Origin of the sequence: Leuconostoc carnosum (assembly GCF_007954525.1) — a bacterium.
GTDB lineage: Bacteria > Bacillota > Bacilli > Lactobacillales > Lactobacillaceae > Leuconostoc > Leuconostoc carnosum.
The window spans coordinates 461,371-576,713 of sequence record NZ_CP042374.1 but is presented as its reverse complement, the minus strand read 5'-3'; the positions used below and the strand labels follow the sequence as shown (position 1 = coordinate 576,713).

Here is a 115,343-nt window from a genome sequence, read left to right as displayed (position 1 = left end):
GAACGTGATCCAAAAATGTCGCTAGTCAATGAAGTGAAAAAAGATGGCGGCTTTTATTTTGGTCCGTATCCAAACGTTTACGCTGCACAAGAAACCTTGCGTTTTTTAGAAAAAAATTATCCTTTACGTCGTTGTAATGGTTATCAAGGACGCCCTTGTTTATATTACAATATGGGCCAGTGTTTAGGACCATGTTGGCGCGAAGTGTCGGCCAGCGATTATCAAACACAAATTGAGCGGATTAAGCGCTTTTTAGACGGGGATACTGCCACTGTTAAACGTTCAATAAATGAAAAAATGAAAATTGCTGCAGAAACATTAGAATTTGAACGTGCTGCTGATTTGAGAGATCAATTGAAATATATTGATGAAACTGTTGAAAGTCAACGTGTGTTGTCTAAAGATACAACGCCACGTGATTTATTCAATTATTATTTGGATAAAGGTTGGATGACTGTTGAAGTATTCTTCTTACGTCAAGCTCGATTAATTCGCCAATTCAAGCGTACTTTTTCTGTTGTTGGCGAAGCTGAAGAAGAAGTCCTCAGCTTTATCCAACAATTTTATTTACAGCGTAATATTCAAAAACCACGTGAGGTTCTCGTACCTAAAGGCATTGATACCATAGCATTATCCGAGGTGTTATCAGTACCTGTACGGACACCGATTAGAGGAGAAAAACGTGATTTATTAGATTTAGCAGGTAAGAATGCTAGAATTGCATTGGAAGAAAAATTTCGATTAATGCAATTAAACGAGAAAAAAACAACCGGCGCAATGGCTGAAATTACAAATGCTTTAAATCTACCATTGGGGCATCGCATTGAAGCATTTGATCATTCGCATACGCAAGGCGTTGAGATTGTTAGCGCAATGGTTGTTTTCGATGATGGTGTACCGAATAAGGATTTATATCGAAAATATAAAATTAAGTCAGTTGATCATGCTGATGAATGGTCAGAAACACAAGAAGTTATCCGTCGACGTTATGGTCGCCTGCTTAAAGAGGGTGGCACGATGCCTGATTTGATTCTGATGGATGGTGGTGAGATACAATTACATGCTGCCAAAGAAGTACTAGAAGATGAATTAGGCATGACAAATGTGCCAATCGCAGCGATGGTTAAAAATGACAAACACAAGACGGCTGATTTAATTGATGGTAAAACTGAGCAAATTGTAACGTTAGATAAGCAATCAGAAGGTTTCTTTTTAGTTCAGCGTGTGCAAGAAGAAGTGCACCGATTTGCGATTAATTTTCATCGGCAATTGCGTAGTAAGAATTCACTGGCTTCACGTTTAGATACAATTGACGGTGTTGGACCAAAAACACGGCAAAAGCTATTACGTGAATTTGGGTCATTACCAAAAATTGCAGCAGCGAGTGTGAAAGAATTAGAAGCCATTGGGATTAATGAAAAACTAGCACGTGTGATCCATATGAGTTTACAAACCGGATCAGGACTCAAGGCTGAAATATAGCAGTTATTCGCACTAAAGTTTGTTTTATGTTAAACTAGAGTGTTAATTATCGCAAGCTCATGAATTATAGGCAGACAAGGAGAAAAGGCACGAGTTGGGAAAAATCAATGTTCCGTATTGAATAGTTTAATGACTATTTACTGAGATTAGGAACCTCTTAATGACTTTTCTTGCGTGCTCTAAATAATATGGCATTTGTAGATCAAGCAGAAATTGAAGTAAAAGCTGGAAAAGGTGGCGACGGCATCGTTTCGTTTCGTCACGAAAAATTCGAACCAATGGGTGGTCCCTTTGGCGGTGATGGTGGTCACGGTGGATCCATTATTTTTAAAGTTGATGAAGGATTACGTACCTTGATGGACTTTCGTTATAATCGCCATTTTAAAGCACAACCAGGTGGTAATGGTGGCACAAAGGGGATGACTGGTGCCTCGTCTGACGACCGTTATATTAAAGTGCCACAAGGCACGACAGTAAGTAACATTGATACGGGTGCAGTTTTAGGTGATTTATTAGAGAATGGGCAAGAACTCGTTGTAGCTCGTGGCGGTCGTGGCGGTCGTGGTAATATTCATTTTGCGACGTCGGCTAACCCCGCGCCTGAACTTTCTGAAAACGGAGAACCAGGCGAGCTACGTAATTTGAAATTAGAACTGAAAGTACTGGCTGATGTTGGATTAGTTGGATTTCCATCAGCTGGAAAGTCTACTTTATTGTCAGTTGTTTCAAATGCAAAACCAAAGATAGCAGCTTATCATTTTACAACTTTAGCACCAAATATTGGTATGGTACGTTTAGATGATGGGCGAGACTTCGTCATGGCTGACTTACCAGGATTGATCGAAGGTGCTTCTGAAGGCATTGGCTTAGGTTTCCGATTTTTACGACATGTGGAACGAACAAAGGTTATTTTACATTTAGTTGATATGTCAGGTATTGAAGGAACAGATCCTTATACACAATATCGTAAAATCTTAACAGAATTACAACAATATGATGAAACCATTCTTAATCGTCCACAAATTGTGGTACCAACAAAAATGGATATGCCAGATTCAGCTGAGAATTTGACTGAGTTTAGAGAAAAAGTAGCAGCTGATTCAGGCTTATTAGAGACACCAACTATTCTGCCGATTTCTGCACTAACACGTGATCATGTGAAAGAATTAATGACTTTAACAGCGGAAATGCTTGAAAAAGCACCATCTCCTGAAAGTTATCGTCCAGCAATTGAAGTTGATGAGACAGAAAAGACTTATGACTTTAAGCCAGAAAAGCATGATTTCACAATTAATTGGTCAGCAGAGGATGAACAGTGGGTCGTTGGCGGTGATGAAGTTGAGAAGCTATTCTTGATGACTAATATCCAGCGTGATGCTACAATTATGCGTTTTGGACGTCAATTACGTCATATGGGCGTTGATGATGCCTTACGTAAGGCTGGCGCTAAAGATGGTGATGATGTTCGTATTAATGATTCTGACTTTGTTTTTGAGTTCAGTGACTAATTAAAAAATTAATAGATGATAGATAACCAGTTATTTATGAGCTGGTTTTTTTGTGCCAAAATAACATTGTGAAGCTACAAACGTTGATATAAAGATAAGCTTCACAATCTTTCACTCACAATTTGTTATATAAAAGTGCTATGATATGGTTATTAACAAATGATGGAGGAAACGAGTGTCACCACGCTGGTTATCTTGTGATATTTAACTATTGGTATATTTTGTTGGATCACATCGTAAATTTTAACGGCGCAGCGCTCACTCTCAAGTAATATGTCAGAACAAAAATATGGTTCAGATCTCGTTGTCGATAGTCTAACAAATCAAGGCGTTAATTTACTTTTTGGTATTCCAGGTGCTAAAATTGATCGTTTATTTGAAACGTTGGAACATCCATCTGCAGGTCAGAAAGTACCAAAATTAATTGTGACGCGTCATGAACAAAATGCAGCCTTCATGGCGCAAGCATTTGCTAGAATCACTGGAAAAACTGGTGTAGTGGTCGTTACTTCTGGCCCTGGTGTTGGTAATTTGGTTACAGGATTAATGACAGCTAATGCTGAAAGTGATCCTGTGGTTGCCATTGGTGGTCAAGTACAGCGTAAAGATTTATATCGCTTGACTCACCAATCAACAAATTCAGTAGCACTATTTAATTCAATTACTAAGTACAGTTCAGAAATTCAAGATCCTAATAATATATCTGAAATTATAGCTAATGCATTCGCTACCGCTAATGGCGCTAAAAAAGGCGCTGCTTTTGTGTCATTACCACAAGATGTTGACGACGCGCCAGTATCAATTAATGCGTTACCAAAAGTACATCAAGCCAAGTCAGGTCCTGCTGCACTAGCGGATTTATCATGGTTAGCAGAGCAAATACGTCAGGCTAAACTACCAGTGTTGCTTGTTGGGTCACGTGGATCCGATGATACCACTGTAGCGGCATTACATCAGTTACTTGAACAAACAACCTTACCTGTTGTGGAAACGTTCCAGGGTGCTGGCGTGATTTCACGTGAGTTGGAAGCTGACACTTTCTTTGGTCGGATTGGTCTATTTCGAAATCAAGTTGGTGATCGATTATTGCAACAATCTGACCTAGTAATTACAATCGGTTATGATGCTATCGAATATGAACCACGTAACTGGAATAAAGAAAATGTTCTTAATATTGTTGCTTTAGATACAACTCATGTACAAATTGATAATAATTTTGTACCGCAACGCCAATTGATTGGTGATTTAGCGCAAAGTTTGTCTATTCTGACAGACAATATCAAAGGATATGTTTTGCCAGAAGACAGTCAAGCAACTCTGAAATTATTGAAGGCTGATTTGCGTGCTTCTGATGAGCCAACTTATACGCCTGCAGAAGGAAATTTGAATCATCCATTGGACGTTATTCAATCAATCCAAAATCATGTTACTGATGATATGACAGTTTCCACAGATATTGGCTCACACTATATTTGGATGGCACGTCATTTTAAATCTTACGTTCCTCGTCATTTCTTAATTTCTAATGGTATGCAAACATTGGGCGTTGGGTTACCATGGGCGATGACTGCTGCGATGGTACGGCCAAATGTTAAATCTGTTTCGGTTTCTGGTGATGGTGGTTTCTTCTTTTCAGCTATGGAACTGGAAACGGCAGTACGTTTGAATTTAAATACAGTGCACATTGTTTGGAATGATAATGCCCATTATGACATGGTCAAATTCCAAGAAGAGATGAAGTATGACGGTCAATCCGCTGGTGTTGATTTTGGTAATATCGATATTGTTAAATATGCGGATAGTTTTGGTGCTAAAGGGTTACGCGTGACGACACCAGATGAACTAGATGCCGTATTGGATGAAGCTTTTGCCACGCAAGGTCCAGTAGTTGTTGATATTCCGGTTGACTATTCTCATAACTATGAATTAGGTTCACAATTAATTCAACCTGAAGGATAAGAATGACTAAGCTCATGTTTTACATTTTTATCAGAAGATTGTAAATAAAAAAGCAAGCTCACTTACGAGCTTGCTTTTTTATTTGTGGTTAATTTTTACTTGTGAATTCGTTAGCTAAGATGCCCATCATTAGACTATCATGGTAGCGGCCTTCGGCAAAAAAATGCTGACGGAGGATCCCTTCTTCAATAAAACCAACTTTTTTATAGATATGAATAGCTGCGCTGTTATCAACATCAACATAAAGGTAAACTTTGTGCATATTTAGCACTTTAAAAGCATAGTCGATACCAGATTTCATAGCTAATTGTGCATAACCATGGCCTTGGTAATCTGAATTAATGATAATTTGTATTTCAGTATGTCGATGCAACGGATCAATATCAACAAGTTCAACGACGCCAATAAATTGTTCATCATTTTCCACAACGAAACGGCGTTCTGTTTGATCTAATATATGTCTTTCATATAATATTTGCAATTCATCAAAAGAGGTATAGGCTTCTTGAAACCATAGTGCCATCACTTTTCGTGAGTTTTCTTGTTGATAAATATAAGGTAAATCTCCTTTTTCAAGTGGTCTGATTTTCATAGTTTACCTTTTAAACTGCAACTGGTGCTTTAATACCAGGTTCACTGTCGTAGTCCAAGACTTTGATATCTGCCATGGTGTAATCAAAAATTGATTTAACCTCGGGATTTAGCCATAATTTAGGCAAGTCATGCATAGGACGTGAAATTTGTTCTTTAATCTGATCAACATGATTGCTGTAGATGTGTGTATCACCGATAGTATGAATGAAATCACCAACTTCGTAACCTGTTTGTGCTGCAACCATGTGTAGTAACAGTGAATATGAAGCGATATTAAATGGGACACCAAGGAAAAAGTCGCCTGAACGTTGATATAATTGCAGGCTAATTTTACCATCAGCCACATAAAATTGGCTTAATACATGACATGAAGGCAAAGGTGCTTGTGGTGTTGTTTCAGGATTCCATGCTGTTAAAATCAAACGTCGTGAGTCTGGTGTGGTTTTAATCTGTTCGATCAAACGACTGACTTGATCAATGGTTGTATGATCAGCCGTGAAACTTTTAGTCTCCCAACGACGCCATAATTTACCATAGACATCCCCAATGTAACCAAATGCTTCCATAAAGTCATCATCGTTTAAAATTTTATCAATAAAAATTTCTTTTTGCTGTTGATATATTGTTGCAAATTGTTCATCTGCTTGCGCACGGTGGCTAAAATTGGTCATATCGGGACCATCATATTGGTCAGAATTAACCCAATTCTTAAAAGCCCATTCATCCCAAATATGGTTTTTGTGTTGCAATAAGAAGCGGATATTGTTATCTCCACGTAAAAACCATAGTAATTCTGATTTAATCAAACCAAAATAAACTTTTTTAGTTGTTAAAAGTGGAAAGCCTTCTTGTAGATTAAAGCGCATCTGCGACCCAAATAAAGAGTAAGTGCCCGTACCGGTACGATCAGTTTTAAGGGTACCTTCATTGAGAATTTTCTGGGCGAGATTAAGATATTGCTGTTCATTTTTAGACATGTGTTTGACAGAGTCCTGTTGGTGATGAAATTTCAATCATTATCATATGATGACCGTTAAATATTAAATTTCAAACAGACATGGACGTTGTTCCTTTCAATTATTCGCTTAACTTAAATATTAACGAATAATTGGCAAACAAGCAAATTTATAAGTATTTAAAAATGATAAAACATTTGTTATTTTTTGATTCGTTTTGATGAGTTACGACCAATTATTCATGTGAGATAAATTGGTTTAAATCAATTTGTTTAGCCGTTTCTGAGGAAAAGGGGACTTGTTGTAAGGGCACATTTTTCCTTGATAATAGTTCTTCAGCAAAAGGGTCGTTACGGTAGTTACGCATAAAATTGATTTTTGTTACACCAGCTTGTAATAGTAGTTTTGTACAGTGAATGCAAGGGACATCAGTCACATATACCGTGGCACCATTAACAACGATCCCCATTTGAGCAGCTTGCATCAAAGCATTTTGTTCAGCGTGGACAGCACGAATGCAGTGACCATCAACAATGAGGTCGCCGACTTCGGTACAATGTGGTGTACCAGCAACTGAGCCGTTGTAACCACTTGCAATGATCCGATTATTTTTGACAATGACAGCGCCAACATGCAGTCGTGTACATGTTGATCGTGTTGATAATATGGCGGATTGGGCAATGAAATATTGATCCCAACTCATACGTTTATCCAACATAGTAAACTCCAATGGATTTATTTGTTAAAATGAATATAACACAAATTGATAACTAACGAAGGAGATTTTTAATGACAGAAATTCTTGATGGGGCGGCAGTTGCTAAATTAACAAACGTCCAAACGGCTGAGCGTGTCGCACAATTAGATAAGCCAGTGACACTAGCTGTGATATATGATCCTAAAAATGATGGTAGTCGCTTGTATGTTGGGATGAAATCAAAAAAAGCATCAGCGCTCGGTATCCAAACACGTGATATTCCAACCGATGCTAATGCAACAACGCAAAGTATCATCTCGTTAGTTGAACAATTAAATGCTGACGATACTATCTCAGGTATTCTTGTACAGAGCCCCTTAGCCAAAGGTGTTAAGGAGCGTGAGGTGTTTTCAGCTGTTGCACCACATAAAGATGCTGACGGATTAGGTGCAACTGTTCAGGGAATGCTATTCGGTGATGCGCCATCGGATTATACAGTTGCTGCAACACCACAGGGTGTGATGTCACTATTAAAGCACTATGACATTGAGCTTGCTGGTAAAAAGGCACTAGTCATTGGCCGTTCACAATTATTCGGTCGACCAATGTTTGCTTTGTTAACCAATGCCGATGCGACAGTCACTTTGGCTCACCGCTATACATCGTCAGAAACACTCAAATCTTATCTAAAAATGGCAGATATTGTCGTTGTTGGCGTTGGTATACCAGAATTTATTCAAGGAACTGATTTGAAGCAAGGCGTAACAGTCATTGATGTTGGGATGAATTACGTGGATGGTAAGGCGGTTGGCGATGTTGACTTTCAATCGGTTCAAGGTATCGCTGACTTCATTACACCTGTTCCAGGTGGTGTCGGACCAATGACAATCGCAACATTATTAGAAAATACGGTTACTTTAGCAGAAAACTATTCAGCCAAAAATAGTTGAGAATGATAAAACCATCTATTAACTGCCCAGATTATGAGTTAATCTGATAATGGTAGCGGATAGATGGTTTCTTTAATTAATTTTTTTAGTAGCATTTTTATGAATAAATAAAATTTTGTACTGTTTGGGCAACAGTCTCATTACCGACAAAATATAATGTATCGCCTTTCTCAATGACCGCATAGGGACCAGGTGAGATAATCAGTTCTTCATTATGCAGTAGAGCAACAAGTGTGGCTCCTGTACTGTGCCACAAGGATAATTCTCCGATTGATTGACCAATTTTGGGGCTATCATGAGTTAATGTCAGTTCATAAGGGCTGAGAGGATTATGTTGTTGCACACGTTGTGTTTGGTCAAACAGTTTTGCTAATGATGATTCGAGTGATTTAAGTTCAATTTTTTGGTTGTTGATTAACTGGTTAATTTCAGCATGAGTAGTTTGAATATCTGACGTTTCTTGCGCTTGGTTGAGAAAAGTTTTAGCTTTCTGACGTGATAAAATTTCAACGCCACTGCCATGAATTGGTTTAACGATTTGCAAATCGGCTAAAAGACTAATTGCTTTACGTGCAGTTTCAGACGAAACACCAAATGTTGCCGATAAAGTTGACCGGGCATGCAATTTACTGCCAACAGTATATTCATTATCGGCTATTTTTTGTGCAATTTGATAAGCAATTTTTCGATATCTTGGTTCTCTAATTGTTGGCATAGCGTGCTCCCAATAGTTGAAAGTTTGACAAAAGTGATATTTTGTGACAAAATAAAATACATCACTTACAGGCAACTTTATTAAAAATATAAGTTGTCACTTAGTAGTTGTTACCTTGAAGTATAAGGTAAATCGTAGGCAGAGTCAATGGAGAAAACAGAAGTCAGTGTATCTCATGATGCTGTACTTGATAATTGGAGGATTTAATGGATAAGGTAGAGATTAAACATCTCACTAAAATATTTGGTAAGCGACCAAAAGCTGCACTTAAGATGGTGAAGCAAAATAAAAGTAAAAATGAGATTGTTGAGAAGACAGGCAGTACTGTCGGTGTTTATGATATTAACATGACCATCGAAGATGGCGAAATTTTCGTCATCATGGGACTTTCCGGTTCAGGAAAATCAACATTAATTCGATTATTGAATCGTTTAATTGAACCTACTGACGGTCAACTGTTTATTGATGCTCAAGAGATTACAAAATTTAATAAGAAACAAATGTTAGATATTCGCCGCCAGAAAATGAGTATGGTGTTTCAAAATTTCGCACTTTTCCCACATCGTACAATTCTAGAGAACACAGAATATGGTTTGGAAATACAAGGGGTTGATAAGGCTGAGCGCCGTAAACGTGCTGAGAAGGCGCTAGACAACGCGCAATTACTAAGCTTTAAGGATCAGTATCCTAGCCAGTTATCGGGTGGTATGCAGCAACGAGTTGGCTTAGCACGTGCGTTAACCAATGATCCTGATATTTTATTGATGGATGAAGCCTTTTCTGCTTTAGATCCGTTAGTTCGTGGCGAAATGCAAGACGAACTGCTCGAGTTACAAGCTAACGTTCAAAAAACAATTATTTTTATTACACATGATTTAAATGAAGCATTACATCTGGGCGACCATATCGCTATTATGAAAGATGGTCAGCTACAACAGGTTGGTACTGGTGAAGAAATTTTGACAAACCCCGCTAATGAGTATGTTAAAACATTTATTGGTGGCGTTGATCGTTCTAAGGTTTTGACTGCTGAAAGTATTATGATTCCAGCATTGACAACAAACATTGATGTTGATGGACCAACAGTTGCTTTGCGTAAAATGTCTGATGAAGAAGTTTCTGGGTTGGTAGCTGTTAGTCGTAGTCGTCAATTATTAGGTTATTTGTCTTCAGATGAGGCAGTTTCGGCACGCCATGATAAAAGACCTTTGTCTGAAGTAGTAGTAGATATGCCAACCGTACAATTAGATACTTTAGTAGTAGATATTATGCCAATTATCTATGATGCACAGACACCTGTTGCTGTTGTTGATAATAACCATCATGTTCGTGGTGTTATCATCCGTGGTGGTGTGTTAGAAGCATTAGCTGGTGCGGAAGGAGATGATGGAAATGCTTAATTTACCAAAAATCCCACTAGAAAGTTGGGTAACTGATGCTGTTAATTGGTTGACACAGCATTTAGCTGCTTTATTTAATTTCATGCAGTCAGTTGGTAAAATTGTGATGGATAATATGACGGCAGGTTTAATAGCTATTCCTATGCCGTTAATGATTGCGGGTATTACATTAATTGCTATTTTGACAACATCGAAGAAATTCGGTTTTCCACTTTTTACTTTAGTCGGGTTGTCATTGATTGCTAACCAAGATTTGTGGAATGATTTGATGAATACCGTTACTTTGGTAATTATGGCATCGGTCATTTCGTTAATTATCGGTATTCCATTGGGTATTTTGACTGCCAAGTCTGCAAAAACGGCTGCAGTTGTTAAACCAATTCTTGATTTTATGCAGACAATGCCTGGTTTTGTATACTTGATTCCAGCTGTTGCATTCTTTGGTATTGGTGTTGTACCTGGGGTCTTCGCCTCAATAATATTTGCTTTACCACCTATGGTACGTATGACAGATTTGGGTATCCGTCAAGTACCTACTGCTTTAGTTGAAGCAGCTGATTCTTTTGGCTCAACAACTTGGCAAAAATTGATTAAGTTAGAATTACCAAGTGCAAGAAATACTATTTTAGCTGGTGCCAATCAAACTATTATGTTGGCCTTATCGATGGTGGTAACAGCATCGATGATTGGTGCGCCTGGATTAGGACGTGGTGTGTTGTCTGCTGTACAGCATGCTGATGTGGGATCTGGTTTCGTTAATGGTTTAGGATTGGTTATTTTAGCTATTATCATTGACCGTTTCACACAGAAATTGAATACAACATCAGGTCAAAAAACAGTCGCTAAACCATGGCGTCGCTGGGCTATATTAGCTGCAGTAGTTGTTATGATTGGTGGTGGTGTTGTGAACTCACTGACTTCCAATAAAACTACTGGACAAAAAGTCAATATCGGCTATGTGGAATGGGATTCGGAAGTGGCATCTACTAATGTTGTAGCAGAATCATTACGTCAGCATGGTTACGATGTTACAATTACACCGCTAGATAATGCTGTTTTATGGCAATCAGTAGCTAATGGCCAGGTAGATGCTTCAGTAAGTGCATGGCTACCCGTAACACATAAAACCTTATACGATAAGTATAAGAAAGATTTGAAGGTACTAGGACCAAACTTACGCGGAGCTAAAACAGGGCTTGTTGTGCCAGATTATATGAAAGCTAACTCTATTGAAGATCTGACTAATCAAGCTGGCAAAACAATTACTGGTATTGAACCAGGGGCTGGTGCTATGGCTAGTGCCCAAAAGACTATTGATAGTTATTCAAATCTGAAAGGATGGAACCTATTAGGATCATCATCTGGAGCTATGACAACAGCGTTAGATAAGGCATATAAAAATAAGCAAGATATTATCGTGACCGGTTGGTCACCTCATTGGATGTTTAGTAAGTATCATTTGAAATACTTAGAAGATCCGAAGGGAACAATGGGTAAAGGTGAAAACATCAATACTTTTGTTCGTAAGGGGCTTAAAAGTGACAATCCAAAGTTGGAAAAAATATTTGATCGATTCCACTGGACTAAATCAGATATGGAGAGTGTGATGCTAGAAATTCAAAATGGCAAATCACCTAAACAAGCAGCAGCTGACTGGATAAAAGCAAATAAAAAATCAGTTGATAGTTGGTATAAATAATTTATAGAATCCAAAAAGGACCGTTAGATAAAGTTTCTAACGGTCCTTTTTGCATCTACTTAAACGTTATGATCTTGCGCAATAATCCAGTTCGTTAGTTCTGGATCGTTGATACGCGTCTGGTGTTGTTTTAAATATTGACGGTATAGTGTTGCTATGCGTTTCCTAAAAATCAATGTATTTGGTGCGGTGAGGGTATCATTCAGTAATTGATAAGACCGAATTGCGCAACTCATAAAATGTAACTCATCAGCTATTTGAACAGAGTTAAGCCCGTGAGATTCATGGAAAAGATGTTGCCGCATTGCAAATCCAAGTGCTTGTTGAAAACGGTTAAGGTTGTTGGGATCAATATGATTATCAGCGCCAATATCAAGCATTGTCTGCTTAAAACTGTCAATAGCTTGTTCAGGTGCTTTGTTTGTCAGTTCAAATCGTTGAAACGCTGTGCCATCATTAGTAACATTTTCTTCATAACGATACCACTTAGGATTGGTTAGAAAAAAAGGTATTTTAGCCATGAGTATTTTCTGCCTTTTAATTGATTAGTTCTTTTGTTTTTTTAGATTTTTGAACAATTGTGACATAATTTTGTCATCACTATAAGATAGCACATTTTTGGCGTAAATATTTTGTCCAAACCAAGCGAGGAGAATCATTGCGATAAACGAGATAACCAGTGATATAATCGCGGCTGGCCACGTTTCAACTTTGGTTACTAATCGAACAGGCATCATACTTTGTGAGATGAAAGGCACATAACTCAAGATTTTGATAGCAATATTATTCGGCATGTTTGTCATAACAAAACTAAACATGTAACCCACCATAGCTAAGAATGTAATTGGTTGTATTGCTTGTTGGACTTGGGCATTATCATTAATGAGTGATGCAATGAGTGATGTTAAGACGAGATAGAGTGCCACGGCAATTAAAATATATAGTGTGGCAAAAAGTGCAAAGCCAATTGTTACACCTGAAAAGGAGCTGGAGAGGTTTTCAACAATAGCATTATCTTTGAATCCAAGGTAAGCTAACAGGCCACTAATAATATAAATTAACATATGAGTGGTAGCGAGTCCAAAAATACCAATTATTTTACCAAAATATTGAACACGTGCTGATGTAGCTGCTAACAGTGTTTCCATAATACGTGAAGATTTTTCGTTGGCAATTTCTGTGGCAATCATCGACGTATACCACATGACAATAACTGTGGTAATTATTCCAATAGACACGGCAACACCATAATTCGCCATATCAGAATTTTCAGCATTTGTTGACTTGTTGTCTGATTGCTTGACAACAGTTTTTAAATCATAAGGCTTTATTAACTCGGCTGTTTGTGCGCTGGTCAAACCGTAGGTAGTGGCTTTTTGTTGACGTGAGAGGTCACCTAAAATGTGATTAATAGCCTCTTTATTGATTGCGTTACTTTTTGGATGTGTGGTTAAAGTTGCCTTATCATTATCGACAACCAATACACCATCTAATTTTTCGTTGGTTAACGATTGATTAGCGGTCTTGTTATCGGTTGTTTTTGATACATTAATATTGAGTGATTTTTCTGATTGAGTAAAAACTTGTCGTACTTCTGAGGGTGCGATGACCGCTATTGTCGGCGTTGTGTTACCTTGCATTTTGGTAATACCATAGGTAATACCGCCAATAATTGCTGCAAAAAGTAAAGGGGATAGTACAAGCAGCCAGTAACCACGGCTTTTGAAATGGTTTCGAAAAGTTTGTTTAATAACAATACGGAGTTGATTACTCATGATAGGGCGACCTCCTGGCGGAAAATATCATCAAGGGTTGGTGGTTGTTGTGAGAATGCGGGAATATAGCCATTACGTGTCACATAATCAAATAATTGATGACCCGTTGCTTCGTCACTTAGCGTGATGTCAAAACCTGCACCTTGCTGAGTCACTGTGATGACACCGGGAAAATTGGTTAACTCATCTTGTGTAAATGGTCCTTCAATATAGACTTTAGTGCGACCAAATTGTTCACGAATCTCTTGAACGCCACCTTGTAGTACAACTTGACCTTTTTTTAGCATAGTTAAGTTATCTGAAATTTTCGTGACGTTGTTCATATCATGACTTGAAAAAATAATCATTGCGCCATTGTCTTTCATTCTTACAATCTCGTCCATCATAATACTTGTATTAACAGGATCTAGCCCTGAAAAAGGCTCATCTAAAATGAGTAATTTAGGTGTAAAAATGAGTGAGGCAATCATTTGTACTTTTTGGGCATTACCTTTGGAAAGCGTCTGTACCTTGTCGGTCGCTTTACCCACAACATTTAAACGTTGCAACCAGTCCGTCAGAGCGACCTTTGCCTCGGCGCGTGGCATGCCGTGAAGTTCAGCAAAATACAAAATTTGTTCTTCAATGGTTAGTTTTTGGTACAAACCACGTTCTTCTGGTAGAAAACCAATTTTTTGTTTATCTGCTTGAGTGATAGGATGACCATCCCAAGTAATCTCACCAGATGTCGGCTTGATGAAATTTAAAATCATACGGAAGGTGGTTGTTTTACCCGCACCGTTTTGACCTATCAAACCCATAACTTTACCAGGCTCGAGTACCATATTCATATTTTTTACGGCGATGTTATCGCCAAATTTCTTGTTGAGGTGATTGAGTTCAAGCATTTAATTTCTCCTTATAATAGTTTGTTTAGCAGCCATCTGAGACCGTATGTTAAACTTAGAAGTAACAATAACGGTGCTGAAAGATACCAACCATATGTTGGGAAGTAGCCACATCCTACGACGAATATGAGATAAAATATCACAAGTAATATTTTCAAAGTGAGTGCGTCAGCTCGTTGACGAATATATTGGACCCGCTCATCAGTATTTTTAATTTTCTGACTGTGTACCCAATTTGGGTTTGATAAATATATAATACTCATCAATTTAGCTGCAAGTGCACCGCTGAATAGACCACTGTATAAACCTGAGGCAAATGAGCCGATAATATGACCAAAGAAATAGTAAATCGGAAAACTGGCAACGAATAGTATCACTGCAAAAATAATAAAACTAATTGCTAAAAAATTAGTTTGCAATTTGACTAAGTCGATATATTCTTGATCACTCAAACCCGGTTTTGGTGCTCCAAATAATGTTTTAAGCATGTTAATCTCTCTCTTTAAAAATAAAAACCTCTTCGATTGGTAATCCAAAATACTGAGCAATATCATGGGCTAAAAATAATGATGCATTGTACTTTCCTTTCTCTAGTGAAATGATTGTTTGCCTAGTAACTTCTAGAACATCAGCAAGCTGAGCCTGTGTCATGTGACGTGACTTTCTCAGTTCTTGAATACGGTTCTTCATTGCATACAGCCTCGGTTTTTATGAATTATTATTCTCTTAAAGTATAGCAAGCTTTACTTTTTTTGTAAAGTTTGTTTTACTTTTATTTTGATTTGCATTTTAAAAGGAAAAGAACTATAACAGAGGTATAGAAAAGGGGTCAATAAAATGGCAGATGAACATTATGCAACATTAGATCTTCCAATGAACGAAGTTTTTGATTGGAGCGAGGACAAAACCCCATTACGCGATGCTTTGTGGAACCATTATATGGACGAAAGCAATAAAAATACGTTGTCAACATTGGAACATATGAAGGCTTATAAAACAATGAGCGATGATGATCTAAAGGTTGCTGCTGGCAAAGTTTTGCAGTAGTAATGGTTGGTGAGTGACTGTTGCTTTATCAGTATGATAATTTTTATAAAAAGCGAGCTTTATGAATTCATATTCAAAAAGTTCGCTTTTTATAGTTGTTTACAAGTTTATATTGTCGATATTTTACGTTATAATGGTTATAGAAAGAAAAAGGCGAATAATATATGGATTATAATACAGTATTTGATTACGAAGACGTACAATTAATCCCTCAAAAGGGTATTTTACATTCTCGTTCCGAAGCAGATACGCGTGTCACACTTGGTGACTATGAGTTCAAATTACCAGTTGTGCCGGCAAATATGCAGACGGTCATTGATGAATCATTGGCACAACAGTTGGCAGCCAATGGCTATTTTTATGTGATGCATCGTTTTGAACCACAAAAACGTTTACCATTTGTAAAAATGATGAATCAAAAGCAGCTCATTACTTCCATTTCTGTAGGTATTAAAGCCGATGAATATCAATTTATCGATGAATTGCAATCGCAACAAGCACACGTTGATTATATTACAATTGATGTGGCTCATGGACATTCTGATGATGTGATGCATATGATTAGATATATTAAAAATCAATTGCCCGATGTCTTTGTAATTGCTGGGAATGTAGCAACGCCAGAAGCGGTCCGTGATTTGGAAGAGGCTGGTGCTGATGCAACGAAAGTTGGTGTTGGGCCGGGTAAAGCATGTATTACTAAGCTGAAAACAGGGTTTGGGACTGGTGGTTGGCAGTTATCTGCCTTACGACTATGTGCAAAAGTTGCTAAAAAACCTATTATTACTGATGGTGGTATTCGATATAATGGTGATATTGCCAAATCTATACGATTTGGTGCGACTATGTGTATGATTGGGTCTATGCTTGCTGGACATGATGAAACACCAGGAGATATTGTGGAAATGGATGGTCGGAAATTTAAAACTTATTTTGGTTCGGCCTCACAATTTCAAAAGGGGGAACACAAACATGTTGAAGGAAAAAAGCTATTTGTTCCTTATCGTGGTCGTATTTATGGTACATTGCAGGAGATGAAAGAAGACTTACAGTCAGCGATTTCCTACGCTGGCGGACGAGAATTATCTGATTTAAAGCATGTGGATTATGTCATCGTTAAAAATTCAATTATGAATGGTGATAGTTATTAATTTTTATTAGCAAGATGTTGACGCGGAGGTGTTTTTTCTGTATACTTATATCTTGTTATGGCGCTATGGTCAAGTGGTTAAGACGTCGGCTTCTCAGGCCGAAATCGAGGGTTCGACTCCCTCTAGCGCTATTTAGCATTTCATGGCGTTGCATAAGGTTGCAAAAACCTTGATGTAGCGCTTTTTCTTATGAAAAACGTTGCACTGTATTTCATAGCATTTCACACAAAATGGGAAACATTTTAAATACGTAAGTAAGCAGTGTAACGGCGTTTAAGCCGTTTTTTATTTGCAGAAAAGGGCAACAAATAACACATAAACTAAAATGTGGTGCATATTAATAAATAAATATAAATACACGATATATAGTTGATATAATAGTTATATCAAAATAATGAGGTGCTGACATGCAAATAGTGACGTATGATATAGACAAAAAAGAAGTGAAACATTTTTTACAACAGTTACCAAAAATTGCAATCGTTGCACATATTAATTTAGCTAATCAACAGTTATCTAGTCGTACACTGTCAGACATGCCAGTAAATAGTAATAACAGGAATACAACACTTGATATGCTTGATCGCACCATGGAAGCACGTAACGTTATCAGTAGAGTTATTGAAGCATTAGAGCACATGCCACATGATAGTTATAAAAACATTATCAAATTGCGATACTTGTATGAGTTGAGTTATGAAAATATTGGGGATCAATTAGCTATATCAAGTAGACATGTTATCAGACTGATACAAGATAAAGCTTTGAAAAAGTTTGCGCTTGCCTATGGTATGTTTGATTAAATATTAGGTTAGCGATCGAAACGGATATTACTTTTCCTGTTAGTTTTTGATAAAGCGTACTTATAACGAGGAGCAGATATGCCAACAACATGGACAAATCGTGAAATATTACAGTATTATTTTAGGGGGATGATAGACCTAAAGATTAAATACCTGGACAATTCAGAAATTAATAACGAATATAGGCGTGAGAATGAGACGTTTATACGAGCAGTTAAAACAACTCTGGATGACTTTAGTAGTCAACTTACGCCAGAGTTAAGAGCAATGTATGTTAGCAAGTACAAAGAGAATAAGCCATTTATAGAGTTCTACAATGTGGTGGCTCCCACAGGTTACATCATGGCATTAAACAAACAACTTAATCAGCTAGTCAACAAGATAGAACGTCCCAAAGAGCGATTATACGCATGATGGGGGCGCTATGGTGTCACAAAAAGGAAAACGTAGTATAGCTGAAGCTTTCAATAAATGTCCCAGAAAATGAATTTGAGAAAGTACTAAAAACAACTTTTTAAGAAAGTCACAAATAGATCACTGCGATGGGTATTTATTAAATAAATATGATAAGTTTATGTTTAATGACATATCGGTATAAATTAATGGGGGAATCTGTAATTATGAGTGATAGTAATGTTAAGTATGGGATTTTTGAGAAACATAGTTGGAAGGATGTTCTGTGGAATATTGGGAACCGAACAGCAGGTCTTACACGTCGCTATTATTTTTATCAGGAACATGACGGAGAACGAACATTATTGTCTAAAAAAGCATTGTTAACCTTATTATCAACAAATGAGGATATGAAAAATTATATTTCAAAAGATGAACGGTATAAACAATACATAATCTCCTGATAATATTGTGATGAGCGAGAATGGTGAATTTTTTGCTGGTTTAATTAATATGGACTATATTAAAAAAATTGTTAATTATTTGAATTCAAGAGTTGAAAGTACCAAAGAGTTATAATCACAGATAGCTATACTTTAAATAAGTTGTAGTCGACTAATGATCACGTTCTTCAAGAATAGAGCGTAGTTTTGTATTTTTCATCTGTTTTGGTTATGGAAATCAAAAATATTCCCGCCCATATGCAGTTGGAGGAAGCGTCACAAGGTGGCGTCCTCATTTATTGCGAATGACGAAATCAAAAATTTTCAAAGTGGCTAATTTTAAAAAAAAAAGCGTTGATATACAAGCATTCTTAACAGAAAATAGGTGTTTAGGGGTACCACAAACATTGCTGTAATTTACTGATTCTGATGCCATTTCTATTATTTTTGGGATGACTCTATATTATGCATAATGCACTTTATAAAAAATTATTGTGTCTGCGTTAGCAATATTTTAAAAGCGGGGTGTGTTTAGGGGGGGGGCTTTTTACGGTAGTTTAGATGTAAAGTGTCTTAAAGCCTTGTAGCAGTAGTGTTATATAGCCCCCTTTTTAGAATGTCATAGTCTATAAACGTTGATATAACAGCGTTTTAGTGTTTGATGTCCATAATCAATAATGCCTATATATCAACGTTTTAAGGGGTACCCCCTATATAAAAAAGTTTTGAAAATTGAACATTTTTGTAAGGCAACGATATGTGTGTGCTCTCTATTCTGGTAACAAGGGCGGGGGTGTTAAAATAGTTGGCTATGTTTTGAAGTATAAGAATTTTGATCAGAGTGGATAAAATAATCTCATCCCCATGTATTGATTGATACGCACACATTAAAGCAGAATAGGGTCAAAATTGCTCATTAAACATAAAGTAGTGTCTTTTAATATAAATAACTAACAACGCTTAAAACGGCTAATAAAGCGTTAAAATAGACACAATAAAACCACGACCTAGATTTAAACTAGATCGTGGTTTTTTGTTTACTTATAAGTTGTTACGGGGATGAGATAGTAATGTTAAATGTTCAAGAAACCTTAACATTACTTAACATGCAAAGTTACAAAAACCTTAGCAAAACATAGCATGTAACTCCAACATTTTCCAACATGAATGCAAGATTTGCAAGCATGAAAAAGTCAATAAATGTCAACAAAAGTCAACCTTTATAGGCGTTTAACCTTTGTCATGAATGGCTATACAAGGCGTTACAAACGTTGTAACAGCGTGTAACCTTTGTTACAAAAAAGGTTACATTGAGCGTTGCAACCTGTTACGTGTTTTATGCAACCTTTTTGTTTTTCAATTAGTGAAGAAATACTGCAAAGTTACTCAAGATGTAACAACATGAGTCAAATAATTGACAGGAGTTACTTTCTATTAGATTAATTAAGATGTTCATTATGGTAAAATTGTGTAAATTACAGAATGGAATTAATCAAAGCCATGCATATTTTTATAACGATTACTGTATCTTTTATCGTTTTAACAATTTTAATTTTTTGTTTAGTCAAGAGTTTGACACGGTTTTTAGCTAAACAAGCAGTTAATATTAGAAAAATCACTCAATATCAATTATTAACGGCAATTAAAGCTTATGACCCAAAAATGGCTGACATCATATACAAACATCTCAAGGAAGAATGGCGTTCACTAGACGTTGACCAAAATCAGTAAACATCAAAGTTCCATTTGAAGCTTCATCTTTTGAAAATTCGGGAATTTTGTTTAGATCTTCTTTAATTAAATTATACTGATCAGCTAATTCACCACTATCAAACCATTGGTCAGTTTTCGTCTTAATAATACCATCTATTTCTAATTCACTTATTTCAGCGTGCTTTTGGATATATTCTCCATTTGAAATACCTATAATATCAGTAGCAGTATCTAACTTACCGTTTGCTTCAGTTTTTTGATAAAAATTAAGGTAAGGAAAGCCAGTTTTGTAATATTTATTTGAAGCTAAAGTGTTTAGTAGTATTGCTTCATCATTACTCATATTTGCTAAAACAGATTTAAATTTGGGCGAAATTGTAGAATTTTTTGTTTTGTCAAGTGTATTGGTTAGTAACTGTGCAAACATTTCTCGGAGTACATCATTATCTAATCTACCAGCTGAGCTTTGCAATGTTGAATATGCTAGTCCGAGATTTGAGGAGTCATAGTTTTCAATATCTATATTTTTAGCTTTCTCCTCAAATGACTTTTGGTATGTTTCTACTTCGGATTGAGTTCTAATTCCCAACTTAATTAGTGGATGAAACATCCAATAAAGTAAGCCACCAAATCCCTTTCCTACTGCATGTGCAGAAGGGTTAAGCAATTCTTCTTTGGTTGTTTCTGGTAGGGCATCTGATAACACTCTTAGTTCATCTGGATTCATGTTTCTCTCCTTAAACTTTTTAGCGTGAACGCTTGGCACGTATGTACCACTTCCCGAGTGCATTTTTACTTATATAGTATTAGAGCAGAGTAGCAAAAAAAGGAATCAGTATACTGGACTTCAATAATTTCGTGACCATCTGCTTCCAATTCAGTTAAAGTAGCGTTTAATCTTTCAACGAAATTTTTAGCAGTCCAAAAACCAGTTATAATTTGTGTTTTCATATTTCATCCCCGTAAAGCTTTTAACGTGGTTCTGCACGTAATATTTACGCATTCTGTGAGTGCATTTCTTATTTAATGGTTAGTTAGTCATTAATTTCAATATCAGGACGCCGTTTAACGATAATTTTTTTATCTAAGGTAATTGAGACACCTTGGGCAAAAATACCGCTGTCTGCTACTGTTACCTCGTTTTCGCTGACTTTTAACACTATAAATGGTCCACCCCTAAAATTATCAGATGTATCTCCAATGGCTATATTGCCCTGGTCATTGTCCATGACTACTGTATTTTCAGGTGTAACTAGTTGCCAACCATAAGCTACTGTTTGTGTTTTTAATTTTTTTGTATTTTTCGTCATATTTCATCCCCGTAAAGCTTTTAACGTGGTTCTGCACGTATTTCACTATGTGATTTTTTTATTTGCGTATTTGTATTATTACTTACTAATTAAAAATTTTTTCTAAATTACTTTTATTAATTTTCGAAAGTGTCTTTTTTTTACGAGATGCTGGGTGAATTGGTGAGCCATCGTTATTATATCCGAACCAATAAAGTTTATCTTCATATTTATTAAGTAAGTCTTTCAGATCATTTTTGTATTCTTTCAATTTACCATAGTTCCAAGGGACTCCTGCACCCCAGTCTAGTAATACATAGTCCGCCTCCTTCATAGCACTTTTTAGTTGACTAAGAGTTTTACTGCCGATAAGCCCGTTTACCTTAGGCGCTGTCATGCTTGCTTTTATATGTTTTACTAAAATATTGGTAGTAGGAGTTCTTTTAACGAATAAATTTATTTTAGTTAGAGTTTTAATTTGATGATTTTTCTCTTCAATTTTTTCTTCTAATTTATATAATTCTGTTCGGCGTGTAGTTTCTAAAGGGTTATTTAACTTTTCGTTTGCATTTTTTATTTCCAAACCTTTGTAATTTTCTAATCCACGAGGATTCATGCCAATAGAAAGTATTTGTATTCCGCTATCATGCCGCCTAATGACTGATTTTGAATAGTCAGAACAAATAACTTCCTCAACGTTGACGTTCATACCATATTTTCTTAGCTATCTATGCTCATTTGTTTCACATGTATCTGTCATTTTATATTTCCTTTTATATATTCTTCAAAACAGCACTCTCAAGTGACATAGGAATACCAAAGTATGCCATGAAGTCATAAAGCTTGCTGTATCTATCAGTGTTCTCATCAAAGTAAAAGTCAGCCAGCATTTTAAACGCATAAGCATTAGCGCTTATTTCAGCATCATTCTTGGCCAAAGGGGAGAACGCATATGTCTTGTGTTGCTCGCCAGTTAGAATGTGCTGTAACTCGTGAAATTTACGAAATGGGGATGAAAATTTAGTCTTGAAGTTGGGATTAATCACAATCATGTGACGTGAGGGTCAGGCAACATCAGGATCATGTTTGCGCCCAGGCACCTCAACAACCGTTATTTGTTTGTTAGGGGGACGTTCAGCATTATATTTAACGACAACATCTTCAAAATATTCCAGTGGGGAACTATAATCTAAGTATTCATACATCTATTTATCATCCTCACGCATTGTTTTCAGCATGGCGAGAATGTCTTGCGTTTTGTTTTCATCCCAAATTGTGCTTTTAACGTAGTGCAGCACGTAATACACTCTTTATTTTTTAATCTAATTGTTCAAAACATTGCGTTAGTTGGTCAATATCAGATTGATGACTAGCTATTATGTCAGTGAGATTCTTGGCGTCTAATGGTACAGTTAAAGAGAGATTAACAGGCAATTTATGCATGTGTAAACCTTGCAATACTAGAGACATAGCTAATTCTGCTTGGAAACCGCCATGTGAACCGAATACAATCGTACTTACGGGTTTACCTTGCCACTCTGTATACAATGTGTCGAGTGCATTTTTTAATACTGCAGGGTAGCCCCAATTATATTGAGGATACACAATAATGAAGCCATCATATTGATTGACAGTAGATTGCCATGTTTTTGTGGATTCTAATTGATAGTTATTTTTGGCAGGTATTTCTGGTTCATCTAACCAAGGTAAATTTATTTCAGCAAGGTTAATCAATTTTGTGTTTACGCTGTCACTGTTAATTTGTGATTGAATAAGGGTAGCAATTTTTAGTGTTGTGCTGTTAGAACGATTGCTTCCGATAATAATTCCTATTTTTTTCATTTGTTTATTATTTCCTTAATTCTTTCAAACAGCATTATCAAGTGGTATAAGTATATCAAAGTAAAAGTTAGTCAATATTTTAAACACGTTGTCTGTTTTGCCTTATAAATTATAATATCTAAAGCATCAGCAATCGCCATACGTGGGGTATTAATCATTTTAGTCGTTGATCAGTAGCAGATCTATACCATGGCTTAAGCGTTATTAGAGTACTAAGCAAAAAATAAAATTTGGCTTTGCCATTATACATAGCTATATACATTAGGCACTAATAAAAATCATAAAGAGCCCTTTATCTATAAATATCATACCAGACAAGCAAGTCTATTTAAAGACAAGTAAGTGCAAAAGTTGACCACTTTCAGAGAAAAAACTATTATTATCATAAAAAGTTTATGGCATCATAATAAGTTATAGCCAGTCGCTTTTTTTATCCAAAATGTTACAATTAAATCATGATTATACTCGCTGATAATGTTAATGTACTGCCTGGTGTTGGACCAAAAAGGTTAGAGGCTTTACATGAATTAGACATTTTTACAATTGAAGATTTGATTAGTTATTTTCCCTTTCGTTATGAAGATTTAGGAGAACGTCTACCTTCAGAAACACTAGATGGTGAGAAGGTGACTTTTAAAGGAATTGTGAGTACACCACCAGTAGTCTCACGCTTCGGCAAAAAAAATCAAACGCGTTTTGGATTACTAATTGATCATGAAAATGTGCGGGTTACTTTTTTTAATCAACCTTGGATTGCTCAAAATATTGACGTAGGACAAGAGGCTGCGATTTACGGCACTTATAATGCGGCTAAAGCAGCGTTGACTGGCATGAAAATGATCAATGCGAGTGCAGATGCGTTGGATCCAATTTATCCTGCATCAAAACAAGTGAGTGGCAAAACAATACGTCATCTGGTTGAATTAGCTTGGGCTGACGTACGTGGCACGGTTGACTCATTAGTTCCTGAAAATATACGGACTAAGTATCGCCTACTCGATCGTAATCAACAAATAGAAAACATGCATTTTCCTCCTGATATGCCAGCAGCAAAAGCAGCGCGGCGTAGTAGTGCTTTTGAGGAATTTTTTGTATTTCAAATGCGATTGCAACTTTTAAAGTTAGCTGATCAAAATTTTGCTGGTGAGGCTGTGAACTATGACAGTGAGGCATTGCGGGCGTTTGAAAACCAATTACCCTATACCTTGACATCGGCACAACATAAAGTGATCGATGAAATTTTACAAGATCAAAAACGGCCACGACATATGAACCGCTTATTACAAGGGGATGTTGGTTCAGGGAAAACAGTTGTCGCTGCAATGGCAATGTATGCGGCGGTGACAGGCGGATTACAAGCAGTGATGATGGCACCAACAGAAATATTGGCACAACAGCATGCCATAAATTTATCTCAACTGTTTGATAACGCTGGGTTATCACTACGCATTGAATTATTAACCAGTGGTTTGAAAGTGACGGCTCGTCGGCAATTATTAGCTGACTTAGTCAGTGGTGAAATTGATATTATCGTTGGCACACATGCTTTATTACAACCCGACGTTGCCTTTCATCATTTAGGTTTAGCAGTCATTGATGAGCAACATCGTTTCGGCGTTAATCAACGTGCTAAATTACGTGAAAACGGCGTAAATCCAGATATTTTGGCGATGACAGCAACGCCAATCCCACGTACCTTATCGATTACTGCTTATGGTGAAATGGATGTTTCAGTCATTGATCAACTACCAAGCGGTCGTAAAACAATTCAAACAACTCGTCTGAGCCATAATCAATTAGATCAAGCAATTAGTTTTGTTAAAACGCAGATTGACGATGGCGCGCAGGCATACATTGTGACACCGCTAATTGAAGAGTCCGAAACACTAGATGTTCAAAATGCAACTGCCATGTATGAGACAATGCAATTAGAATTTCCGCAATATAGTATAGGTTTATTGCATGGTCGACTATCGAACGAAGAAAAAAAGGTCTTAATGGCTGATTTCAAAGCCAATCGTATTCAAATTTTAGTTGCGACAACAGTCATTGAAGTCGGGGTTGATGTACCAAATGCTAGTATTATGCTGATTTTAGATGCGGATCGTTTTGGTTTAGCGCAGTTGCATCAATTACGTGGTCGTGTTGGTCGTGGCACACGACAATCTTATACGATGCTAATTGCTGACCCTAAGACAGATTATGGCACAGCACGCTTGGATGCAATGGTTGAGACAACAGATGGTTTTGTGTTAGCTCAACGTGATTTGGAATTAAGAGGTTCTGGGGATATTTTAGGGACAAAGCAATCTGGTGTACCGGAATTTGCAGTGGGTGATCCAATTAAAGATTTAACTATGATGGAAATTGCGCAACAAGAGGCAATTACGTTAGTCAGCCAAGATGACTGGGATCAACACCCTGATAATCAAGCATTAGTTGATTATTTATCTCGGACAATGGCGCGTTATCGGCATTTTGATTAAACACTGAAAATAAGTATGAAATAATGAGGAGATGTGTCATAAAATATGGCCAAAATAGTAGACACACCAATGATGGTGCAATATCATGAAATTAAGGCACAATACCCTGATGCATTTGTTTTTTATCGTTTAGGTGATTTTTATGAACTTTTTGAAGATGATGCGATATTAGGGGCTAAAATACTTGAATTAACACTGACAGCACGTAATAAAAATTCAGAAAACCCCGTGCCAATGGCGGGTATACCGCATCATGCTGCGCAAAATTATATTGATATTTTAGTAGATCAAGGTCATAAAGTTGCTATTGTTGAGCAAATGGAAGATCCTGCCGTTGCTAAGGGTATGGTGAAGCGAGATGTTGTTCAGCTGATTACGCCAGGCACAAAAATGCTTGGCGGTGCGGGTGCTGATAAAGAAAACAACTATCTAGCTGCTCTTAGACCAAACGGTAATGATTTGGCAATGGCTTATATTGATCTATCTACAGGCGAATTAAAAGCAACAACTATCGGTAACTTTAATGATGTGATTGATGAATTAAGTTCGTTGGAAGTTAAAGAAGTTGTGTTACGTAAAGATGACGAGCTTACCATAAAACATCAAGTTGCTAATCAACTTGGGGAACGTGGTCTAGTAATTTCTTGGCAGTCAGATGTGACAGCAAATGCAACAGTTAGTTTTTTGACACAACCCTTAACAAGCATTGCTGAAACTGAAACGACAGCAATGTTACTTAATTATATTTTTGATACGCAGCGCCGTAATTTGGATCACATTGTGCCTGCTACGAGTTATGAGCGACTAACTTATTTGAAATTTAACCAAGACACACGTTCTAATTTAGACTTAATTGAAAATACGCGTACGAAAAAACGTGCAGGTTCACTGCTAGGATTAATTGATGAGACGAAGACAGCTATGGGTGGTCGGCTACTGAAACAGTGGCTACTAAAACCATTACGTGAGCAACAGGAGATTGAAAAGCGACTTGACTTGGTACAGGCGTTTCAAAATGATTTTTTTACACGTGGTGCTTTGCAAGATGATTTGAAATCAGTATATGATTTGGAACGATTAGCAGCTCGTGCGGCTATGGGTACGATGAATGCACGAGAACTTGTGCAACTCAAAAAATCATTATTAGCTATTCCAAGCATTAAAACCACTTTATCAGCAACAGAAGGAGTACTTTACGATGCTGGTGACAAGCTTGATAGCATGGTTGATTTGGCAGGGTTGATAGATGAAGCTATTGTTGATGACCCACCGGTGAGTGTCCGTGAAGGTAATATTATTAACGACGGATTCGATGAAAAGATAGATACATATCGCAGAGTTTTGACTGACAATCAAAAATGGCTAGCCCAATTAGAAACTGATGAGCGTAAAGTTACCGGTATTAGTTCATTGAAAGTCGGGTATAATAAAAATTTTGGTTATTTTATTGAAGTGACTAAAGCTAACATTAATAAATTAGAACCAGATCGTTATGAGCGACGACAGACACTTACAAATGCAGAACGCTTTGTCACGCCAGAATTAAAAGCGCATGAACGTTTGATTATTGAGGCACAAGCTAAACGAACAGAAAGAGAATATGAATTATTTGTAACGATTCGTGAACGACTAAAGGCAAATATTAGTCGTATTCAAAAGCTGGCAAGGTTAGTTGCGCGCTTGGATGTTTTAGCTTCACTAGCTGATGTCGCTGACAATCGCCGTTTCGTACGTCCTACCTTTACTAGTCATAACATGATAGCCATATCTCAAGGAAGACATCCTGTGGTAGAAGCATTGCTCGGTTCAGGTGAGTTTGTGGCAAATGATGTGATGTTAGATGAAGACAATGCCATGCAACTGATTACTGGTCCTAATATGGCTGGAAAATCAACTTATATGCGTGAATTAGCCTTAATTGTTATCTTGGCACAAATGGGCAGTTTTGTACCAGCAGAACAAGCTGAATTACCTATTTTTGATCAAATATTTACGCGAATTGGTGCTAATGATGATATTGCTATGGGACAGTCAACTTTTATGGTTGAAATGGCAGAAGCTAACCTAGCTTTGCGAGAAGCAACAGCACATTCGCTTATTTTATTTGACGAATTAGGGCGTGGTACGGCAACTTATGACGGTATGGCACTGGCGCAAGCAATTATCGAATTTTTAGATGCGCATATTCATGCCAAAACACTGTTTTCAACACATTATCATGAATTAACTGCATTAGCTGACCGGCATGATAGCATTACCAACGTTCATGTTGGTGCAGTAGAAGATGATAACGGGGAATTGCATTTTCTACATCAAATTCAAGAAGGACCAGCTGATAAATCTTATGGTATTCATGTTGCGGCACTGGCTGGCTTGCCACGCGAACTCATTAACAATGCTACGACCATTCTTTCTCATTTAGAAAGTGATGATGTCGTTACTGATCACCAGCTTGTCCAACAATCAGTGACGTCAGAAAAACATGACGAATCACAACAAGTTGAATTGTTCAATGTTGATGCTGTTGATTCAGAGACAGAAAAAGTATTAGAACACTTAGATAAATTAGATATTTTAAACATGACACCTGTAGATGCCATGAATGCACTAAATGACTTAAAAAAGTTAAGAAAAAAATAGAAGGAGACGCGTTTGTGGGTGTGATAATTAATTAGCCTTTAAATATTAAATTTGTTAGTTTAAGGCAATGACTCCACTGGCGTTCAAAAAACAATGAGCAAAATTCATGAGCTATCAAATTTATTGGCTAACCAAATTGCGGCTGGTGAAGTTATTGAACGACCAGCCAGCGTTGTTAAAGAATTAGTTGAAAATGCGATTGATTCAGGCGCAACACAAATTGACGTCGTCGTTGAGAATGCCGGCGAGGCGCTTATTCGTGTTGTTGATAATGGTACAGGTATTGATCCTGAAGATGTCCCGCTAGCTTTTACACGCCACGCAACAAGCAAAATAACAGATCGTCATGATTTGTTTAATGTTCTGTCTTTAGGTTTTCGTGGTGAAGCATTACCATCGATTGCAGCAATTGCCGACGTTACTTTAAATACGACAACTATTGAGGCACCAGCCGGTGTCATGTATCACATTAAAGGTGGCAATCAAGTCAGTTCAGTGCCAGCTAATGGGCATCGTGGAACTGTGATTTCGGTACGCGATTTATTTTATAATACACCGGCACGATTGAAATATTTAAAGCGACCACAAACAGAGTTATCACATATTGCTGACATTATGAATCGGTTGGCACTGTCATATACAAACATTGCTTTCACTGTCATTGCTGATGGGCGTGAATTACTAAAAACAGCAGGAAACGGTAACCAGCAACAAGTTATTGCGGCTATTTATGGTCGTGAAAGTGCGCAAAAAATGCTAGCAATTGCTGGTGAAGACGACGATTTTAATATTACTGGCTATATATCTTTACCAGAGCTAACACGTGGTTCACGAGAATATTTGACCATTTTAATTAATGGCCGTTTTATTAAAAACTTTACTATCTCTAATGCTGTGATACGTGGTTACGGTTCAAAATTAATGGTTGGTCGGTTCCCAATGGGCGTGATTAACATTAATACCGATCCTCTTTTGGTCGATGTGAATGTACATCCCCAAAAATCAGAAGTTCGCCTATCTAAGGAAGTTGAGTTATCTGAATTAATTATCGGTAGTATCAAGTCGCGTTTAGCGGAAGAAAATTTAATACCTGATGCTTATGAAAATTTGTATGGCCCATCAAGAGCAATACAATCGACCACGTCAAAACCCACCCAGCAGGCGCCTTGGTTAGAAAAAAGTGAGTCCAAAGAACAAACAGTGATGCCACAAAACACTATTAATTCGGGTCAAGAGATTGAACCTATTAGTATCAGTGATCGACATGATTTATTAAATGATCAAGTTAATGATTTCGCTAATCGGTATGCTCATGAGTCTGCATTATCAGTTTTTGGGCAACAATCAACAGTGCCTCAACCTCAAGTATCTGAGGATCTTGTAACATACCAAGCGCCACGGACGAAAAATCAATCACAACAAGAGGCACTTGATATCGCACCAAACACAGCTAGTGGTTTTCCAGCATTGGACTATATTGGTCAAATGCATGGGACATTTTTGTTTGCACAAAGTGAAACAGGCTTATACTTAATCGATCAGCATGCTGCACAAGAGCGAATTAAATATGAGTACTATAGGCGTGTTATAGGCGAAGTAGGAACTGACAAACAACGGTTGTTGGTTCCAATCACGTTGACCTACTCGGCAGCTGATATGTTAAAAATTGCTGATCATGAACAAGAATTACAAGCTGTTGGGTTAGAACTAGAGCCTTTTGGACCAACGAGTGTGATCATACGTGAACACCCAACATGGTTTAAAGCTGGTCAAGAAAAGGAAACAGTATTAGAAATGGTTGATTGGCTTCTAAGGGCTGGACATCTCACGGTAGCTGAATTTCGTGAACGCACAGCCATCATGATGAGTTGTAAAAGGTCAGTTCGAGCCAATATGCATTTGTCTGAAGAACAAGCACGAACTTTATTACAATCACTTGCTATGACTGAAAATCCTTATAATTGCCCTCATGGACGCCCAGTATTAACACAGTTTACACTAACAGAAATGGAAAAAATGTTTAAACGTATTCAAGACTCTCATGAAAATTGGGAAGAATATGATAATCATCCGTACTAAAATATCTGATCAATTTAAGAATCCATCACAGCGCATGATTGCGCCGTACATAACTAGGAGAAAAACATGAACAACAATGATATTATTATTCGTCTGCGCTACGCGCTTGATATCCAAAATACTGACATGATCAAAATATTTCATTTGGGTGGTATTGAGATTGATGAGGCACAGCTCCATGAGTTATTAACTAAGCAAGAGGAAGGCGATAAGCGTGATAAAAAGATAACGACTCATGATTTAGAAGCGTTCATGAATGGGTTGATTATTTCACAGCGTGGGGAAAAAATTGGGCCAGATTTAAAACCAATTCAACCAACTTTTGATATTAATAAAGAAGATGATATTAATAATGTCATCATGAAAAAGTTGAAAATTGCAATGTCTTATACAAGTGATGATTATATGAGCTTTTTGGAATCAGCTGGTATCAGTATATCTAAGAATGAATTAAGTGCTGTTTTGCGTCGACCAGATCATCGTAATTATAAGCCAGCCGGTGATCGCTACTTGCGTAATATTTTAAAGGGGATGGTTATTGAATACCGTCCAAATGATGTCAAAAAGACAGCTAAAAAATAGACCTTGTAAACGGTTTCATGTATAATGAAGTTAGTTTAGATCAAGGAGAAACCATGATAGAACGAACATTTATGATGATTAAACCGGATGGGGTACAACGTGGTAAAGTTGGTGAAATCATTCGTCGTATTGAGAATAAAGGGTATCGCATTGTTGATATTAAAATGGTACGGCCTACAGAAATATTACTTGATGCGCATTATGCAGAACATGTTGGTAAATCTTTTTATCCGAGTTTGGTAGCGTATATGACGTCAGGACCAGTGATTGCTATGATTGGTGAAGGAACTAATATCGTGGCTGGTTGGCGGATGTTAATGGGAGCTACTAACCCAACTGATGCTGCACCGGGTACTATTCGTGGTGATTTAGGACGTGAGTGGCAGAGTGATGCCATCATGAATCTTGTCCATGGTTCTGATAGTGTGACTACCGCTAAACGGGAAATAGAACTTTGGTTTTCATAATCATTATTAACGCGCTTAATGTCAGTAATTTATACTGATATTAAGCTTTTTTGTTGCAATTAGGCGGTATAGGTAAAAGTTTGGTAAAATAAAAGATATAGACACGGAGTTGAAAAATGCAATTAGACAATATAACAATATTTGAAAAGCAATCGTTAGCCCCCTATGCTTATACGCAAGCTGGTGGTGTAGTAGATTATTTAGCGATTCCTCAATCTTTAACTGAATTGAAAAAGTTATTACACTGGGCAAAAGATGAACAATTAGCCGTGCATGTTTTTGGCAGACTTTCCAACCTCGTTGTGCGTGATGGCGGTGTCCGGGGCTTATCAATTTTACTTCATGAATTACACAGTATTACAACTGAAGGGCATAATATTGTAGCTGAAACGGGGGCTGATTTGATTTTAGTGGCTGAAGTCGCTATGGAGCATAGCCTTACTGGTTTAGAGTGGGGTGCGGGGATACCTGGCTCGGTTGGCGGTGCAGTTTTTATGAATGCTGGCGCCTATGGTGGACAAACAGATATGGTAGTGACTTCAGTGACAGCGGTTATGCCAGATGGTCAGTTACAGACTTTTCCACGTGATATGTTGGCATTTGGTTACCGACAATCTGTATTTCAAACGAATGGTGGCATTATTGTCAGTGCGACATTTGATTTACATCCAGATGATAAACAAGCGATTCAACAGCGTATGGATGTTAATAATTTTAAACGTGCTGATAAGCAACCTTTGAATTATCCCTCTAATGGTTCTGTTTTCAAACGACCAGAGGGTTACTTTGCTGGTAAATTAATTATGGATTCTCATTTGCAAGGTGTTCGTGTTGGTGGTGTTGAAGTTTCTAAGAAACATGCTGGATTTATGGTGAATGTTGCCAATGGTACAGGAAATGATTATGAAGATCTTATTCATTATGTTCAAAAAACAGTTCAAGATAAATTTGGTGTCTTACTTGAAACTGAAGTTCGCATCATAGGAGAACGATAATAACAATGGCAATACTCGAATTAATTTTTATTTTAATTGTATCAGTTACAATTTCTAATGTTGTTTCACATTTTGCGACAGATATTCCTGCTAGCTTGTTTCAAATTGTCATTGGTCTATTCTTGTCCTTAGCATTTGGTGTATACATTGAGGTTGACTCGCATTGGTTTATGTTACTTTTTGTAGCGCCATTACTATATAATGATGCTTGGCGTTTTCCCAAACGAGAACTTTGGGAGTTACGTGGACCAATCCTGGGCAATGCGATTGTATTAGTGCTATTGACAACATTAGTCGGTGGTTTCTTGATGCACTTGTTAATCCCACAATTGCCAAGATCTGTGGCATTAGCATTGGCTGCAGTCGTATCACCAACAGATCCAGTAGCTGTGCAAGCCATTGCTAAACGCGTCAAGCTACCTGAAAATGTGATGCATATTGTTGCTGGGGAAAGTTTGATTAATGATGCCAGTGGGCTAGTCAGTTTTAATACCGCAATTAAAGCAACGGTAGCTGGGACTTTTTTACTTAGTCAAGCTATTGGTAATTTCTTTTGGATGACTTTAATTGGATTGAGTGTTGGGTTAGTTATCGGGGGAATCTCAGTCTGGCTACGTGATGTTTTTCATCGTGTTGGGCTAAATGATGCGGTTTTCCACACTGTCATAACGTTATTGACACCATTTTTAATTTATTGGACAGCTGAAGAATTTTTTCACGCGTCTGGTGTAATTGCCGTTGTTGCTGGTGGTGTTTTAACTAAAGTTCTAAGTGACCAGCGATTTGATGCACGTAATCCCGAAATTTCGGTAACTGGCGTCAGAACTTGGGAAATCTTTGCTTATCTGCTTAATGGTTCTGTTTTTGTTTTGTTAGGCATTGAATTACCACCTGCTATGGAAGGTGTTGTTCAAAATTCACAAATTCACACGGGGCAAGCGATTTTTTATGGTATTGTCACGTGGTTCATTGTGTTTGTTATTCGAACATTATGGGCATATTCGAATCAAGTTTTGATGTACTTTAAAGACAGATCACATCATCCATTATTTAAAACAGCGGTGACATCTGGTTTAACGGGTGTTCGTGGTGCGGTAACAATGGCGGCAGTATTGACTGTTCCGAGTGTCATTGATGATGGGACAGCCTTTCCGCAACGAAGCTTACTAGTTTTTGTTGCAGCAGTTGTTGTAATTATTAGTCTGTTGGTGGCTACGATTATGTTGCCAATTGTGACTAATGAGCGTTCAGCACATGATTTTACACAACCATCTATATCAGATGCTGAAGAAGAAACGACAAAGCATGCCTCACATGTTGATATGACTGAAGCTCAAGCACGTATTTTTTCTATTCAAGTTAGTATACAGATTTTGCGTGAAAATCAGCGGGATAATAACCGTGTGATTATCTATGAATTAATTACACGTAAACAAGCGACTATCGCACAAATTCGCCGACAGTCTAAAGATGATAGGTTAATGTTTACGCCGGTTGACGACGCAGAATTGCGTCGCATAGCTTTAGAGGCACAGCGTGATCGGTTACAACAATTGCTTGTGGCAGAGGAAATTTCACCCCTTGCCTTTTCAACACAAACACGTCGATTGGAAGTATTAGATCGTGCTATAGAGTCCAATACACATTTCCATGTGTCTCCAAAATGGGCTAGAATATTGATGCAGCGTGTGATACGTGCGATTCGTATTTGGTTTTCAGATGAAACCAGTGAAGCATTTAAGGAAGAAACTTCCTTAGCCATTAAAGAAACAGCTAAGGCTGCGATTAATGCTTTGTCAGAACATATGGTAAAGCATAGTGGTGATACTGTATCTCAACGTTTAGACAGACAAAACGCGTATAATTTAATTGTGACCTATCGTTACCGCATCGAAAATGAGAAACGTCCAGATACAGCTCTGCAACGTGAAATAGATGAGCGAATGCGTATGGAACTTGAAATTAAGGCACTTAATGCACAGCGAGAAACAATTCAAAATTTGTATGAACAAGGAAGAATTAAGCGACAAGCTGGTATTAACATTAGGCAGTTTATCAACTATGCGGAAACAGCAGCATTAGCAGGAAAAGACGAAGAGTAACAAGACAGTGTTACTACCGTTTGTGAAAATACCAAAGGAATAATTATGCTATCGTACTTTACAATGAATAATTTAATGCATGTGGTAGATATTGCTATTATCTGGTTTTTGCTTTATAAAATCATCCAATTTGTCGAGGGAACTCGAGCGTTACAAATATTATTTGGCGTCGGGGCGGTTATTTTAGTTAAAGTAGTGAGCTGGTATTTAGGATTAACTACTTTGTCATGGGTCATGGATCAGCTGATTACATGGGCGCCAATTGCGCTAGTTGTCATTTTCCAACAAGAAATTCGCCGTGGTCTAGAATCATTGGGTCGCCGACTTATTGTGAGACGAACGAGAATTGATAATGCCGCCGAACACCAACTGATTAAAAGTTTGGATAGTTCACTTCAGTATATGTCAAAACGTCGTATCGGTGCTTTGATTACAATTCAACGTGACACAAATTTAGATGAATACATTAAAACAGGAATTAAGCTAGATGCTTATATCACTGGTCAATTATTAATCAATACTTTTATTCCAAATACCCCATTACATGATGGTGCGGTGATTATTCGTAAAGACCGTATTGCAGTAGCCGCAGCTTATCTCCCACTATCTGAAAGTACACGTATTCCGAAAGAGTTAGGGACTAGGCACCGTGCTGCAGTGGGAATTTCGGAATCAAGTGATGCGATTACCGTTGTTGTATCCGAAGAGACTGGTGAAATTTCTATTACACAGAGCGGTGATCTTCTACGCCAGATGGATCAGGAAAGCTATCTTAATTTCTTTGAACGTCAATTTTTACCAGATAAAGCAGAAACACCAAAAAATCGGTGGTGGCATAGAAGGAGGGTAGAAAAATGAAGCAATTTGGTCAATCTAAAATTGTAAACTTAGTGATCTCATTAATTATTGCAATTCTACTCTCAACCTATGTTTTAAGTACAAAATCAACAGTTTCGACAACAAATGGATCGAATAATTTTTCAACACTAGTACCTGAAAAAAAGGCGACGTTAAATGTAGGGCTTAATTTGCAATTTGATAAAGATAAGTATGTTGTGATTAACGCACCTGAAACAGTTAAGGTAGGCATTGAAGGTTCTGTGGCATTGGTGTCGGCAGCACAAAGTCGCAATGACATTCAGGCTAGTGCAGATTTACGTGGTTTAACTCCAGGTAAACACACTGTTGATGTAGCTTTACGTGGTGTTAATGCTTCATTGACTTCAACGATTAACCCACAAAAAATAACCGTCACAATTGCTGAAAAAACATCACGAACATTCCCTATTAAAGTGAACTATGCTAGCAGCAAAATTGCTAGTGGTTATACAGCTAGTGAACCAACAGCTGATCCAAAAGCAATTACAGTTACCGGACCTAAAGCAAATATTGATGCAGTCACTTCAATAGTAGCTCAACTTGATTTACAGAGTGGGACGAAAGAAACATTGACACAAGCAGTCAAACTCGTGGCAGTGGACAAAAATGGTGAGGCAGTTGAAGTGAAACTAAATCACGATTCAGCTAACGTAACGCTAAACATAGCACCCGAAGATTCGAAAAAAGTGACATTAACGGCCAATGTTGTTAATGGTGATAGTGATGATTATCGTATTTCATTTGACCCTAAAACTGTGACGGCCTATGGTTCATCTGATATACTTAATGCTATGGACAGTATTAAGGTGCCAGTAGATGTTGCAAATATTAATGACAAAGAAACAATTAAAGTAGCACTACCAAATATTGATGGTATCGTACATTACAATACTGCTAACGTATCGGCAACAGTTACGCCAAGAAATGATAATAATACGTCAAGTACTAGCTCTTCTAGTACATCATCGTCGTCAACAAGTTCAGCAGATACTAGTGAAAACGATCAGGATCAAACATCTAGTAGTGAAGAATCATCTAGTAGTAATTAAAAAGACAGGATAAGATAATGTCAGACATTAAATTAAAATATTTTGGAACAGATGGTGTACGTGGAATTGCAAACCAGACGTTGACACCGGAATTAGCCTTTCGTTTAGGTCGTACCGGTGGCACGATTTTAACACGGCACATGACTAATGATAAAAATCCAGTTGTGATTGTTGGACGAGATACTAGAATATCAGGTGACATGTTGCAGCAAGCTATTGTTGCTGGCTTTTTATCAGTTGGTATTGATGTTTTACGTTTAGGTGTCATTTCAACACCTGCTGTTGCTTTTTTGGTACAAGATCTTGAAGCAGATGCTGGGGTGCAAATCACAGCTTCACATAATCCGGCAGCAGATAACGGGATTAAGTTTTTTGGTAATGATGGCTTTAAATTGTCAGATGAACTCGAATATGAAATTGAGCAGCTACTTGATGCAGATGAAGATACGTTGTCACGACCTAGCGCAGAAGGATTGGGTGTTGCCAACAATTACACAGAAGGAACGTTAAAGTATCTAGAATTTTTGCAAAGAACAATCCCAAATGATTTGGGTGGTATGCGAGTCGCACTTGATGGTGCCAATGGTGCCACGAGTGCTTTATTACCACGGTTGTTTGCTGATTTGAATACTGATTTTGTAACAATGGGAACAGAACCTAATGGTTTAAACATTAATAATGGTGTTGGTTCAACGCATCCTGAAGCATTAGCTGAGTTGGTGAAAACAAGTGACGTACAAGTTGGATTAGCATTTGATGGTGACGGTGACCGCCTGATTGCTGTTGATGAAAATGGTAGCATTGTTGATGGCGATAAAATTATGTTCATTATCGGTAAGTTTATGAATGAGCAAGGTCGTTTGAAACATAATACGATCGTTTCTACGGTGATGAGTAATATTGGCTTTTATAAGGCAGTGGCAGCGCATGGTATGACAAGCGTGCAAACAGCAGTTGGTGATCGCTATGTGATGGAAGAGATGATCAAGTCTGATTATAATCTTGGTGGTGAACAATCTGGTCATATTATCTTCCGAGATTGGGCAACGACAGGGGATGGCTTGCTAACAGCCTTACAACTGCTGTATGTTATGAAAGAAACTGGTACAAAATTGTCTGAATTGGCAAGCGATGTAGAAGTTTATCCGCAAAAGCTCAGTAACATACCAGTAGCAGATAAAGTTGCAATTCAGCGTGACCCAGATGTGATTGCTAAAATTGCAGAAGTTGAGTCGGAAATGGCAGGAGATGGACGTGTGTTGGTCCGTGCCTCAGGTACCGAGTCACTACTACGTGTTATGGCTGAAGCACCAACAGAAGAACTTGTCAATCAATATGTTAATGATATTGTTGATGTTGTTCGTGACAAAGCCGGCTTATAAATTAAGTAAGGTACCAAGTTAATTATAAACATGGTACTTTTTTTGATATAATAAACTATATAACTATGCTTAAAAAAGGAAAAAACCGTGTCACAAGACAGTTTTAAAGAATACTTACTATCAGAATTTAATATCAAATTTAACGATGAGACGCTCCTAATAGAAGCGCTAACTCAGCGTAATTATTTGAATGAACATAAAGATGAGCCCGGTCGTGATTACCAAAGGTTAGAATTTTTAGGTGACTCGGTCATGCAAGTGTCGGTAGCGGAATATCTATTTAAACGGTATCCTAACTGGCATGAGGGTCAACTAACAGAAATGCGAATTGCTATGGTGCAAACACGTTCTTTCGCACACTTTGCCAGGCAAGTTCGTCTAAATGAAGCGATTCGTTTAGGTAAAGGCGAAGAAATGTCTGGTGCGCGTGATCGTGATTCACTGTTAGAAGACATCTGGGAAGCGTTTATTGGTGCTTTGTATTTAGACCAAGATGCGGATGTGGTACGCAGATTTTTAGATAAAACTTTATTTGCGGCTATTGACACTGATTTTTTTGATCGCTTCATTGACTTTAAAAGTCGCTTACAAGAGAAATTGCAAGAAAATGGCTCAGTAGACATTGATTATCACACAGAAAATGAACAACAATTATCGGATAATACACAGTTATTTGAATCTAGTATATCCGTTGATGATCGTGAGTTGGCGCGTGGTGTGGGAAAGTCAATCAAAGATTCAGAAAAGGCTGCGGCGCGCGCAGCACTAAAAATATTGGAAGAAAAATAACCTATGAAACTTAAATCACTTGAAATCAGTGGCTTTAAGTCTTTTGCTGATAAAACAGTTATTGAATTTATGCCTGGTATGACAGGTATTGTGGGACCAAATGGTTCTGGTAAATCAAATATTATTGAGGCCGTTCAGTGGGTTATGGGTGAACAGAGCGCCAAGGACCTGCGTGGTACGCGCATGTCTGACATTATTTTTGGTGGTACACGGAAACGCGGAGCATTGAACCGTGCTGAAGTGGCCATGACCTTTGACAATTCGGATCATTATGTTAAATCAGAGTTTAATGAGGTCAGAATTTCACGAAAATTGTATCGTTCAGGTGAAAGTAGCTATCAAATTAATGGTGTCGATAGTCGTTTACGCGATATTCATGAATTGTTTATGGATACTGGTTTAGGACGCGAAAGTTTCTCGATTATTTCCCAAGGACGTGTAGAAAGTATTTTCAATGCTAAGCCGGAAAATCGTCGTGGCATTATTGAAGAAGTCGCTGGTGTTTATAAATACAAACAAAACAAAGAAAAAGCGCAAAAAGAATTATCACAAACAAGTGATAATTTAGCGCGTGTGGCAGATATTATTCATGAAATATCAGGTCGTTTGGAGCCATTGGCAGAGCAATCTGCACAAGCAACCGATTATTTATCTCAAAAAGAGCGTTTTGATATTTTAGATAAATTACGTTTAGCTTTGACAAAGCAATATTTGGAAGATCAAGTTCAGCAAGTACTACGTGAAGTAGAAAAACAAGATCACATTGTTAACCAAAGTAAATCAGCTTTAGATATTTTGAATCAATCACTCTCAGAAAAAAGGCAAGAACGTACCAGTACCCAACTAGCGCGTGATAAATTACAGCAAGATATTTTACATATGACCCAAGATAAGGAACGTTTAATTGGGGCAGAAAATCTTAGCAGCCAACAAATTGAGATATTGCAACGTGATATTGTGCATAATAAAGCACAATTAGACGACTTTTCCACACGACTAGGAACAATTGCTGCACAGCGTCAAACGCTGAAATCAAAGCAAGAAGATCTCGTATCGGAAAAACAAGTTTTACAGCAGCAAATTGATAATTTTGATGAGAAAAAGTACTTACAATCTCAAAGTACCTTACAATCACAAATCGTCCAAAATCGTCATGCCTATATTCAAACTATGCAAGACATTGCTGCTTTACATAATGCTTTACAAACTAATGACAAATTAAAACAGCAATTAGAACAGCGTATTCAAACCACGCAAAAACGGTTGATAAGTGAACAAGACAAGCTGCAAGATTTGAAAGAGCAACTAGAAATTTATCAACCAAAAAAACTAAAAACGTTTGATACTGATCATTTAGAAAAACAAGTACGACAGTTACAACAGCAATTAGAACAAGCGAGTGCCACGTACAAAACAGATGAAAAAAGATGGTATGAAGCATTAAACCAACTTAATAAGACACAAAGTCAACGTGATGCACGTAATACATTAGACGAATATGTGGGATTTTATCAGGGTGTACGCGTATTGATGAAACCAGATATTCGTCAGAATTATGCAGGTATCAAAGGTGTGATTGCCGAATTGATGACAGTACCAGCACAGTACACACTTGCTATTGAAACAGTACTAGGTGGTGCATTGCAGCAAGTAGTTGTTGATAACACGCATACAGCTAAACAAGTTATTCATTATTTAACGCAAAATCGTGCGGGTCGTGTCACAATTTTACCCATGGACACAATTAAAGGACGTCATTTGAACCTTATTGATGCTGTTAAAAAGCATGAAGGTTTTGTGGGAGTGGCTTCAGAACTTGTGACTATGCCGACAGAAATGACTGCGATTAAAGCTAATTTGCTTGGTGGGACAATCCTTGCAAAAGACTTATCTGCAGCGACTGAAATTGCAAAACTAGGACAATATCATTTCCGAGTTGTTAGTCTAGACGGTCAGCTTGTTAATGTGGGTGGTTCAATGACAGGTGGTGCAAATCAGAGACGTGGTGCAACTATTTTAGGTCGTCAATCAGAATTATTATCACTAAATGACCGTGTAGATGTTTTAACGCAACAAGCGCAAGTGTTAGAATCAAGCTTAAAATCCCAACGTGTTGATAATGAAAAGACTAGAAATACTTTGCAAGATGCTAGAAACAATCTAGCATCTGTACAAAACGAAACTGAACAAGTTGATTACACGTTGTCACGTCAACAAGATGAAATTAAACAGCAACAACATGTAATTCAAGCATTAGAATATGAATTAAAAGATCTCGAAAGCCAACAAACTGATAATAATCAGCAATTAGTTGCGCAACAACAACAACTGGATAAATCCCAGAGCGTAAAAGCGCAACAAGAAGTAGAAGCAAAGGAATTGCAACAAGCATTATCGCAAGCTTCAACGCAATCACAGTCAAATCAAGAACAACGAGCTACAGTGCAGACACAGTTTGCTACGGTTCAAGCACAGGTTGATAGTTTAGTTAGTCAATTGCAACTATTAGATTCGCAACGTGATGATTTACTGCAACAACAGAAAACAGTATTCGAAGCATTGAAAACATTGCAACAGCAATTTGAAACGGTAAAGCATAAGACCGATAATGACATTAAAGTTGCTACGCTCAGTCAACAGCTTACAGATGCGCAAGTAGATTTTGAGCAACAAACACATGATATTGAAGTGTTAACATCAGCAGTGACAGCTTTGGAATCGCAGTTTGTGTCACAACAAGAAAAATTGCGTCATAATATTAGTTTACAAAGTCAAACGGCAGCTCAACTTGCACGATTACAAACGCAGTTGGATAATATTCAAAAACAATTATTGACGCAATATGATATTGTAGACGTAACAGATGTTCTAGATGCTAATGACAGCAGAGACTTGACTGAAATAGAATCTCAATTGCAATTATTGAAACGCAGTTTGGATGAAATTGGTTCAGTTAATTTGGGCGCAATTGCTGAATATGAAGAAGTGCAGACACGTTTTGAGTTCTTGACACAACAGCGTGATGATTTGGATACAGCACGACAGACATTATTGCAAACAATAAATGAAATGGATCAAGAAGTACAAATACGTTTTAAAAAAACATTTGATGCGGTGGCAGAACATTTTTCAAATATTTATTCACAAATGTTTGGTGGTGGCCGCGCAGAGATTCGTTTAACAGATCCAGAACACTTATTAACAACTGGGATTGATATTACTGCTCAGCCTCCTGGGAAAAAGTTTCAGCAAATGAGTTTACTCTCAGGTGGGGAAAAAGCTTTAACTGCTATTACTTTGTTGTTTGCTATTTTGCACGTACGACCGGTACCGTTTGTGATTTTAGATGAAGCAGAAGCAGCGTTAGATGAAGCAAATGTTGCACGTTTTGCGCGATATTTACATGATTTTGCTGGTGATACGCAATTTATTGTGATTACTCATCGTAAGGGCACAATGATGAATGCTAATTTATTATATGGTGTGACAATGCAAGAAGCGGGCGTATCAAAGATGGTTGCCGTTGACTTGGATAAAGCCACAGGAAGTGTAGGTTAAACATGGGATTATTTGATATTTTTCGCAAAAAGAAAACTGTGGTCGATAGTGAAGCAACTGAAACTTCTGTTGAATCAGAAGCCACCACTGAGTCAACGACTTCAGAATTAGAAACATCGGAAACGCAACCGACTCATGATTCAGAAATTGCGGTAGAAACACTTGACAGTCAAGCTGAGAGTACGTCACAATCAACAGAAACAGAAACAGAAACAGAAACAGAAACAGAAACAGAAACAGAAACAGAAACAGAAACAGAAACAGAAACAGAAACAGAAACAGAAACAGAAACAGAAACAGAAACAGAAACAGAAACAGAACAGCAAGTTTATAATAAAGGGTTAGAAAAATCTCGTACAGGTTTTGCAGCACGATTAAATAAATTTTTAGCTAATTTTCGTTCTGTTGATGAAGACTTCTTTGAAGATCTAGAAGAAACATTAGTCGGTGCCGATGTTGGTTTTGATATGGCGATTAAAATTTCTGATGAGTTGCGCGAGGAAGTTAAACTACAACATGCCAAACGTAAAGAAGATGTCCGTGATGTAATCATCAAAAAAGTTGTTGATATGTATGAAGCAGATGGTATTAATGAAGATGCCACAATGCATTTTAATACCAACGGGACCACGGTTATTTTATTGGTAGGTGTCAATGGTGTTGGTAAGACGACCACTATTGGTAAGTTATCGACAAAATATCAGCAACAAGGGAAGTCTGTTTTGCTAGCTGCGGCCGATACATTCCGTGCTGGCGCCACAAAACAATTACAAGAATGGGGTGATCGGGCACATGTGCCGGTCGTTGTTGGTAAAGAGAAAGCTGATCCGGCTTCAGTTGTGTTCGAAGCTGTTGCTAAAGCGCGTGATGAACATTATGATGTTTTGTTTGTGGATACCGCAGGACGTTTGCAAAACAATGTGAACTTAATGCAGGAATTAGAAAAAATGAAACGTATCATTCAGCGTGAAATTCCAGATGCACCACACGAAGTTCTGCTTGTACTAGATGCGACAACAGGACAGAATGCTTTACAACAAGCCAAGTTATTTAAAGATTCATCTGATGTTACTGGCATTGTCTTAACCAAAATGGATGGTACAGCGAAGGGCGGTATTGTATTTGCTATTCGTAATGAGATGCATTTACCTGTTAAATGGATTGGTTTTGGTGAAAAGGCAAGTGACTTACGTGAATTTATGCCGGAAGAATTTGTTTATGGCTTATTTAAGGACTTAGTTGAATGAAGTTTGAAAAAAAGAACTATATTAATGCCTTATTTGGTTTTTATGGCGAACTATTGACAACAAAACAACGTGATTATTTACAGTATTATTTTGAAGATGATTATTCAATTGTTGAAATTGCTGAGGTTGAAACTATTAGCCGTCAGGCAGTTTCAGACAATATTAAGCGTGCCATTGAACAGCTTGAAAAGTATGAATATGTTTTGCATTTGATGAAAGATTTTCAAGCGCGATCAGCCATTGAAAATCAGGTACGAGATTACATTGAAATGCATTATAATGAAGATATACAGTTAAAACAACTCGTGTCACAATTAATGGCACATGAAATTGAAGATTAACAAACTACTCTAAAAAGGGGAAGTGTGACATCATGATTTGTGATAACACACACTGATATTATGGCATTTGAAAACCTAACTGCACGCCTGTCTAAGGCAATGAAGAATTTAACAGGCCGTGGTCGCGTGAGCGAAGAAGACTTACGTGCAACAATGCGTGAAATTCGTTTAGCGCTACTTGAAGCCGATGTAAATTATGATACAGTCAAAAAATTTGTAGCCAATGTACGTGAAAAAGCGAGTGGCGCAGATATTTTAACTGGTTTGAATCCCGCCCAACAAATTGTTAAAATTGTTAATGATGAATTGACAATTACAATGGGAGAAGAAGCGGTACCATTAAATAAGTCGCCTAAAATTCCCACTATTATTATGATGGCAGGGTTACAAGGTGCTGGTAAGACAACAACGGTAGCAAAATTAGCTTATAAGTTAAAACAAGAACAAAATGCACGACCGTTGTTGATTGCTGCCGATATTTATCGACCAGCAGCGATTGATCAATTAGAAATACTAGGTCGTGATCTTGATATGCCTGTTTTTCAAATGGGAACGGATGTTAATCCGCGAGAGATTGTTCGCCAAGGTTTAGCCAAAGCTGCTGAAAATAAAAATGATTATGTGTTTATTGATACTGCTGGTCGCTTACAAATTGATCAAGAGTTAATGCAAGAACTAAAAGACATTGTTGAGATTGCGCATCCAGATGAAATTTTGTTAACTGTTGATGCGATGACAGGGCAAAATGCTGCTGAAACGGCCAAAGGTTTCTCCGAGGCGCTTGATTTAACTGGTGTTGTATTGACTAAATTAGATGGTGACACACGTGGTGGTGCGGCACTGTCAATTCGTGATGTGACAGGGAAACCAATTAAGTTTGTCGGTCAGGGTGAAAAACCAACTGACTTAGACGTCTTTTATCCAGAACGTATGGCTTCACGTATCTTGGGTATGGGTGATGTGCTAACTTTGATTGAAAAAGCGCAACGCGATTTTGATGAAGAAGCACAAGCTAAGCAACTTGAAAAAATGCGACAAAATACGTTTGATTTCAATGATTTTGTGGCACAACTTAAACAAGTCCAAAGTATGGGGCCCATGGAAGATTTGCTTAAAATGATTCCAGGTATGGCTAATAATCCAGCATTGGCGAATGTTAATATTGATGCCAAACAGTTTGCTCATTTAGAAGCTATTGTTAGCTCAATGACACCAGCTGAACGTGAAAATCCAGATTTAATCAATCCTTCAAGACGACGTCGATTGGCAGCGGGAGCTGGCCGTCCTATTGTTGAGGTAAATCGCATGATTAAGCAATTTGAACAGATGCGTAAAATGATGAATCAAGCGACAAATGGTAACTTTGGCGGTATTGATAAAATGATGGGTGGCGCTGGTATGGATATGTCATCTATGATGGGTGGTGCCGGAGGTGGGATGCCATCTGGTAACTTCGGTCAAAAAGTCCAAAATTTTGCAATGAAACAAGCAGCACGTCGTTTACAAAAAGCTAAGAAAAAGCGCGGTAAGAAGTGATGAACCGCTTAGAGTGGGTATTGCCCATATTTGTATTTGTGGTGATGTTGGGTTCAAATATCATCAATGCCGATCACCTAACGATATCATTATTTTTGATTGCCGTAATTGTAGCAGCAATTCCAAGTGTGATCGTGTTTGGTTTAATTAAATTTTTGGAGTGGTGGGTTTTCCACTAGACCATAGCTACCGTTTTTCTAGTTGATATGATACGAACAAATTGATTTGAAATTGAAGGAGAAATATGTCAATTAAATTGATTGCATCTGATCTGGATGCTACTTTTCTAAAGAATGATAAGACTTTTAATGAAGTGTTGTTTCAAGAAGTACTTGATAAATTACATGCACAGGGTGGTCAATTTGTCGTCGCAACAGGTAATCATGTTCAGAAAGTACGTGAATATTTTAAAAATTTTGACGGACAGTATCAGATGATTGCAAATAACGGGGCAGAAGTTATTTTAAATGGTGAGTTGACACATGTCTGGGCAGTACCAGAGAATGTGCCAGCAGTTGTTGATCAATTAGCAAATAAATATGTTAATCACTTGCAATTAGGTGTATCTTTTGTTGCGGCTCACAAAGCTTTTGCGATTATTAAACGTCCTAATGATGAACAGCTCGAATTTTCAAAAAAATATTTTGAAAATTTGGTTTTAATTGACTCAGTCGATGAAATTAATGAACCTATTTTAAAGATATCTCTCGTTTTGCCTAGTTTAGAATATGAATTTATGCGCGAAGTAAAAGCAATGCTTGGTAATAAAATTCATGTGACAACATCAGGCTATGGCGCTATTGATATTGTCAATCCTAATGTTAACAAAGCAAATGCGCTATCGTACATTGCTGATACATTGCAGATAGCATCATCTGAAATTATGGCCTTTGGTGATGGTTTAAATGATTTAGAAATGTTAGAGTATGTTGGGCAACCTGTTGCCATGACGAATTCGGACGAAGAACTATTTAAACATGATTTCGAACTTAGTGTAACAGACAATGATAATGATGGTGTTTTGAAGACAATTCTTGAAAAATTATAACACGCCTTGTGGCGTGTTTTTTATTACCACAAAATTAGCTATATAATTGTGATTATCAATGAGATGATTATTTCCGCAAACATGTGGAAAACATTTATCTAGAAATGTAAGCGCTTTCCTGATACACTTTGGGTAGTATAAGGAGGAATAAAAATGTCTAACGGTTTATCGAAAGAATTTCTTTGGGGTGGCGCTGTTGCAGCTCACCAATTAGAAGGTGGTTGGCAAGAAGGTGGCAAGGGACTGAGCGTGGCTGATGTCATGACAGTGGGTAAGCCAGGTCAAGAACGTGGCATTACAGATGGTATTATTTCAGGAGAGTACTATCCTAACCACGAAGCAATCGATTTTTATCATCATTATAAAGAAGATATTGCACTCTTGAAAGAGATGGGATTTAAATGTTTCCGGACATCTATTGCCTGGACAAGAATATATCCTACAGGGGAAGAAAGTGAACCAAATGAAGCAGGATTAAAATTTTACGATGATTTGTTTGATGAACTTTTGGCAAATGACATTGAGCCAGTTATTACATTATCGCATTTCGAATTGCCTTATCATTTAGTGACTGAATATGGTGGATTCCGTAATCGACAGGTGATTGATTTATTTGTTAAATTCGCTGAGACTTGTTTCAAACGTTATCAAGATAAAGTTAAATATTGGATGACTTTTAATGAAATTAATAACCAAGCAAATTATGATAGTGATTTCTTGGTATTTACTAATTCTGGTCTGCGATTTAAACCAGGTGAAAACCGAGAGGAGGGTATGTACCAAGCGGCACATAATGAGTTGGTAGCTAGTGCACGGGCGGTTAAATTAGGTCATGATATTAATCCTGATTTTCAGATTGGCTGCATGATTGCCATGGGACCAGTATATCCTGCAACAATGAATCCTGATGATGTTTTGGCGGCTCAGAAAGCGATGGAAAAAAATTATTTCTTTGCTGATGTGCATGTTAATGGCGTTTATCCAGACTTTTTAACAAAATATTGGGCACGTAAGGGATTTAATATTAATATAACGGCAGAAGATGAGGCCGATTTAAAATCAGGGACAGTCGATTATATTGGTTTTAGTTACTATATGTCACATGCTGTTAAGAAAGATAGTGAAATAGCATTTGATGATATGACGCCACAAAATAGTCAAGTACGTAATACCTACTTAGAGGCAAGTGATTGGGGGTGGCAAATTGATCCAAAAGGGTTACGCTATGCATTAAATTGGTTTACTGATAAATACCATCTGCCTTTATTTATTGTTGAAAATGGGTTTGGTGCTTATGATAAAGTCGCAGAAGATGGGGCCGTGCATGATGATTATCGTATTGACTATCTACGTGAGCATATTCGTCAAATGAAGTTAGCTGTTGTAGAAGACGGTGTTGATTTGATTGGATATACACCTTGGGGCTGCATTGATTTGGTATCAGCTGGAACAGGAGAAATGGATAAGCGTTATGGCTTTATCTATGTCGATAAAAATAATAAAAATGAAGGAACACTAAAACGTAGCAAAAAAGACTCGTTTGATTGGTTTAAAGAAGTTATCGCATCCAATGGTGAAAACTTAGATTAGAAAGGAAACGATTATGAAGAAAGCATTAATTATTTGCGCAGCTGGTATGTCATCGTCAATGATGGCTAAAAAAACAACAGATTATTTTAAAGAACAAAATGTTGACATTGAAATGGACGCGATTACAGCTACAGAAGGGGAAGAGGCTATTCGAGACGGAAATTTTGACTTATTTCTAATTAGTCCACAGACAACGATGTATCTTGATAATTTTCAAAAAATTGGTCAAGAGGTTGGTAAACCAGTTGTTTCGATACCATTTAACGCTTATATTCCGATTCCGACAGGAATTGAAAAAATGGCAAAATTAGTTGAGGACAATATTTAATAGTGTCAAGTGTAGGTTGTATGAGGTGTAATAAATGAAAGAAAAAGAAAGTGAGTTACTACGTTATTTATTAAATAATCAAGAACGCTTTGTGACCGGTGACGAATTAGCTAATATTTTGTCATTATCTTCAAGAACTATTCGAAATTACATCAAAATACTCAAAACAAAACTAAATTCACATGGTGCAACATTTGAAGCTAAACCTAGTTTTGGTTATCGACTACACATTTCACATCCTGTGACATTTGATCTATTCTTAAATAAGAATTACCAATTATCCCAATGGCAAGCCGACGATTCTGATGAAATTGATATTTCGGACCGTCAAAAATATGTTCTTAATAAACTGGTCATTGAAGATCAAACCATTCTAATTGATGATTTGGCTGAACGATTATTTGTTACGTCTGCAACGTTGTCCAAAGACTTATCCATGATTAGAAAAGAATTGATACCATATGATTTAACAATCGAAAACAAACCGAATAAAGGCCTTTTATCCAAGGCTTAGAACGTGATCGACGTCATTTCATTTTGAATTATTTTTTCAGCCACAGTGGTAATTCATTTCAGCATTATATGGCTAATAAATCTTTTTTTAAAAAAATAAGTTTTGATGAAATAACCATTATTGTCCTTGATGAGTGTCGGGAAGCTGATATTCATTTAACAGATTTTACGATTCAAAATATTGTTTTATACATCGCACTTAGCGTACAGCGGATGGCTGGTGGATTTGAATTACAAACCATTCAACTTGATGATAATGCAGAGACTAAAGGTGTGCATGCTGTGGCTGCAAAAATAATTCATCGTATTGAAACGAGTTATCATTTGCAAGTACCAGCAAGTGAAGTTGCTTACTTAACAATTCAATTATTGTCCAAGGGGAGAAACATTCAAACAACTAGTGATGAATCACTGCCCAAGGATCTTCATGACGTGCTACAACAAATTGAATTGGAAACTGGGTATCCTGTATCTCAAGATTATGAATTACGAAAAAATTTGATTGAACATTTAAAGCCTATGATAATTAGACTTGAGCAGGGATTGCAGTTAAAAAATCCATTATTACAAGAAATTAAAACGAAATATGCCAATTATTTTTCAGACATCAAACGCTATGTTGCTTTATCGACTTATTTGTCTAAATTTGAAATAAGTGATGATGAAATTGCTTATTTGGCACTACATCTTATGGCAACAGCAGAAAAATATCGAGATTTGAATAAGCCAAGAGTTTTGATTATTTGCGCCACTGGTTATGGATCAGCGCAGCTGCTAAATAATCGTGTTGAAAAAGAGTTTGATAATGATTTCAACATTGTTGGTATCAAGGGCTACTATGAAGTTAATGACGCAGTACTAAAGGACGTTGATTTGATTATCAGTGCTATTGATTTATCGACACAATTTTTTAAAATGCCGGTGATTCAAGTCAGTGTTTTCCTAAATGAAATTGATATACAGAAATTACATCAATTTTTAAATGGCTTACGTCATCATGACAGTTCACATAGTTTGAGAACTAATGATGACTCAGATACTAATAGTAGTGAGAAATCAAATTATTTTGACCAATTTACATCTAGTTCGCGGTTTAAAATTTGGCATACACCAACTAACCGAGCGGAAGTTTTGGACCAATTAAGCGATATGCTATTAACGGATGAATCTGGCGAGTTTAAAAAAGAATTACTTGAACAAATTACGCAACGTGAATCCCTTAGTGCAATAACATTTAGTGACGTAATTGCGGTGCCACATCCAGCAACAGCAATCAGTCGCATTCCTAAAATTGCTATTGGCGTTATACCGGATGGCTTAAAGTGGTCTAATGATTATTCCCATATAAAACTTGTGTTTTTGTTATCACCGTCGTATTGGCATAATCAAGGACTGACCGAGATGACACAAACTATTGTTAAACTAGTAGAAAATCCACAACAACAATCAGACTTACTCTCCGCAAAGGGATTTTCTGATTTTCGACAAAAATTTATGTTGTTGATGAAAAGAGGTAAAAATATATGAACTCAGAAGAAATTCAAGTCATTGCATTTGAAATCATTTTACACAGTGGTAATTCACGTACAAATATACACGAAGCTTTTGCGGCTATGCGACACAAAGATTTTGAGTTATCTGAGAAGAAGTTAAAGATGTCGAATGATGAATTAATGTTGGCACATAAATCACAAACAAAATTACTCCAAAACTATGCTGCTGGCACTAAAATTGATATGGAAATTATTTTAGTTCATGCACAGGATCATCTCATGACTACAATGACTTTACGTGAAATGGCTATTGAAATGCAAAATCTATACAAGGAGGTAAAAGCTATTGAAGACAGCAGTCCATCAAGCGAAAAAAACATTACAGCCTAAAGAAAAAATATTAGCGGATAAAATTGAGAAAAACCGTAGAGATATGAGCCTTAAAAGTATGCAGTTTAATCGATTTATGCTGATTCGTTATTCAACGGCTTTCTTTTTCTTTGTTAACCTGTATTGGGCATTATTGATGCGGCAAACTTGGGTAATTATCATACCGTTAACAATTATGTTTGTTTCTGGGTTTGCCATCGTTGAACAAATAAAATTATTTGGTAACCATACCAACCGATTAATTTATTCAAAAGCATTTTTCACTGTACAATTAATTGTCAATATTTTTTTGATGATTAGTATCATAACACCCTTGTTTACACCATTATTTCAATTTGTAAATGACACGAATCAAAATCGATATATTGTTCTATTAATTTTGTTACTCGGTACTGGTTTGACACTGTTAGTTCGTAGGCGATTAGTTTTAATTGCAAGTAACCAAGATAAGTATTATTCGCGCTTGGTAGCTTATCAAGTGCTGTTTAAAAATAGCAAGGAGATGAAGTAGTTATGGAAAATGGACGTTTGTTTAACCTTCTACAAAAAACACTGCTTAAGCCGATGACAAAAGTGGCACAATATAGAATTGTGCGTGCCATTATGGCGGCAGGAATGGCTTCCATTCCGTTTACCATTGTAGGATCTATGATACTGGTTTTAAATATATTACCAACAGTATTTTCACCCCTAAGCAGTTTTTTCAATGCCACATTTTTTAGATTTAGTGATCTTTATATGATTGCTAATACGGCAACTATGGGTATTTTAGCAATGTACTTTAGTTTGGCTATTGGCTTTGAATTGACACGTATTATTCAGACAGAAGACAAGCTGAAAGTTGCACCACTGAATGGCGCTTTTCTGTCATTATTTGCTTTCTTCATGTGTTTACCTGAATTGGTGATGAAAGATGGTAAAATTGTTTTACTTAACGTCATGAATGATAAAGAGAAAGTCATTAATGGCTTCAGAATGACTGCTACAATTGATAGAATTGGAACGAGTGGTATTTTTACAGCGATTATTATGGCAGTTTTGGCAGTCTGGTTATATAGTTTCTGTGTGAGACATAATTGGACGATAAAAATGCCTGATGCTGTTCCTGAAGGCGTATCACGTTCCTTTACGGCTTTAATCCCAACATTTGTTATTGCCTTTGTTGTGTTAGCTATCAATGGTGGTTTGGTGTTACTTGGCACAGATATCTTTAAGATGATTGCTATCCCATTTGGTTTTGTTACGAGCATGACCAGTACTTGGTTGGGTATCATGGTGATTGAATTCTTAATCCATGCACTTTGGATTGTTGGTATTCATGGGGCAAATATTATTTCAGCATTTATTACACCCATTTTCTTAGCTAATATGGTGTCAAACTCACAGGGTGCTAATATACCTTTTGCCGGTGAGTTTAATAATTCATTTGCTATTTTAGGCGGTTCTGGTGCCACGTTGGGCTTGTGTCTGTTTATTGCATTACTGGCACGTTCAGAACAATTAAAAGTACTAGGCCGCGCTTCAATTGTACCGTCGCTGTTTAATATTAATGAACCATTAATATTTGGTTTACCTATTGTCTACAATCCTTATCTGGCTATTCCGTTTTTCTTAGCACCAATGGCTACGGCATCAGTTGCTTATGCAGCAATTAACTTTCACCTTATTCGCCCAATTGTTACGCAAGCACCTTGGCCATCACCAGTTGGTATTGGCGCTTTCCTTAGTACCGTCGATTGGCGTGCTGCGATATTGGCAGTACTTTGTGTGATCATTGCCTTCATAATTTATCTGCCATTTATTAAAATATATGACACAAAACTATATAATGATGAGCAGGGTGTGACTCAGTCTTAAATTCAACTTCTGCATTGTTAACTTGACAAATTATTTGTTACAATGTCCTGAAGGAGAGATAGTAGATGATTAAAAAAGATGGACATACGCATACACGCTATTCACACCATGGATCTGATGAACCATTGGAGAAATATATTGAACGTGCAATTGCATTGGGTTTCACAGAATACGTTGTCACAGAGCATGCACCGTTACCAACAAAATTTTTAGACAATTTTATTGGACCAGCTGGGGCACATGAAAGTTCAGCGATGCTATCCACAGAATTAGCAGACTATAAATTAGCAGTTGCACGTGTTCAATTAAAATACGCTAATCAGATCAAAATCAAAAGTGGATTTGAAATTGATTATCTACAAGGATATGAAAAAGAAATAGTCCAATTTATCATGTCACAAGTTGATTGGATAGATGAAATCGTTTTATCGGTTCATTTTTTACCAACTATGGATGGCTTACTGGCACCGATTGATTATGAGGCGGATACATTGGCTACTTATTTCCCGGAGATTAATGACAATCCACAAATTGTTTTTAAAAACTATTTTAAGGCAATACAACAAAGCTTAAATTTTGCTGAGACATTACCTGACGCATTTGTTGTTAGAATTGGGCACATCACATTGATTCGGAAGTACCAAAAATATTTCAATTTACCAGCATTTGATACTAGTAATCAAGCATATATTAACGAACTTTTATTACAAATTAAACAAAACCATTTTCAGCTGGATTTCAATACAGCAGGTATTAGCAAACCTTACAATGGAGAGGCTTATCCAACACCAGATATTGTTGAAAAAGCACAGCGCCTTGGTATTGAATTTGTTTATGGTTCGGATGCGCATCAAGTGAGTGCAGTTGGACAATTTTATGATATTGCAGAATCAATTGTTTCCAATGTTTAAAATAAGTATTGACATATAAAATAATGGGTGTATGATTAGTTTAATCTAATAAAAAACAGAACTGAAGTTGGACAAGTAATCAAAACCACATAGTACAGGAAGCGCTTAAGCTAACGCATTGAGATGAGCGCCTGTGTATTTGATGAAACACACCAATGAGTTGGATAATTAAAATTTATTCCGGAGATTCCCGATATCGAGTGCACCTGTGTTAGCAGGTGATTGAGCAGGTAAATGTAAGTTTATCTGAAAACAAGGTGGGAACACGTGAAAACGTCCTTTCAAATTATTAATTTAATTTGTGAGGACGTTTTTTTATTTGTTTTTAATGAGAAAAGGAAGGGATATATGAGCGAAAAAATGTTAGCAGCAGGATCGCGTGACGAATTTGGTGAGCGTTTAGTACAAAAACAACAAATCTCACAGATCATTAGTCAAACACTGAACGAAAAAGATTTTACCGCCATCAGCACACCGTTAATTGAACGTGAAAGCACCTTTGAACAATATCATCGTCGCAATATTTTTCATTTATATGACCAAATTGGTGAGAACTTAGTCTTACGTCCAGATTTAACATTGCCTATTGCGCGTTTCTTAGCTGCAAATCGGAGGCAAAGTCAAGTGACACAGCTTTATTATATAGGAGATGTTTTTCGTCAAACAGATCATTTATCTGGTGCTTATAATCAAGAAACGCAGGCAGGCATTGAACTAATTGGTGATGCGACATTCAATGCTGAAATGCAGGCATTAGATACGATGCTAAATTTTGCAGAACAATTTGGTATTGCAGAAGTACAAGTGGTTTTAAGTGATGCACGCTGGATTGATACTATTTTAAAGCAGTTGACAATGTCAGAGCAACAACGTCATGGGTTAAAAGAGGCTATTGAAGCTAAAAATCTAACAGCATTTGAAAAATTACGTGAAACAATTCCTGATTTTCCTGAAACATTGAAGCGTTGGCCATTGGCGTTTGGCGAAGATGGTGAAGATGTGATGTGGCAATTACAATACATTCCAGCAGCCAAAAAAATTATTGATAATTGGTTGCGACTTGCTGAATTTGTACACCAATATTATCCTGAAGTCACAGTAACAGTTGATTTAGCCGCTTCGTCTCCACAACCTTATTATACAGGTGCTATTATGCGTGGCTTTATTCCAAGCTTAGGCCGATATTTATTTAGTGGTGGTCGCTATGATCGCTTGTTAGAAAATTTTCAGAACGAAACGTTGCCAGCAGTTGGTATGGGTCTAGATATCGAAACAATTTTAAAAAAGTGGCGCATGGCACCAACAGACGATATCACAAGAGAACCAATTATCGTTGTGTTAGGTAAAGGCCGCATTGCCAAGGATGCTCAGAAATTATTGAAATTAGCAGGTATTGATACCTCACCACTAGATAAGCCTGAACGTAAATTAATCTTTTCAAGTCCTGATGGTGTCTATCGTTTCATTTTAGTTAAACCAACTGATGTGATTAAGTATTTAGATCGTGGTATTGGGGATATTGGTATTGTTGGTTCTGACACAATGGCTGAACAGGACCAAAATCATTATGATATGTTAGATTTAGAAACTGGTCAAGCGACCTTTGTAGTCGCAGCACCACCAAAATTTAATTTAAATGCAACACAAAGAAAACGCATAGCCACAAAATATCCGACTGTAACGACACAATATTTTTCAAAACGAGGGGAAGATGTGGAAATTATCAAATTAGAAGGCTCAGTTGAGCTTGGACCATTAACTAATTTATCTGATGCGATTGTCGATATCACTGAAACAGGTAATACGTTGCGTGAAAACAATTTAGTAATTTATGATAAAGTCGCTAAAGTATCGACCCATTTAATCATTCGTTCGGGCGCGCTCTTACAGTTTCAAACAGAGTTAAAAAGAGTTATTGAAAATATGATGACTATTTTAGGAGAAAAACAAAATGAAAATTATCCAAAATGAAACGCTTGATCAGATTAAAGCACGTATTCGACAACAAACGGAAAAAACCACGAATCCAATGATTGAATCGCAAGTTGCAGCAATCATTCAACAAGTTCGAGAGTTAGGTGATGAGGCATTAAAAGCGTATAGTAAAAAGTTTGATGGTGTGGTAATTGAAAACCTCAAGGTATCAGAAACAGCCATTGATGAGGCGTTTAAGACAGTTGATCCAAAAGTTATTGCTGCTTTAGAACAAGCTGCTGAAAATATTAGTAGTTTCCACCAATTAGAAGTGCAAAAATCATTTGAAGATACACCAAGAGCAGGTGTTTTACGCGGGACAAAAGTGACACCATTAGCAGCAGTGGGACTTTATGTACCAGGTGGTACGGCTGCTTATCCTTCCTCTGTCCTAATGAATGCTATTCCAGCTAAAATTGCAGGTGTTAAAAATATTATTATGGTGACACCACCACAAAAAGATGGTTTGAGTCCAACAGTTTTGGCAGCAGCTAAAATTGCAGGTGTCGATCATATTTATCAAGTAGGCGGTGCGCAGGCTATTGCTGCCTTAGCTTATGGTACCGCATCAATTCCGCGTGTGGATAAAATCACTGGTCCGGGTAATGCTTACGTGGCAACTGCCAAGCGTGCGGTCTATGGTCAGGTAGCAATTGATATGATTGCTGGACCATCTGAAATTGGTATTTTGGCTGATGAATCGGCGAATGCTAAGGATGTGGCTGCTGATTTATTATCACAAGCAGAGCATGATAAAAAAGCACGTGCCATTTTGATTACAAATTCGGAAAAATTGGCGCGATCCGTTTCAGATCAAGTTGAAAAGCAATTACAGACCTTACCGCGTGAAGATATTGCTAGAGCTGCAATTGAAGAAAATGGTTTTATTTATTTAGTTGACACAGTGACTGAAATGATTGATTTAATGAATGATGTTGCGCCCGAACATTTAGAAATTCAATTAAAAAATGCCTATGATTATGTGGATCAAATTCAAAATGCAGGTTCTGTTTTTCTAGGACGCTACGCTTCAGAGCCATTGGGTGATTACTTGGCAGGTCCAAATCATATTTTACCCACTGGTGGCACAGCTCGATTTAGTTCGGCATTAGGCGTTTGGGATTTCCAAAAGCGTATTCAGTACTTGCAATATTCACAAGAAGCTTTAGCTGATGATGCGAGCAACGTTGCAGTTTTGGCACGAGCTGAGGGCTTAGAAGCCCATGCTAGGGCAATTGAAAGTCGGGAGAATTAATCATGGTAAGATCAGCAACGATTAAACGTGACACACTTGAAACGAAAATTAATTTAACGCTTAATCTTGATGAACAAACGACTAGTGAGATTGATACCGGAATTGGTTATCTTGATCATATGCTGACCTTATTCGCAAAACATGGACGTTTTGGTCTGCAAGTTAATGTGAAAGGTGACTTAAATGTTGATTCACATCATACCACTGAAGATATTGGTATTGCATTAGGGGATGCTTTTACTCAGGCGCTGGGAGACAAGGTCAGCATCGAACGTTATGGGGCGCAATTTGTCCCAATGGATGAAACTTTAACACGTGCAGTAGTTGATTTATCAGGACGTGCTTATCTCGTTTTTATAGCTGAATTATCTGCACCAACTTTGGGTACTTTTGAAACTGAAGTGGTGGAAGACTTTTGGCAAGGGTTTTCTGATCAGGCTAAAGCCAATGTTCACATCGAAGTACTTTATGGTCGCAACACGCATCATAAAATTGAAAGTATGTTTAAAGCCATGGGAAGAGCAATGCGTCAAGCAGTGACACTGAATCCAGATATTCATGGTGTTAATTCCACTAAGGGTGTCATTTAGTTAATAAAGACACATTGGATGCTTAATATGTTAAGCAGAAAGAAAGGTGACTGTATGTCAATTGTAATTGTTGATTATGGTGCGGGTAATGTACGTAACGTCATTAAAGCAATGGCCTATGTTGGTTTATCAGCTAAATTAACACAAAATCCAACAGATATTTTATCAGCTGATGGCATAGTAATTCCTGGTGTTGGGGCATTTAAGTCAGCAATGGATCAAATTAATGATTATCAATTACTAAAACCTATACAACAAGCAGCTAAAAAAGGAATACCCATACTGGGAGTTTGTCTTGGCATGCAATTATTATTTGATTCATCGACAGAATTTGGGCAAACGACAGGATTCGGATTAATTCCTGGGACAGTCGAGCAATTGCCCAAAAATACGCCATTTAAGGTGCCACAAATGGGTTGGAACCAGAATAATGTGTCCATCAATAATGTTATGACATCAGGTATAAAAGATGAATATACTTATTTTGTACACTCATATTATGCTAAAACTGAAGCTAAATATATTGCTGCCAGCGTTGACTATGGGGTTATTGTGCCTAGTCTTGTGATCAAGGACAACATTATTGGTGCTCAGTTTCACCCAGAAAAATCTGGGGATGTCGGGTTACGTGTTTGGCAAGCTTTTGCTACGTTAGTTCAAGAAAAGGTGGCATCATCATGATTATTCCAGCAATAGATTTATTAGACGGGCAATCTGTTCGTTTGTTAAAGGGTGATTTTAATGCAGTGACGAAAATTAACTTAAATCCCGTGGCACAGGCCCAAGAAATTAATCGTGCTGGATTAAGCGCACTGCACGTGGTTGACCTAAACGGGTCAAAAGATGGGGCAGCAAGGAATTTTGAAACAATTTTAGCTCTGCGAAAAGAGTTTGTTGGTTTCATGGAAGTTGGAGGTGGTATTCGCACGCTAGAACAAATTGAAACATACTATCGTGCTGGTATTGATCGTGTGATTCTAGGTTCCGTGGCATTGAAAAATCCAGTTTTAGTAAAAGAGGCAGTAGCAAAATATGGTGATTTTATTGCTGTTGGTATTGATGGCGATAATGGCCGTGTGGCAACAGAAGGCTGGCTAGATCAATCGGATGTGACATTTGAGGCATTACTTGATGCCATGCTCACTATTGGTGTTAAAAATTTTATTGTCACAGATGTTGCCCGAGATGGTACATTACAAGGGCCAAATTTGTCAATGTTATCTGAATTACAGCATCAATTCTCAAAAGCCAATATCATTGCTAGTGGTGGTATTGCGCAAGTGAGTGATTTAGCTGACTTACATGATATTGGTATTCAAGATGTTATTGTTGGTAAAGCGCTAGCCACAGGAAATATTAAACTTGCAGAGTTAGTGGAAATGGAGGACTAGTGTATGGCATTAGCAAAACGCATCGTCCCCGCTTTAGATGTTAAAAATGGTCGCGTTGTGAAAGGTATTAATTTTTTGAACTTACAGGATGTTGGTGATCCAGTTGAAATTGCCAAAGCCTATCAAGATGCAGGTGCTGATGAACTCGTATTCTTAGATATTTCCGCAACCCTAGAAGGTCGTACAACAATGATTGATATGATCGAACGTGTGTCATCAGTCGTATTTATGCCATTGACTGCAGGCGGTGGTGTAACTGACCTAAATGGTATACGACAAATTATTAAAGCTGGTGCTGATAAGGTATTTTTAAATTCAGCAGCTGTCAAACAACCCAAATTAATTTTGCAAGGTGCGGAAGTTTTTGGTTCACAAGCAATTGTTGGTGCCATTGACGCAAAGTGGGACGAACCAGCTGGTATTTATCGTGTCTATATTGCGGGTGGGACAAAGCCTACAGACTTAAATGCATTAACGTGGGCACAAACCATGGTAGATTATGGTGCTGGTGAATTACTAGTGACAAGTATGGATGCTGATGGGACGAAAGATGGCTATGATGTTAAGCTTTATCAAGCATTAAATGATGTTGTGAAGGTGCCAATTGTAGCTAGTGGTGGTGCTGGTAAAATCCAAGATTTCACTGAAGTATTTCAGGATGGGCATGTAGATGCAGCCTTGGCTGCATCAGTATTTCATTACAATGAAATTGCTATACCATTTTTAAAACAACAATTATATGATGAAGGGATACCAATGAGAAGATGATGGAACAGACACCAAACTTTAATAAGGCCAGTCAAAACCATTTAGTTCCAGCCATTATCACTGATGTGGCTACCGGTACTTTTCTGATGCTAGGTTATATGAACGAAGAGAGTTATCAACTGACAAAGTCAACGCAAGAAACTTGGTTTTGGTCGCGAGAAAGAGCTGAACTTTGGCATAAGGGCGCAACAAGTGGGAACACACAACAAGTGGTATCAATGACTTTGGATTGTGATTTAGATACATTGTTGATACAAGTCAAACCTAATGGCCCAGCTTGTCATACTGGTGCTTATTCTTGTTTTTTTAATACAATCACAGGGCAAAATTTCACCAATAACAACCAAGCATTGGTCAAAAATCAGTGGACAACTGGTGGTTTTCCAATAAATTATCCCACATCATTACAAGAAAAATAAAATGAATTAGGAGGTCATATGCTCACCAAATAAGATATGGTGTAGTATAAAAAATATGCAACAAACAATTGAAGCACTTTATAAGCAAGCATTAGAACGTAAAGATAATCCGCAAGAGGGTTCTTATACAAATTACCTATATGACAAAGGATTAGATAAAATTCTGAAAAAAGTGGGGGAGGAAGCGACAGAAGTTATTGTCGGTGCTAAAAACACTAATGATGAATTAATTTATGAAACAGCTGATTTATTTTTCCATTTAATGGTATTATTAGTTGAAAAGGGTGTGTCCTTTGATGATATTAAGGATGAACTTGGTTCACGCCAAGGGCAACAATCAATATTGCATGAACGTGAAAACTGGCGTTAAAGAGAATGATAATGCTATTACGTGAAAATCCACTGTGCATAGGAAAGGCAACATGATGAAAGAATCGATTAAAAATCTGGCAGCATATGAAGCAGAAATACCAGCAGAAGTTGTAAAAGCCAAATATGGGTTACAACACTTAGCACGCTTATCAGCAAATGAGTCAGTGTATGGACCATCTCCAAAAGTAGCACAAGCCATCAAAGCGACCTCTGATGATATTTTAGGTTATTACCCTGATGGACAAGCTACTTTATTGCGGCAAGCAGTCGCCGAATTAGATGATGTTGATCCAGAAAATTTGGTTTTCGGTGTTGGTGCGGATGAGCTGATTCAATTATTAACGCGGACAATCCTGACACCCGGCACAAACATGATTGTGCCAGATCCGACTTTTGGAGAATATGCCTTACATGCACAAATTGAGCAAGCAGAGACTAAAAAAGTACCTGTTAATGTTAAATCAGGGCATGTTGATTTTAAGGCTATGCTCGCAGCGGTTGATGATAAAACAGCGATGGTTTGGCTCGCTAACCCAAATAACCCCACGGGTGTATTTGAACCAGTAGCAGATATCCTTGCCTTTCTAGATAAACTGCCAAAGTCCGTTGTATTAGTTGTGGATGAAGCTTATTATAACTTTGCAGACGAATCAGATGCAACAGTGGCTCAATATGTTAAAGATTATGCTAACTTAGTTGTTTTACGTACTTTATCAAAAGCCTATGGTTTGGCGAACTTACGCGTTGGTTATGGTATCATGACAGATCCATTGTATCCTGTCATGCAGGCAGTTAGACTGCCTTATAACCTCAACACTTATCAAATAATTGGTGGTACTGCTGCTGTTAAAGACCAAGCATACTTATCTGAAGTTGTTGCCAAGGTGCAGTCAGAGAGAATTAAGTTTCAAAAGTTTTTGCATCATAATGATGTGACGTTTTATGACTCACAAACTAACTTTATTTGGATTAAAGTTGGTGACACTAAAAAAGTTGGTGCTTATTTGTTGTCAAAAGGCTACCAAGTCAATGACAGGTTAAATAAAGAATGGATTCGCATAGCTTTAGGAACGCCAGAAGACAATGAGGGTATGCGACAGGCGCTACTGGATGTTATTGAATAATAGAATTGTATTAAAGGATAATTAATATCCTTTTTATTTTGTTATAAAAATATAATTGATAGTATTTTTGCCGTTTTTTTATATCATAATTTTACTGTGTATGTTAAAATAAAAAAGTAAAAGGCGTTTATTTATTTATTGTTCGCATTTTGCTAAAAATAAAATATATAATCTCAGAGGGACACTCACGGATAGGCGCAAACAAGTCATTGTTGATTAATCATCTCAGGACTTTCTCCGACAAACCTATCCCGTCTGAAAGCAGCTGGGGATGTACTAGGAGAAAGATATGTCTGGTGTAATTGTTGTTGGCTCACAATGGGGCGACGAAGGTAAGGGAAAGATAGTTGATTTTTTTGCGGAAAATGCTGATGCAGTTGTCCGCTATCAAGGTGGTAATAATGCTGGGCACACAATCTGGCATGGTGATACAAAGTTTGAATTATCAGCTTTGCCATCTGGTATTTTAACGCAAGGTCAGTTGGCTATTATTGGTAACGGTGTTGTTGTTAACCCTGAAGCACTACTAGCCGAAATCACTGAGGTTGAATCCAAGGGGATTTCAATTGATAATTTGCGTATATCCAACCGTGCACACGTGATCTTGCCGTACCACATTGCCCTTGATAAAGCAGCAGAATCATCATCAAATAATCGTATTGGGACAACCAAAAAAGGTATTGGACCAGCTTACACGGATAAAATTTCACGTGTTGGCATTCGTATGGCTGATTTGATTGATCCAGAAGTATTTGCTAAATTACTAAAAGAATATTTACCTTTTAAAAATGCGCAATTAACAAAATTATATGGCGAAGAAGCCTTGAATTATGATGATATATTCAACACCTATGTTGAATATGGGCGTCAACTGGCACCGTATGTTACTGATACATCATATTTGCTTGGTCAATTAATGGGTGATAAGAAACGAGTTGTTTTCGAAGGTGCTCAAGGTATTATGTTGGATGTTGATCATGGAACCTATCCTTACGTTACCAGCTCAAATCCAACTGCTGGTGGTGTCATGAATGGCGCAGGTGTGGGACCTAAACAGATTCAGGATGTTGTTGGTGTCATTAAAGCTTATACATCACGTGTTGGTGAGGGGCCTTTCCCAACAGAATTACATGATGATATTGCGGACCACATTCGCGAAGTTGGTCATGAATACGGTGTTGTGACGAAGCGCCCACGTCGTATTGGCTGGTTAGATGCTGTGGCTTTACGCCATGCTGTACAAGTTTCTGGGTTGACTAAGTTAGCTATTAATTCACTGGATGTTTTGTCTGGTTTGAAAGAATTAAAGATTGCAACATCATATACTTATAAAGGTGAAGAAATACATCATTTTCCAGCATCTGATACATGGTTTGAAGGTTTAGACATTAATTGTGAAACTTTACCTGGTTGGGATGAAGATATTACAGGTGTACAAACTTTTGAAGCATTACCAGTAAATGCTCAAAATTATCTTAAGCGTATTTCAGAATTATTGTCAGTCGACTTACTAAGTTTTGCTGTGGGACCAAAACCCGAAGAAACACATTTATTAAGCGAAGTTTGGGAATGATATTTGTTAATAGGGATTGTTTAAAGTGAGTAGTAATATGAAAATAAAGGCTGCAGACTTACTATTTGTTCGCAATCAACATGATGATTTGGATGAAGCGATTGCTGCAGCAACTGGTGATTACATTCATGTTGGCATTGCGCTAGACAATTATTCTGTTATTCATGCAAGTGGTCGTTATGGTGTTGTGATACAATCTTTAACTGAATTTATAGAAAATTCTGGACATGCTGACATCTATCGTCCAATGACCAACCAAGTTGATCGTGTGATTTCTCAAGTACAAGCATTTGAAGGATTACCGTATAATTTTTCATTTTATCCAGATGGTCCGGGGCTTTATTGTTCTCAATTAGTAGCTCTAGCTTTTAAGGGTGTGATTACATTTAATGAACAACCCATGCAGTTTGGTGATGGGCAACATGATATATCAGATTTTTGGTTAAACTATTATTTCAAATTAGGGCTTGCTGTACCTTTAAATCAACCTGGTACAAATCCTACTGATATGTCACATTCTGATCAATTAGAATATATTGGTCGAATATAAAAAAGCACGTTCTTAGAACGTGCTTTTTTTAAGCTTTAACATAGTCATTTTCAGAAATAACAATGTCGCCGGTTTCGGTATTCACATCTGCAAATAGTGTTGTACTTTCAGGGTGTGCGAGATAGTGGTCAGCCAAAGTATCGGCAATTTTATCTTGTAATACACGACGTAATGGTCGGGCACCAAGAGCGGGATTATAACCAAGTGCAGCTAATTTGATTTTAGCAGCATCACTGACGGTGACGTTTAAATTATTATCGGCCAAATTAGCATTCATATCAGCCAACATTAAATCAACAATTGTTAAGAGATGTTCTTGAGATAGCTGTTGAAATTCAATAATATCGTCGAAACGATTGAGAAATTCAGGTCGGAAATAGTTTTCTAGGCGTTGTAATAATCGACTTTTGGGGTCAGCTTGATTGAAACCTACTGGTGTGTTACCGGTATCTGTTGAACCAGCATTGGATGTCATAATAATTACTGTATCCTTAAAGCTGACAATATGACCTTGAGCATCTGTTAAACGACCATCATCCAAGATCTGTAAAAACATATTCATGACATCTGGATGTGCCTTTTCAATTTCATCAATCAAGACTAATGAATAAGGATGACGGCGAACTTGCTCAGTTAATTGACCGGCTTCTTCATAGCCAATGTAACCAGCTGGGGCACCAATCATTTTAGAAACAGAATGCTTTTCCATGTATTCTGACATGTCAAATCGAATTAAGGCATCTTTGCTACCAAACATTTCTTTAGCAAGTTGTTTAGCTAGCTCAGTTTTACCGACACCGGTTGGGCCGACAAATAAAAACGAACCTATTGGTCGACCTGATTTTGTTAAACCAATGCGATTTCGGCGAATAGCCTTGCTGACTGTTTGAACAGCTGAATCTTGACCAATCACATGTTTTGATAACTGTTTATCGAGATCTTGTAATTGGTTGACTTCATTTTCTTTCAAATCTCCAACTGGAATATCAGTTTTGTCTTCGATGATTTTCAGAATATCTTTTTCAGTGACGGGTTGTGGTTTAAACATTTCAGGATGAGCTTCAACTTGTGCTTTTTGAGACTCAAGTTGGTTTGTTTGATCCCGCCAGTAGCTGGCTTTTTCGAAATCTTCTTTATCGATGGCTTCTTGCTTTAACTGCTCAGCATTATCAATCTTAGTTTGAATAGATTTAGGATCAGCGATTGTCATTGTTAGGTTTTTACGTGAGCCGGCTTCATCAATCAAATCAATCGCCTTATCAGGTAAAAATCTTTCAGGAATGTAGCGATCAGAAAGTTCAACAGCGGATTGAATAGCGTCTTCTGTGAAGACGACGTGATGATAGTTTTCGTATCGCTTTTGGATACCTTTTAAAATCGTAACGGTTTCTTTCTTAGAAGGCTCTTCCACTTGTACAGGTTGAAAACGCCGTGCAATAGCACCGTCTTTTTCAATTTTACGGTACTCGTTGAGTGTTGTAGCACCAATAAGTTGGAATTCGCCTCGAGCCAATGCTGGTTTTAAGATATTACCGGCATCCATACCACCTTCCGCATTCCCGGCACCCATGATTTCATGAACTTCGTCAATGAATAGAATGACAGTATCATTGCTGCTAACTTCTTTCATCAATTGGCGCATACGTGCTTCGAATTGACCACGCATTGAAGTACCTTGCACGAGCGCTGACATATCTAAACGAATGACGTCTTTTGATTGTAACTTTTCTGGGACTTTATTGGCAACAATTGCTTGGGCCAAGCCTTCAACAACGGCTGTTTTACCAACACCAGGTTCTCCGATTAAGACAGGATTATTTTTGGTGCGGCGATTAAGAATTTCAATTGTCCGTGCGACTTCTTTATCACGTCCAATCACTGGATCAAGCTTACCTTCACGCGCCTGTTGTGTTAGGTTAATACCATACTCTTCCAAAAATGTTGGCCGTTTATTATTTTTGTTTTTGTTATTTTTTTGCTGTGGTCCAGTGGTATTTTGACCACCATTTTGTGCGTCTTGCATTTGTTCATTCATTGCGCGCATCATGTCATCAAAATTAATATTGTTAAAGCCAAAGGGGTCTTGTGCTGCCATAATTATCAGTAGTTTTTGTAGTGGTTAAATCATGTTGAAGATCGATATATTAGAGTGATTTAACACTACAAGAACATTTCCTTTCTATATATTATGTATTAATTATAACAGTTCAACATTAAATTGCAATTAAAGTTAGCACTCTGATAGTTTGAGTGCTAACTTTAATTATTGTATACTAGAAGTGAGGTGTATTATGGATTATAAACAACTATTAAATGATTTGCGTGATGGTAAAATTGATGAGATTAACATGACGCCAGAGGCATTTCCGGAATTTCAAAAAGTTTGGCGGGAATTTCCATCACAGAATCGTATTCGTGGTATAGCGGGTAAGCAGGGTCAAGTCAAGTATGTTCGTGTAAATTAATTAGTCAAAAAATGTGTTTCTATGCTACAATACTATCAGTTAAACATAAAATAAAATTGCGCATATTTTACATTCTAAGTATAAAAGGGGCAGCATTGTGGCATTTTCATTTGGACAACGTAACGTCGGTATCGATCTTGGTACGGCCAGTACATATGTATATATAGAGGGACGTGGTATCGTATTGCGTGAACCATCTGTAGTTGCACGTAATACAGAGACAAACGAAGTTGTAGCCGTTGGTTCTGAAGCAAAAGATATGTTGGGTCGCACACCAGCTAGTATTGCTGCAATTCGTCCAATGCGTGACGGTGTGATTGCCGACTATGATACAACAGTAGCAATGATCCGATACTACCTACAAAAAGCACTTGGTGGGCGTATTGGAAAACCATATGTGACAATTGGTGTACCATCAGGTGTCACAGCGGTTGAACGTCGTGCAGTTATTGATGCGGCTCGTGTTGCAGGTGCACGCGATGCGTATGTGATTGAAGAACCTTTTGCTGCAGCTGTTGGTGCAGGGCTACCAGTGATGGATCCAACAGGATCAATGGTTGTTGATATGGGTGGTGGAACGACTGATGTGGCCACTATTTCATTGGGTGGTATTGTGTCTAGTCGATCAATACGTATTGCTGGTGATAAACTAGATGAATCAATTGCTAATTTTGTACGTAATAAGTACAATGTGACAATTGGTGAACCAACTGCTAGTCGATTGAAGGTCGAGATTGGCGCTGCTTCTTTGGAATTAGCTAGAACTTTGCCAAATGCTTCCGTGCGCGGACGTGACCTGTTGACTGGTTTGCCAAAAACAATTGATGTGACTGCCGAAGATGTGGCAACTGCTATTCAGGAACCAGTTCAAGAAATTGTTGCTGCAATAAGAGAAACGTTGGAATCAACACAACCAGAATTAGCTGCTGATGTAATTGATCATGGTATGGTCTTAACAGGTGGTGGTGCATTACTTCGTGATATGGATAAAATTATTCAAGAAGCAACTAAAGTACCTGTTTTGATTGCTAATGAACCATTAGATGCCGTTGCAATTGGTACTGGTGAAGCACTAAAATCAATTGATGTTATGCGTCAAAACTAAATATAAGATGAGCTTAATTGAACACTAGCGTGGCGCTTGCGCTACGCTTTTATTTTTAAAACAAGGGGACAACAAAATGCGTAAAATATTTTCATCACGCACCGTTGTAACAATTATTATTGCCGTCATTGTGATTGTAGGGTTAATTGCGGGATCGAACTGGTGGGCGAAAAGAACGAATACACCACCATTTATACAACGCTTTGGTAATGATTTAGCTGGTGGCGTAAGCCGAGTGATTGCTATGCCGACAAATGCTGTTGGACGAACAGCTAATAGTATCGGGAATTTATTGGATACTTTTTCGGAAAATCGTGATTTGAAATCAAAAATTGATGAGTATGCGCAAAACAAAGTACGTTTGCAAACTATTGAAGAAGAAAATGCGTCACTTAAAAAGCAACTTAAGTTACAAGCAACGTTAACTGATTACAAAACAGTTTCTGCTGTGACGATTAGTCGTTCACCAACAACATGGCAATCACAGCTAGTTATTAATAAAGGATTAAATTCTGGGCTGAAAAAAGGCATGCCAGTGCTAGCTGGAGCAGGAATTATTGGTCGTATTAGTGAAGTAAATACCACGAACGCTAAAGTGGCTTTGATTTCTGATACGAGTGAAGAAGCTAATCGTTTTGCTATTACGATTAAAGGTGACGATGGCGATGTTAATGGTATTGTGACTAATTTTAATAGGGAAAAAAATCAGTTGATCATGGGCCAAGTTACCTCTGATAACAAAATTAAAAAGGGTGATTTGGTAAAAACTTCGGGTCTAGGTGGCATCATTCCAGCAGGCATATTTGTAGGAACAGTTACTAGCGTGACGAAAGATGATTATGGTCTATCTAAGCAAATCAATATTGAACCAGCAGCAGACTTAGGTAATATTACAACAGTTGTTGTTGCGGTATCAGAGATTGGAGCGCAATAGATGGCATTTTGGCAGTTAACACGCTTACGTGTTGTATATCCAATTGTATTATTGTTTTTATTATTTGTTGATGGTAGTTTAATGTCTGGAATGGGTGGTATATTTACTGCGTTTCCATGGCATATACTACCTGTATTAACCCTAGGATGGTTATTTTACGCTGTACAATTTGATGCTGAAACAGATATGCCATTCTGGTTATATGTCATCTTAATTGGCGTGCTGTTTGATATGTATTATACTGGTATTTTTGGGACATATACATTAGCATTTGTTAGTTCAGTGGCTGTCATGATGCAGCTTCATAAAGTATTAGATGAGCGCCTATTAAGTGGATTATTTATGTTTTTAGTTGGTCTGATTGTTTATCTGTTGGTCACTTATGTGGCAGGTTTTATTACAGGTGTATCAAGTGTTGGTTTAACGGCATTTATGTTATTTGAAGTGATGCCGACGGTTATTTTAAACGTAATGATTGCCGCAGTCGGTTATTATCCTGTTTGGTCGCTATTTCAATTTTTGAGATAGTTCTTGACAAATAACTTGAAAAGAATATAATAAGAAATATATTAAAAAACGTTGAGTAGAAGAGTAGGTTAATGTATCCTTCAGAGAGTTTGTGGTTAGTGCGAGCAAACGGTTATATTAAACGAAACACATCTGCGAGTGTGTGATTGAATTGAGTAGGTCATATCGGGAATGCCCGTTACCGCATACAGTCTTTTGACTGACTGAGATGTAACTAGTGATAGTTATATAATCAAGAGGTGGCACCGCGGAAAAACGCCCTCTAAATACGACTGTATTTAGAGGGCGTTTTCTTATTTTGGGTGGAAAGACTGACAGAGTGGTTTTGTGTGAGCAAAATCAAAATCTGAGGTGGTATCACGCTCAAGCGTCCTCTTGTAATTAATTTTGCAGGAGGATTTTTTTAATCAAAAAAATGAAATTAATGTTGTCAGTTAGAAGGAGATAAAGATGAATTATTTGATGGAAATATTGCCAAGCTTATTAGCCGGCTTGAAAATGACACTAGGTGTATTTTTCCTAACCATTATTGGCTCGGTGCCCTTAGGAATTATTGTTTCATTAGGCATGAAGTCACCTTATTTTACGATTCGTTGGATTATTAATGGCTATATTTGGATTATGCGTGGAACGCCACTATTATTACAGCTGATTTTCGTTTATTATGGTTTGGGTATGATAGGCATCACGTTTCCAAGATTTGAAGCAGCAGTGATTGCTTTTATTATTAACTATGCCGCTTATTTAGCAGAAATTTTCCGTGGTGGACTACAGTCAATGCCACGTGGACAATATGATGCTGCAAAAGTGCTTGGTTTTAATAAATTTCAAACTTTTTTCAAGATTATCCTGCCACAGGTGATTAAAATTATTGTGCCATCGTTTGGAAATGAAGTGATTAATTTAGTTAAAGATACGTCATTAGTCTATGTAATTGGCTTAGGAGATATTCTGCGTGCGGGAAACATTGCAGCGAGTCGTGATGTGACATTATTACCATATTTGTTGGTTGGCTTGATTTATTTACTCATGACAGCAATTGTCACAGTGGCATTGCGCCGTAGCGAAAAACGTTTAAATATTTGGAGATAAGCTATGTTAGAAATTAAAAAATTAACCAAAAAATATGATACGAATACAATTTTTAGAGATTTGAATTTAACGGTTAACGATGGCGAGGTGTTAAGCATTGTTGGCCCATCAGGTATTGGTAAAACAACCTTAATTAAAATTTTAGCCGGGTTAGAAACAGCTAATTCTGGTCATATTATGCTTAATGGTGATGAGCTGCCAGTAGACGGCACACGCTTTGATGCTAAAGTTGGTTTGATTTTTCAAGACTTTAACCTTTTTCCGCAATATACTGTGATAGAAAATATTACACTAGCACCCATTAATGTTAGAAAAACAGATAAAGTTGTAGCACGGCAACAAGCAAACAATATTTTGACGACTTTAGGTATGCTGGACAAAGCTGATTTATATCCATATCAATTATCTGGTGGACAAAAACAACGCGTGGCTATTGCCCGTGCATTGGCTATGAATCCGCAAATATTAGCTTATGATGAACCAACCAGTGGTTTGGATGAAGTGGCTACCAAGCAAGTCGGTGACATCGTGCAAACGTTAAAAGGGCAAGGGGTGACACAACTCATTATCACTCACGATCAAACTTTTGCAGAGATGGTGTCAGATCGCGTGTTTGATTTTGCAACGGAGGTACAACGTTAATGGTAACAAAGAAAAAGAAAATTATAGTTAATACAATTGTCGCTCTCATATTCTTTGCATTGATTGGTTGGGTTGCAATTGGACTAAATGAAAATTCAAAGAAGACATCACAAAATAATCAAACAACATCTCAAGTTGATGAGTGGAATCGTATTAAAAAGACAAAACAAATTACAATTGGTCTAGATGATACCTTTGTACCGATGGGATTTCGTGATAAAAATGGAAAACTTATAGGATTTGATGTTGACTTAGCAAATGCGGTATTTAAAACAATGGGTATCACGGTTAAATGGCAACCAATTGATTGGTCAATGAAAGAAACAGAATTAAACACAGGAAACATCGATGCCATTTGGAATGGCTATACTAAGACAGCTGCACGAGAAAAGCAGGTCGCTTTTTCTGAAACTTACCACAATGCGACACAAGTACTTGTAACGCTCAAAAAGAATAATATTAATCATTTTACTGATATGAAAGATAAAGTTCTTGGTGATCAAACAGCATCAAGTGGTGATGAAGGCTTTAGTAAGTATCCAAAGGTATTAAAGCAGTATGTAAAAGACCAAAAAGTCGTTGGTTACGATACGTTTGATAAAGCGTTTAATGATTTGAATGCTGGACGTATTGATGGTTTATTAATTGATGAAGACTATGCAAGGTATTATGTTGCCCACCAGCCAAATCCAAAAAATTATACAATAACGGTTGGTGACTTTCCGGTTGACCAAACTGGTGTCGGTTTCCGAAAATCGGACAATGGATTGCGTCGTGCTGTTAACAAAACATTGGCCGCATTTAAGGCTGACGGTCGTATGAATGAGATAGAAGATAAGTGGTTTTCAAAGTAATTGAATACGTTTTAATAAGCAATTAAGGTTGTCTGGTGACAATGCTAATTGCTTTTTTGTGCTTAATTATATAATTGATTATTTGATATAAAATAATGTAAAAAATGGTAAACTAGTAGTATTATGAAAATAGTAGATAGGGAGTGACATGCTAGAAAATTCCGTTCTAATCGTTTTATGGCTTATTTTGTTAGGTAATACAGCTGTTGCTATAATTGCTGTTTTCAGTCAAAAACGTGATATTGCAACAATTTGGGCATGGTTGTTAGTGTTAATATTGATGCCTGTTGTAGGCTTCTTTATTTTCTTTCTGGTGGGTAGCCGCATATCTAATAAAAAAATCTTTCGTTTACGCACACAAGAACAACGTGGGTTAGAACAAATTGCAGAAAATCAGCGTCAGCAATTAGAAGCAATTGAACAGTTATTACCAATTCCTGATTCAGCATCTGAACTAGTGAATTTATTTCTAACATCAGATGATGCAGTCCTAACACGTGGTAATGAAATTAATATTTACAGTAATGGTAAAGATAAATTTGCAGCACTATTTGACGACATTAAAAAAGCTACTAGCCACATCCATTTAGAATATTTTACAATTTATGATGATGAGATTGGCAATCAACTCGTTGATTTATTAACACAAAAAGCTGGTCAAGGTGTTGAAGTACGTGTGATTTTTGATCAATATGGCTCGCGTGGTCAACATCATGACATGTATAAAAGATTACGTGATGCTGGTGGTGTGGCAGAACCATTTTTAATGCGCCATTTTCAATTATTGACTATACGATTTAACTTTCGAAATCACCGTAAAATAGCTATTATTGATGGTAATGTGGGTTATATTGGTGGTTTCAACGTTGGAGACCAATATTTAAGCAAGTTTAAAAAATTTGGTCATTGGCGTGATACACATATTCGGATTCACGGTGACGCCGTACTATCATTACAGAGCCGTTTTTTAATGGATTGGAATGCTACTGCACCAGCTCAAGAATTACTCACTCAAACAGTTGATTATTTTCCAGAAATTACAGAATTACCTGGTCGTGCAATGGTTCAAATTGTTTCAAGTGGACCTGATAATGATTTAAAGCAAATTAAACAAGGTTTTATGCGCATGTTCGCTTCTGCACGCGAAGAAATTACAATTGAAACACCATACTTCATACCAGATGCAGCTATTCTAGAAACCTTACAAATGGCTATTATGTCAGGTGTACGCGTCAGACTAGCAATCCCAAACAAACCGGATCATCCGCTTGTCTATCGAGCAACACAATATTATGCTAGAGAATTAATCGAACTCGGAGCGGAAGTTTATCGATATGATGGTGGATTTTTACATAGTAAAGTTGTCATAATTGACCATGAAATTAGTACCGTTGGTTCAGCTAACATGGATATTCGCTCATTTGCTTTGAATTTTGAAGCAAATGCATTTATTTATGACCCAGATATTGCTGTACAATTAGAAAATTTATTTGAGAACGATATGCAACACGCTACATTATTAACAATTGAAGATTTCGAAAGGCAATCATTTTGGATGACTTGTTTACAAAAATTTAGTCGTCTATTCTCACCAATTTTATGAAAAAAATACAACTTAAATCTGGCGTGAACCTTGTCGTTCTGCCAACAACACAATTTAAAACATTGCACATTGCAGTTGATTTTGCAGCGCCGTTGCAGACAGATAGTGTATCTTCGCGTTCTTTATTATCTTATTTAACTGCAGTGAGCTCTAAAATTTATCGAAATCAACAAGCTGTTGCGCAAAAGACGATTGATTTATATGGTGCACAGTATGAAACTGATGTTATGCGCTTTGGACAAACACATCATGTGAGATATAGTATGCAGTTACCTGCACCGGTTTATCTTGAAAATACATCGTATTTACTCCATGATGCTTTTTCATTTTTAAGAGAAATGATTTTCAATCCATTAGCTGATGGGGCACAATTTGATCAAGAAACTTTTGAAAAAGAGCGACAGAGTTTGGTTAATGAATTGTCAAGTTTAATGGATGATAAGCGACGCTACGCTGTGACTAAGCTGCGTCAGTTAACTTATACCACGCCTGAGATGCGGGTATTATCATCAGGTGTTGTAGCAGATGTTGCGAAATTAACTGCTAGCGATGTATACGATGCATATCAGGATATGATTAACCATGATACAATGAACATTATCGTTTTCGGCGATATTGATGAAATGCAAGTATTGTCAGAGTTAGAATATTGGCCGCTTAAGCAACGTGAACCACGTCAATTGAAGCCATTTTATCGGCAACCGGTTCATACTTCAGTGGATGAATTATCTGAAAAACAACCAGATATTAACCAAGCCATTTTAACTTTAGGTTATCACTTGAACTTATCACCTGACGATCCTAGACGTTTTGTCGCCTTGGTTTTCAATACCTTGTTCGGTGGCTCACCCTTATCAAAGTTATTTACCAACGTACGTGAGAAAGAGTCATTGGCTTATAGTATTTATTCACGCTGGCAAAATGATACTGGTTTTATTACGGTAGCTGCTGGATTGGATAAAGCTAAAATTGCTCAAACAGAAAGCATGATTGCAGAACAAATTGCAGATATTCAAAATGGCAATTTTAGTGAAGAAACATTAGCAGCGATTAAAACGAGTCTGATTAATGATTATCTCAGCCAACAAGACTCACCAGCAAGTGAAATTGAACTTGTATTTTCACGTTTGCTAACACAACGTGAAACCCCAGTAGCACAATGGGTAGCTGAGGTTTCTGCTGTTACACCTGTTCAAGTTGCTGAACTCGCTCAACAATTAACGCTGCAAAGCCGGTTTATATTGCTGCCCAAAGGTTAATATGATAGAAAAAAATTATAAACAATTTAAAGAAAAAGTGATTACTGAAACACTAGCTAATGGGTTGAAAGTGATCATGATACCAAAACGAAATTATCACAAAACATTTGCTGTTATTACTACGCCATTTGGCTCCTTGGATCGTCAATTTCAAATTAATGACGAAGCACCCATCACGGTACCTGCTGGTACGGCACATTTTTTAGAGCATAAACTTTTTGAAAAAGAGCATAGTGATGCTTTTACACGTTTTGGCGAGTTGGGAGCAGATGCGAATGCATTTACTAATGCTTTCCAGACGAGTTATTTGTTCTCGACAACACAAAATTTGAAATTAGCTGTGACACATTTATTAGATTTTGTGCAGACACCGTATTTTAGTGACCAAACAATTGCTAAAGAGCAAGGGATTATTGGTCAAGAAATTCAAATGTATGATGATGATGCGAATTGGGCAGTGTATATGGGTTTGTTGCAACTATTGTATCCTGATTCGCCGTTGGCTGAGGATATTGCTGGTACGAAGCAATCAATTTCAAAAATCACGCCCCAACTGCTTTATAGTATTCATCGAGCATTTTATCAACCAAATCAGTTGACTTTACAATTAGTTGGTTGTTTTGACCCAGTTGAGGCATTGTCAGTCATTCGGGCTAATCAAGAGAGTAAACAATTTGAAAATGTTGCCGTGACACGTTTTGAAGCGCCAATTACTGTGTCTAGAAAAAAAGAAGTCATTCAATCATTTGATGTATCTCGACCCAAGATTGCTTTAGGTATTCGGTTAGAAGGTACGCAATTAACTGGTTCAGAAGCCACGAAGTTCATTTTAGCAACTGACATTCTAGCTGATATGTTATTTGGAGAGCAGACAGACTGGTACCAAAACCTGTATAATAAAGGTATCATTGATACGGAATTTACAACCTCTTTTGATTTACTTCATGGTTATCAATTTGTTAGTTTTTTCTCTGAAACAACTGAGTATGAGCTATTAACGAAAGCAATTTCAAATCAAATGGCTAGCTATGAAGATGTATTGTCACGCCAAGAAGAGACATTTGAAGCCTTACGTCGCGCGACATTGGGAGAAGGTATTCAACGTCTTAATTCTCTAGAAAGTATTGCTTTACGTGGGGATGATACATTATTTGGTACGAATTTGTTTGATAAAGTGATGTTATTACAAGAGTTAACGTATAATGATATATTAGAGAGCGCTAAAAAAATATACCAAAATGCGACTTTAAAACGTTTTATTTTGAAAAAATAATAATAGGAAAATCATGAACGAAACTTTAATAAATCAAATTGGGGAACAGCTAAAAGCTGCTCGGCTGAATCAAAATTTAACATTAGATGATATCCAAGCAACGACTAAAATACAAGTACGTTATCTGGATGCTATTGAAAATAATAATCTCAGCATTTTGCCGGGAGATTTTTACGTGCGTGCCTTTATTCGTCAATATGCACTAGCTGTAGGTTTGAATCCCGAAGATTTACTTGGTGAAGTAGCACCTGAATCTATTTCTCGAAGTCATGATTTGAGTCGTGCGCATCGTGATAATGATGGGATTGTGCGTGCAGGAATTGATCATCGTCAAACCGCGAAGTCGCGAATATCAGGTATGATGCCCACAATTTGGCTAGGCATTTTAGTCGTTGTGGTATTGATCATGATTTGGTTTGTTTTAACGCACATAGGTATTGGTAGTCAAAATTCGAGTAACGATACTGACAATGTATCAGTATCGACGTCGACTGTGCCAAGTTCGTCTTCTGCACGCGAATCCTCCTCTAGTGCATCATCATCTCGTAAACCAGCGAAGAAGGCAGCCACTAAATTAGATTTAGGAACCCCAGAACAAAATGCAGCATTACAAACTACAATTTATAATCTATCAGGTCAAGAAAGCAAAAAACACACTGTTAAAATTACAGCAAGAGGTACAGGGACTAATGTTAAGGTTAGTGTTGGCGCAAATGTCTTATTAGATGAAAATGTTACAACTGATCAAACAATTAGTATTCCGGCAGATAGTGAAGCAGTCAATGTTCAATTTACCAATGTGGTTAATGCAACAATGACATTTGATGGGCAAAAGGTCACCGTACTTGACACGGCAACCCCGTTTTGGAATGTGCTTTTTAACTTAGATAAGTGAGAAAAAAAGAATGAATCTACCTAATAAATTAACAGTTTTTCGTATCGTTTTAATACCCGTTTTTATTTTAGTATTATCTGTACCACATAATTGGGCTACACTCCTTTTTTCTGGTGAGGCAATTCCTGTGAATTGGATTATAGCGGCGATTGTATTTGCCATTGCTTCAATTACTGATTTTTTAGACGGGCAAATTGCTCGGCGCCAACATTTAGTGACTAATTTTGGTAAATTTGCAGATCCTTTAGCAGATAAGCTGTTAGTGATGACTGCCTTAATTTTTCTAACCAGCTTTAACGTTGTATCTGCTTGGATGACTGCAGTAATTATTATTCGAGAATTAGCCGTTACTGGTCTTCGTACACTTATTGTTGAAAATAATGGTAAAGTACTTGCAGCACAAATGCCTGGTAAAATTAAAACATTTTCACAAATGTTTGCTATCTTTTTCTTGTACTTAAAAGATATGCCATTTGCTGCTATTCATTTGCCAATTGGTCATATTTTAATTTGGATTGCTGTTATTTTTACTGTTTATTCAGGTCTTGATTATTTTTGGAAGAATCGCGATGTTTTTTCTGATGGGATGTAAAAGTGTCTTGCGTTGATTTTTCGTATCATCTATACAGAGAGCAAGTAGTGCGAACAATTGTTCGATAAATGCTTGCTTTTTATAGTAGAAACAGGTAAACTGATTGAGTAAGATAAAAGGAGTTAGCCGCAAATGGTAACGAAAAAAACGACTAAAAAAGAAGACAAAGAAAACCAAGCTAAGGGTCGCAAAGCAGCACTTGATGAGGCACTGAAGAAAATCGAAAAAAACTTTGGGAAAGGGTCTGTGATGTTGTTGGGTGAAAACGCAACAACGCAAGTGGACACTTACCCATCAGGATCAGTTAAATTAGATGTTGCACTTGGTGTTGGTGGTTATCCAAAGGGTCGTATTATTGAGATATATGGACCAGAATCATCAGGTAAAACGACACTGGCATTGCATGCTGTCGCTGAAGTACAAAAAGCTGGTGGCACAGCAGCGTATATTGATGCTGAAAACGCTTTAGATGTTAAATATGCTGAAGCATTGGGCATTCATAAAGATGAATTATTGTTATCACAGCCAGATACTGGTGAACAAGGATTGGAAATTGCCGATGCTTTGGTACAATCTGGAGCAGTTGATATTATCGTTATTGATTCAGTTGCAGCATTGGTGCCTAGGGCTGAAATTGAAGGCGAGATGGGTGATGCCCATGTCGGATTACAAGCTCGTTTAATGAGTCAAGCGTTACGTAAATTAGCCGGTACATTAAATCGTACAGGAACGATTGCTATCTTTATTAACCAAATCCGTGAAAAGATTGGGGTGATGTTTGGTAATCCTGAAACAACACCTGGTGGTCGTGCGCTAAAGTTTTATTCAACGATTCGTTTAGAAGTACGTCGATCAACACAAATTAAAGATGGTACAGATGTTACAGGAAACTTAACTAAGGTCAAAGTTGTTAAAAATAAGGTAGCACCACCATTTAAAGTTGCTGAAGTCGATATTATGTACGGAAAAGGAATTTCACAAACTGGGGAAATTCTTGATTTAGGTGCTGATACAGAAATTATCCGTAAAGCTGGGGCATTCTACTATTATGATGATGTCAAAATAGGGCAAGGACGTGAAAAGGCGAAGGAATTTTTGGATAGTCCTGAAAATGCCGAGATGCGTCAAGAAATTTATGCTAAAGTACGTGATATTTTTGGTATCGGTGATGGTAGTACAACTGAAGTCGCACCAGAAACAGAAGAATCAGTGGATGAACCAGATACATTGGATTTGGGGAATAATGATGATTTGACTGACGAACCAATTGTATAAATCCTGTAAAGGTAAGGAGAAGTGCTAGGGCATTTCTCCTTTTTTTGTTACAATGCAATTAAGAAAACAAATGGAGGATGGCACTTTAATACGTTAAAGTGTATACATGTCATGACAAGTATTTTAGTGGTGGATGATGAATTAGCGATTGCAACGTTGTTAAAGTATAATCTAGAGCAAAATGGATTTGACGTCACTTTAGCCGAAACAGGTGATCAAGCCTACGAACTTGCTTCTAAACAGGCATTTGATGCTATTCTATTAGATTTGATGCTACCAGTGATGGATGGCATGACAGTATTAAAAAATTTACGGCAAGATAAAATTAGCACACCAGTAATTCTGATTACAGCTAAGGGTGATGAATTTGATCGTATTTTTGGTTTAGAATTAGGTGCAGATGATTATATTACCAAACCTTTTAGTCCACGTGAAGTTATTGCCCGACTAAAAGCCGTGTTACGCCGTTCGCAGCAAACAAAACAGCAGAATGCGACACAGCTTGATGTGATTGAGATTCAAAATTTAACGATTGATGATAGTAAAAAAGTAGTGACTAAAGATGGTGTGATCTTAACTTTGACACCTCGAGAATATGAGTTATTATTGTATTTTGCCCAACGGCTAGGACGTGTGATTGATCGTGAGACAATTTTGACAGCAGTATGGGGTTATGAATTCACTGGTGAAAGCCGCATGGTTGACATGCATATCAGTAATTTACGGGAAAAGATTGAGCGTAATCCAAAGACACCAAAGTTACTCAAAACTGTACGTGGCTTTGGCTATACGATGGTTGTGTAGATTTGTAAAGACACATTTACATCTATTTACACAATAGTGACCGTTTTATGAAGCTTTCTCTTACATAGCGTGTGTAGTATATAAATTGTAAACAAGGAACGGTTACCAAGAACTGCTACTACAAACCTTGTTTACATCATATAGACTTCTGCGATATAAAAAGGGAGAATGCGTTATGAACAAAAAAGTTGTTGGCATTATTGGCGGTCTTGTTGTGATTGCGGCAGGAATGATATTGTATACTAGTTCTGGTGCAAACCAAAATGCTAAAAAAGCAGGTGATTCAACGTCTAGTGGTGCGAGTGTCGGTGGGAAAGTGTTGGCACTAGGATCTACTGCGTTACAACCATTGGCTGAGCAAGTTAGTAAATCTTTTCAAGATAAGAATCCAGGAGTCACAATTACCGTACAGGGTGGTGGATCAGGTGCTGGATTAAGTCAAGTATCTGATGGTTCAGCTCAAATTGGTAATTCTGATGTTTTTGCTGAAGAAAAAGAAGGTGTAGATGCTTCTAAATTGATGGATCATAAGGTTGCGGTTGTTGGTATTGCACCTGTTGTTAATTCTGATGTACAAGTATCAAACCTGACGAAAGCTCAACTACGTGATATATTTACGGGTAAAATTACGAACTGGCAAAAAGTCGGCGGTAAAGATCAAAAAATTGTGGTAGTTAATCGTGCTACTGGTTCAGGAACGCGTGCAGTCTTTGAGAAGAATATTCTAGACAATCAAAAAGCCGTCCAGGCTACCGAACAAGATTCAAATGGCACGGTTCAAAAAATTATTGCTACAACACCGGGATCAATCTCATATCTGGCTTTTGCTTATCTTGATACCTCAGGTATCAAGGCGTTGAATATTGATAAGGTACTACCAGAAAAGAAAAATGTTGAAGATAACACTTGGCCAATATGGGCCTATGAACATATGTATACTAAAGGAGAACCCAAAGGTGCAACCAAAGAATTCTTGAATTATTTTATGACAAAAGAAGTTCAAAAATCAATTGTGCCCAAGTTAGGTTATATCGGTTTAACTGATATGCAAGTGACACGTGATGCTAAGGGCAATGTGAGTGAAAAGTAACCTTAATTAGGACTAAAGCCGTCGATTTAGACGGCTTTTTTGTTATGATAGATGTATTGGAGTAATGTTATGAAAACAGTGATACTTAAATTTATATCGTTTTTAGTAATAAATATTGTTTGTTTAGTATTAGTTAATCATGTCATGTTATTTAGTGGTCAACAGTTACTTGCACTTTTTTTTATGATATTGATTAGCACTACGGGTGTTGTTTGGGTAGCTGATTTATGGGTGTATTATCAAAAAAAAGAATTAAGAGTGATGCAACAGCGAATGGCTTTAACGATTAAAGGGGATTCACCACGTATCGTATTGACCGAACCCAATCTACCCTACTATGATGTTATTCGACAGTTCAATGCACTGCAAAGTTATATTCGCGACGAACAACTCTCAGCTAGACGTGATATTAATAATTATCAATCATTACTAGCGAGTCTACCGGTTGGTGTGATTAATGTTAACCGTCAACACGTTGTTGATGTATTTAATCAAACGGCAGCAGACTTATTAGGTGTTGAATTACGCCAAACGCCAGTTACAGAAAGTTTAGTCATACAGCAATTTACTTTGTCAGAATTAATTAATCAGACATTCAATGCACAAAAGAATCAACGGTCTGTTTTAAATTTACAAATTAATGGTGAAACTAAACAATTTGAAGCAAGTACACTTTATCACAAAAATGATTCACAATATGCCGAGGTGATGGTGATTTTATATGATCTTACCTCAGTTTTACAAATCGAGCGTATGCAATCAGACTTTTTGGCAAATGCTTCTCATGAATTGAAAACACCATTGACAGCTATTACTGGGTTTGTAGAGACCTTGCAGGGTAAGGCAGGTGAGGATCCGACGGTACGTGCACAGTTTTTAAAAATTGTGGCCGATGAAACCAGCCGGTTAGCATTGTTAGTTAATGATATTTTATCCATATCACGATCATACCAGAATAGCGATGATAAGCAGGTATCATTAGCTGTTCATACTATTGTCACAGACCAATGGCAACATATGAAAACTATAGCTGCCTCTAAGAACGTGACCTTTATAAATAATGTACCACAGGACTTTACGATTTATGGTTTCAAACATGATTTGCAAACGATTTTGCAGAACTTGATCGGGAATGCCATTAAATATAATGTGTTAAATGGTAGTGTTACGGTTTCAGCGTACCAACATGATAGTTATTGGCAATTGGAAGTTAAGGATACAGGTATTGGCATTCCAAAGCAGCAACAGTCGCGTATTTTTGAACGCTTTTATCGTGGTGATGAATCACGACAAAGGCATATCGCTAGTGGTACTGGGTTAGGTTTAGCAATTGTCAATGAACTTGTTTCGAAACACCACGGTGAAATCAATGTTAACTCTCAAGTAGCTGTGGGGACAACGATAGTTATCAAATTACCGCTATAAAAATAGTCTTTACACAACCTTTACAAAACCATGCTTTTACATTTACATAACTTTAAGATAATAAAAGGGTAGTAGTTTAATCTTGGGAGGCATCATAATGTCGAAATCGCATCGCGCAACAATTGTAGCTACAGTTGTTGCGGTGGGTATTGTTGCGGCGCTTGGAACCGCTTATGCAACACGTGATCAGGGGTCAAGTGGTACATCAATTACTGCTGTTGGCTCTACAGCACTTCAACCATTTGTTGAAGCAGCTGGTGAGGAATACGCTAAAACTAATGTCGGCACATTTGTTAATGTGCAAGGTGGCGGTACCGGTACAGGATTGAGCCAAGTATCGCAAGGCGCTGTTGATCTTGGTAATTCTGATGTTTTCGCGGAGGAAAAAGAAGGTATTGATGCTAAGTCTTTAGTTGATCATCGCGTAGCTGTTGTAGGAATTACACCATTGCTAAACAAAGATAATGGTGTCAAAAATTTGACCACAGCACAGTTAAAATCAATTTTTACTGGGAAAGTAACTAATTGGAATCAAGTTGGCGGGAGAAATCAAAATATTGTGATTATCAATCGTGCAACTGGTTCTGGTACAAGGGCTACTTTTGAAAAATGGGGACTACAAGGTGCTAAGAGTACTGAAGCACAAGAACAAGATTCATCAGGAATGGTACGTTCAATTGTGTCCACGACACCAGGAGCTATCTCATATGCTGCTTTTGGTTATATCGACAAAAGCGTACTAGTACCTTCTGTGAATGGTGTTGAACCAAATAACAAAAATGTTGCTAATGGTCAATATGGTATTTGGTCATATGAGCATATTTACACAAAGGGTCAACCTACTCGACACGTTGCAAAATTTTTAGCATATCTAACCTCTGATAATATTCAACGTACATTAGTTCCAAAGTTGGGCTATATTTCCATTCATGATATGAATGTCGAACGTAGTGCCACTGGTGAGCTTGTCAAAAAATAAGTCATTGCATACTTAATAAACTTATCTATGGCTATGCCATATTTTATAGAATATAAAATAGAGTTTAATGACTTAAACATTTTGGAGAAAAAATGGATAATATTACAAAAAAGTTGATGCAAAAATCTGAATCAACAAAAAAAGATTCGATGGGACGAGCTATTAGTTTAGCTGCTTTAGCCTTGATTGTCATTGTTGTTGTCTCAATTTTTGCTTTTGTTATGAGCAGAGGTTTATCAACCTTTGTTCGTGATGGTGTGAGTGTTAAAGATTTTTTATTTGGCACAACATGGAATCCGTCCGTTGTTAATCCACAAACAAAACAACCATACATTGGTGCACTGCCAATGATATTAGGGTCATTTTTGGTTACTTTTTTAGCTGCCATTGTTGCAACACCATTTGCTATTGGTACGTCATTGTTTATGACTGAAATTGCCCAAAAAAAAGGTGCCAAATTGATGCAACCAGTGATTGAATTATTAGTTGGTATTCCGTCAGTTGTTTATGGATTCATTGGCTTGACAGTTGTTGTACCGTTCATTCGTCATTTATTTGGTGGTTCTGGATTTGGTATTTTATCAGGTACGATTGTTTTGTTTGTTATGATTTTACCAACAATTACTTCGATGACTGTTGATACATTGAAGTCTGTGCCGCGCCATTATCGAGAATCTGCGCTAGCTATTGGCGCAACTCGTTGGCAAATGATTTACAAAGTAGTGCTGAGAGCAGCAACACCAGGTATACTGACAGCTATTGTGTTTGGCATGGCACGTGCCTTTGGTGAAGCACTAGCTGTACAGATGGTTATCGGTAATGCAGCTTTGATGCCAAATGATTTGATTTCACCGGCATCAACATTAACATCAGTATTAACTATGGGTATTGGTAATACTGTCATGGGCTCTTTGCAAAATGACGTTTTGTGGACATTGGCTATGATCTTATTGTTGATGTCATTAATCTTTAATTTGATTGTACGTGCCATTGGTCGTAAAGGAGAAATGAAATAATGAATGCAAAAACTGCTGATAAACTAGCAACTGGTGTGATTTATGCTATTTCTGGTACAGTCGCTTTGATCTTAATTGCCATGTTGTCTTTCATTTTAGTACGTGGATTACCTCATCTATCGTGGCATTTTTTAACCACGCCTGCTAAAGCCTTCGAAGCAGGTGGTGGTATTGGTATACAGTTATTTAATTCGTTTTATTTACTTATTTTAGCTATGTTGATTAGTTTTCCAATTGCTTTGGGTGCCGCAATTTACTTGAACGAGTACGCTAAAAAAGGACCGATTACAACAATTGTGCGTACAGCAATTGAAATTTTGAGTTCTTTACCATCAGTTGTTGTGGGGTTGTTTGGTTTTCTGTTGTTTGTTGTTAAGCTACATTTAGGTTTTTCAATTTTATCTGGTGCCATTGCATTGACTTTATTTAACTTACCGCTACTCACACGATCAATTGAGACAAGTTTAGCGCAAATCCCTAATTTACAACGTGAAGCTGGATCTGCACTTGGTTTATCAAGATGGGAAACGGTTATTCATGTTATTTTACCAGCAGCAGTGCCTTCAATTATAACAGGAGTTGTTTTATCTGCTGGTCGCGTATTTGGAGAAGCCGCTGCCTTAATTTATACAGCTGGTCAATCAGCACCAGCACTTAATTTTTCAGACTGGAATCCATTCAATATATCTAGTCCGCTAAGCCCAATGCGTCCAGCTGAAACTTTAGCTGTTCATATTTGGAAAATTAATTCTGAAGGCATTATGCCAGATGTATCTGCTGTATCTGCTGGCGCTTCAGCTGTTTTGATTATAGTTGTACTTTTGTTTAATTTCAGTGCGCGTAAACTTGGCGCAAAACTGCATAAGAAATTAACAAGTGCTTAATTTTTAGAAATCTGAATTGATTGAATATGAAATAGTAAATACTTAACATTTGCTAAATGAGTGATGAAGAAAGTGTGGCAAGCCTTATGGAGTTAAAACCAGTTAGTGAGTTTATCACTGATGACGCCCCAGAGCGTTATATCTATGATATGCAATCAAAAAAGCATGAAATTGCTTTATCAACAAAAGATTTACAAGTTTATTATGGCGACAATTTAGCCCTCAGTGAAGGGGATTTATCATTTGAACGGTATAAGATCACAAGCTTGATTGGTGCCTCTGGTTCAGGAAAATCAACTTTCTTGCGGTCGTTAAACCGTATGAATGATGGTGTGGCAACAGTCAAAGGGAATATTATGTATCGTGGGGTGGATATTAACACCAAGGCAATTGATGTTTATGAGATGCGCCGTCACATTGGGATGGTATTCCAGCGACCTAATCCATTTGCCAAGTCAATTTATAATAATATTACGTTTGCGTTGACACAACGAGATCACTATACAAAAGAAGCACTTGATGAAATTGTTGAAACGAGTTTAAAACAAGCTGCTTTATGGGATCAAGTAAAAGATGATTTGAATAAATCAGCCCTTGCATTGTCAGGTGGGCAAGCGCAACGCTTAGTAATTGCCCGTGCATTGGCGTTAAAACCAGACATCTTGTTATTGGACGAACCATCGAGTGCGCTTGATCCAATATCATCAGCTCAGGTAGAAGATACGTTGCTTGAATTAAAAAAGCAATATACTATCATTGTAGTGACGCACAATATGCAACAGGCTGCACGAATTAGTGACTATACGGCATTCTTCCATATGGGTAAAGTGATTGAGTATGATTTAACGCGTAAAATTTTCACACGACCTAAAGTTGCACTTACTAATGATTATATTTCGGGGAATTTCGGATGACAGATAATAATCACAAAAATATACTAGAAACGCGTGATGTCAAGTTGTGGTATGGTCACGCAGAAGCGCTACATGGGATTAATTTAGATTTTCCAGAAAAAGGAATTACCGCACTTATTGGTCCCTCAGGCTCTGGTAAGTCAACTTACCTGCGTGCGTTAAACCGTATGCATGATTTGGAAGACAATGTCACAGTGACGGGTTCATTTAATTTTAATGGGCAAGATATCTATGCACCAACGACAGATACGGTAGATTTACGTAAACGTATTGGCATGGTATTTCAACAGCCCAATCCTTTTCCGTTTTCAATTTATGAAAATGTTATTTTCGGATTGAAATTAGCCGGTGTGAAAGAGAAGGCTGTGCTTGACGAGGCGGTTGAACGCTCATTAAAACAGGCATCGGTTTGGGATGAAGTAAAAGATGATTTACATAAATCAGCATTAGGATTGTCAGGTGGGCAGCAACAGCGTGTTTCACTTGCCCGTGTTTTGGCCACAGCGCCAGAACTATTATTACTAGATGAGCCAACATCTGCCCTTGATCCAGTTTCTAGTCACAATATCGAAGAAACATTGTTGAATTTACGTGACGATTATGCGATGATAATTGTGACACACTCTATGTCCCAAGCCTCACGTATTTCAGATCGAACAGCCTTCTTTTTGAGTGGTGATTTGGTTGAGGTTGATGCGACAAAGCATATTTTTTTAAATCCAACAAAGCAGGAAACACAAGATTATGTGAGTGGTCGATTCGGTTAATTATGAAGAATACTAACAGATGATGCATACGTTAACAGAAAAAGGAGAAAGAACATGCGACGATTATTTGATGAAGAATTAGCAGATTTAGATAATTCATTTACAGAAATGGGCATGCTCGTTGCCCAGACGATTCAAAGGTCTGTGCAGTCATTTGTGGATCATGATCGCGAAGGTGCCAGAGACATCTTAGAAAATGATCACCAAATCAATGAACGTGAAGCAGCAATTGAAAAGAAAACATTTGAAATGATAGCACTCTATCAACCAGTGACAACAGATTTACGAGAAATTGTCACCATCTTAAAAGCTGTATCTGTTTTAGAACGTATGGGAGATCAAGCACGTAACATTGCCAACTCAACTATACGAGTAAAAGGTACGAAACATATTTCTGGGGTTGAACAAGAGCTTGGTAAAATGGGCGAACAAGTTGCGAAAATGGTTGCTGAAGTCATGGATTATTATATTAAAAATGATGCTCATGGTGCTCAGACTATTGCTGATGAAAACCAATCGTTATCAAAGCGGGCAGCTAAAGTACGTTCTGATGCTTTGGAGGGAATGAAAGAGGATGCAGAATTAGTTGATTCAGCTGCAGACTATTTAGTTATTGCTGGATATCTTAAGCGTATTGGTGATTACACAACTGACATTGCAGAATGGATTGTTTATAAACGTACAGGTAAAATTATTGAATTAAACCCTGGTTATAATTATTTTATTTAATCGGTAGTTAATTCTTGTAAAAACAGCTAAACAAATATTGTTTAGTTGTTTTTATTTCTCATAGTGTCTAAATTTTGGTATAATATAGATATTAGTCAGATTCATAAGTGCATGATAACAACACATTAAGCGCTTACATAACCATCCAAGGAGGAAACAATGCGATTCATTGCAAGATTAGCAACAACGATGCTAGTTTTCTTGATTTTATCATCTTTGTTTTATGATGCGTTACGCGTTGACAATTGGCTAGTTGCACTTGGATCTGCACTAGTCTTATCCATTCTAAATACCATTATTAAACCAATTTTAATTATTTTAACCTTACCGTTAACTTTGATCACATTTGGTTTATTTACAATTATTGTAGATGCCATTATGCTTGAAATAACAGCAGGTTTTATTCAAGGTTTCGAGTTTTCTAGTTTTGGCTGGGCAATATTCACAGCTATTATTTTGTCTATTGTGAATGCTTTATTGACACCTAATATACGTATATATACAGAAAGAAAGTAAAATGGCAAAAAATTCAGTGACAGTAAAACAATTAATCGAGAACACACGTTTAGAGATTATATCTGGTAAAGAATATCTAGAAAGGCCAATTACAACCGCAGATATTTCTCGCCCCGGTCTTGAAATGACAGGATATTTTAATTACTATGCACCAGAACGTGTGCAATTATTAGGTATTACGGAAACATCGTTTTCAGAGCGTATGGATCATGATGAGTTACTGATGGTTTATCGACGAATGGCTGACCAAAAGACACCAGCATTTGTGGTGTCAACAGGATTAGAAATTAGCGAAGAATTAAAACAAGCGGCAAAAGAAGCACATATTCCTATTTTAACGTCTACTTTAACATCGTCACGTATCTTATCAAATATGACCTATTATTTAGGTGGACAGTTAGCACCTAGAGAAAATGTACATGGTGTTTTGATTGATGTTCATGGCTTAGGTGTGCTAATTACTGGTGATGCAGGTATTGGTAAAACTGAAGCTGCCTTAGAATTAATTCAGCAAGACAAAGCACGTTTAGTTGCTGATGATCGTGTTGATATTTATCAAGAGGACGAAGAACGTTTAATTGGCGAACCCAGCGCAGTTTTGCGCAATATGATGGAAGTTCGTGGGGTTGGAATCATTGACGTGCAGCAAGTTTACGGTGCTGTTTCTGTGCGTTCTCATGCAACGATTGCACTTAATATTCATCTTTCTAGTGGCAAAATCGGTGAAGCCAATTTTGATCGACTAGGGAATGATAATGATACCTTGGAAATCTTAGGTGTTAAAATTAAGCGTATGATTGTGCCAGTAACACCTGGTCGTAACACGGCAAGTGTAATTGATGCCGCCGCAGTTAAGTTTAGGACTGCCAATATGGGAATTGATGCATTAAAAACGTTGGAAGAACGTATGACCGCAGAGATGGTTAAAAATGAGAAGATAGATTTGGAGAATAAAAATGACTAAAATAGCAGTGCTGGGTGCTGGCTCATGGGGGACTGCGTTAGCTAATACTGCTGCAGAAAATGGACATGATGTACGTTTGTGGACACATAATACGGATCAAGCAGAAGAGATAAACACACAGCATACAAATACAAAGTATTTACCCCAAGCTAAATTGATCGATAAACTTATGGCAACTAGTAATATGGCTTTAGCAGTTTCGGATGTCGAGATTGTTTTGAGTGTTGTACCAACAAAAGCAGTCCGTGAAGTGGCTAAACAGCTGGGTGAAGTTTTAAAGAAACAATCCCATACTGTTATTTTAGCTCATGCAACTAAAGGATTAGAACAGGGCACGTATAAGCGTATTTCAGAAATGTTAGCAGAAGAAGTGCCAGCGTTATATCGTTCAGCTTTGGTTGTGGTCTCTGGACCATCCCATGCTGAAGATGTTATCAAACATGATTTGACAGCGGTGTCTATTGCTAGTTCTGATGAATCAGCAGCGCGCTTGCTGCAAAAAGTTTTATCCAATAATACATTCCGAGCATATACAAATGATGATTTATTAGGTTCAGAGTTATTTGCGGCATTAAAAAATATAGTAGCTATTGGTTCAGGTGCATTAATTGGCTTAGGCTATGGTGCCAATGCACAAGCAGCTTTACTAACTAGAAGTTTGGTAGAGATGCGTGCTTTAGGTTTAGCCATGGGAGCGAAAGAAAAGACATTGTACGAGTTAGCTGGTATCGGTGATCTTATTGTGACGGGTATGTCACCGAATTCTAGAAATTATCGTGCAGGTCTAGGATTAGGACAAGGAAAGACTTTAGAGCAGGTTGAAAGTGACATGGGTATGGTCATTGAAGGTGTCAATACAACAAAAGCTGTATACGACTTTGCTCAGGATTACAAAGTAGACATGCCAATTACCGTTGCTATTTATCAAGTCTTGTATGAAAATAAACCTATTCGCGAAGCTATTTCTGATTTGATGGGACGACCGCTAAAATCAGAAGACTAATGTCGGTCTATTATTTCTAAACTTTGAATATAGAAAGAGAGTATTATAATGAAACCAGTACGTAAAGCAATTATTCCCGCAGCCGGATTAGGCACACGTTTTTTGCCAGCTACAAAGGCATTGGCAAAGGAAATGTTACCAATTGTTGACACACCAACAATTGAATATATCGTTCGTGAAGCAATTGCCTCAGGTATTGAAGATATTGTCATTGTTGATGGTAAGTCAAAGCGATCAATTGAAGATCATTTTGACTCAAACCCTGAGTTGGAAAATAATTTACGAGAAAAAGGCAAGGAAGAGCTGTTAAAGGTAGTCGAAGAAACAACAGATATCAATATGTACTTCATTCGCCAATCACATCCTAAGGGCTTGGGGGATGCTGTTCTAACAGCGAAAGCATTTATTGGCGATGAACCATTTGTTGTTCTCCTCGGTGATGATTTAATGGAAGATGATGTACCACTAACAAAGCAGTTGATACAACGTTATGAAGAAACTGGTGAATCAACCTTGGCAGTGATGCAAGTACCACGTGATCAGGTCTCAGAATATGGTGTTATTGATCCAGCCGCCGAAGCATCTGACGGACTGTACCGCGTTAAGTCATTTGTTGAAAAGCCAAAGCCCGAGGATGCACCATCAAACTTAGCTATTATCGGTCGTTATTTGTTAACACCAGAAATTTTTGAAGAGTTAGAAAATACACAACCTGGTAAGGGAAATGAAATCCAGTTAACTGATGCTATTGATTCATTAAATAATCGTCAACATGTTTACGCGCATGAATTTAAGGGTAATCGTTATGATATTGGATCAAAGATTGGCTTTTTGGAAACTAATATTGAGTTTGGCTTAAAGCACCCTCAAACAAAAGATAAGTTACGTGCCTATATTAAAGAAATCGCTTCAAAATTATAATCAATAAATTAGAATCGGGCTAATCTCGATTTTTTTAGTTAACTTGGCTTTTAAATAATCAGGTTACTCGACAAAAGAATTAAACACGTGTAGACTAAATGTAACTAAAAGTAAGTAAAGCGAGGCCACTTAAATGGTAGAATACAAACAATATGATGTGATCATTATTGGTGCTGGACCTGCAGGTATGACAGCAGCAACATATGCATCACGTGCTAATTTATCTGTTTTGATGTTGGACCGTGGTATTTATGGTGGTCAAATGAATAACACAGCCGAAGTAGAAAATTATCCAGGATTTAATTCAATTATGGGACCAGATTTGGCAGAAAAAATGTATGCCTCATCTACTCAGTTTGGTGCTGAATATGGTTTTGGTACCGTTGAAAGTATCGAAATGGCTGGTGATTTAAAGATAGTTCACACAGATATGGATCATTATATTGCTAAAGCAATTATCATTGGTACTGGATCAGAACATATTCATTTAGGTGTTACCGGTGAAGAAGATTATCAAGGCCGTGGTGTGAGTTATTGTGCAGTTTGTGATGGGGCTTTTTTCCGTGATGAGGATGTGCTGGTTATTGGCGGTGGTGATTCGGCTATCGAAGAAGGATTATATTTAACTAATTTAGCCAAGTCTGTTACTGTATTACATCGACGTGATAAATTACGTGCACAACAAATCATTCAAGACCGTGCATTTGCTAATGATAAAATTAATTTTAAATGGCATACTGAAGTTGTGGGAATTATTGGTGATAAAGAAAAGGTTACTGGTGTAACAGTCATTAATAACCAAACACAGGAAAAATCACATATTGATGCCAGTGGTATTTTCATTTATGTTGGTTTGGAACCCAATACACAAGTTTTTGGCAATTTAAATATTACTAATGATGAAGGTTGGATAATTACAGACGAACATATGCAAACAAGTATTCCTGGCATTTTCGCTATTGGGGACGTACGTGCCACAGAATTACGTCAAATTACCACAGCAGTTGGTGATGGCGGTGTAGCTGGTCAGGGTGCTTATGATTATATTAGTCAATTATCAGTACAAGATACAGATAAAGTGAAATAATCGTAAAAGCAGAAACAGGATACGCTGTTTCTGCTTTTTTGTGATTTTATCAAATAATAGTATAAAATTAATATAAAAAATTTTTTCTAATAAAAATAGTAATAAAGGTGTAAAAATAATATTGTAACTCTAATGAAAGTTTCTGTAAAGTGATTTTATAAGTTACATTCTATAAAACGTTTGACAATTAAACTGCAAGCGATTACAATTATTTGTGTTAACTTGCACAAGTAATTGTTTTGCGCAAAAAAGGAACCGGTTCTAAACCGGTATACTCAAGGAGAATAATAATGCAAAGTCAAGATAAGTGGATAACCAAAATTGCGTTTCTTGGTATTTCATTCATGTTAACCAGTGCATATGCGATTAATGGGGCTATGCCTCATATGACCAAAGCACTTGGTGTTTCAGCAACAGAGGTACAAGCGCTGGCAACGACACCATCAATTGTGGTAACTGTATTTGTGTTACTCAGTTCATTTATTGCTGCGAAGTTAGGTGATAAGCGCACAATAATGCTTGGTATGTTGTTAGTTGGTTTTTCTGGTGTAGTGCCATTCTTTGTTACATCATACCCAGTTATTCTTATATCTCGTATGGTTTTAGGTGCCGGTTTTGGTATTTTTAATTCATTAGCTGTATCAATGATCGCGGTGATGTATCAAGGTAACACACGAGCTACAATGCTTGGCTGGCGTGCGGCAGTTGAACAAATTGGACAGGCAGTGTTAACTTTTGTTGCTGGTTTATTGCTGAACTTTGGTTGGCAAGCTACTTTCTTAGTTTATTTATTAGCTTTTCCAATTTTATATCTCTTTTATATCCGCGTACCTGACACAACAGAAATGTTGGCAGAAAATCAAAATAAAAAAACAGGAACTAATATTCCAGTATCATCACCTGAATCAATTAGCCCACTTGTTTGGGTATTAACACTATTTGCTGCTTTCCTAGTGATTGATTATATGGCAATTCAATTGAGTTTTCCATTTATGGCACAAAACTTGGGTGTTGGTGGCTTGCTTGTATCAACTATCTTGTCTTTGATGCTTGTGGCAGCTATGGTCGGTGGACTTGTTTACGGTGGTATTCAAAAAATATTTGGTCGTTTTACATTGCAAGTTGGGTTACTACTCATGGCAGTTTCTAACGCACTAGTGATGTTGTCAGATGGTAATTTTATTATACTAACCATTGGTGTGTTACTAATTGGATTCCCAATGCAGTTAATTTCACCATTCATATTTAGTCAGTTACCTAATTTGGCACCGTTGAAAAAACAGCCATTTGTGACTTCAATTGTGTTAATTGGATTTAACGTCGGCGTGTTCATTGAACCATTTGTTATTTCATTTTTGGCAGGGGTCATGGGACATCCAACAACTAGTGTATCTGCTGCTGCTTATACAACACTTCCATTATTGATCGTTATTTTGCTTATCATAACAGTAGTAACATTTATAGTAGGTCGTAAAAAAAGTTAATAAAGTTTGCGCGGCAGGTGGCGCACTATAAGTAACCTTAAATTGATTGAAAAATTATATAACTTACACAAGGAGAACAAAAAATCATGAAAAAGCTTACAAATGAAGCGATGCTTATCACATATGCTGATTCACTCGGTAAGAACTTGAAGGAATTAAACCAAGTTTTGTCAAACGAATTGGATGGTGTTGTTGGTGGTGTGCACGTCTTACCATTCTTCCCATCAACAGGGGATCGCGGATTTGCACCTGAAGAATATGAAACAGTTGACCCAAAGTTTGGTGACTGGTTTGACATCGATAAGTTGGCAGATAAGTACTACTTGATGTTTGATTTTATGTTGAACCATATTTCACCACAATCAAAGTACTTCCAAGACTTTTTGGAAAAGAAAGAGGAATCAGAATATTATGACATGTTCTTGAAGTATTCTGAATTCTGGCCAGAAAACCGCCCAACTGAAGCGGATATTGACATGATTTACAAGCGTAAGGATAAAGCACCATTTGCACCTGTTACTTTCGCTGACGGCACAACAGATCAAGTTTGGAATACATTTGGTGATCAACAAATGGATTTGGATGTAACCAAAGAAGTTACAAAAAAGTTCATCAAGGATTCATTAGTTAACTTGGCACATCATGGTGCTTCTGTTATCCGTTTAGATGCCTTTGCTTATGCTATTAAGAAGTTGGATACAAACGATTTCTTCGTTGAACCTGAAATTTGGGAAATATTAGATGAAGTCCGTGCTATCTTAACTGCTGAAGGTTCAGAAGTTTTGCCTGAAATTCATGAACATTACACTATTGTTCGTAAGATTACAGAACATGACATGTATTCATATGACTTTGCTTTGCCATTGATTACATTGTATTCATTGTACTCAGGTAAGACGAATCGCATTGCTGACTGGTTGCGTCAAAGCCCAATGAAGCAATTCACAACATTAGACACGCATGATGGTATTGGTGTTGTTGATGCTAAGGACTTGTTGACACAAGAAGAAACTGACTTTACTACTGAAGAAATGTACAAAGTTGGTGCTAATGTTAAGAAGATTTTCTCTTCAGCAGCATACAATAACTTGGATATTTACCAAATTAATACAACTTACTATTCAGCATTGGGTAACAACGATGCATCATACTTGCTAGCCCGTGCAACACAAATTTTCGCACCTGGTATTCCACAAATTTACTATGTTGGTTTACTTGCTGGTGAAAATGATATTGAATTATTAGAAAGTTCAAAAGAAGGTCGTAATATCAACCGTCATTATTATGATTTGGCTGAAATTGCTGAAACAACAAAGCGTCCTGTTGTTTCAAACTTGTTTGATCTATTGCGTTTCCGTAACACAAGTGCTGCCTTTGACTTGGATGGTTCAATCGAAGTTGTTAACAACGGCGAAAATGAATTAACTGTTACACGTACATCAGCAGATGGTAAGACAACTGCCACACTAGATGCTAACTTTGCAACTAAAGAATTCACTGTGACTGAAAATGGTGAAGAAATTTTTGCAACAAAGTAATAGGTTAAAAAAGCGCTTCGGCGCTTTTTTGGTAGAAATAGAAATGATTGTTTGTTGATTACGTATTATAAACATTGCAGAAAGATACGTATAGGGCTATTATTACTGAGTGATTTGAGCGCAAGTAAGTCGAACTTTGTTATAATTAAGTTTAGAAATATAAATAGGAGAAAAACATGAGCTATCAAAAAAAATTAGCACTATGGCAGGCTGCACAACTACCTGATTATTTGGCTAAAGATTTAGAAAAGTATACACCAGAAGAACAAGAAGATGCATTTTATCAGAACTTGAGTTTTGGGACAGCTGGTATGCGTGGCGTTTTGGGTGCGGGTACGAATCGTATAAATATTTTTACAGTTCGTCAAGTAACAGAAGCGTTAGCTCGTTATATTGATGCACAAGGTGTAACAGCTCAAAAACGTGGTGTAGCAATTAGTTTTGACTCACGTCATTTTTCACCGGAATTTGCTTCAGATGCAGCAGCTGTTTTATCAGCGCATGGGATCAAATCATATTTGTTTAGCAGTTTACGACCAACTCCTGAACTATCCTTTGCTGTTCGTGAGCTAAATGCTTTTGCTGGTATTATGATCACTGCATCACATAATCCTAAAGAATATAATGGCTACAAGGTCTATGGTGAAGATGGCGGACAAATGGTACCAGAAGCTGTTAATATCGTAGTCGAAGAACTTGAGAAAGTGTCTGATGTATTTAGCATAAAACTTGATGAATCAAGAGCTAATGTTGAAATCATTGATCAAGTCATTGATGATAAATATTTGGAAAAGATGACCACAGTCACAGTGGATAAAGCTCTAGTTGCCAAAGAAGGTGCTTCATTAAAGTTTGTTTATTCGCCACTTCATGGTACGGGTCAATATATCGGTGAAAAAGCGCTGCAACAAGCAGGATTTACCAACTATTCAATTGTTAAAGAACAAGCAGTCATTGATGGTGATTTTCCAACTGTTAAAAAGCCAAATCCTGAAGATGCAGCTGCATTAGAATTAGCGATTGAATATGCTAAACGTGACGGGGCAGATGCGGTTGTCGCCACAGATCCTGATGCTGATAGAATGGGTACTGCTGTTAAATTAGCTGATGGTACATTCCAAGTATTAACTGGTAATCAAATTGCGGCAGTCTTGGTTAATTATTTGTTAACTGCTAAGAAAAAGACTAATACATTACCTGCTGATGGTGCAATTGTGACATCTATTGTATCTTCACGATTTGCTTCAACAGTTGCTGAGAGCTTTGGTGTAACAACTGCTGATGTATTAACAGGATTTAAGTATATCGCTGCAACAATTGATGAATATGAAGCTACAAAATCAAACACATTTTTGTTTGGCTTTGAGGAGAGTTTTGGTTATCTTGTAAAGCCATTCTCACATGATAAAGATGCTATTCAAGCGTTGGTATTGTTTGCAGAAGTGGCAGCTTATTATAAGTCACAAGGTAAGACATTTGCAGATGGGGTACAAGAATTATTTGAAAAGTTTGGTTATTTTGAAGAAAAGACAATCAGTTTAGACTTCCCAGGTATTCATGGTAATGATGAAATGGCCGCAATTATTGCCAAATTCCGTGATAATCAACCAGAAACCATTGGTGGCGTGGCAGTTACGCGCATTCAAGACTTTTCAACTGCTACTGAAACACGGGCTGACCGCACAAGCATCACGTTACCACAACCTAAAGCAAATGTTTTGAAGTATTGGTTAGCTGATGGTTCATGGGTTGCTGTACGACCATCTGGAACAGAACCAAAGCTAAAATTCTACATTGGGGTTGTATCAGATACACAAGAAAAATCACAGGCAAAAATCAATGTGATTGCTGATGATTTGATGTCGTACGCTAAATAACATTAGACAAATTATTTAATATTTGATATAATTAAAGACGGCTTAGTTGCCAAATTAACGGTAATCCGCTGTGCGTTAAGCCCAAGGGCAAGTGTAAGATTATCGACTAGGAGAAGACCATGCGTCAAAATAGTATTTTAGAAAATGTTACCTCAGTACAGTTACGTTCAGACATTCCTGAGTTCCGTGCTGGTGATACTGTTAAAGTATTCGCCAAGATTGTCGAAGGTTCACGTGAACGTGTTCAATTGTTTGAGGGTGTTGTTATTAAGCGTAAGGGTGCTGGAATTCAAGCAACTTACACTGTACGTAAGATTTCATCAGGTGTTGGTGTGGAACGTACTTTTGCATTGCACTCACCACGTGTTGAAAAGATCGAAGTTACTCGCTTTGGTGCCGTACGTCGTGCCAAGTTGTACTACTTGCGTTCATTGCAAGGTAAAGCAGCTCGTATCAAGGAACGTCGTCGCGACGTATAATCTTTCTAAAAATATCCCTCGGGATATTTTTTGTTTGACCAATTAAATGATGATTTTTATATAGTTATTTATGTTTTGTCATTTTCATGTAATCAAATCGCAAGATTTATGATATATAAATTGTAACGTAAGGGTATATAATTAATACATACTCAAATAACATTTGAGTTTCATTACTCCCCCCAGTAATGCTTCAATCAGCTCCCCCAATTACTGATTGATTCAATTGATAGTTTCGGCTATCATCCCCCTGACCATTGCCCTCTTCGGTCAGGGGTTTTTTTTGTAAAAATATGAATAGTAGTTGTTTGAACAGAGTTTTGAGCGAACTTTTGTTCGCTTTATGCTAAAATAGGATTATGCCAGAGTTTTTGATAACAACTGATACCCGTAAAATTCTACACGTAGATCTTGATGCTTTTTATGCGCAGGTTGAAATGCGGGACAACCCGTTTTTGCGGGACAAGCCGTTAATTATTGCACGTAATCCAGAAGAATCAGGTGGACGTGGTGTCGTGGCGACAGCGAATTATATGGCACGACAACTTGGTGTACATTCAGCAATGAGCTCAGTTGAAGCCAAAAAATTAGCGCCCAATGCAGTGTTTTTATCGCCGAATTTTGTTAAATACAAAGCAATTTCTAAACAAGTGCATGATATTTTCTATCAAGTGACAGAAAAAGTTGAACCTGTAGCTTTCGATGAAGCCTATTTGGATGTGACAGCATTACCGCAATCAGGTGCAAGCATTGCTGCAAAGATACGCCATGAAATTTTTAAAATCACACATTTGACTAGTTCAGTTGGGGTATCTCATAATAAGTTATTAGCTAAGTTAGGATCGGAATATAATAAACCAAATGGCGTCACGGTCATTACAATCGATAACATGTTAGCGTTTCTCGATGACCTACCTATTGGTGAATTTCGTGGTGTCGGTAAAAAAACTGAAGCGCACTTTGAAAAATTGCATATTAACAATGGGGCACAGTTACGTCAGATGTCACATGAGAATCTACGTGCTTTATTTGGTAAAATGGGTGAACATTTCTATTGGCAAGCACGTGGGGTTCATTTTGGAGAAGTTCAGTGGCAACGTCAGCGTCAGTCTATAGGTAAAGAAGAAACGTTTGATAAAATGTTACACCGAGAATTTGAAATCCAATCAGAATTTAGAAAATTAGCTTTTGGTGTGATTAAGATTATGACAGAACGACACATTGTTGGTCGTACACTCAATATTAAAATACGTGATGATATGTTCAATACAGTGACACGTGCTATAACTTTGACAGAACCATGGCAACTCTCGGAAGATGTGTTAGTCAAACAAGCACAAAATATTTTTGATGAAGTGATGGGGACATCATTTTCGATTCGATTATTAGGTATTTCCATGAGTAATTTACAATCGAATACATTTGAAGAAATGACGTTGTTTTAAACATGGTATACTAATATGTAGTAATAAATATACCTCTAAATTTAGAAAGATAAAATAATGGCAACGATTGAAGAACAGTTACTTGAACAAATTAAACACTATGATACAATTATTATTCATCGACATCAGCGACCTGATCCAGATGCATATGGGTCACAATTAGGACTTAAGGCATTGTTGAAAGCCAGTTTCCCAGAGAAAAACATTTACGCAGTTGGTAAGGCTGTGCCTGGTTTATCTTGGATGAGTGATGATGAGCACTTCATGGATGACATACCAGATAAAACTTATCGTAATGCTTTGGTTATCATGGTTGATACAGCTAATGCACCACGTATCGACGATCAACGGTGGCAAAATGGTTTAGAAACAATCAAAATTGATCACCATCCAAATGATGATGCTTATGCTGATTGGCAGTGGGTCAAAGAGGGTCATTCGGCGACCAGTACAATGATATACGAATTTTATGAAGTCCTAAAGAATCAAGGATTGGTTATGACGGCTGAAGCAGCCAGGTTGCTTTATATTGGTATTTTAGGTGATACAGGTCATTTCATGTACAGTATGGATAAGGAAACATTTCGTGTAGTTTCAGAGTTATTTGGTTATAATTTTGATTATGAATCAATTCACCATAATATGGCAACAATTTCTGAAAATGCCGCAAAATTGTCAGGTTATGTTTTACAAAATCTAACACTGTTACCATCCGGATTAGCATATATTGTGTTAACTAAAGAACTTGTAAAGCAGTTTGATTTAGGCGAGGCAGGCACTTCTTTTGTTGTGTCATTACCTTCTAAAATTGATCGTGTCAAGGCATGGGCGATATTTGAAGAACAAGATGAGGGAAATTATCGTGTGCGCCTACGATCACGTACAATTGTGATTAATAAAATTGCTAATCAATTTGAGGGTGGCGGACATCCGATGGCTTCAGGTGCTTGGGCACAGACCAGCGAGGATATTGATCGTCTACTCCATGTGTTAGACAAGTCACTCGTTGCAACATATGGTGTAGAATAGAAAGAAACAAGCGATGAGGGTATCGTTTGATAAGACTGAAAGTAGAGAAAATTGATGGCAGAAGCTGCAAACCAATTTGGACAATTTAACTTAAAACCAGAAATTATTAGTGTATTAACAGCGATAGGTTTTACAACACCAACACCAGTGCAAGCAAAATTAATTCCTGATGTATTACAAGGACGAGATGTGGTTGGACAATCACAGACTGGTTCAGGAAAGACACATACTTTTTTGATACCAATTTTTAATCAATTAGAAAGTGATCAACATTATGTGCAGGCAGTGATTACAACCCCTTCTCGTGAATTAGCTGCACAGATTACTAAGGCAACAAAGCTTTTTGCCGAAAAATTAGACCAAAACATTACCATTTCGGAGTTTGTCGGGGGTACAGATAAATTACGACAAATTAAGCAACTTGAGAAGCAACAACCACAAATTGTCATTGGTACACCAGGGCGAATTAAAGATTTAGTTACATCTGGGGCATTGAAGTTACATGCCGTTAAGCAATTAGTTGTAGATGAAGCTGATATGACGCTAGATATGGGATTTTTAAGTGAAGTAGATTTCATTGCAGGTGCCATGCCAGAAGCTCTACAAACTTTAGTATTCAGTGCAACTATGCCAGAAAAGCTCAAACCTTTCTTAAAAAAGTATCTAGATAATCCTCATTTTGAATCAATCCCAGTGTCAACGGTTATTGCTGACACAATTGATAATTGGTTATTAGCCACTAAATCAAAAGATAAAAATGACGTGATTTATCAGGTTTTGACTACTGGTAATCCTTATTTAGCTTTAGTTTTTGCCAATACTAAAGAACGTGTTAAAAACATTGCATCAAACTTACGTGGTCGCGGATTAAAAGTAGCAGAAATTCATGGTGATATTGAACCGCGTGAACGTCGTCGCGTCATGAAGGCTATTCAAAATTTGGAATATCAGTATGTGATTGCAACTGATTTGGCAGCGCGAGGAATTGATATTGCAGGTGTTTCTCATGTAATTAATGACGAGATTCCTGATGAGCTTGAGTTCTTTGTCCATCGTGTTGGTCGTACCGGACGTAATGGGTTACCAGGATTAGCTATTACGTTATATGGACCTGATGAAGAAGCGGAAGTTGCTGAGTTAGAGGCATTAGGCATCAACTTTAAAGCCAAGCGCATCGAAAATGGTGAATTTACTGATGTTAAGGATCGTCGTGCACGTAAGCAACGTGTTGCCACAACAAAAAAGCTTGATCCAACAATGGTTGGTATGGTGAAAAAGAAGAAAAAAATAGTTAAACCAGGTTATAAGCGCCGTATTAAAAGTGCAATTAAGCGTCAGGACCAAATGGACCGACGTGTATCAAAACGAGAAGATATGCGAGCTGAACGTAAGGCTAATAAAAGGCGTGGACAAGATAAGTAAACAAAAAGGTTACCACAAGAAATTCTTGTGGTAACCTTTTTTTATTTATTTTGTGCATTTAAGGGATTGATAATATTAGTTTGTATCAATTTAACAATTTCGGGATTGTCTGGTAAATTCGAGTGCTGCGCATTATCACCGGAAACGGTGATTTGTGTATAAGCTTTGATGCGTTTTTGATAAATGTATCTACCAGCGATAACGCTTTGAATTGGCACGAGACCGTCATTTGTATAATCGTCAGTACCGGCAATTGAAAACATTGTTAAATCAGGCGGTAATTTGTCACTTGCTTGGATGAAATCTTTTAACATTTCAGTACGTTGTTGTAATGAGGGTTCTGAAAAATTAAAAGGTGTACCTAAAGTCATTAAAGTTGGTAAGTTAAAAGTTTGGCGATCATAATATTTTTCAAGGTAATTTGTCCAAATGAGACCGCCATTAGAATGGCCAACGGCTGAAAATGTTTTAAAATGGTAGCGTTCTTGCAATGACGTTAAGGCGGTTGTTAACCATTTAGTTTGCTTTTTGATGTTATTATAGCCATCATCATTATTTTCAAACCCAACAACAATAAACGGTTGCTGATCGTTGGCATTAATGTTACCTATATAAGTTAGTTTACCGTTACGATCCACCTGCACTTTTAAGACACTATGTGCTGGTGGTGTTTCATTGAGTAATGAGAATAACTGGTCAAAGCGATTAATAGTAGCGCTAGAGCCTGGAATGAAAATAATGGGTGTCATACGTGAATTCTGAATTTTAGCTTGGTTAGTACTTGTTTGAGTAACCCAGTGATTACCATATATGCCTAAAATAATGAGGAATACTAGACTGATGCCTAATATGATTTTATTTTTCATTTAATTCCTCCATGGTCAGTTGTTTAATGAATGGTTTGTATATTAAAATAGATAAACCAAAAATAATGATAGTGACAATAATGGCACTAAGGTGACTGTTACTAGCTAAAGTAGGGGTCAATATGGTTGGCATACCAACTGGTGTCATAAATACTGGTGGCGCCATTAAGTGTAGAGCAATGGTGAGGTAACTAATTGTTATGCTCATGATACTGACTAAAATCATAGGCACTAGTATGAGAGGACGCAAAAACATCGGCAACCCATTATATAGTAGTTGATTATTATTAAATAAGCTTGGAAACCACGAAATAAGCCCTAATTGTCGGTGCCTTTTTGAATGTGCAAATAATAATAAAATACTGATGACTAAACTATTTCCGATACCGCCAAATAAACTAAAAGCACCATAAGTGCTATAAAGATTTTCTGGGAAAGGCAGTAGTACATTTGCATGACTTAACATCGTATCTAAGTTTAACACGACAACATTAAGTGTTGTTTGGTCGCTCATTAATTCTGTTGGTAGACGTAAGCCAAGTACGAAGAGAATAGGTGTTAATAAAGCAACTAGCAGCAGACCAATAAATGACGTGAAAAATGGTTGATATAAGATTTCAGATAACCAAATTTGTATATTTGATTGTTGCACAATTGGATGAGCGCTAACACATAACATGATGATAAAGCCAGACCATAATAAATACCGAATGGCATAGGGTTGTACATTGGGATTCATTCGCTTTTGGTACCAATTGTAACTTTGACTACTAAATAAAGTAACACCAGTTAATAGTAAATACTGCATGGTGCTGTGATCAGGAATTTGATATTTCTCAACAAGTAAAAAATAAGTTGCAACGACATTTGTTAAAATAGGGACAATGACATGTTTAACATTTCTAACCGTAAGGAAACTGTGCGTCAGACTAGTGACATAAACCATAACTACAATGGTATCAAGTATACTTAAGGCAAATTGTGACTGAGTGGGATTGGCAATTGAATGAAAAAATGATAAATGAACATTGAATACATTAGCAAAAAGAGAATCAGGTGAGAAAAAAAGTTTAAATATCAATCTTAGATAGACATCAATTGCTAATATTGGGAGCGTTTGCTTCATAGCAATTCTAACAGCTTGCATCGTTCTTTTTTGATATATTTTTTGATCCCAGTTTAGGATCAAGTTCATTAAATAGGTTGCCATGCTACTACTCCAATATCATTATTAATCTCACAACATAATACTTTTTACTTTACTGAGTCAACTATGCTATAATAGTTTCAATTGTTCTTCATAGCATATTTTACTATTTACTATGTTGATTATACATTAAAATCAAAGACTCGGGGGAGACAGAGCATGTTTCAACGTTTTTTTCAGCGGCCAGTGGTTAATTTTATTAGTCGGTCATTATTCTATTTTGTTATTATCTTAATACTTGTTTATTTATATAGTTATTCAGGTGTTGGTGGTGGGCACTTTATTTATAACGAATTTTAACTGGGGGAATGAATCATGGTTATTAACAATGTCATCAAGGTCATTGACCAATTTGCGCAATCAAATGGTAAACGTATTGCTTATGATGAATTAGGTGATACACACACTTACGAGGAATTAAAAGTAGTTTCAGATCATTTAGCTGCCTTTATTGATAATTCAAATATTTCTGACAAGGCACCTATTATGATTTATGGTGGCCAGCAATTTGCTATGATTGCTAGTTTTCTAGGTAGTGTTAAATCAGGGCACGCCTATATACCGGTTGATGTTAACTCAGCAGACGAGCGGTTATTAGATATTCTTGAAATAGGACAACCAGGATTAGTTATAGCTATTGATAAATTACCAATTAATATTGAGAATGTACCAGTGATTAACAGCTCAAAATTAAAAGATATATTCGATACGCCAGCAGAATATCAGTTAACACATCCTGTAACTGAAAATGATAATTTTTATATTATTTTTACATCGGGTACTACTGGTAAGCCAAAAGGTGTGCAAATTTCACACAATAATTTACTGAGTTTTGCCAATTGGATGCTGGGGGATGATTTTGGTTGGGATGCTGAAAGCAATGTATTATCACAACCGCCATATTCATTTGATTTATCTGTCATGGATTGGGTACCAACTTTATTATCACAAGGTACTTTAAAAGCCGTACCCAAGGATGTTTCAGATGATTTCAAAACACTGTTTACTACGTTGCCAACCCTTGAACTTAATCGCTGGGTGTCTACACCATCATTTGCAGATGTGGCATTGTTAGATCCTGAATTTAATCAAACAACACATCCAAACCTGAGGGCTTTTTATTTCTGCGGTGAAGTACTCACCAAAACAACAGCAGAGAAGTTACTTGATCGTTTTCCAGATACAAAAGTATACAATACATATGGACCGACTGAAGCAACTGTCGCGGTTACTAGTTTAGAAATTACCAAAAAAATTATCGCACAAAATGATAAGATGCCAATTGGTTATGTTAAAAACGATACAACAATCACAATCCGTGATGCTGACGGTGCCTTGCTTGACGATGGGCAAGCTGGTGAAATTGTTATTGCCGGTCCTTCTGTCTCAAAGGGATACTTAAATAATGCTGAAAAAACAGCCGCCGCCTTTACAACAATTGATGGTGTGCAAGCATATCGGACAGGGGACCTTGCAGTAAAGGATGCAGATGGCTTGTTACACTATAAAGGTCGCAGTGATTTCCAGATTAAATTGCATGGATTCCGCATTGAACTAGAAGAAGTTGCTCAACAATTACAACAAAGCCAATGGGTTGAACAAGCAGTCGCAGTACCACGCTATGATGCAGATGGCAAAGTTAAGCAATTATTGGCTATTATCGTTGCAAATACCCATCATTTTGAAAAACCTATTCAATTGACGCAAGCCATTAAGTTAGAGCTTGAGAACGTGATGATGCCATATATGGTTCCTAATCGTTTTATGTATCGAGAAAGCTTACCACTTACACCTAATGGTAAGATCGATTTGAAAGGGTTGATTACTGAGGTGAATGGTAATGCTTAACATACAACCCTATGCTGATCCAAAATACTTTATCATTTTGTTATTAGCGTTAGCCCCATTAGCAATTGGTTTGTACTTTGGGAAACGTTTTGCTTTGTATGAAGTGATTGTGTCGCTTGTTTTTATTTTCCTTATGTTTAACGGGTCAAAGTATCATGAAGGCTACGCACTTGTCATATACATGATATGGCAGTGGCTACTGGTATGGGCGTATACGTTATACCGAAAAAAGTCAAATAACAGTTGGGTCTTTTATGGTGCAACGTTCCTAGGTGCTCTACCTCTAGCTCTGATTAAAATTGCCCCGGCAGCAAATTGGACGCATGTGTCTACATTACTAGGATTTATGGGTATTTCTTACCTGACATTCCGTTCTGTTGCTATGATTATGGAAACACGTGATGGTTCGATTAAAGATTTTGATCCTTGGTTATTTTTACGCTTTATGCTATTTATGCCAGCCATTTCATCAGGACCAATTGATCGGTACCGTCGTTTTGTGAAAGATATAGTCACTGTACCAACGCGTGAAAAATATGTAGCTATGCTTGAAAAAGCTGTTTGGTACTTTTTCCTAGGATTTTTATATAAATTTATTCTGGCATATATTCTGGGTACATTGCTATTACCTCATGTAGAACATTTGACTATATTATCTGCAAGTGCACATCATGGATGGTCATGGTGGTTGATTGCTGTAATGTATGTTGATGGTTTATACTTATTCTTTGATTTTGCTGGTTATTCATTATTTGCTGTGGCAACAAGTTACGTTATGGGCATTGAGTTACCAATGAACTTTAATAAGCCGTTCCTAGCGAAAAATTTGAAAGATTTTTGGAATCGCTGGCATATGTCATTATCATTTTGGTTCAGAGATTATATCTTTATGCGCCTAGTATTCTTGATGATGAAAAAGAAGTGGTTTAAAAGTCGTGTAACCATATCAAATATTGCTTATATTGCTAATATGTTGATAATGGGATTCTGGCATGGATTAACATGGTACTATATTGCTTATGGGTTGTTCCATGGTGTTGGCTTAGTTATAAATGATGCGTGGTTACGATATAAGAAAAAGCATAACGTGCCACATAATAAGTTTACAGAGATACTTGCAATTATTATCACTTTCCATGTTGTTATGATCAGTTTCTTATTGTTCCTAGGATTTTTAGATAAATTGTGGTTCCAATGATTTGTGATAGAATGGTTTTAGTTGGTAGTATTTGAAGAAAGAGGAAAAAATAATGGCAGTAAAAGAAGAAGTAATTGATATTTTGAACACAATTATTGGTGAAGATATTAGTGACCAAATGGATGATGATTTTTTTGAAAGTGGCTTACTAGATTCAATGGCAACAGTCGAATTATTGCTTGATTTAGAAGGTAAGTTCGATATTCAAGCACCCGTATCTGAATTTGATCGTAATGAATGGAACACACCTAATAAAGTTGTTAACAAAGTCGAGTCACTGATCGGATGACACAATGAAAAAACGGGGGCTTTGGTGGGTTTTTGGACCGGTGCTAGTAGCGTTTATTTTAATTGGCGCATTATTTTTAGCACCATTTTCCCTAAATCACACCACACAAAAGAATATTCAAGATGCATCAGTATCCTTTTCTAAAGATGTTGTTAAGGGACAGACAATTAAAACAGCGGCATTTAGTGATAAGCAAATGCGTTATGTACCATTTTTCGGATCAAGTGAGCTGTTACGTTTAGATACAATGCATCCAACAATGTTAGCTGAAAAGTATGATCGGAATTATCGTCCGTTTTTACTAGGACAAGCGGGAACAGAGTCATTAACGCATTATTTAAGTATGCAAGAAATGCAGCCGGCATTGCATAAAAAGCAAGCTGTGTTTGTTGTATCTCAGCAATGGTTTACCAAAAAGCAAAGTAAGTTGGCTTTTTCAGAATTTTATTCACCATTGCAAACGTTAAATTGGTTAAAAAGTATTCAACATATTACACCAACAGATCGTTATATAGCTCATGAGTTGTTGCAAGAAGCTAGAATCAAAAATAGTCCATTTTATGCTAATTTGGTGACAAAAATTAGTGGAAACAAATTACTATCAACTCACGATAAGAAAATTATTGCGTTACGATATCATACATTGTTGCGAGAAGATCAACTGTTTTCAAATGTAACGGTATCTAATAATTGGAACAAAAAAGTTATACCAGCAATGAAACATTTACCAGAGCAGGATGATGAATATTCATTGTTGCATGAAGCAACACGTATTGGTAAAGCACAGACAACAAATAATTCATTTGGTATTAAAAACTCGTTCTATAAATATCGTGTTAAAAACAATGTCAAAAAATTGGCTAATTCTCAAAAGCAATTTGACTATCGTCAATCAGAAGAATACGCTGATTTTCAAGCTGTGTTATCTGAATTTGCAAAACAACATACAGACGTACTATTTGTTATTCAACCAGTTAACCAAAAATGGGCAAATTATACTGGATTAAATAAAGAAATGTATTATCAAAGTGTCAATAAAGTTAAGCAACAATTAACATCACAGGGCTTTAATAATATTGCTGACTTCTCTCATGAGGGGAATAAAAAGTATTTCATGCAAGATACAATCCATATGGGTTGGAATGGTTGGGTAGCTGCTGATCGGCATATTAAGCCATTCTTAACTGATGGTTATCAGTCGACAAATTATCATATAAATGATCGCTATTTGACTCGTGAATGGCAAAATTTAATACCTACTGATGATAATTTATCTGAATTCAAATAAAAAAACACCGGAAGGTGTTTTTTATTTTTATGAAAATGGCGATTGTGAATCTTTTTTTGGTACAGTTGGAATATTAAATGGATCTATTTCGTCACCACTAGATAAGGCACTTAATGGTGATGAATCATCAGTAGGTAAAACGGTGTCGTCAAAATTAAAAGCAAGCAATGAATCTGTAATGGATTGTTCACGCGAAATGTCGTAATCGTTCGGAATAGTCACAATTTTAGCGTGTTCAACGGTGTCGTGAGTTTGTTTTAGGAAAGATTCACGTTTGGCAACTCGTTGTTTGATATCTGAGACATCGACTGTTTCATTCAAATCAGTCACAACTTCAAAGCTGACACCTTCATTTTTCTTCATTAATTTGAAAGTCGCTTCAGCAATGGCACCTGTTTGTACTTCAAGCTGCTGTGCTAAGAAACCAGCTTCCAAACTGAAATCGGCTGTTTTATCAAGAGATATACGCTGTTTTACTAGCTCACCGGTTAAGTACCAACGCTGATTTTTACTATCTTGTGAGGCAATCTCTAAGTTACCGAATCCAGAATGCTCAAAAAATTCAATCACTGAGGATAAGGTATCTGTTGGAAATTGGCGTGCAATTTCTTTACCAGCCCAATAAAGAATATGAGGATAATCCTCTTGTAATAGGTTTTTAAGTAACCCATCCCGAAGAAGCGTCAAGGCAAAACTATTGACTTGAAAATTAGTTTGTAAAATTTTGTTGTAATCGTTGATATTCATATGTTTATATAAACCTTTCAGAACTTTATTATACCAAATTTTAAGCATGAAAAACTTGCATTCTTGGTTTTTCCGTTCATAATTATAGATATGAATAAAAATAATCCAATTGGTATGGTGGATTCTGGCGTGGGTGGCTTAACTGTCATCAAAGAAGCACAGAAACAATTACCCAACGAACAATTTATCTTTATTGGTGATACAGCACGAATGCCTTATGGGCAACGTCCTGTTGATGAAGTCATTGCCTATACGTTTCAAATGGCAAATTATTTGATGACAGAAAAACATATTAAATTATTAGTTATCGCTTGTAATACAGCTACAGCTGCTGCGTTACCACAGTTACAGCTGCAACTATCAATTCCAGTCATTGGGGTTATCCAACCTGGTGCAGAAGCTGCTGCGTTACGTACAAAAAATAAAAAGATTGGCTTAATAGCAACGGCGGGCACGGTTAATTCCAAAGCTTACGAAAACCAAATTGCTGATTATGGACAAGATATTACTTTGATGTCACAGGCTGAACCGGATTTTGTTCAACTCGTTGAAAGTAATCACTACAAAACGGCTATAGCTCAAAAGGTAGTGAGCGAGCATTTAGCAACTTTTAAGGAAACGGCCATTGATACATTGATATTAGGTTGTACACATTTTCCATTACTGGCATCTTTTATTCAAGTAGCGGTTGGACCAGAAGTCCAACTGATTGATGCAGGACGTGAAACTGTTAATTTAATTAGCAGCTATCTTGATACATATGACTTAAAATCAGAAATTAAATATCAACATGATAATGATACTTATTATACAACCAGTGACCCAGAAATGTTTAAATTGATTGCCACACAGTGGCTAGAACGTCATAATGAGCTTGATGTACGTCATTTGAATATTATTGGTACTGGTGAAGCACAACATTTGGAGGGTAAATAATGCCTAGATTAATTATTGCCAGTAACAATGCGCATAAAATTTCAGAATTCAAAAAAATGCTTACTGATATTAAGGTAGACCTAACGGTTGTGCCATTGCGTGAATTGGGAGATAATGTACCGGGAATTATTGAAGATGGGACGACTTTTGAGGAAAATGCCACTAAAAAAGCGATGACTATCGCACAAGTAGCACCAAATGACTATATTTTGGCAGATGATTCTGGCTTATCAGTTGATGCTTTAAATGGCGAACCTGGTGTCTATTCAGCACGTTATGCTGGTGATCATAATGATGAAGCAAATATTGACAAAGTATTAGATAAATTGGGCGATACATCAAATAGGCAGGCACATTTTAATAGTGTATTAGTTTTGGTTGGGCCAAATAAGCCAACGCTAGTTACTCATGGACAAATTGACGGCGACATAACTAGCCAACGACGTGGAAATAACGGTTTTGGTTATGACCCAATTTTCTTTGTACCGCAGTTTAGTAAAACTTTCTCGGAATTAACTGGTGAAGAAAAAAATAAAGTGAGTCATCGAGGACTTGCTTTGCAGGCGTTGATGGCAAAGTTACCTCGATGGTTGGAAGGAAAATAGTCAGCATGTCAAAATTTCTAATTGTTTCAGATATTCACGGTGACCGTGCGATTCTTGTTGATATATTAAAGCAATGGCATCATCAAGTAGATGGTGTTTTTTATAATGGTGATTCTGAGTTGCCAGCAACTGATGATGTCTTTCACGGCGTATCAACCGTAATAGGAAATATGGATGATGATGATCAATTTGCTGATGATCAAGTGGTTACAATTGATGGGGTCACTTTTTTCCAGACACATGGTCACTTATATCGTGCCACAAAAGCTAATACTTGGGCAAACCTCGACTTAATGAATCAAGCAGCCAATAAGGCTAAGGCACAAGTTGTGTTATTTGGACATACGCATATCGATGGTGCTACAATTTTTGATCATAAATTATTTATTAATCCAGGATCAACAACTATTCCAAAAGGGCCACGGGCTGCTTTAGGTGGCACGTACGCCGTATTGACTGCTAGTGACAAAAGTTATGTTGTTAACTTTTATACACGAACGCATCAATTATTGCCTGATTTAACTGTTGAAGTGCCACGTTAATTTGTATTGTCTATCAGGCAATATTTTTGTACGCATGAAGTCAGAAATTTAGTGTTTGTTGAGGTCATGAAACGCGCGGAAACGTGTTAAAATTAAAGATATGGAAAATCAACAGGAACCACAATTTAATCAATGGTATGAGACGAATAGTGAGGCTGATCAACTGTTGCGTGATGCGGCTGCCAATGCCACAGAACAACATGATGAGCTTTCTTTGCGACCACAATTTTTGCGTGAATATATAGGTCAAGCTGCCTTAAAAGATGAATTAAGTGTTTATATTTCAGCGGCTAGGCAGCGTGAAGAGGCATTAGACCATGTGTTGCTTTTTGGACCACCCGGATTAGGTAAAACAACATTGGCAATGATTATTGCTAATGAAATGGGTGTTAACATTAAAACAACATCTGGACCTGCCATTGAAAAACCTGGTGATTTAGTTGCGTTACTCAATGAATTAGAACCAGGGGATATTTTGTTTATTGATGAAATCCATCGGTTACCAACTAACATCGAAGAAATTATGTATTCAGCCATGGAAGATTATTTTGTTGATATTATGGTGGGACAAGGTCCTACGGCACGTGCGGTTCATTTTCCTTTACCACCGTTTACTCTCATCGGGGCGACAACACGTCCAGGGATGCTTTCTAAGCCATTACGTGATCGGTTTGGTATTATCAATGCGATGGCATATTATACATCAGATGAACTGCAAGAAATTGTCGTACGTTCATCAGATATTTTTAACGCACCTATCAAACCAGAAGGTGCCTACGAGATTGCCCTACGGTCGCGTGGTACACCACGTATCGCCAATCGATTGTTGAAACGTGTACGTGATTTTGCACAAGTTCAGGGTAAAGATGCCATTGATAAGGGAATTGTTGACATTGCCTTAGATAAATTGCGTGTTGATAATCGTGGTTTAGATGAAACGGATCACAAATTTTTAGGTACGATGATTGATTATTATAATGGCGGACCAGTGGGTCTAAGTACAATAGCGGCTAATATTGGTGAAGAGGCTGAAACCCTTGAATCAATGGTGGAACCTTATTTGTTACAGATTGGTTTTTTGCAACGGACACCACGCGGTCGTGTGGTGACAGAATCCGCATATAGACATCTCAATGTACCCTATCAAAAGGAACTTTAATGGATTATATTATTTCAGATACGCATTTTAATCATGAAAAAATTTTGTATTTTGATAAATCACGAGCTGATTCACTGCGGGCGTTAGGCATAGAGCCAACCATTGAAAACATGGATGAGTATCTTGAAAAGAAATGGAATGAAACCATTGGCAATGAAGACATGGTCTATTTTCTTGGCGACTTGGGCATGTTTAGCAAAAAGCAAGCCTTTGTGGCACAACTTGTTCGACTGAATGGCCAAAAGATTTTTTTCAAAGGTAATCATGATCATTCAGATCAATTAAAGGCAGCATTAAAAGAGCCGGCAACACAATTAATTGAAGTGGTAGAAACAGCAAAAATATTGAAAATCAATGGTCATACGGTGTGGTTAAGTCATTACGCCATTGATGTGCCATATCCTTTAATATCGGTCCATGGACATATTCATGAGGCAGAATATCGATCAGCAGGGATGGTAAATGTATCATTGGATTCTGCTTTAATGCAAACACGACCATTTGGACAACCAATGCCATTAGATGAGTTGGACGCTGTGTTAGTTAAAAATAAAGCAATCATAGCACAAGAATATCATATTGAATCAGAAAACAAGCGCTATGATCGGTTAATTGAACGTGCCTTTGATGAAACAATTACAATTAATAAACCAACTGCTACACAACGCCATGAATTGGCATTATTGGTGGCATATCTTAATCAAAATAATTTAACTTATGCAGATGTTTTGACAAAATTCAATATTCCTAATGTGAATAAGGTTTTGTCATCAGCGGAGAAAGAACAAGTAACGCAAACTGGGTTTGAATTTGAAAAATTAATCGGTATGAAGGGTAATTCAGGTGGAGAAATATGACAGAAGAACAACATTATCAATTATCAGATTTTGATTATGATTTGCCAGAAAGTTTAATTGCGCAAACACCATTGAAGCAACGTGATTCATCACGTTTGTTGGTACTCGATGCTGATACTGGGAGTTATGAAGACAAACATTTTTACGATATTTTAGACTATGTTGCGCCAGGTGATGCCATTGTCATGAATAATTCTCGCGTATTACCAGCACGTCTGCACGGTGCTCGTCCAGAGACTGGGGGACATGCAGAAGTTTTATTATTGCGTCAAGATCATGGCGATGTTTGGGAAACGTTGGTTAAGCCAGCAAAAAAATCACCTGTCGGATCAACAATTGTGTTTGGTGATGATATTGATAACCCAATAATGACAGCTACAATTGTTGGTGAACTTGAGCATGGTGGCCGTTATATCGAATTTCATTATGAAGGTATTTTCATGGAACTGTTGGAGCAATTAGGTGAAATGCCTTTGCCGCCATACATTAAGGAAAAGCTCGCCGATCAAGAGCGATATCAGACAGTTTATTCAAAGGTTGAAGGCTCTGCTGCAGCACCAACAGCTGGTTTACACTGGACACCGGAATTACTGGATAAAATTCGTCAAAAAGGGGTTAAGACAGTAGAACTCACATTACATGTTGGTTTAGGCACTTTCCGACCAGTTGAAGAAGAAAACATCGAAGATCACAAGATGCATTCTGAGTTTTATCAACTTAGTCAAGAAGCGGCCGATACTTTAAATGAAGTGCATGAGTATGGTGGCCGTATTATTGCTACAGGAACTACATCAATTCGTACGTTGGAAACAATTGGCTCAAAGTTTGATGGCCATTTACAAGCGGACTCCGGTTGGACTGATATTTTCATTAAGCCAGGTTATCACTGGACGATGGTTGATGCTTTCATCACTAATTTTCACTTACCAAAATCAACACTTGTGATGTTGGTAGCTGCTTTTACAGGGCGCGAGAATATTTTAAATGCCTATCAGCATGCTGTTAATGACAAATATCGTTTCTTTAGTTTTGGGGATGCTATGTTCATTAAACGAGAGCGGTAATATCTTATTAATCAACAAATAAATGCGTCAGGTCATTGTGTGTGACGTATTTTTCTTGTGCTATTACAGGCTAATTCATTGAATAATAAATTAGCATAAACCAGTTAAGGGAGACAAAGGGTGTACGAATATATCAATGGACTTGTTACGAATATCTATCCGGCTTATTTAGTGATTGCCGATCGTAGTGGTGTTGGCTATAAATTATTTGTGGCAAATCCTTATCGATTTGAGCAAAACGTTGAATCACACGTATATGTAGAGCAAGTAGTTCGTGAAAATGAGCTCACATTATATGGTTTTATTGATGAAAATGAAAAGGCTTTATTCAATAAATTGATCAACGTGTCAGGCATTGGACCTAAAAGTGCATTGGCAATTTTGGCGAATGGTGATTCAGAAGGACTAGTTAATGCCATAGCTAATGAAGATCCGACCTATTTAATGCAATTTCCTGGGGTTGGTAAAAAAACGGCTCAGCAAATTGTACTTGATTTGAAAGGTAAGTTGGATGACATGGCAGTTTCAGTTGGTATGCCAGCTTCTAAAGCAAAAACAAATCAAGCGCTAACTGATGCATTAGAAGCCTTGGAGTCGTTAGGCTACAGCGCAAAGGAAGTTGCAAAACTTGAGAAACAACTGGCTGCTAATCATGACACTACTGACGGTTATATTCGTTCAGCTTTGAAATTACTGGTCAAATAAAAAACACATTTCAATTTGAAATGTGTTTTTTATTAACGAATAGTTTTTAAAGCATCTTCAATTTGTTGAAGAATAATCTGTTGGTTTTTTTCATTCTCTAGGTCATAAGTTTGTAGATCAATTTTGATTTTTGGTGAGGCATCATATGAATTAAACCAATTTTGATATGCTGACCACATGCGGAAATAATATTGCCGCAAATCGTCATTACCCTCAAATTGTTCATAATCACGTCCACGTTTTTTAATACGATATAAAATCGTTTCAAAATCAGTTTCGGCATATACCATTAAATCAGGTGCTTTTTTTGGTAACTGCTGTAATTCTGACATCATATTGTCAAGTAACTGAGTATAGACAGTCATTTCAGAATCTGTAATATTACCATCTTTGTGGTTTTCAGATGTAAATAGGGCATCTTCATAAATTGAACGGTCTAGGACATTATTGTCATCTGCTAGTGCACGTTTAATCATATCAAAACGACGGTTTAAAAAATAAATTTGTAGCAAAAAACCATACTGCTTTGGGTCTGAGTAATAAAGTGGGAGGACAGGATTGTCACCCACAGGTTCGTAAAATGCTTTTGTACCAAAATGTTCAGCAATTAATCCAGTTAAGGTTGTTTTGCCAACGCCAATCATGCCCGCCGTAATAATCACCATAACGACCTCCAATAATTTAATAACTCATTAACTATACAAAAAAACTACCCAAACGACAAGGACAGCGAATGGGTAGTTTTGGAACAAAACACGAACGTTATGCTTTTTTCTGAGCATCTAACAAATCACGAATTTCTGAAAGTATTTCCAATTCAGGGTTAACGGGCACTTCTTCTTCGACTTTTTTGGTACGTAGTACACGGTTTATGACTTTGATAATCATGAATACAACAAAGGCTGTGATCAAGAAATTAATGAAATCATTGATGAAAGCACCATATTTAAATGTAAGTTGCTTAGTAATTATTAATTCAAGATTGGCAAGATCAGTCGTACCACCAGTACAGAAACCAATAATTGGTGAGATTAGGTTAGTGGTCAATGATTTAACTAACCCTGTGAATGCACCACCAATAATGACACCAACGGCTAAATCGAGCACATTACCACGCATGATAAATGTTTTAAATTCTGAAAACATAGTTATTAATTTGCGATTAGGCACAGCGGGACAACAGTTAAATGGTTTTATTGCCAAACAGTGTTATGATTTCTAATCGCACTCCCTTCAAAAGTATATATATTTATTTTACATGAGTTTGGAATGATTATAAAGACATACTTAGAACTTTACTTAATTTTGATTTAATTTATAGAACTTTAATGTTTCTGGTCGTGATATATGTGTCAAAAATTAAACATAAATAGGTTAAGCTTACTTACAATATGTAGTATATCAGTCTATAACCTCGTTTTCTCATGCAATAAAATGATAGTCATGATAAAATAAACCTAATCGTCTACAGGGAGAATATTAAGATGGAAAAAGATCAACTATCATTATGGCATGAACAACTCATTGCCATTATTAAGGATGTCAACACACCACATACATT

117 protein-coding genes, 1 tRNA gene and 1 other annotated feature (2 of these 119 only partly in view) are annotated in these 115,343 nt (G+C 37.1%); of the genes, 96 read left to right on the top strand and 22 right to left on the bottom strand.

Annotated elements, in window-relative coordinates; all coding sequences use genetic code 11:
- From uvrC to alsS, 3 genes are all read left to right on the top strand, one after another.
- A protein-coding gene (uvrC, locus tag FGL89_RS02725; RefSeq protein WP_147000343.1) for an excinuclease ABC subunit UvrC crosses the window boundary here: on the top strand, positions 1–1,482 show its 3' portion. Its footprint begins 330 nt before the window's first position; only the last 1,482 of its 1,812 coding nucleotides appear in the window; the start codon falls outside the window, past its left edge; its stop codon occupies positions 1,480–1,482.
- Between the two features lie 188 nt (positions 1,483–1,670).
- On the top strand, positions 1,671–2,990 hold the full coding sequence (gene obgE, locus FGL89_RS02720; protein ID WP_147000341.1) for a GTPase ObgE: 1,320 nt from the start codon (positions 1,671–1,673) through the stop codon (positions 2,988–2,990).
- Between the two features lie 273 nt (positions 2,991–3,263).
- Positions 3,264–4,949: an acetolactate synthase AlsS gene (alsS, locus tag FGL89_RS02715; RefSeq protein ID WP_147000339.1), complete on the top strand. Its 1,686-nt coding sequence runs from the start codon at positions 3,264–3,266 to the stop codon at positions 4,947–4,949.
- Between the two features lie 88 nt (positions 4,950–5,037).
- Here alsS and FGL89_RS02710 read toward each other — a convergent pair whose 3' ends face one another.
- The 3 genes from FGL89_RS02710 to FGL89_RS02700 form a co-directional block, all read right to left on the bottom strand.
- On the bottom strand, positions 5,038–5,541 hold the full coding sequence (locus tag FGL89_RS02710; RefSeq protein WP_014973932.1) for a GNAT family N-acetyltransferase: 504 nt from the start codon (positions 5,539–5,541) through the stop codon (positions 5,038–5,040).
- A 10-nt stretch (positions 5,542–5,551) separates the two neighbouring features.
- A complete protein-coding gene (locus tag FGL89_RS02705; protein ID WP_147000338.1) occupies positions 5,552–6,520 on the bottom strand; it encodes a thymidylate synthase in 969 nt (322 codons plus the stop codon).
- A gap of 214 nt (positions 6,521–6,734) precedes the next feature.
- Positions 6,735–7,217 (bottom strand): deaminase, encoded by a 483-nt coding sequence (locus FGL89_RS02700; protein WP_014973934.1) that lies wholly within the window; start codon positions 7,215–7,217, stop codon positions 6,735–6,737.
- Between the two features lie 71 nt (positions 7,218–7,288).
- On the opposite strand from FGL89_RS02700, the gene FGL89_RS02695 reads away from it, so the two are divergent.
- Positions 7,289–8,146 (top strand): bifunctional 5,10-methylenetetrahydrofolate dehydrogenase/5,10-methenyltetrahydrofolate cyclohydrolase, encoded by an 858-nt coding sequence (locus tag FGL89_RS02695; RefSeq protein ID WP_147000336.1) that lies wholly within the window; start codon positions 7,289–7,291, stop codon positions 8,144–8,146.
- A gap of 97 nt (positions 8,147–8,243) precedes the next feature.
- Here the strand turns inward: FGL89_RS02695 and FGL89_RS02690 are convergent, their stop codons facing one another.
- Positions 8,244–8,861 (bottom strand): GntR family transcriptional regulator, encoded by a 618-nt coding sequence (locus FGL89_RS02690; protein ID WP_147000334.1) that lies wholly within the window; start codon positions 8,859–8,861, stop codon positions 8,244–8,246.
- A gap of 206 nt (positions 8,862–9,067) precedes the next feature.
- Between FGL89_RS02690 and FGL89_RS02685 the strand changes: the two genes are divergently transcribed.
- Together FGL89_RS02685 and FGL89_RS02680 are read left to right on the top strand one after the other, a co-directional pair.
- The gene (locus FGL89_RS02685) at positions 9,068–10,261 is read left to right on the top strand and encodes a quaternary amine ABC transporter ATP-binding protein (RefSeq protein WP_135198073.1); all 1,194 of its coding nucleotides are present in this window, start codon (positions 9,068–9,070) and stop codon (positions 10,259–10,261) included.
- Entirely contained in the window at positions 10,254–11,960 is a 1,707-nt protein-coding gene (locus FGL89_RS02680) for an ABC transporter permease/substrate binding protein (protein WP_014973938.1), read from the top strand. The genes FGL89_RS02685 and FGL89_RS02680 overlap by 8 nt, the downstream gene beginning before the upstream one ends.
- 59 nt (positions 11,961–12,019) lie before the next feature.
- Here the strand turns inward: FGL89_RS02680 and FGL89_RS02675 are convergent, their stop codons facing one another.
- The 5 genes from FGL89_RS02675 to FGL89_RS02655 are packed head-to-tail and all read right to left on the bottom strand — an operon-like array spanning position 12,020 to position 15,312.
- Positions 12,020–12,481, bottom strand: a complete 462-nt coding sequence (locus FGL89_RS02675) for a hypothetical protein (RefSeq protein WP_014973939.1) — start codon at positions 12,479–12,481, stop codon at positions 12,020–12,022.
- A 24-nt stretch (positions 12,482–12,505) separates the two neighbouring features.
- Complete coding sequence (locus tag FGL89_RS02670) at positions 12,506–13,735, bottom strand: ABC transporter permease (RefSeq protein ID WP_014973940.1); 1,230 nt, start codon at positions 13,733–13,735, stop codon at positions 12,506–12,508.
- The gene (locus tag FGL89_RS02665) at positions 13,732–14,622 is read right to left on the bottom strand and encodes an ABC transporter ATP-binding protein (RefSeq protein WP_014973941.1); all 891 of its coding nucleotides are present in this window, start codon (positions 14,620–14,622) and stop codon (positions 13,732–13,734) included. The genes FGL89_RS02670 and FGL89_RS02665 overlap by 4 nt, the downstream gene beginning before the upstream one ends.
- An 11-nt stretch (positions 14,623–14,633) precedes the next feature.
- On the bottom strand, positions 14,634–15,110 hold the full coding sequence (locus FGL89_RS02660) for a hypothetical protein (RefSeq protein WP_014973942.1): 477 nt from the start codon (positions 15,108–15,110) through the stop codon (positions 14,634–14,636).
- Between the two features lies 1 nt (position 15,111).
- The gene (locus tag FGL89_RS02655; RefSeq protein ID WP_014973943.1) at positions 15,112–15,312 is read right to left on the bottom strand and encodes a helix-turn-helix transcriptional regulator; all 201 of its coding nucleotides are present in this window, start codon (positions 15,310–15,312) and stop codon (positions 15,112–15,114) included.
- 147 nt (positions 15,313–15,459) lie between these two features.
- On the opposite strand from FGL89_RS02655, the gene FGL89_RS02650 reads away from it, so the two are divergent.
- From FGL89_RS02650 to FGL89_RS02620, 7 genes are all read left to right on the top strand, one after another.
- Positions 15,460–15,669 (top strand): P8 family protein, encoded by a 210-nt coding sequence (locus FGL89_RS02650; RefSeq protein WP_014973944.1) that lies wholly within the window; start codon positions 15,460–15,462, stop codon positions 15,667–15,669.
- Between the two features lie 164 nt (positions 15,670–15,833).
- Complete coding sequence (locus FGL89_RS02645; protein ID WP_014973945.1) at positions 15,834–16,820, top strand: GMP reductase; 987 nt, start codon at positions 15,834–15,836, stop codon at positions 16,818–16,820.
- Between the two features lie 59 nt (positions 16,821–16,879).
- A tRNA-Glu gene (locus tag FGL89_RS02640) sits at positions 16,880–16,951 on the top strand.
- 276 nt (positions 16,952–17,227) lie between these two features.
- Positions 17,228–17,623, top strand: coding sequence for a sigma factor-like helix-turn-helix DNA-binding protein (locus FGL89_RS02635; RefSeq protein WP_014973946.1), 396 nt, complete (start codon positions 17,228–17,230; stop codon positions 17,621–17,623).
- Positions 17,624–17,701: 78 nt separating this feature from the next.
- On the top strand, positions 17,702–18,037 hold the full coding sequence (locus FGL89_RS02630) for a hypothetical protein (protein WP_014973947.1): 336 nt from the start codon (positions 17,702–17,704) through the stop codon (positions 18,035–18,037).
- A 206-nt stretch (positions 18,038–18,243) separates the two neighbouring features.
- The gene (locus FGL89_RS02625; protein ID WP_014973948.1) at positions 18,244–18,480 is read left to right on the top strand and encodes a hypothetical protein; all 237 of its coding nucleotides are present in this window, start codon (positions 18,244–18,246) and stop codon (positions 18,478–18,480) included.
- Between the two features lie 1,461 nt (positions 18,481–19,941).
- On the top strand, positions 19,942–20,190 hold the full coding sequence (locus FGL89_RS02620; RefSeq protein WP_081579528.1) for a hypothetical protein: 249 nt from the start codon (positions 19,942–19,944) through the stop codon (positions 20,188–20,190).
- On the opposite strand, the gene FGL89_RS02615 is transcribed toward FGL89_RS02620, so the two are convergent.
- The 7 genes from FGL89_RS02615 to FGL89_RS02595 all read right to left on the bottom strand — a co-directional run bounded on the left by FGL89_RS02615 (position 20,147) and on the right by FGL89_RS02595 (position 23,303).
- Positions 20,147–20,899 carry an Abi-alpha family protein gene (locus FGL89_RS02615; RefSeq protein WP_014973949.1) on the bottom strand — a complete coding sequence of 251 codons (753 nt, stop codon included), beginning with the start codon at positions 20,897–20,899 and terminating at the stop codon, positions 20,147–20,149. The two genes, FGL89_RS02620 and FGL89_RS02615, sit on opposite strands and share 44 nt — an antisense overlap.
- A 65-nt stretch (positions 20,900–20,964) precedes the next feature.
- Complete coding sequence (locus FGL89_RS08605) at positions 20,965–21,123, bottom strand: hypothetical protein (protein ID WP_014973950.1); 159 nt, start codon at positions 21,121–21,123, stop codon at positions 20,965–20,967.
- Positions 21,124–21,206: 83 nt separating this feature from the next.
- A complete protein-coding gene (locus FGL89_RS02610; RefSeq protein WP_014973951.1) occupies positions 21,207–21,482 on the bottom strand; it encodes a hypothetical protein in 276 nt (91 codons plus the stop codon).
- 85 nt (positions 21,483–21,567) lie between these two features.
- Positions 21,568–22,170 (bottom strand): DUF1643 domain-containing protein, encoded by a 603-nt coding sequence (locus FGL89_RS02605; RefSeq protein WP_014973952.1) that lies wholly within the window; start codon positions 22,168–22,170, stop codon positions 21,568–21,570.
- Between the two features lie 64 nt (positions 22,171–22,234).
- Complete coding sequence (locus FGL89_RS08725) at positions 22,235–22,513, bottom strand: ImmA/IrrE family metallo-endopeptidase (RefSeq protein WP_014973953.1); 279 nt, start codon at positions 22,511–22,513, stop codon at positions 22,235–22,237.
- A 12-nt stretch (positions 22,514–22,525) separates the two neighbouring features.
- Positions 22,526–22,666 (bottom strand): hypothetical protein, encoded by a 141-nt coding sequence (locus tag FGL89_RS08720; RefSeq protein WP_019040553.1) that lies wholly within the window; start codon positions 22,664–22,666, stop codon positions 22,526–22,528.
- 112 nt (positions 22,667–22,778) lie between these two features.
- Positions 22,779–23,303 (bottom strand): NADPH-dependent FMN reductase, encoded by a 525-nt coding sequence (locus FGL89_RS02595; protein ID WP_014973954.1) that lies wholly within the window; start codon positions 23,301–23,303, stop codon positions 22,779–22,781.
- A gap of 455 nt (positions 23,304–23,758) precedes the next feature.
- Here FGL89_RS02595 and recG point away from each other — a divergent pair, with 455 nt between their 5' ends.
- The 36 genes from recG (at position 23,759) to FGL89_RS02420 (ending at position 63,581) form a co-directional block, all read left to right on the top strand.
- Positions 23,759–25,789 (top strand): ATP-dependent DNA helicase RecG, encoded by a 2,031-nt coding sequence (recG, locus tag FGL89_RS02590; protein WP_135198074.1) that lies wholly within the window; start codon positions 23,759–23,761, stop codon positions 25,787–25,789.
- A gap of 45 nt (positions 25,790–25,834) precedes the next feature.
- The gene (mutS, locus tag FGL89_RS02585; protein WP_014973956.1) at positions 25,835–28,429 is read left to right on the top strand and encodes a DNA mismatch repair protein MutS; all 2,595 of its coding nucleotides are present in this window, start codon (positions 25,835–25,837) and stop codon (positions 28,427–28,429) included.
- 93 nt (positions 28,430–28,522) lie between these two features.
- Positions 28,523–30,508, top strand: coding sequence for a DNA mismatch repair endonuclease MutL (gene mutL / locus FGL89_RS02580; RefSeq protein WP_014973957.1), 1,986 nt, complete (start codon positions 28,523–28,525; stop codon positions 30,506–30,508).
- 66 nt (positions 30,509–30,574) lie between these two features.
- The gene (locus FGL89_RS02575; RefSeq protein WP_014973958.1) at positions 30,575–31,090 is read left to right on the top strand and encodes a YehS family protein; all 516 of its coding nucleotides are present in this window, start codon (positions 30,575–30,577) and stop codon (positions 31,088–31,090) included.
- 53 nt (positions 31,091–31,143) lie between these two features.
- Positions 31,144–31,557 (top strand): nucleoside-diphosphate kinase, encoded by a 414-nt coding sequence (ndk, locus tag FGL89_RS02570; protein ID WP_014973959.1) that lies wholly within the window; start codon positions 31,144–31,146, stop codon positions 31,555–31,557.
- A gap of 116 nt (positions 31,558–31,673) precedes the next feature.
- Positions 31,674–32,552 carry a UDP-N-acetylmuramate dehydrogenase gene (gene murB, locus FGL89_RS02565; protein WP_014973960.1) on the top strand — a complete coding sequence of 293 codons (879 nt, stop codon included), beginning with the start codon at positions 31,674–31,676 and terminating at the stop codon, positions 32,550–32,552.
- Between the two features lie 5 nt (positions 32,553–32,557).
- Positions 32,558–34,654 (top strand): Na+/H+ antiporter, encoded by a 2,097-nt coding sequence (locus tag FGL89_RS02560; protein WP_014973961.1) that lies wholly within the window; start codon positions 32,558–32,560, stop codon positions 34,652–34,654.
- A 45-nt stretch (positions 34,655–34,699) separates the two neighbouring features.
- A complete protein-coding gene (cdaA, locus tag FGL89_RS02555) occupies positions 34,700–35,512 on the top strand; it encodes a diadenylate cyclase CdaA (RefSeq protein WP_014973962.1) in 813 nt (270 codons plus the stop codon).
- Positions 35,509–36,582 (top strand): CdaR family protein, encoded by a 1,074-nt coding sequence (locus FGL89_RS02550; protein ID WP_014973963.1) that lies wholly within the window; start codon positions 35,509–35,511, stop codon positions 36,580–36,582. Before cdaA ends, FGL89_RS02550 begins: the two co-directional genes overlap by 4 nt.
- Positions 36,583–36,599: 17 nt before the next feature.
- Entirely contained in the window at positions 36,600–37,964 is a 1,365-nt protein-coding gene (gene glmM / locus FGL89_RS02545; protein ID WP_014973964.1) for a phosphoglucosamine mutase, read from the top strand.
- An 87-nt stretch (positions 37,965–38,051) separates the two neighbouring features.
- The gene (gene rnc, locus FGL89_RS02540) at positions 38,052–38,753 is read left to right on the top strand and encodes a ribonuclease III (RefSeq protein WP_014973965.1); all 702 of its coding nucleotides are present in this window, start codon (positions 38,052–38,054) and stop codon (positions 38,751–38,753) included.
- A 3-nt stretch (positions 38,754–38,756) separates the two neighbouring features.
- Positions 38,757–42,311: a chromosome segregation protein SMC gene (smc, locus tag FGL89_RS02535; RefSeq protein WP_147000331.1), complete on the top strand. Its 3,555-nt coding sequence runs from the start codon at positions 38,757–38,759 to the stop codon at positions 42,309–42,311.
- Positions 42,312–42,313: 2 nt separating this feature from the next.
- The gene (gene ftsY / locus FGL89_RS02530) at positions 42,314–43,558 is read left to right on the top strand and encodes a signal recognition particle-docking protein FtsY (RefSeq protein ID WP_147000329.1); all 1,245 of its coding nucleotides are present in this window, start codon (positions 42,314–42,316) and stop codon (positions 43,556–43,558) included.
- Positions 43,555–43,899, top strand: a complete 345-nt coding sequence (gene ylxM, locus FGL89_RS02525) for a YlxM family DNA-binding protein (RefSeq protein ID WP_014973968.1) — start codon at positions 43,555–43,557, stop codon at positions 43,897–43,899. The genes ftsY and ylxM overlap by 4 nt, the downstream gene beginning before the upstream one ends.
- A gap of 60 nt (positions 43,900–43,959) precedes the next feature.
- Complete coding sequence (gene ffh, locus FGL89_RS02520; RefSeq protein WP_041773187.1) at positions 43,960–45,435, top strand: signal recognition particle protein; 1,476 nt, start codon at positions 43,960–43,962, stop codon at positions 45,433–45,435.
- Positions 45,435–45,614, top strand: a complete 180-nt coding sequence (locus FGL89_RS02515; protein WP_014973970.1) for a BC10 family protein — start codon at positions 45,435–45,437, stop codon at positions 45,612–45,614. The genes ffh and FGL89_RS02515 overlap by 1 nt, the downstream gene beginning before the upstream one ends.
- A 65-nt stretch (positions 45,615–45,679) precedes the next feature.
- Complete coding sequence (locus tag FGL89_RS02510; RefSeq protein ID WP_014973971.1) at positions 45,680–46,483, top strand: Cof-type HAD-IIB family hydrolase; 804 nt, start codon at positions 45,680–45,682, stop codon at positions 46,481–46,483.
- Positions 46,484–46,636: 153 nt separating this feature from the next.
- Positions 46,637–48,073 (top strand): 6-phospho-beta-glucosidase, encoded by a 1,437-nt coding sequence (locus FGL89_RS02505; RefSeq protein ID WP_014973972.1) that lies wholly within the window; start codon positions 46,637–46,639, stop codon positions 48,071–48,073.
- Positions 48,074–48,086: 13 nt separating this feature from the next.
- Positions 48,087–48,401, top strand: a complete 315-nt coding sequence (locus tag FGL89_RS02500; protein WP_014973973.1) for a PTS cellobiose transporter subunit IIB — start codon at positions 48,087–48,089, stop codon at positions 48,399–48,401.
- Positions 48,402–48,435: 34 nt separating this feature from the next.
- A complete protein-coding gene (locus tag FGL89_RS08715) occupies positions 48,436–48,915 on the top strand; it encodes an HTH domain-containing protein (RefSeq protein WP_223824438.1) in 480 nt (159 codons plus the stop codon).
- Between the two features lie 68 nt (positions 48,916–48,983).
- Positions 48,984–50,441, top strand: coding sequence for a BglG family transcription antiterminator (locus FGL89_RS02495; protein ID WP_223824439.1), 1,458 nt, complete (start codon positions 48,984–48,986; stop codon positions 50,439–50,441).
- The gene (locus FGL89_RS02490) at positions 50,438–50,797 is read left to right on the top strand and encodes a PTS cellobiose transporter subunit IIA (protein ID WP_014973974.1); all 360 of its coding nucleotides are present in this window, start codon (positions 50,438–50,440) and stop codon (positions 50,795–50,797) included. Before FGL89_RS02495 ends, FGL89_RS02490 begins: the two co-directional genes overlap by 4 nt.
- Positions 50,754–51,308, top strand: a complete 555-nt coding sequence (locus tag FGL89_RS02485) for a hypothetical protein (RefSeq protein WP_014973975.1) — start codon at positions 50,754–50,756, stop codon at positions 51,306–51,308. Before FGL89_RS02490 ends, FGL89_RS02485 begins: the two co-directional genes overlap by 44 nt.
- Positions 51,309–51,325: 17 nt before the next feature.
- Positions 51,326–52,654: a PTS cellobiose transporter subunit IIC gene (celB, locus tag FGL89_RS02480; protein WP_172601010.1), complete on the top strand. Its 1,329-nt coding sequence runs from the start codon at positions 51,326–51,328 to the stop codon at positions 52,652–52,654.
- Between the two features lie 65 nt (positions 52,655–52,719).
- Positions 52,720–53,565, top strand: a complete 846-nt coding sequence (gene hisJ, locus FGL89_RS02475; protein WP_014973977.1) for a histidinol-phosphatase HisJ — start codon at positions 52,720–52,722, stop codon at positions 53,563–53,565.
- 348 nt (positions 53,566–53,913) lie between these two features.
- On the top strand, positions 53,914–55,536 hold the full coding sequence (hisG, locus tag FGL89_RS02470; protein ID WP_014973978.1) for an ATP phosphoribosyltransferase: 1,623 nt from the start codon (positions 53,914–53,916) through the stop codon (positions 55,534–55,536).
- Positions 55,517–56,794: a histidinol dehydrogenase gene (gene hisD, locus FGL89_RS02465; protein WP_014973979.1), complete on the top strand. Its 1,278-nt coding sequence runs from the start codon at positions 55,517–55,519 to the stop codon at positions 56,792–56,794. The genes hisG and hisD overlap by 20 nt, the downstream gene beginning before the upstream one ends.
- A 2-nt stretch (positions 56,795–56,796) precedes the next feature.
- The gene (gene hisB / locus FGL89_RS02460) at positions 56,797–57,384 is read left to right on the top strand and encodes an imidazoleglycerol-phosphate dehydratase HisB (protein ID WP_014973980.1); all 588 of its coding nucleotides are present in this window, start codon (positions 56,797–56,799) and stop codon (positions 57,382–57,384) included.
- A gap of 54 nt (positions 57,385–57,438) precedes the next feature.
- Positions 57,439–58,065: an imidazole glycerol phosphate synthase subunit HisH gene (gene hisH / locus FGL89_RS02455; RefSeq protein WP_014973981.1), complete on the top strand. Its 627-nt coding sequence runs from the start codon at positions 57,439–57,441 to the stop codon at positions 58,063–58,065.
- On the top strand, positions 58,062–58,775 hold the full coding sequence (gene hisA / locus FGL89_RS02450; RefSeq protein WP_014973982.1) for a 1-(5-phosphoribosyl)-5-[(5-phosphoribosylamino)methylideneamino]imidazole-4-carboxamide isomerase: 714 nt from the start codon (positions 58,062–58,064) through the stop codon (positions 58,773–58,775). Before hisH ends, hisA begins: the two co-directional genes overlap by 4 nt.
- 3 nt (positions 58,776–58,778) lie before the next feature.
- On the top strand, positions 58,779–59,543 hold the full coding sequence (hisF, locus tag FGL89_RS02445) for an imidazole glycerol phosphate synthase subunit HisF (protein WP_014973983.1): 765 nt from the start codon (positions 58,779–58,781) through the stop codon (positions 59,541–59,543).
- Positions 59,543–59,962 carry a phosphoribosyl-AMP cyclohydrolase gene (gene hisI / locus FGL89_RS02440; protein ID WP_014973984.1) on the top strand — a complete coding sequence of 140 codons (420 nt, stop codon included), beginning with the start codon at positions 59,543–59,545 and terminating at the stop codon, positions 59,960–59,962. The genes hisF and hisI overlap by 1 nt, the downstream gene beginning before the upstream one ends.
- 55 nt (positions 59,963–60,017) lie before the next feature.
- Entirely contained in the window at positions 60,018–60,332 is a 315-nt protein-coding gene (hisE, locus tag FGL89_RS02435; RefSeq protein ID WP_014973985.1) for a phosphoribosyl-ATP diphosphatase, read from the top strand.
- A gap of 55 nt (positions 60,333–60,387) precedes the next feature.
- Positions 60,388–61,458 carry a histidinol-phosphate transaminase gene (gene hisC / locus FGL89_RS02430; RefSeq protein ID WP_041773189.1) on the top strand — a complete coding sequence of 357 codons (1,071 nt, stop codon included), beginning with the start codon at positions 60,388–60,390 and terminating at the stop codon, positions 61,456–61,458.
- Between the two features lie 289 nt (positions 61,459–61,747).
- Positions 61,748–63,031 (top strand): adenylosuccinate synthase, encoded by a 1,284-nt coding sequence (locus FGL89_RS02425; protein WP_014973987.1) that lies wholly within the window; start codon positions 61,748–61,750, stop codon positions 63,029–63,031.
- 37 nt (positions 63,032–63,068) lie between these two features.
- Positions 63,069–63,581, top strand: coding sequence for a YiiX/YebB-like N1pC/P60 family cysteine hydrolase (locus FGL89_RS02420; RefSeq protein WP_014973988.1), 513 nt, complete (start codon positions 63,069–63,071; stop codon positions 63,579–63,581).
- 28 nt (positions 63,582–63,609) lie between these two features.
- On the opposite strand, the gene FGL89_RS02415 is transcribed toward FGL89_RS02420, so the two are convergent.
- Positions 63,610–65,676: an ATP-dependent Clp protease ATP-binding subunit gene (locus FGL89_RS02415; RefSeq protein ID WP_014973989.1), complete on the bottom strand. Its 2,067-nt coding sequence runs from the start codon at positions 65,674–65,676 to the stop codon at positions 63,610–63,612.
- A 196-nt stretch (positions 65,677–65,872) separates the two neighbouring features.
- On the opposite strand from FGL89_RS02415, the gene FGL89_RS08600 reads away from it, so the two are divergent.
- From FGL89_RS08600 to FGL89_RS02250, 34 genes are all read left to right on the top strand, one after another.
- Positions 65,873–66,046: a protein YkzS gene (locus FGL89_RS08600; RefSeq protein WP_014973990.1), complete on the top strand. Its 174-nt coding sequence runs from the start codon at positions 65,873–65,875 to the stop codon at positions 66,044–66,046.
- 97 nt (positions 66,047–66,143) lie between these two features.
- Positions 66,144–67,151 carry a rod shape-determining protein gene (locus FGL89_RS02410; protein WP_014973991.1) on the top strand — a complete coding sequence of 336 codons (1,008 nt, stop codon included), beginning with the start codon at positions 66,144–66,146 and terminating at the stop codon, positions 67,149–67,151.
- Positions 67,152–67,227: 76 nt separating this feature from the next.
- Positions 67,228–68,085: a rod shape-determining protein MreC gene (mreC, locus tag FGL89_RS02405; RefSeq protein WP_014973992.1), complete on the top strand. Its 858-nt coding sequence runs from the start codon at positions 67,228–67,230 to the stop codon at positions 68,083–68,085.
- Entirely contained in the window at positions 68,086–68,613 is a 528-nt protein-coding gene (gene mreD, locus FGL89_RS02400; protein WP_014973993.1) for a rod shape-determining protein MreD, read from the top strand.
- A 42-nt stretch (positions 68,614–68,655) separates the two neighbouring features.
- Positions 68,656–68,879, top strand: a binding site (T-box leader).
- 184 nt (positions 68,880–69,063) lie between these two features.
- The gene (locus FGL89_RS02395; protein ID WP_014973994.1) at positions 69,064–69,705 is read left to right on the top strand and encodes an amino acid ABC transporter permease; all 642 of its coding nucleotides are present in this window, start codon (positions 69,064–69,066) and stop codon (positions 69,703–69,705) included.
- A gap of 3 nt (positions 69,706–69,708) precedes the next feature.
- Positions 69,709–70,347 (top strand): amino acid ABC transporter ATP-binding protein, encoded by a 639-nt coding sequence (locus FGL89_RS02390; RefSeq protein WP_014973995.1) that lies wholly within the window; start codon positions 69,709–69,711, stop codon positions 70,345–70,347.
- The gene (locus FGL89_RS02385) at positions 70,347–71,201 is read left to right on the top strand and encodes an amino acid ABC transporter substrate-binding protein (protein WP_014973996.1); all 855 of its coding nucleotides are present in this window, start codon (positions 70,347–70,349) and stop codon (positions 71,199–71,201) included. Before FGL89_RS02390 ends, FGL89_RS02385 begins: the two co-directional genes overlap by 1 nt.
- 148 nt (positions 71,202–71,349) lie before the next feature.
- Positions 71,350–72,804: a cardiolipin synthase gene (gene cls / locus FGL89_RS02380; protein WP_014973997.1), complete on the top strand. Its 1,455-nt coding sequence runs from the start codon at positions 71,350–71,352 to the stop codon at positions 72,802–72,804.
- On the top strand, positions 72,801–74,063 hold the full coding sequence (yfmF, locus tag FGL89_RS02375; protein ID WP_014973998.1) for an EF-P 5-aminopentanol modification-associated protein YfmF: 1,263 nt from the start codon (positions 72,801–72,803) through the stop codon (positions 74,061–74,063). The genes cls and yfmF overlap by 4 nt, the downstream gene beginning before the upstream one ends.
- A gap of 1 nt (position 74,064) precedes the next feature.
- Positions 74,065–75,336 (top strand): EF-P 5-aminopentanol modification-associated protein YfmH, encoded by a 1,272-nt coding sequence (yfmH, locus tag FGL89_RS02370; protein ID WP_014973999.1) that lies wholly within the window; start codon positions 74,065–74,067, stop codon positions 75,334–75,336.
- 13 nt (positions 75,337–75,349) lie between these two features.
- Positions 75,350–76,231, top strand: coding sequence for a helix-turn-helix domain-containing protein (locus FGL89_RS02365; RefSeq protein WP_014974000.1), 882 nt, complete (start codon positions 75,350–75,352; stop codon positions 76,229–76,231).
- Between the two features lie 10 nt (positions 76,232–76,241).
- A complete protein-coding gene (pgsA, locus tag FGL89_RS02360; protein WP_014974001.1) occupies positions 76,242–76,823 on the top strand; it encodes a CDP-diacylglycerol--glycerol-3-phosphate 3-phosphatidyltransferase in 582 nt (193 codons plus the stop codon).
- A 132-nt stretch (positions 76,824–76,955) separates the two neighbouring features.
- The gene (gene recA, locus FGL89_RS02355) at positions 76,956–78,098 is read left to right on the top strand and encodes a recombinase RecA (protein ID WP_014974002.1); all 1,143 of its coding nucleotides are present in this window, start codon (positions 76,956–76,958) and stop codon (positions 78,096–78,098) included.
- Positions 78,099–78,209: 111 nt separating this feature from the next.
- Positions 78,210–78,902, top strand: coding sequence for a response regulator transcription factor (locus tag FGL89_RS02350; RefSeq protein ID WP_014974003.1), 693 nt, complete (start codon positions 78,210–78,212; stop codon positions 78,900–78,902).
- 175 nt (positions 78,903–79,077) lie between these two features.
- Positions 79,078–79,992, top strand: coding sequence for a phosphate ABC transporter substrate-binding protein (locus FGL89_RS02345; RefSeq protein WP_014974004.1), 915 nt, complete (start codon positions 79,078–79,080; stop codon positions 79,990–79,992).
- Between the two features lie 69 nt (positions 79,993–80,061).
- Positions 80,062–81,417, top strand: coding sequence for a sensor histidine kinase (locus FGL89_RS02340; RefSeq protein WP_135197245.1), 1,356 nt, complete (start codon positions 80,062–80,064; stop codon positions 81,415–81,417).
- Positions 81,418–81,514: 97 nt separating this feature from the next.
- Entirely contained in the window at positions 81,515–82,396 is an 882-nt protein-coding gene (locus FGL89_RS02335; RefSeq protein ID WP_014974007.1) for a phosphate ABC transporter substrate-binding protein PstS family protein, read from the top strand.
- A gap of 92 nt (positions 82,397–82,488) precedes the next feature.
- Positions 82,489–83,412, top strand: coding sequence for a phosphate ABC transporter permease subunit PstC (pstC, locus tag FGL89_RS02330; RefSeq protein WP_014974008.1), 924 nt, complete (start codon positions 82,489–82,491; stop codon positions 83,410–83,412).
- Positions 83,412–84,296, top strand: coding sequence for a phosphate ABC transporter permease PstA (pstA, locus tag FGL89_RS02325; protein WP_014974009.1), 885 nt, complete (start codon positions 83,412–83,414; stop codon positions 84,294–84,296). Before pstC ends, pstA begins: the two co-directional genes overlap by 1 nt.
- Positions 84,297–84,382: 86 nt before the next feature.
- Positions 84,383–85,210, top strand: a complete 828-nt coding sequence (gene pstB / locus FGL89_RS02320) for a phosphate ABC transporter ATP-binding protein PstB (protein WP_014974010.1) — start codon at positions 84,383–84,385, stop codon at positions 85,208–85,210.
- The gene (pstB, locus tag FGL89_RS02315; protein WP_014974011.1) at positions 85,207–85,977 is read left to right on the top strand and encodes a phosphate ABC transporter ATP-binding protein PstB; all 771 of its coding nucleotides are present in this window, start codon (positions 85,207–85,209) and stop codon (positions 85,975–85,977) included. The genes pstB (FGL89_RS02320) and pstB (FGL89_RS02315) overlap by 4 nt, the downstream gene beginning before the upstream one ends.
- Before the next feature lie 54 nt (positions 85,978–86,031).
- Positions 86,032–86,706, top strand: a complete 675-nt coding sequence (phoU, locus tag FGL89_RS02310) for a phosphate signaling complex protein PhoU (protein ID WP_014974012.1) — start codon at positions 86,032–86,034, stop codon at positions 86,704–86,706.
- 159 nt (positions 86,707–86,865) lie between these two features.
- Positions 86,866–87,222 (top strand): phage holin family protein, encoded by a 357-nt coding sequence (locus FGL89_RS02305; protein WP_014974013.1) that lies wholly within the window; start codon positions 86,866–86,868, stop codon positions 87,220–87,222.
- A gap of 1 nt (position 87,223) precedes the next feature.
- Entirely contained in the window at positions 87,224–88,186 is a 963-nt protein-coding gene (hprK, locus tag FGL89_RS02300) for an HPr(Ser) kinase/phosphatase (RefSeq protein WP_014974014.1), read from the top strand.
- Complete coding sequence (locus FGL89_RS02295; protein WP_014974015.1) at positions 88,179–89,189, top strand: NAD(P)H-dependent glycerol-3-phosphate dehydrogenase; 1,011 nt, start codon at positions 88,179–88,181, stop codon at positions 89,187–89,189. The genes hprK and FGL89_RS02295 overlap by 8 nt, the downstream gene beginning before the upstream one ends.
- Before the next feature lie 48 nt (positions 89,190–89,237).
- Positions 89,238–90,110: a UTP--glucose-1-phosphate uridylyltransferase GalU gene (galU, locus tag FGL89_RS02290; protein ID WP_014974016.1), complete on the top strand. Its 873-nt coding sequence runs from the start codon at positions 89,238–89,240 to the stop codon at positions 90,108–90,110.
- 133 nt (positions 90,111–90,243) lie between these two features.
- Entirely contained in the window at positions 90,244–91,197 is a 954-nt protein-coding gene (trxB, locus tag FGL89_RS02285) for a thioredoxin-disulfide reductase (protein ID WP_014974017.1), read from the top strand.
- 290 nt (positions 91,198–91,487) lie between these two features.
- On the top strand, positions 91,488–92,681 hold the full coding sequence (locus FGL89_RS02280) for an MFS transporter (RefSeq protein ID WP_014974018.1): 1,194 nt from the start codon (positions 91,488–91,490) through the stop codon (positions 92,679–92,681).
- A gap of 86 nt (positions 92,682–92,767) precedes the next feature.
- A complete protein-coding gene (gtfA, locus tag FGL89_RS02275; RefSeq protein ID WP_014974019.1) occupies positions 92,768–94,219 on the top strand; it encodes a sucrose phosphorylase in 1,452 nt (483 codons plus the stop codon).
- Positions 94,220–94,395: 176 nt separating this feature from the next.
- A complete protein-coding gene (locus tag FGL89_RS02270; RefSeq protein ID WP_014974020.1) occupies positions 94,396–96,096 on the top strand; it encodes a phospho-sugar mutase in 1,701 nt (566 codons plus the stop codon).
- A 119-nt stretch (positions 96,097–96,215) separates the two neighbouring features.
- On the top strand, positions 96,216–96,575 hold the full coding sequence (gene rplS, locus FGL89_RS02265) for a 50S ribosomal protein L19 (RefSeq protein WP_014974021.1): 360 nt from the start codon (positions 96,216–96,218) through the stop codon (positions 96,573–96,575).
- A gap of 359 nt (positions 96,576–96,934) precedes the next feature.
- On the top strand, positions 96,935–98,020 hold the full coding sequence (gene dinB, locus FGL89_RS02260; protein ID WP_014974022.1) for a DNA polymerase IV: 1,086 nt from the start codon (positions 96,935–96,937) through the stop codon (positions 98,018–98,020).
- Between the two features lie 57 nt (positions 98,021–98,077).
- Complete coding sequence (locus FGL89_RS02255) at positions 98,078–99,049, top strand: DHH family phosphoesterase (protein ID WP_014974023.1); 972 nt, start codon at positions 98,078–98,080, stop codon at positions 99,047–99,049.
- A 54-nt stretch (positions 99,050–99,103) separates the two neighbouring features.
- Entirely contained in the window at positions 99,104–100,471 is a 1,368-nt protein-coding gene (locus tag FGL89_RS02250; RefSeq protein WP_014974024.1) for a DEAD/DEAH box helicase, read from the top strand.
- 41 nt (positions 100,472–100,512) lie between these two features.
- Here FGL89_RS02250 and FGL89_RS02245 read toward each other — a convergent pair whose 3' ends face one another.
- The gene (locus tag FGL89_RS02245; RefSeq protein WP_014974025.1) at positions 100,513–101,337 is read right to left on the bottom strand and encodes an alpha/beta hydrolase; all 825 of its coding nucleotides are present in this window, start codon (positions 101,335–101,337) and stop codon (positions 100,513–100,515) included.
- Complete coding sequence (locus FGL89_RS02240; protein ID WP_014974026.1) at positions 101,327–102,547, bottom strand: PTS sugar transporter subunit IIC; 1,221 nt, start codon at positions 102,545–102,547, stop codon at positions 101,327–101,329. The genes FGL89_RS02245 and FGL89_RS02240 overlap by 11 nt, the downstream gene beginning before the upstream one ends.
- 156 nt (positions 102,548–102,703) lie before the next feature.
- Between FGL89_RS02240 and FGL89_RS02235 the strand changes: the two genes are divergently transcribed.
- Genes FGL89_RS02235 through dltD form a run of 5 tightly spaced genes read left to right on the top strand, consistent with a single transcriptional unit; the run spans position 102,704 to position 107,167 of the window.
- Complete coding sequence (locus tag FGL89_RS02235; RefSeq protein ID WP_014974027.1) at positions 102,704–102,844, top strand: teichoic acid D-Ala incorporation-associated protein DltX; 141 nt, start codon at positions 102,704–102,706, stop codon at positions 102,842–102,844.
- Between the two features lie 15 nt (positions 102,845–102,859).
- Complete coding sequence (gene dltA / locus FGL89_RS02230) at positions 102,860–104,392, top strand: D-alanine--poly(phosphoribitol) ligase subunit DltA (protein ID WP_014974028.1); 1,533 nt, start codon at positions 102,860–102,862, stop codon at positions 104,390–104,392.
- On the top strand, positions 104,385–105,590 hold the full coding sequence (gene dltB, locus FGL89_RS02225) for a D-alanyl-lipoteichoic acid biosynthesis protein DltB (RefSeq protein WP_014974029.1): 1,206 nt from the start codon (positions 104,385–104,387) through the stop codon (positions 105,588–105,590). Before dltA ends, dltB begins: the two co-directional genes overlap by 8 nt.
- A gap of 52 nt (positions 105,591–105,642) precedes the next feature.
- The gene (gene dltC, locus FGL89_RS02220) at positions 105,643–105,879 is read left to right on the top strand and encodes a D-alanine--poly(phosphoribitol) ligase subunit DltC (RefSeq protein ID WP_014974030.1); all 237 of its coding nucleotides are present in this window, start codon (positions 105,643–105,645) and stop codon (positions 105,877–105,879) included.
- 4 nt (positions 105,880–105,883) lie between these two features.
- Positions 105,884–107,167 (top strand): D-alanyl-lipoteichoic acid biosynthesis protein DltD, encoded by a 1,284-nt coding sequence (dltD, locus tag FGL89_RS02215; protein WP_014974031.1) that lies wholly within the window; start codon positions 105,884–105,886, stop codon positions 107,165–107,167.
- A 27-nt stretch (positions 107,168–107,194) separates the two neighbouring features.
- Here the strand turns inward: dltD and FGL89_RS02210 are convergent, their stop codons facing one another.
- The gene (locus FGL89_RS02210; protein ID WP_014974032.1) at positions 107,195–107,914 is read right to left on the bottom strand and encodes a YslB family protein; all 720 of its coding nucleotides are present in this window, start codon (positions 107,912–107,914) and stop codon (positions 107,195–107,197) included.
- Positions 107,915–108,004: 90 nt separating this feature from the next.
- On the opposite strand from FGL89_RS02210, the gene racE reads away from it, so the two are divergent.
- From racE to ruvA, 7 genes are all read left to right on the top strand, one after another.
- Positions 108,005–108,850 carry a glutamate racemase gene (gene racE, locus FGL89_RS02205; protein WP_014974033.1) on the top strand — a complete coding sequence of 282 codons (846 nt, stop codon included), beginning with the start codon at positions 108,005–108,007 and terminating at the stop codon, positions 108,848–108,850.
- A complete protein-coding gene (locus tag FGL89_RS02200) occupies positions 108,850–109,455 on the top strand; it encodes an XTP/dITP diphosphatase (RefSeq protein WP_014974034.1) in 606 nt (201 codons plus the stop codon). The genes racE and FGL89_RS02200 overlap by 1 nt, the downstream gene beginning before the upstream one ends.
- Positions 109,456–109,460: 5 nt before the next feature.
- Positions 109,461–109,997, top strand: a complete 537-nt coding sequence (locus FGL89_RS02195) for a YfcE family phosphodiesterase (protein WP_014974035.1) — start codon at positions 109,461–109,463, stop codon at positions 109,995–109,997.
- Positions 109,998–110,097: 100 nt separating this feature from the next.
- Positions 110,098–111,156, top strand: a complete 1,059-nt coding sequence (gene ruvB / locus FGL89_RS02190) for a Holliday junction branch migration DNA helicase RuvB (protein WP_014974036.1) — start codon at positions 110,098–110,100, stop codon at positions 111,154–111,156.
- Complete coding sequence (locus FGL89_RS02185; RefSeq protein ID WP_014974037.1) at positions 111,156–112,013, top strand: metallophosphoesterase family protein; 858 nt, start codon at positions 111,156–111,158, stop codon at positions 112,011–112,013. Before ruvB ends, FGL89_RS02185 begins: the two co-directional genes overlap by 1 nt.
- Positions 112,010–113,077, top strand: a complete 1,068-nt coding sequence (gene queA / locus FGL89_RS02180) for a tRNA preQ1(34) S-adenosylmethionine ribosyltransferase-isomerase QueA (RefSeq protein WP_014974038.1) — start codon at positions 112,010–112,012, stop codon at positions 113,075–113,077. Before FGL89_RS02185 ends, queA begins: the two co-directional genes overlap by 4 nt.
- Before the next feature lie 120 nt (positions 113,078–113,197).
- Positions 113,198–113,782, top strand: a complete 585-nt coding sequence (ruvA, locus tag FGL89_RS02175) for a Holliday junction branch migration protein RuvA (RefSeq protein WP_014974039.1) — start codon at positions 113,198–113,200, stop codon at positions 113,780–113,782.
- 32 nt (positions 113,783–113,814) lie between these two features.
- Here the strand turns inward: ruvA and FGL89_RS02170 are convergent, their stop codons facing one another.
- The gene (locus FGL89_RS02170; RefSeq protein ID WP_014974040.1) at positions 113,815–114,447 is read right to left on the bottom strand and encodes a deoxynucleoside kinase; all 633 of its coding nucleotides are present in this window, start codon (positions 114,445–114,447) and stop codon (positions 113,815–113,817) included.
- A 97-nt stretch (positions 114,448–114,544) separates the two neighbouring features.
- Positions 114,545–114,928 (bottom strand): large-conductance mechanosensitive channel protein MscL, encoded by a 384-nt coding sequence (gene mscL, locus FGL89_RS02165; protein ID WP_014974041.1) that lies wholly within the window; start codon positions 114,926–114,928, stop codon positions 114,545–114,547.
- 338 nt (positions 114,929–115,266) lie between these two features.
- Here mscL and FGL89_RS02160 point away from each other — a divergent pair, with 338 nt between their 5' ends.
- On the top strand, positions 115,267–115,343 hold the 5' end (the start) of the coding sequence (locus FGL89_RS02160; RefSeq protein WP_014974042.1) for a hypothetical protein. 112 nt of this gene lie beyond the right edge of the window; 77 of the gene's 189 nt are visible here — the first part of the coding sequence; its start codon is at positions 115,267–115,269; its stop codon lies beyond the right edge, outside the window.

Coding starts and splice junctions, on each gene's coding strand:
- obgE (WP_147000341.1), top strand. CDS start 1,671: ATGGCATTTGTAGATCAAGCAGAAATTGAAGTAAAAGCTGGAAAAGGT.
- alsS (WP_147000339.1), top strand. CDS start 3,264: ATGTCAGAACAAAAATATGGTTCAGATCTCGTTGTCGATAGTCTAACA.
- FGL89_RS02710 (WP_014973932.1), bottom strand. CDS start 5,541: ATGAAAATCAGACCACTTGAAAAAGGAGATTTACCTTATATTTATCAA.
- FGL89_RS02705 (WP_147000338.1), bottom strand. CDS start 6,520: ATGTCTAAAAATGAACAGCAATATCTTAATCTCGCCCAGAAAATTCTC.
- FGL89_RS02700 (WP_014973934.1), bottom strand. CDS start 7,217: ATGTTGGATAAACGTATGAGTTGGGATCAATATTTCATTGCCCAATCC.
- FGL89_RS02695 (WP_147000336.1), top strand. CDS start 7,289: ATGACAGAAATTCTTGATGGGGCGGCAGTTGCTAAATTAACAAACGTC.
- FGL89_RS02690 (WP_147000334.1), bottom strand. CDS start 8,861: ATGCCAACAATTAGAGAACCAAGATATCGAAAAATTGCTTATCAAATT.
- FGL89_RS02685 (WP_135198073.1), top strand. CDS start 9,068: ATGGATAAGGTAGAGATTAAACATCTCACTAAAATATTTGGTAAGCGA.
- FGL89_RS02680 (WP_014973938.1), top strand. CDS start 10,254: ATGCTTAATTTACCAAAAATCCCACTAGAAAGTTGGGTAACTGATGCT.
- FGL89_RS02675 (WP_014973939.1), bottom strand. CDS start 12,481: ATGGCTAAAATACCTTTTTTTCTAACCAATCCTAAGTGGTATCGTTAT.
- FGL89_RS02670 (WP_014973940.1), bottom strand. CDS start 13,735: ATGAGTAATCAACTCCGTATTGTTATTAAACAAACTTTTCGAAACCAT.
- FGL89_RS02665 (WP_014973941.1), bottom strand. CDS start 14,622: ATGCTTGAACTCAATCACCTCAACAAGAAATTTGGCGATAACATCGCC.
- FGL89_RS02660 (WP_014973942.1), bottom strand. CDS start 15,110: ATGCTTAAAACATTATTTGGAGCACCAAAACCGGGTTTGAGTGATCAA.
- FGL89_RS02655 (WP_014973943.1), bottom strand. CDS start 15,312: ATGAAGAACCGTATTCAAGAACTGAGAAAGTCACGTCACATGACACAG.
- FGL89_RS02650 (WP_014973944.1), top strand. CDS start 15,460: ATGGCAGATGAACATTATGCAACATTAGATCTTCCAATGAACGAAGTT.
- FGL89_RS02645 (WP_014973945.1), top strand. CDS start 15,834: ATGGATTATAATACAGTATTTGATTACGAAGACGTACAATTAATCCCT.
- FGL89_RS02635 (WP_014973946.1), top strand. CDS start 17,228: ATGCAAATAGTGACGTATGATATAGACAAAAAAGAAGTGAAACATTTT.
- FGL89_RS02630 (WP_014973947.1), top strand. CDS start 17,702: ATGCCAACAACATGGACAAATCGTGAAATATTACAGTATTATTTTAGG.
- FGL89_RS02625 (WP_014973948.1), top strand. CDS start 18,244: ATGAGTGATAGTAATGTTAAGTATGGGATTTTTGAGAAACATAGTTGG.
- FGL89_RS02620 (WP_081579528.1), top strand. CDS start 19,942: ATGGAATTAATCAAAGCCATGCATATTTTTATAACGATTACTGTATCT.
- FGL89_RS02615 (WP_014973949.1), bottom strand. CDS start 20,899: ATGAATCCAGATGAACTAAGAGTGTTATCAGATGCCCTACCAGAAACA.
- FGL89_RS08605 (WP_014973950.1), bottom strand. CDS start 21,123: ATGAAAACACAAATTATAACTGGTTTTTGGACTGCTAAAAATTTCGTT.
- FGL89_RS02610 (WP_014973951.1), bottom strand. CDS start 21,482: ATGACGAAAAATACAAAAAAATTAAAAACACAAACAGTAGCTTATGGT.
- FGL89_RS02605 (WP_014973952.1), bottom strand. CDS start 22,170: ATGAACGTCAACGTTGAGGAAGTTATTTGTTCTGACTATTCAAAATCA.
- FGL89_RS08725 (WP_014973953.1), bottom strand. CDS start 22,513: ATGATTGTGATTAATCCCAACTTCAAGACTAAATTTTCATCCCCATTT.
- FGL89_RS08720 (WP_019040553.1), bottom strand. CDS start 22,666: ATGTATGAATACTTAGATTATAGTTCCCCACTGGAATATTTTGAAGAT.
- FGL89_RS02595 (WP_014973954.1), bottom strand. CDS start 23,303: ATGAAAAAAATAGGAATTATTATCGGAAGCAATCGTTCTAACAGCACA.
- recG (WP_135198074.1), top strand. CDS start 23,759: ATGATTATACTCGCTGATAATGTTAATGTACTGCCTGGTGTTGGACCA.
- mutS (WP_014973956.1), top strand. CDS start 25,835: ATGGCCAAAATAGTAGACACACCAATGATGGTGCAATATCATGAAATT.
- mutL (WP_014973957.1), top strand. CDS start 28,523: ATGAGCAAAATTCATGAGCTATCAAATTTATTGGCTAACCAAATTGCG.
- FGL89_RS02575 (WP_014973958.1), top strand. CDS start 30,575: ATGAACAACAATGATATTATTATTCGTCTGCGCTACGCGCTTGATATC.
- ndk (WP_014973959.1), top strand. CDS start 31,144: ATGATAGAACGAACATTTATGATGATTAAACCGGATGGGGTACAACGT.
- murB (WP_014973960.1), top strand. CDS start 31,674: ATGCAATTAGACAATATAACAATATTTGAAAAGCAATCGTTAGCCCCC.
- FGL89_RS02560 (WP_014973961.1), top strand. CDS start 32,558: ATGGCAATACTCGAATTAATTTTTATTTTAATTGTATCAGTTACAATT.
- cdaA (WP_014973962.1), top strand. CDS start 34,700: ATGCTATCGTACTTTACAATGAATAATTTAATGCATGTGGTAGATATT.
- FGL89_RS02550 (WP_014973963.1), top strand. CDS start 35,509: ATGAAGCAATTTGGTCAATCTAAAATTGTAAACTTAGTGATCTCATTA.
- glmM (WP_014973964.1), top strand. CDS start 36,600: ATGTCAGACATTAAATTAAAATATTTTGGAACAGATGGTGTACGTGGA.
- smc (WP_147000331.1), top strand. CDS start 38,757: ATGAAACTTAAATCACTTGAAATCAGTGGCTTTAAGTCTTTTGCTGAT.
- ftsY (WP_147000329.1), top strand. CDS start 42,314: ATGGGATTATTTGATATTTTTCGCAAAAAGAAAACTGTGGTCGATAGT.
- ylxM (WP_014973968.1), top strand. CDS start 43,555: ATGAAGTTTGAAAAAAAGAACTATATTAATGCCTTATTTGGTTTTTAT.
- ffh (WP_041773187.1), top strand. CDS start 43,960: ATGGCATTTGAAAACCTAACTGCACGCCTGTCTAAGGCAATGAAGAAT.
- FGL89_RS02515 (WP_014973970.1), top strand. CDS start 45,435: ATGAACCGCTTAGAGTGGGTATTGCCCATATTTGTATTTGTGGTGATG.
- FGL89_RS02510 (WP_014973971.1), top strand. CDS start 45,680: ATGTCAATTAAATTGATTGCATCTGATCTGGATGCTACTTTTCTAAAG.
- FGL89_RS02505 (WP_014973972.1), top strand. CDS start 46,637: ATGTCTAACGGTTTATCGAAAGAATTTCTTTGGGGTGGCGCTGTTGCA.
- FGL89_RS02500 (WP_014973973.1), top strand. CDS start 48,087: ATGAAGAAAGCATTAATTATTTGCGCAGCTGGTATGTCATCGTCAATG.
- FGL89_RS08715 (WP_223824438.1), top strand. CDS start 48,436: ATGAAAGAAAAAGAAAGTGAGTTACTACGTTATTTATTAAATAATCAA.
- FGL89_RS02495 (WP_223824439.1), top strand. CDS start 48,984: ATGGCTAATAAATCTTTTTTTAAAAAAATAAGTTTTGATGAAATAACC.
- FGL89_RS02490 (WP_014973974.1), top strand. CDS start 50,438: ATGAACTCAGAAGAAATTCAAGTCATTGCATTTGAAATCATTTTACAC.
- hisJ (WP_014973977.1), top strand. CDS start 52,720: ATGATTAAAAAAGATGGACATACGCATACACGCTATTCACACCATGGA.
- hisG (WP_014973978.1), top strand. CDS start 53,914: ATGAGCGAAAAAATGTTAGCAGCAGGATCGCGTGACGAATTTGGTGAG.
- hisD (WP_014973979.1), top strand. CDS start 55,517: ATGAAAATTATCCAAAATGAAACGCTTGATCAGATTAAAGCACGTATT.
- hisB (WP_014973980.1), top strand. CDS start 56,797: ATGGTAAGATCAGCAACGATTAAACGTGACACACTTGAAACGAAAATT.
- hisH (WP_014973981.1), top strand. CDS start 57,439: ATGTCAATTGTAATTGTTGATTATGGTGCGGGTAATGTACGTAACGTC.
- hisA (WP_014973982.1), top strand. CDS start 58,062: ATGATTATTCCAGCAATAGATTTATTAGACGGGCAATCTGTTCGTTTG.
- hisF (WP_014973983.1), top strand. CDS start 58,779: ATGGCATTAGCAAAACGCATCGTCCCCGCTTTAGATGTTAAAAATGGT.
- hisI (WP_014973984.1), top strand. CDS start 59,543: ATGGAACAGACACCAAACTTTAATAAGGCCAGTCAAAACCATTTAGTT.
- hisE (WP_014973985.1), top strand. CDS start 60,018: ATGCAACAAACAATTGAAGCACTTTATAAGCAAGCATTAGAACGTAAA.
- hisC (WP_041773189.1), top strand. CDS start 60,388: ATGAAAGAATCGATTAAAAATCTGGCAGCATATGAAGCAGAAATACCA.
- FGL89_RS02425 (WP_014973987.1), top strand. CDS start 61,748: ATGTCTGGTGTAATTGTTGTTGGCTCACAATGGGGCGACGAAGGTAAG.
- FGL89_RS02420 (WP_014973988.1), top strand. CDS start 63,069: ATGAAAATAAAGGCTGCAGACTTACTATTTGTTCGCAATCAACATGAT.
- FGL89_RS02415 (WP_014973989.1), bottom strand. CDS start 65,676: ATGGCAGCACAAGACCCCTTTGGCTTTAACAATATTAATTTTGATGAC.
- FGL89_RS08600 (WP_014973990.1), top strand. CDS start 65,873: ATGGATTATAAACAACTATTAAATGATTTGCGTGATGGTAAAATTGAT.
- mreC (WP_014973992.1), top strand. CDS start 67,228: ATGCGTAAAATATTTTCATCACGCACCGTTGTAACAATTATTATTGCC.
- mreD (WP_014973993.1), top strand. CDS start 68,086: ATGGCATTTTGGCAGTTAACACGCTTACGTGTTGTATATCCAATTGTA.
- FGL89_RS02395 (WP_014973994.1), top strand. CDS start 69,064: ATGAATTATTTGATGGAAATATTGCCAAGCTTATTAGCCGGCTTGAAA.
- FGL89_RS02390 (WP_014973995.1), top strand. CDS start 69,709: ATGTTAGAAATTAAAAAATTAACCAAAAAATATGATACGAATACAATT.
- FGL89_RS02385 (WP_014973996.1), top strand. CDS start 70,347: ATGGTAACAAAGAAAAAGAAAATTATAGTTAATACAATTGTCGCTCTC.
- cls (WP_014973997.1), top strand. CDS start 71,350: ATGCTAGAAAATTCCGTTCTAATCGTTTTATGGCTTATTTTGTTAGGT.
- yfmF (WP_014973998.1), top strand. CDS start 72,801: ATGAAAAAAATACAACTTAAATCTGGCGTGAACCTTGTCGTTCTGCCA.
- yfmH (WP_014973999.1), top strand. CDS start 74,065: ATGATAGAAAAAAATTATAAACAATTTAAAGAAAAAGTGATTACTGAA.
- FGL89_RS02365 (WP_014974000.1), top strand. CDS start 75,350: ATGAACGAAACTTTAATAAATCAAATTGGGGAACAGCTAAAAGCTGCT.
- pgsA (WP_014974001.1), top strand. CDS start 76,242: ATGAATCTACCTAATAAATTAACAGTTTTTCGTATCGTTTTAATACCC.
- recA (WP_014974002.1), top strand. CDS start 76,956: ATGGTAACGAAAAAAACGACTAAAAAAGAAGACAAAGAAAACCAAGCT.
- FGL89_RS02350 (WP_014974003.1), top strand. CDS start 78,210: ATGACAAGTATTTTAGTGGTGGATGATGAATTAGCGATTGCAACGTTG.
- FGL89_RS02345 (WP_014974004.1), top strand. CDS start 79,078: ATGAACAAAAAAGTTGTTGGCATTATTGGCGGTCTTGTTGTGATTGCG.
- FGL89_RS02340 (WP_135197245.1), top strand. CDS start 80,062: ATGAAAACAGTGATACTTAAATTTATATCGTTTTTAGTAATAAATATT.
- FGL89_RS02335 (WP_014974007.1), top strand. CDS start 81,515: ATGTCGAAATCGCATCGCGCAACAATTGTAGCTACAGTTGTTGCGGTG.
- pstC (WP_014974008.1), top strand. CDS start 82,489: ATGGATAATATTACAAAAAAGTTGATGCAAAAATCTGAATCAACAAAA.
- pstA (WP_014974009.1), top strand. CDS start 83,412: ATGAATGCAAAAACTGCTGATAAACTAGCAACTGGTGTGATTTATGCT.
- pstB (WP_014974010.1), top strand. CDS start 84,383: ATGGAGTTAAAACCAGTTAGTGAGTTTATCACTGATGACGCCCCAGAG.
- pstB (WP_014974011.1), top strand. CDS start 85,207: ATGACAGATAATAATCACAAAAATATACTAGAAACGCGTGATGTCAAG.
- phoU (WP_014974012.1), top strand. CDS start 86,032: ATGCGACGATTATTTGATGAAGAATTAGCAGATTTAGATAATTCATTT.
- FGL89_RS02305 (WP_014974013.1), top strand. CDS start 86,866: ATGCGATTCATTGCAAGATTAGCAACAACGATGCTAGTTTTCTTGATT.
- hprK (WP_014974014.1), top strand. CDS start 87,224: ATGGCAAAAAATTCAGTGACAGTAAAACAATTAATCGAGAACACACGT.
- FGL89_RS02295 (WP_014974015.1), top strand. CDS start 88,179: ATGACTAAAATAGCAGTGCTGGGTGCTGGCTCATGGGGGACTGCGTTA.
- galU (WP_014974016.1), top strand. CDS start 89,238: ATGAAACCAGTACGTAAAGCAATTATTCCCGCAGCCGGATTAGGCACA.
- trxB (WP_014974017.1), top strand. CDS start 90,244: ATGGTAGAATACAAACAATATGATGTGATCATTATTGGTGCTGGACCT.
- FGL89_RS02280 (WP_014974018.1), top strand. CDS start 91,488: ATGCAAAGTCAAGATAAGTGGATAACCAAAATTGCGTTTCTTGGTATT.
- gtfA (WP_014974019.1), top strand. CDS start 92,768: ATGAAAAAGCTTACAAATGAAGCGATGCTTATCACATATGCTGATTCA.
- FGL89_RS02270 (WP_014974020.1), top strand. CDS start 94,396: ATGAGCTATCAAAAAAAATTAGCACTATGGCAGGCTGCACAACTACCT.
- rplS (WP_014974021.1), top strand. CDS start 96,216: ATGCGTCAAAATAGTATTTTAGAAAATGTTACCTCAGTACAGTTACGT.
- dinB (WP_014974022.1), top strand. CDS start 96,935: ATGCCAGAGTTTTTGATAACAACTGATACCCGTAAAATTCTACACGTA.
- FGL89_RS02255 (WP_014974023.1), top strand. CDS start 98,078: ATGGCAACGATTGAAGAACAGTTACTTGAACAAATTAAACACTATGAT.
- FGL89_RS02250 (WP_014974024.1), top strand. CDS start 99,104: ATGGCAGAAGCTGCAAACCAATTTGGACAATTTAACTTAAAACCAGAA.
- FGL89_RS02245 (WP_014974025.1), bottom strand. CDS start 101,337: ATGAAAAATAAAATCATATTAGGCATCAGTCTAGTATTCCTCATTATT.
- FGL89_RS02240 (WP_014974026.1), bottom strand. CDS start 102,547: ATGGCAACCTATTTAATGAACTTGATCCTAAACTGGGATCAAAAAATA.
- FGL89_RS02235 (WP_014974027.1), top strand. CDS start 102,704: ATGTTTCAACGTTTTTTTCAGCGGCCAGTGGTTAATTTTATTAGTCGG.
- dltA (WP_014974028.1), top strand. CDS start 102,860: ATGGTTATTAACAATGTCATCAAGGTCATTGACCAATTTGCGCAATCA.
- dltB (WP_014974029.1), top strand. CDS start 104,385: ATGCTTAACATACAACCCTATGCTGATCCAAAATACTTTATCATTTTG.
- dltC (WP_014974030.1), top strand. CDS start 105,643: ATGGCAGTAAAAGAAGAAGTAATTGATATTTTGAACACAATTATTGGT.
- dltD (WP_014974031.1), top strand. CDS start 105,884: ATGAAAAAACGGGGGCTTTGGTGGGTTTTTGGACCGGTGCTAGTAGCG.
- FGL89_RS02210 (WP_014974032.1), bottom strand. CDS start 107,914: ATGAATATCAACGATTACAACAAAATTTTACAAACTAATTTTCAAGTC.
- racE (WP_014974033.1), top strand. CDS start 108,005: ATGAATAAAAATAATCCAATTGGTATGGTGGATTCTGGCGTGGGTGGC.
- FGL89_RS02200 (WP_014974034.1), top strand. CDS start 108,850: ATGCCTAGATTAATTATTGCCAGTAACAATGCGCATAAAATTTCAGAA.
- FGL89_RS02195 (WP_014974035.1), top strand. CDS start 109,461: ATGTCAAAATTTCTAATTGTTTCAGATATTCACGGTGACCGTGCGATT.
- ruvB (WP_014974036.1), top strand. CDS start 110,098: ATGGAAAATCAACAGGAACCACAATTTAATCAATGGTATGAGACGAAT.
- FGL89_RS02185 (WP_014974037.1), top strand. CDS start 111,156: ATGGATTATATTATTTCAGATACGCATTTTAATCATGAAAAAATTTTG.
- queA (WP_014974038.1), top strand. CDS start 112,010: ATGACAGAAGAACAACATTATCAATTATCAGATTTTGATTATGATTTG.
- FGL89_RS02170 (WP_014974040.1), bottom strand. CDS start 114,447: ATGGTGATTATTACGGCGGGCATGATTGGCGTTGGCAAAACAACCTTA.
- mscL (WP_014974041.1), bottom strand. CDS start 114,928: ATGTTTTCAGAATTTAAAACATTTATCATGCGTGGTAATGTGCTCGAT.